The sequence below is a fragment of the Kordiimonas marina genome, assembly GCF_023006325.1.
GTDB classification, from domain to species: domain Bacteria; phylum Pseudomonadota; class Alphaproteobacteria; order Sphingomonadales; family Kordiimonadaceae; genus Kordiimonas; species Kordiimonas marina.
The window spans coordinates 285878-380833 of the sequence record NZ_JAINDF010000005.1 but is presented as its reverse complement, the minus strand read 5'-3'; the positions used below and the strand labels follow the sequence as shown (position 1 = coordinate 380833).

Here is a 94956-nt window from a genome sequence, read left to right as displayed (position 1 = left end):
CCGTTGGCGTGCGCCGGTTTCGCCCGGCAAGCTTCATGGTGCCGCCAGCTAAGGCAAGTTTTCTGAAACTGTCAAATATCTTGTAAGAGAAGGCCAGCCCCTAAACGTGGAAGCTTTCGCCACAGCCGCAGCGGCCTTTTTCGTTCGGGTTGGTGAATTTGAACCCGGTGGAGAACATGCTGTCCTCCCAGTCCATTTCCGTGCCGAGAAGAAAGAGGAGCGACTTGCGGTCGACATAGACCTTCACGCCCTTGTCCTCGACCAGCTCGTCCTCAGTGGACGGTTCCTCGACATAGTCGACGGTATAGCCGAGGCCCGAACAGCCGTGCGTGCTGGTGCCGAGCCGAATGCCAACGGCACCTTCCTTCTTGGCCAGAAGCGCCTGGATATGTTCGGCCGCCTTATCTGTGATCCGGATGGCTGACATGGGTCTGTCCTCTTTTCTCATTCCCTTAAGGTGGCCCTAAAGGAGGCCGAGTTCAAGCCGGGCCTCGTCCGACATCTTGGACATGTCCCAGGCCGGTTCCCACACGAGCTTGACTTCAGCCCCGCCAACGCCGGGCACGCTGTTGACCTTCAGCTCCACCTCACCCGGCATGCTTTCCGCGACCGGGCAGTGCGGCGTGGTCAGCGTCATGGTGACGGTGACGATCTTGTTTTCGTCGATATCGAGTCCGTAAATGAGGCCGAGCTCATAGATATTGACCGGGATTTCCGGGTCATAGATTTCCTGCAGAGCCTCAACCACACGTGCTTCAAGCTCGTCATCGGACACAGGATCACCTGCTGGCTTATCGTCGGGCACCTCAGCCGGGGCTTCCTCAGCCTTGTTCGACTGCTCGAGGAACTTGTTGAGGAAATAGCCGCCCTCTTGTGGGCTAAGCTCTGGCGGGCTGACCTCCGCCGTCGCCTGCTTCACGCTGTCCATATCCACGCGCGGGCGTGTCTCCGGGCGGTTGGGCATATTTTCCTCCGGGAAAGCCTCCGGGGCGTTCACGTCCATGATATCGCGATTTTCCGTCTTATCCGTCATCCGAAGATGTCCACTACTTTCTTGAGACCGTCGATCAGCCGGTCCACGTCGGTTCTGTCATTATAGATGCCAAAGCTGGCCCGCACAGTGCCGGGCACGCCGAAGCGGTCCATCACCGGCTGGGCGCAGTGGTGGCCCGCGCGCACAGCGATGCCCTGGCGGTCTAGGATGGTGCCGATATCGTGCGGGTGCGCCTGGTTCATCGTGAAGCTGATCAGCGCGCCCTTCTCCGGCGCCGTGCCGATGAGGCGCACGCTGTTGACCGCCGTCAGCGCCTCGGTGGCGTATTTCAGGAGGTCCATCTCATGGGTATGGATCGCGTCATGCCCGAGCGCTGAGATATAATCGAGCGCCGCCTTCATGGCGATACCGCCCGCGATGTTGGGCGTCCCGGCCTCGAACTTGTAAGGCAGGTCGTTATAGGTCGTCTTCTCGAAGGTGACGGTGGAGATCATATCGCCGCCGCCCTGCCACGGCGGCATCTTGTCCAGGAGCGCTTCCTTGCCGTAGATGACGCCGATACCCGTGGGGCCGTAAGCCTTGTGGGCGGAGAAGGCGTAGAAGTCGGCATCCATCGCCTGCACGTCGATCTTCAGGTGCGGGGCTGCCTGGCAGCCGTCGATCAGCACGGTCGCGCCCGCGTCGTGGCCCATGCGGATGATGTCCGCGACTGGATTGAGCGTGCCGATCGCGTTGGAGATATGGGCGACCGCCACCAGCTTGGTGCGCTCACCCAAAAGGCCCGCATAGGCCTCCATATCGAGGCTGCCGTCATCATGAAGCGGGATCACCCGGATCACCGCGCCCTTTTCCCCGGCCAGCATCTGCCACGGCACGATATTGCTGTGGTGCTCCATCTCGCTGAGGATGATCTCATCGCCTTCACGGATGTTCGCGCGGCCCCAGGTCTGTGCGACCAGGTTGATGCCTTCGGTGGCGCCGCGGACGAAGATGCATTCGCGCGACTTGGCAGCGTTGATGAAAGCCCGCACGGTTTCCCGCGTGTTTTCATACGCCTCGGTAGCGTCCTGGCTGAACTTGTAAACGCCGCGGTGGATATTGGCGTAATAATGCTCATAAAGCCCAACCTCGGCGTCGATCACCACGCGCGGCTTCTGCGCGCTGGCGGCGCTGTCAAGGAACGTGAGCGGCTTGCCGTAGACCGTTTCCTGAAAGATCGGGAAATCGGCGCGGATGGCTTCGACGTCAAACGCTCTCATGGGCAGGTTCATGTCATTCATCGCACTCATCCTTACGCCACAGCCTTGACGGACCGCGCGGTCATCCAGGCGTCGATCCGGTCAGCCATCGCCGCTTTCACGTCTTCGGCGGGAACACGCTCCAGTGCTGCGGCAGTGAAGGCCGCGACCAGCATCTGGCGCGCCGTCGCCGGGTCGATGCCGCGGGAGGTCAGATAATAGATCGCCTTGGCGTCCAGCTCGCCCACGGTGGCGCCGTGGCTGCATTTGACGTCATCGGCGAAAATTTCAAGCTCCGGCTTGGCGTTGGCTTCGGCTGTCTTGTCGAACACCAGCGCCTTGAAGCTTTGGTCGGCTTCGGTCTTCTGCGCGTCCTTCGCCACCGTCACCTTACCCGCGAAGGAGGTCTTGCCGCGGCTGTCGGCGATGGTGCGGAATATCTGGTCGCTGGTCGCGGCCGGTACCGTGTGGCTGACGTGGCTGAATGTATCATGGCTTTGGCCGGAGGCCGCGAGCGCGACACCGTCGACCACGGCGCAGGCTTCTTCCCCCAGAAGCCGGACATGGGCTTCAAAGCGCGCGGTCTTGCCGCCGACAGACAGGCCGACGGACGTATAGCTGCCCTCGGCGTCGATATTCACATAGGCCTTGGCGGTATGAAGTGCGTTGGCGCCTTCTTCCTGCACCCGGATATGGCTGAGGCTGGCGCCTTCGGCCACCCGCGCCTGGAAAAGCGCATTGGTCCAATAGCCGGTCTCATCACCGAGGAAACGTTCGACCACGGTGGCCTTGGCGCCTTCGCCCAGCTCGACCACATGGCGGATATGGGTGGCAGCCCCTTCGGCCCCTGTCATCATATGCAGGACTTCGATGGGCGCGTCGATCACCACACCCGCGGGCACCGATAGCACGAGCCCGTCCCTGAGCAGGGCAGTGTTCAGGTAGCTGATGGCATCGTCGCCGCGCACCAGTTCGTTCGCACGCTCGGCATTGGCCATGAAATGGTTGGCGAGCGGCCGGATCTGCACGGTCTGCCACAGGTCACCCAGGTCGCTCTGGTCCTCGTCATAATGGCCATTCACGAACACGAAGCGCGCGCTCACCGCGCCAAGCGGTTCCGGCAGCACCGGCAGCGTCTCGGCGGGGGCCGCGAGGCCGTACACCTGCTTCCGGAGCGCGCGGATATCGCTATAGCGCCAGTCTTCGGTCTTCGCGGTCGGGAATCCTTCGGCTTCGAACGCCTCAAGCGCCTGCGCGCGCAGATCGTCGGTGCCCGGCAGCGTGCCTATCAGCGCCTGGACCTGGCTTTCATAGCCCGTCATCGGTTGGTCCTGCATACTATGCTCCTTCACGCGACGTCGGCGTAGCCTTTTTCTTCAAGCTCCAGCGCCAGCTCCTTGCCGCCCGACTTCACGATGCGACCGTCGATCATCACATGCACCACATCCGGCTGCACGTAGGACAGCAGCCGCTGATAGTGGGTGATCAGAAGGATCGCGGTATCGTCCCGGCGCTGGGCGTTGATGCCTTCAGCCACGGTGCGGAGCGCATCAATATCGAGGCCCGAATCGGTCTCGTCGAGCACGGCCAGCTTGGGATCGAGGACCGACATCTGCACCATTTCGTTCCGCTTCTTCTCACCACCCGAAAAGCCGACGTTGACGAAGCGCTTCAGCATATCCGGGTCCATCTTCAGCTCGGCCGCCTTGGCGCGCACGAGCTTCATGAACTCGGCCGCCGACATATCCTCAAGACCACGGTAGCGGCGCACGCTGTTGAGCGCGGTGCGCAGGAAGTTGAGGTTCGACACGCCGGGAATTTCAACCGGATACTGGAAGCCCAGGAAGATGCCCTCGCCCACCCGCTCATGCGGCTCAAGCGCCAGAAGGTCCTTGCCCTCGAACTCGATGGTGCCCTTGGTCACCGTATAATCGTCCCGGCCCGCGATGGTGTTGGCGAGCGTCGACTTGCCGGCACCATTGAGGCCCATGATGGCGTGGACTTCACCGGCCTTTATCTCAAGGTCCAGGCCCTTGACGATTTCCTTGTCCGCCACGCTGACGTGCAGGTCTTTAATCTTAAGCATACTCATCCGTCCGTTCCTTACCCCACGCTGCCTTCGAGCGAGATTCCCAGAAGCTTCTGGGCCTCGACGGCAAATTCCATGGGCAGGTGCTGCATTACATCCTTGCAGAAGCCGTTGACGATCATCGCCACCGCTTCTTCTTCATCGAGGCCCCGGCTTCTGCAGTAGAAAAGCTGGTCCTCGGAAACCTTGGAGGTGGTCGCCTCATGCTCGATCTGGGCTGAGGGGTTCTTCACCTCGATATAGGGCACGGTGTGGGCGCCGCATTCCGAGGACACCAGAAGCGAGTCGCACTGGGTATAGTTGCGGACATTGTCCGCGCCAGACAGAACCTTCACCAGGCCCCGGTAGGTGTTCTGCGATTTGCCCGCCGAAATACCCTTGGAGATGATGGTCGAGCGCGTGTTCGCGCCCATATGGATCATCTTGGTGCCGGTATCGGCCTGCTGGTAATTGTTGGTCACCGCGACCGAATAAAACTCACCGACCGAGCCGTCGCCCTGCAGCACGCAGCTCGGGTATTTCCAGGTCACGGCCGAGCCGGTTTCCACCTGGGTCCAGCTGACCTTGGAATTCTTGCCTTTGCACAGCGCGCGCTTGGTGACGAAATTATAGATGCCGCCCTTGCCGTTCTTGTCGCCCGGGTACCAGTTCTGCACGGTCGAATATTTGATCTCGGCATCGTCGAGTGCCACCAGTTCCACGACAGCAGCATGAAGCTGGTTCTCATCGCGCATCGGGGCGGTACAGCCCTCGAGGTAGGAGACATAAGCGCCTTCGTCCGCGACGATCAGCGTACGTTCGAACTGGCCGGTGTTTTCGGCGTTGATACGGAAATAGGTCGAAAGCTCCATCGGGCAGCGCACGCCCTTCGGCACATAGACGAAGGTACCGTCCGAGAAGACGGCACAGTTGAGCGCGGCGAAATAATTGTCCCGGACCGGCACGACCGACGCGAGATATTTCTTCACCATGTCCGGATATTCACGGATCGCTTCCGAGATCGACATGAAGATGACGCCGGCCTTCTTCAGTTCCTCGCGGAAGGTGGTGGCGACGGACACCGAATCGAACACGGCGTCGACCGCAACCTTGGCCGAGCCCTGTACACCCGCCAGCACTTCCTGTTCCCGAAGCGGAATGCCGAGCTTGGCATAGGTTTCCAGAAGCTCGGGGTCGACCTCATCGAGGCTTTTCGGGCCGTCCTTCTTCTTGGGTGCCGAATAATAATAGATATCGTTATAGTCGATCTTTGGGTAGTTCACGCGCGCCCAGTCCGGCTCTTCCATCTTCTGCCAGGCCGCGTAAGCCTTCAGGCGCCAATCGAGCATCCACTCGGGCTCACCCTTCTTGGCGGAGATGAAACGCACCACGTCCTCCGACAGGCCCTTGGGCGCCCGTTCGGATTCGATATCGGTGACAAACCCGTATTTATAGTCGCCCGTGACTTCGGAAATCTGTTTCTGGGCTTCTGCGGTTCCGGCCATTTTTGGCGGCTCCTTGATCTTACGGTTACTCGGGCGGTCCGTCAGTGGACCTGCCGTTATTTTGTGCCTGCGGTCGTGCGGGGTGCCTCACGCGGCTTGAAAAGAGTCTGGTCCGGCTCATTCGCGACCAGCGCCGAAAGCTTCACATCCTCAAGCGCGTCCCTGACAGCGCCATTGATGACCTGCCAGCGCGGACGCATTTGGCAGATATCGTCGAACGAACAATCGGACGTGCCGCCCTCCACGCAGTGGGTCAGCGCGATCGGACCATCGATGGCTTCGACGATGTCGGCGACCGAAATGTCATCCGCGCTTTTCGCCAGGGAAAAGCCGCCCTTCAGGCCCCGGTGCGAATTGAGAACCCCGGCGCGGCCGAGCGCATTGAGGATTTTCGCAACCGTCGGCACCGGAATGCTGGTGGCAGCAGACAGATCCTGCGCGCTCATGCGGCTGTCGGCGTGCGACATTTCGCACATTAACACCACGGCATAATCTGCTAGATTGGTCAGGCGGATCATGGCTTCGCTGGTCCTTTCCTTAGAGCACCATTTCCGGTGCGTCCTAAATCATACCAAATTGATCGGATTTGTCATATGGAGATATGGCGGCCCGGAGTCAACAAAAACCCGCCGCATAGGGGCGCCTTATCGCTTATTTCCGTTCATTATGCACCTATTTCTTTTAGAAGGCCTATCAAATAGCATATCCCATGATAGGTTTGACCCCATTAACCATAGCGCCGGAATCACGTATGACGCTTGACGACCTGAAACCCCTTTTTGAAAAAGCACACTTTATACGCGCTTTCGAGCACGAGATCGCCGCGCTATCGGAAGCAGGCGACGTGCCTGGCCTTGTGCACCTGTGCCTGGGGGCGGAACTTTTCGAAGTCGCGCTTTGTGCCAACCTTGAAGGGCCGGGCGACCAGGTGACAGGTTCACACCGCAGCCACGGCCTCGCGCTGGCGATGGGGGCGGACCCGGTCGCCGTTGCCGCAGAAATCCTCGGCCGTACCGGCGGGCTGTCCGAAGGGCTCGGCGGCACCCAGCATCTTCTCGCGCCGGAGGTGGGGTTCCTCACCAGCAATGGCATCGTCGGCGGACAGGTGCCGCTGGCCGCGGGCGCCGCGCTGAGCGCCAAGACCCTCAAGACCGGCGGCATCGGAGTCGCCGTGATGGGCGACGGCGCCACCAACCAGGGGGCGGTGTTCGAGACCATGAACCTCGCCGTCGCGCTCAAGCTGCCGCTTCTGTTCGTGATCGAAAACAACGGCCTCGGCCAATCGACCTCCGCGCATTATGCCTCAGGCGGCATCAGCCCGATGGCGCGGGCCCGCGGGTTCGGCCTGGCCGCCAGCCATGTGGAGGGCGGCGATATCACCGGCTGCCTCAAGACGGTGGACCGGCTGGTTTCCTGGGTGCGAGAGACCGGGTCCCCCGCGCTTGTCGAAGCCTCGGTCCCGCGTCTCAGCGGCCATTATCATGGTGACGAGCAGCTTTACCGCTCCGCCGCCGACAGCCAACCAGACCCGCTGGAGCAGTTTGAAGACACGCTGTTGCGCGCCGGTGCCACCGCCACCGAATGCCACACGATCAAGACCGGCGCCCATGCGGCTGCGAAAGCCGCGGTCACCGCGGCGAACCAGCAAGCGGACACCAGCGACGAAGCCGTAGCCCGGTGGGCCACACGGTTGGGAGGCGCGGCATGACCAGGATGAGCATCCGTGACGCGCTCAACCGCGCCCATCAGGACCTGATGGCCGCAGACGACACCATCGTCGTCATCGGCGAAGACATTGCCGGCGGCGCCGGGGTCAAAGGCGGGGCGGAACTCGGCGGTGTCTTCGGCGTCACCCGTGGCCTCGGCGCCAAATTCGGCGAGGGCCGGGTCATCGACACCCCCATCTCGGAGGCCAGCTTCATCGGCATGGCGACGGGCGCGGCGATGACCGGCCTCAAGCCCATTGTCGAACTGATGTTCTCCGACTTTATCGGCGTCGCTTTCGACCAGATCCTGAACCAGGCCGCCAAGGCGCGTTTCCTGGCGAACGGCCGCTTCGACCTGCCGCTTGTGATCCGCACCACCATGGGCGCGGGCGACAGCTCGGCCGCCATGCACAGCCAGTCGCTTTACGGTGTGTTAGCGCAGATTCCGGGGCTTATGGTCGCCTGCCCCTCGACCCCCGCGGACGCCGCAGGCCTCCTTAAGGCTGCGGTCGGAAGCCCCGACCCCGTGGTTCTGTTCGAACATAAGGGCCTTTACGGCCATGAGGGCGATGTGGCGGACGACCTGCCCGCGGTCCCGCTGGGCAAAGGCCGGTTGGTTACGGAAGGCGAATCGGCAACCGTGGTCGCGCTCGGCGCCATGCGGCACGCCGCCGAAGCCGCCGTCACCAGCCTGGAAGCCCGCGGCATCAGCATCGACCTCATTGACCCGCGGACGATCGTGCCGCTCGACCTCACGCTGATCGCAAACAGCGTGAAGAAGACAGGCCACCTTGTCGTCGTCGACGAAGGCACAGATTTCGGCGGCTTCGCCGATGCCGTGATCTCCGCCGTCGCCCGCGATCATTTTGGCGCGCTCAAGGCCGCGCCTGTTGCGGTCACGCCGCCGCACACCCCCATCCCGTATGGCCGCGCGGGCGAACACGCCTGGCTGCCGCACGCCGACACCATCACAGCCGCCATTCTGGCCCTTCTAGACATGCAGGAGACAGCATGAAAAAGATCAAGGTATGGGACGGTCCCATCCGCCTGTTTCACTGGGCCCTCGTGACCGCCTTTAGCCTTTCCCTCTATTCCGCCTTTCAGGACAAATTCGGCATTTACGCCGACATGCACCTTTATGCCGGGGTGACCGTGCTGGGCCTGGTAGCCTGGCGCATCGTGTGGGGCTTCATCGGCAGCGAAACCGCGCGCTTCACGTCCTTCATCAAAGGCCCCAGGGCGATCCGCGCTTATATGCGCGAAAAGCGCAAACCGGGTGAGCCCTATCCGTGGGTCGGCCACAACCCGCTGGGGGCGCTGTCCGTCACCGCGATGCTGACACTATTGCTGGTCCAGAGCATCCTGGGCCTGTTCGCGACCGATGACATGCTGTTTTCCGGCCCCTTCAGCAGCAAGGCCGGGGGCAGTGCGGGGCTGATCACCGAAATCCACGAAACCATCGGCTATATCCTGATGGGCCTGGTGGCGCTGCATATCCTGTTCATCATCGGCTATGCCGCGCGCCGGGTGAACCTGATCGCGCCCATGATCGCCGGGACCAAACGCGCGGAAGAAGGCACGCCCGCGCCTAAAATGGCCTCGCCGCTTCTCGCCCTCGCGCTGGGGGCCGGCATAGCGGCAGCCGTCTGGCTGATTATTTTCTGATGCCAACAAAAAGGCCGGGCAATGCCCGGCCTCTTGGCAAGCTGGCGATGGGCCCCGCTTAATCTTCTTTATATTTATCGTGGCAGCTTTTGCAGTGGCTGGCGGCCTGTTTGAAGGTGCCCTGAATATCCCCGCCCGTGCGAGCAGCATCGGCAAACGCTTTCACATCCGCGGCGTAATCATCAGCGCGCTTGGCGAAGTCGGCCCAGTTTTCCCAAATGTCGGCTTTGGCGTCGGTCGCGCCTTCCATGCCGCGCGTGTCTTTGGCGAAGCTGCCCTTCACCATGGACGCGGACACAGCCCAGATTTCCGCCAGCTTGGCAACGTCGCCGTCTTCCTTGGCCTGGCCCTTGAAGTGCTGCACGATGTTATGGAGCGCATTCACGGTAATCTTCATATTGTCCATGCGGTACTTCGATTCGGCGAACGGCTTTTCATGTTCGTCGCTGTGCGCGGTGGCGGGTATCGCAAGGGCGCCAGTGATGGCGGCGGCAGCAATCCCGGCGGTCAGGAAGCGCAGTTTCATGTATCTCTCCCTAAGGTCTGGCCTGATCAAACGGTTGTCTTAAACAATCCTAGCGCCTGCCGCGCAGACGGCAAGCGCTATAGGTTCGCAAAATTGTGATCGAAGCCGGGATAGGGCTTCAACGCCTTACATGATCGGCGGACGCGGGGTCTGCCGACGGTCACGACGGGGCGGCTGCGCCTGATAGGCTTCCGCACAGTGCCCTGCGCAGTAAGGCATCCCCGGTTCGGACTGCTTGCCGCAGAAATGGAAGTCGGCATCACCCGGATGACCGAGCGGCCACTTGCACATACGGTCGCTCAGGTCGAGCAGCGTAACCAGCTTCTTGTCTGCCTTTTTGACCACTTTCTTGGGCGCGGCCGGTTTCTTTTCCTTGTCGGACTTCACCGGCGACGGACGCGACTTGAGGCCAAGGCGGTGTGCCTTGCCGATCACGGCATTACGGGTCACGCCTTCACCCAGTTCTTTTGCAATCTGGCTTGCGCTCAGGCCATCATCCCAAAGCTTTTTGAGCTGATCAATGCGCTCGTCCGTCCAGGCCATGGTCATTCCTTATGTGTGTGTTTACTTTTTTTCATCTGCACTAATGGCTTTCCCCGCTTATATCGTCCCCAAGGGGCACTTGCCAAGGCCTCATACGTCCCCATATGGTGTTGCCGACGTGAAAATTAGGAGCGAACACATGCAGGCAGAGGCTGAGAACGCGTATCCACTGCCGGGTACCAGAAGCATTGGCCGGGTCAACTGGCTGGGTCTGAAGACCCTTTATCTCAGGGAAACCCGTCGCTTCATGAAGGTGTGGGCACAGACACTGGCGTCCCCCGCCATCACCACGATTCTCTATATGATTATCTTTACGCTGGCGCTTGGCGGGTCGGGTCGGCATATCGCCGGAATGTCCTACAGCACCTTCCTGGCCCCCGGTCTCATTGTGATGACCATGCTGCAGAACGCCTTCGCCAACACGTCTTCGTCGCTCATCATCTCCAAGGTGCAGGGCAATATTGTCGACACGCTGATGCCGCCCCTGTCCGCGCTGGAGCTGACCGTCGGCTTCGTCGGCGGCGGGATGACCCGCGGTCTGGTTGTCGGCATGGCGGTCGGCACCGCCTTTCTGGTCATGCCTGGCGTCAGCATGACGATCGCCCATGTCTGGGCCGTGGTCTATTTCGCCGTGGCCGCCAGCACCATGCTGTCGCTCATCGGTGTATTGACTGGCATCTGGGCTGAGAAATTCGACCATACCGCCGCCATCACCAACTTTGTGGTAGCACCCTTGAGTCTTCTTTCCGGCACCTTCTATTCGATCGAACGGCTGGCGCCCGCGTGGCAGACCATGTCGCACCTGAACCCGTTCTTTTACCTGATCGACGGCTTCCGCTACGGCTTCATCGACAAAGCCGACAGCAACCTGATGGTCGGCGTTCTTTATACCCTCGCCATAAACCTGATCCTGACCTTCTGGGTCTACCGGGTGTTCAAAAGCGGTTACCGGCTGAAAGCCTAAGAAAAAGGGCCAAAATAGCCGCTGTGCTCCATTGACATATTTTGGGGGCAGAGGCATCCTCTCCGACGATCTGGCCGGTGCGCGATAATGCCTCCGGCCACACGCTTTTCTGAGACGCCACAAGAAGACGTCGCAGCCTGTACCAGGGCCGAATTTTGAGGGAGATTCGTTGTGATTACGCCGCTGTTGCCAACCTATGCCAGGGTTCCTATCGCTTTCGAGCGCGGGGAAGGCATGTATCTTTTTGACGAAAACGGGAAAAAATATCTCGATTTCTACGCCGGCATCGGCGTCATGTGCCTGGGTCATTGCCACCCGACGCTGGTGAATGCGCTGTGTGACCAGGCGCACAAGCTGTGGCACACCGCGAACACCTACCGTATCCCGCTCGGCGAGAAACTGGCCCAACGCCTTGTCGACAACTCGTTCGCCGACACGGTCTTCTTCACCAACTCGGGCGCCGAGGCGATCGAGTGCGCGATCAAGATGGTACGCAAATACCATTATGACAAAGGCAACAAGGGCAAGCACCGGCTGATCACCATGTCGTCGGCCTTCCATGGCCGCACGCTGGCTGGCATCGCCGCCGCGGGCCAGGAAAAGCTGGTCAAGGGCTTCGACCCGCTGCCCGGTGGCTTCGACGTTGTGCCCTTCGGCGACATTGAAGCCGTCAAGGCCGCGATCGGCCCCGAGACCGGCGGCATCATGGTTGAACCGATCCAGGGCGAAGGCGGTATCCGCCCGGTTCCGGTCGATGTCATGCGTGCGCTCCGTGACCTGTGCGACGAAAACGGCCTCCTGCTCGTGTTCGATGAAATCCAGTGCGGCATGGGCCGGACCGGCAAGCTGTTCGCCCACGAATGGTCGGACATCACGCCCGATATCGTCACCTCGGCCAAGGGGATCGGCGGCGGCTTCCCGCTCGGCGCCTGCCTCGCCACCGAAGACGCCGCGTCCGGCATGACCGTCGGCACCCACGGCAGCACCTACGGCGGCAACCCGCTCGGCATGGCTGTCGGCAACGCGGTCATGGACGAAATGCTCAAGCCGGAATTCCTGCCGCGGGTCAAGCAAATGGGTGATCTGCTTCAGGGCCGCCTGGCCGCGCTTCAGCAGCGCCATGGTGACTTTATCCAGGAAGTCCGCGGCATGGGCCTGATGGCCGGTATCCGCCTGCCTGACGTACCCACCAAAGCGGCAACGCTCGACTTTACCGAACGCGGCCTCCTGCCTGCCGTTGCCGGCGACATGGTCGTGCGCATGTTGCCGCCGCTGATTGTCGAGGAAAGCCACATCGACGAAGCGATGGAAATTTACGACGCCGCCTTCGAAGACTGGCGGAAAAACGGGATACCGAGTTAATCACACCGGCCCCTGAATTCAGGTTTGGGGGCCGGCCTCAAAATAGGAACCAAGTGAATGAGTAGCGTGCAGCCGAACAGCCATTTTGTCGATCTCAAGGATATTCCAGCCGATGTGCTCCACCACATCCTGGACACGGCAAAACGATGGAAAGCTGCACGCCGCGGCCTGCCCAAGGGCGCGGTCGACGAAGGCGCCCCGCTTGAGGGCTATACGCTCGCGATGATTTTCGAGAAATCGTCGACCCGGACGCGTATCAGCTTCGAAATGGGCATGCAGCAGCTCGGCGGCTCATCCCTCGTGCTGCAGGGCGGCTCCATGCAGCTTGGCCGCGGTGAAACAGTGGCCGACACCGCGCGCGTCATGTCCCGCTATGTCGATGCCATCATGATCCGCGCCAAATCCCACGATGCGGTGGTGGAGCTTGCGGAAATGGGCAGCGTGCCGGTGATCAACGCGCTGACCGACCGGTCGCACCCGTGCCAGCTGATGGCCGACATGATGACGATTGAGGAACATCTGGGCTCGGTCTCCGGCCGCCCCATGGCCTGGCTCGGCGACGGCAACAATGTCGCCACCTCGCTTATCGAAGCGGCGGTGAAGTTCGACTTCCCGCTCACGCTCGGCTGCCCGGATACGCTGTCGCCTAACGCGGAGGCCCTGGCCTGGGCCCACGCCGAAGGCGGCAATATCACCGTCACCACAGACCCTGTCGCGGCTATCAAGGGCGCCGAGGTTGTTTTTACCGACACCTGGGTGTCGATGGGCGACGACCCGAACGACGGCCGCATGGAGACCCTTGAACCTTATCAGGTGAATGCCCAATTGATGGCCCATGCCGCCGACGGCGCCCTGTTCATGCACTGCCTGCCCGCCCACCGCGGCGAGGAAGTGACCGCAGAAGTGATCGACGGCCCGCAATCCGTCATCTGGGACGAAGCCGAAAACCGTCTGCACGCGCAGAAAGCTGTCGTCGCCTGGTGTTTGGGCAAAATCTGACCTTTCCGGAGGTCCCGTAATTAGAGTGAACCGAAGGCCATGACTGAAGCGCCGATTGTCATCAAGGACCCGGAAGGCAGCCGGGATAACGAGATCCGCCCGTTCCGCATTGAGGGCATGGATGTGCGCGGCCGCGCCGTCAGGCTCGGTACGGTCGCGGACCAGATCCTGCGTGCCCACAACTATCCGGAACCGGTGGCGCGTATCCTCGGTGAGCTCCTGGTGCTGGCAAGCCTTCTGGGGTCCATGCTCAAGTTCGAAGGCATCGTCACGATCCAGACCAAGTCAGATGGTGCGGTGCCGATGATGGTCACCGACTATGAGCTGAAGGCCGACGGCACCGGGCACCTGCGCGGCTATGCCGACATCAATGAGGACAAACTGGCCACCTACGGCAAGAACCCGAGCTTCCACGGCCTGATCGGCAGCAAGAACGGTTACCTGGCGCTGACGATCGACCAGGGCAAGGATATGGAACGCTATCAGGGCATCGTGGACCTGCAGGGCGAAACCCTGTCCGAAGTGGCGCGCAATTATTTCATGAATTCCGAACAGACGCCGACCGAGATGCGCCTGCGCTGCGACCGTGACCCGGTCACCGGCAACTGGCGCGCGGGCGGTATCATGGTTCAGCATCTGGCCCGCGGCGAAGCGGGGCGCGAGCGCATCCTCGACCGCGAGACGAAAGAACACTGGAACCGCGCCTCCACGCTGATGCACAGCGTCAAGACCGAGGAGCTTCTGGACCCGCAACTGGACCTGGACCAGCTTCTGTTCCGGCTGTTCAACGAGGACGGTGTGCGCGTCTTTGACGCCTCCCATGTGGTCAAGGGCTGCCGCTGTGACCGGGCCCGGCTGCTGGCCGTCCTCGGGACATTCAGCCAGGACGACATCGACCATATGACGGTTGATGGCAAAATCGGCGTCAACTGCCAGTTCTGCAACAAGACGTTCGATTTTCTGCCTGAAGAAGCCCAAAGCAGCAAAGCCTGAGGGTACGCGGACGGGCTTGGCCCTTAAGCCGAGCGGGGTGTATCCAACTCACCAACCTCAAGGATAGGCGACGCGTCGATGCCTTCGGCATCCATCATGCTGGCGATGCGCTCCAACGAGCTCACCAGCATCGACCGCTCCCACGGTTCCAGCTTGCGGTACTGGCGCAGGAAACCCGCCTGCAACAGCTCGGGCGCGTCCTCAAGGCGGCGCATCCCCTCCTCGGTCAGCGTGGCATACACCACACGCTTGTCGGTTTCGGACCGTTCCCGGCGCACAAGGCCCGCTTTTTCCAACCGCTCCAGAATCGATGTGATCGTCGCCTGACTGAGCGCAACATGACGCGCCACCACGCTCGGCGCCACCTTGCCGTGACGGCGGAGAGACTGCATCACCACAAGCTGCGGCGCAGTCAGCCCGGACTGTTTGACCAGCTGTTTCGACTGCAGGTCCACGGCCCGCATGATGCGCCGGATCAAAATCAGGATATCGTCATAATCGCTCATGGACAGTCCACCAGTAGACATGGCCCCCAAATGGCCCTCGCCTTTGCCTGTCCTGACTTAGCGGCAAAGTCCATAAGGCGCAATGCCATTCCCTTCCGGCCCTGAGGCTCGATAAGCGGATACGGCTTAAAATTCACCCCAATAGCTGAAGGCGAAATTCCAGTCGCCAAGGCGGCCAACGGCCTTCACCGCCTTCTGGACGTCCGGGCGCGCGGCGATCTTGTCCACCAGGGCGCGCAGCTTGGTCGCTTCGTCAGGTTTGCCGGACGTGCGGAACCGGCTGAGGGCCAGAAGCGCCGTTGAGCGGTCATCTTCGGACGCCAACCGGGTTTTATAGAGCGTCGCCGCATCGTCTTCACGGCCGAGGCACAGCGCCGCCATGGTGACGGCGCTATAGTTGGTCTTGGCCGACTTATAGAGCGGGCCATAAATCGCGTCGGCGTCTGCGGCCCGCCCCAGCGAATGAAGCGCGCACACCTTGCTGGCTTTCGCCCAATAGGCGCCAAAATCCGACACATAGCCCTTGCCGTCCACCAGGGTTTTATCGGCCGCCTTCAGCGCCTCTTCATCCCGGCCGTGGCGCCACAACATCTCACCATAATTGATATATTGGTTGATGAGGCTGGGGGAGGTTTTCAGGTCCCCCTTGATGACAGATGCCATCAAGGTGAGCGCATCATCGACCCGGCCCGCATCCTCATAGGCGTAGGCGAGCTCGTTCTGGACCCAGTAATAATTTTCGCTCTTCCTGTCCGCATCCGGCACGGCGTCGAGCGTCTGTTCGGCGGCCATGACCGCTTCCTCGGCGTTGTCGGCCGCGCGGTAGGCCTGGACAAGTCCAAGCCGCGCCCCCAGCCAGGATTCCCAGCCTTCTTTCTGGGCACGCGCCTGATCAAGCGCCGCCAGTTTAAGCTCGGTATCCAGAAGCTTGTCAGGGGTGAAGCGCGGGTCTTTCTCCAAGGTCGGCCACAGACCTTCATAGTCGCGGTCCTGCCAAGCGCGGATATAGGCGTCGGCGCCAAACTGGGTGTGCTGAATAAGCGCCTTCGCCGCCGCCGTATCGCCGCGTTTCAGCTGAAGCCGGGCGAGCTCGAACCACAGATATTCAGGCGTGGCGCCCTTATTGTCCCCGGTATAGCCACTGTCATGCAGGATTTTCAGCAGCGTATAGGCCTTGTCCTCATGCTTCGCTTTTTCGAAGTGACGCAGATACTGCCAGATTTTGCGGACGGAAATGCCGCCAAGCATGGAGCTCTTGTTCTGGACCAGCCACAGGAAGCTTTCGATCGCCTGATCCTTATCGGGCGAATCGCTGAAAAGAAGCGCGTCCATGAAATGGCCGACCTGCAGGTCCGCCTTGAGCGCGTTGGCGATATTGGTGCGGAAACAGGCATCATCCTTCACCTTGGTGCACAGGACCGCGGTCATGCCGTAAATCCGCGCGCGTTCGCGGCCAGCCCGGCGGGTATCGGCGGCAAAGGCCGTCATTTCCTTGAGCGCCTGCTGATACTTCCCGGCATCCGTGAGGGTATCGTACCGGTGCCAGACCGTCTGGAGCGGTGGCAAAGGCTTGTCATCTGCCTGGGGCGCAGCCAGCACAGGCCCCGCAAGAGAGAGCGCCATAATCCCGGCCAGAAACGCCGCCCGCATCGTCTTTAGCTGCATCGCCATTCCCTTATCCTCAGCCCTTCTGGGCCGCTTCCGGCATGTCTGTCCAGAAGACACAGCCGCCGCGGCTGCAATCCTTCGGGCGCAGATGCTGGGCCCAGTAAGCCTTGGCTTTTGCGTGCGCGGCCTTGATCTCATCCGGCGTCATCGCCGCCTGCAAGCGGGCAAGGTCGACCTTGGAAGACTTAACGCCGAGCTGGCGGGCCAGCACATACCATTTGAGCGCCTCGATATCGTCCTCCTTTACGCCGACACCGGTGCCGTAGATCGCAGACAGGCGCAGCGCGGCCAAAGGCTGTCCCTGCCGGACCGCCTTTTCGTACCAGTCCACCGCTTTCTGAATATCCTTCGGTGTGCCGATACCGTTTTCATAGAAATAGCCCAGGTTCTGTTCGGCCTGCCGCTCGCCTTGAAGGGCGGCTTTCTCGGTATATTTGAAGGCCTTGTCGCTATCACGTTCAACCACGCGGCCCGCCCCGTAATAGATGCCGAGGTTGGTGAGCGCGAGCCCGTTACCCTTCGCCGCCGCCTTCTCAAACCATTTGAGCGCTTCTTTGAAATCCTGCGGCACGCCAAGACCACGGTCATAGATATGGCCGACATTATAGGCGGCATCCATATGCCCCTGCGCCGCGGCTTTCTTGAACCAGTAAAGGGCGGCGACATAGTCGGCCGGCGCGCCTTCACCGCGGTAGGACATCAGGCCGAGGTCGAACTGGGCGCTGCGGTTGCCAGCCTTGGCCGCCTGCAGGTAATAGGATCGGGCCTTCTTCAGGTCGCGCTTGCCGTCCTGGCCGCTATAGTAAAGGTTGGCGAGGTTGAAAGTACCGAGAAGATAGCCGTCCTTTTCCGCCTCCGCGAAAAGCGCGGCCGCCTTCTTGGTGTCCTTCGGGACGCCTGCGCCCTGCAGATAAAGCGCGCCCAGGTTATTGCTGGCGCTCGCCAGCCCCTGGTCCGCCGCTTTCTTATACCAGACGACCGCCTGCTTCAGGTCCTGCGGGACCCCAAGGCCCCGGGCATACATGATGCCCAGCTGGAACTGCGACCCCGGCAGCCCGGCGCGCGCCGCCTCCCGGTAAGCCAGGAAGGACTTGCCGAAATCCTGCTTGACCGCCGTACCGTCCCGGTAGATCTGCCCGAGGTTCTGCCACGCGAGCGGGAACCCGCCTTCCGCCGCCTTCTTGAACAGGTCCATCGCCTTGGGCACGTCCTTCTTCACACCCTGGCCGTTGAAATAGAAGCTGGCGAGGTTATTTTGGGCGTCCGGCATGCCCTGCTTCGCCGCCTTTTCGTAAAGCACGCGCGCCTTCTCGAAATCAGCCTTAACGCCTTTGCCGTATTGATAGAGAAGCGCCAGGTTATATTGAGATGCGGCAAAGCCATGGTCTGCCGCCTTCTGGTACCATTCGCGGGCCTTATCGAGATCGGCTTTGACGCCCAGGCCTTCCTGATAGATCCGGCCCAGATTATGTTCGGCCGAGGATTGACCCTTCTCCGCCGCCTTCATCGTCCATTTGATCGCAGCCTGATAGTCGCGCTTAACACCGATACCGTCCAGATACATGCCGCCCAGGTTGGACGCCCCCGCCGGGTCACCGGCTTCCGCCGCCTGGGTATAAAGCGCCACCGCATGGGCGAGGTCACGCCTGACCCCCCAGCCGTTCCGGTACATCAGTCCAAGGTTGTTGAGCGCGGCAGGATAGCCCTGCTCAGCGGCTTTGCGGTACCATTTGACGGCTTCGGAGAGGTTGCGCCCGCCATACCGGCCCTCGAAATAATAGACGCCGACATCATACTGGCTGGCGGCATTGCCGGCTTTAGCCTCCTTGTAGATATCGCGGATCGTGCGCTGGTGCGGATGTAACAGGCTTAAACTCAGCCAAACATCTAAACTCAGGACACCGAGGACCAGTACGGTCAATGTGGATTTTTTCATCAAGAAAGCCTTCTTACACCCTCGGGCCATAGCATTATACGGCGCTTTGGCTCAAGCGGTAAGTCGGCTCCCCTAAACCTTAGCGTACCCAATCCGTATAAGCCGAAACAATCGCCTGCGCATCCAGATGATGATGCCGGTAAAGATCCGGCAAGTCACCCGTTTGCCCGAAGGCCTCAACACCAAGCGGCGTAACCGGATTGCCGCCCACGGTCCCGAGCCAGGAAAGCGTGAGCGGATGACCATCACACACCGTGATCAGCCGGGCATCACGCGGCAGGCCTGCGAACAGGGTTTCGATGTGGCTGACCGGCGTGTTTTCACCGGTCGCGCCCGCGCGGGCATGGGCCGCCCAACCTTTATAAAGGAGGTCGGCGGAAGTGACAGCGAGGATCGCCAAGCCCCGTTCCCGCCCGGCCAGCGATTCAGCCGCCAGCATGACCTCGGGCGCCAGCGCACCTGTGTAGACAATCACGCCGCGGGTATCGCGCCGGGGCGCACGGAGCCAGTATGCCCCCGCACAGATATCGGCCTTTTGTTCCGCCGTCAGCGTGCGCGGCAGCTGGTCGAGCTTACGGGTGGACAGCCGCAGATAGACCGAGCTGCCGCCCGGCTTCTGCATATGCTCGAAGCCCCAGGCCATCTGGACCGCGAGCTCGTCGGCATAGGACGGCTCAAGCGAGACCAGGCCCGGCTGGCTCATGCCGATGAGCGGCGAGTTGATCGACTGGTGCGCCCCGCCTTCCGGCCCGAGCGTGATGCCGCTCGGCGTCGCCACCAGCATGAAGCGCGCACCCTGGTAAAGCGCATAATTGAGCGCATCGAGCCCGCGAGCGATGAAGGGGTCATAAAGCGTGCCGACCGGGATAAGCCGGGTACCGAACTGACGCTCCGACAAGCCAAGCTGACCGAGGAGCGAGAACAGGTTGTTCTCCGCGATCCCCAGCTCGATATGCTGGCCGGACGGCCCCTTGGTCCAGATCTGCGCCGAGGGGATACGCCGGTCCTTGAAGACATCGGCGACATTTTCGAGCGCGTAAAGTTTGCGCCGGTTCACCCAGCCGCTGAGGTTGGTCGAAGACGTCACGTCCGGCGAGGTGGTGACGATCCGCTCAGCGAGCGTGCTGTCACCCTTGCCGAGCGCGAACATGATCTTGCCGAAGGCTTCCTGGGTCGATTGCTGGTCATCCGTGGGTGCGGCAATTTCCGGTGCCTCGATGACCGGGCCGGGCTTCGCCGGTTTCTTGCGCGCCTGATAGGGGGCGTTCGCGATGAAGGCCTTGGTCACGGCCTCATCGGTTTCAAGCCCCGCGAACTTGTCCCATTCCCGGCCTTCGGGGACACCGAGGCTCGCCCGCAGGCTTTCAAGCTGGGCCGGGCTCATCAGCCCCGCGTGGTTATCCTTATGACCGGCGAGCGGCAGGCCGTAGCCCTTGATCGTATAGGCGATGAAACAGTGCGGCGCGCCATCGTCGGCACCGGCAAACGCTTCGGTGATCGTCGCCATATCATGGCCGCCCAGATTGGTCATAACCCCTTGAAGCGCCTCATCATCATGGGCATCGAGGAATGCCTTGATGCCGCTTGCGCCCTTGAGGTCCAGCTCCAGGTGGTGGCGCCATTCGGCCCCGCCCTGGTAGGTGAGCGCGCTATAAAGCTGGTTCGGGCAGCGGTCGATCCAGTCGAGGAGCGCTTCCCCCGCCGGGCCGTCGCGTGCGGCCAGCAGTTTCTTGCCGTACTTAAGCGGCGTAACCTGCCAGCCGAGACTGTCGAACACGCCGCGGATACGGTCGAAGAGCGCATCGTCGACCACGCCGTCGAGGCTGTGGCGGTTATAGTCCACCACCCACCACAGATTGCCGACCCGGTGTTTCCAGCCCTCGAGGAGGGATTCGAAAATATTGCCTTCGTCGAACTCAGCGTCACCGGCGAGCGCGATCATCCGGCCGGTCTGGCTTTCCTTCATCCAGCCGTGGTCGACGACATAATCCTGCACCAAACTGTTGAACAGCGTCGCCGCCACACCCATGCCGACCGAACCGGTGGAGAAGTCCACATCGGTCTTGTCCTTGGTGATGCTGGGGTATGACTGGGCGCCGCCGAACCCCCTAAAGGCCTGAAGAGCCTCCAGTTTTTGCCGCCCCATCAGATACATGATCGCGTGCATGATCGGCGAGGCGTGCGGCTTGACCGCGATCCTGTCCTCGGCGCGCATGGCATGGAAATAGAGCGCGGTCATGATGGAAACCAAGGACGCCGACGACGCCTGATGGCCACCGACCTTGAGCCCGTCACGAGATGGCCGCAAATGGTTGGCGTTATGGATCATATAGCTTGCGAGCCACAGAACCTTCTTCTCAAGCGCGTTGAGAAGACGGAGATCATCCTGGCTTGCGGGTGTGATGGCGGGCGGAGTAATGGTTTGGGGCATGGTCTTGTTCCAGCGCGTCCGGCTGACTATCCTTGGTTCCGGTCCCGAGGGACTATAGTAATTAGGGAGCAACATCTGACCGTCCGCACCTGTTGCATCCGGTCCCTCGAACTGTTGCACCTGCAACAGTTTCACATGAAACCGCCTGTTCGTCCACCGTTCCGAAAGGAAGCCCACAGAATGACCAACGCCCCCGAAAAAACGCTTAGCAAAGTTCCCGAGGTCACCTTCATTTTCTGGCTGATCAAGATCGCCGCGACCACGCTCGGCGAGACCGGTGGCGATGCCGTCTCCATGTCGATGGGGCTTGGCTATCTTGTGAGCACCGTCATCTTCGGGGCGCTGTTTATCCTCCTAGTGATGATCCAGATCCGGGCACCGAAATATCACCCGTTCCTTTACTGGGCGACGATCATCGCAACGACGACCGTGGGCACCACGATGGCGGACTTCGCCGACCGCTCGCTCGGCATCGGGTACGCGGGCGGCAGCACGCTGCTGCTGATCCTCCTCGGGCTCAGCCTGTTCGTCTGGCACCGCACGCTCGGCACCGTGTCGGTCAATACGGTCGCGACCCCGAAGGTGGAGATGTTCTACTGGGTGACCATCATGTTTTCGCAGACGCTGGGCACCGCGCTCGGGGACTGGACGGCGGACGGCAGCATCTTCGGCTATACCCCCGGCTATAGTGGCGGCATGGTGATTTTCGGCACCGCGCTGGCCGTGCTCGCGCTTTTGCATTTCCGCTCAGGCGTTTCCAAGGTCACGCTCTTCTGGGCGGCCTTCATCCTGACCCGGCCGATGGGCGCTGTGCTGGGGGATTTCCTGGATAAACCGATCGCAAACGGCGGGCTGGCGCTCAGCCGCTATTCGGCAACGGCCGCGCTCCTCGCCTTCATGGTCGCCTGCATCCTGATTTTCCCGAGCCGCGCCGGGGAACACCCCGGCGAGACCAAGGAAACCGCTTAACTGACCAGCGAGGTGAGCATGGTGGGTGTCAGCACCTGCGGCAGCTTTTTCGGCTGCCCGCCCGCCGGATACCACAGATAGAGCGGCACCCCGGCGCTGCCCTGTGTCTTGAGGAAAGCGGTGATCGCCGGGTCGCCCTTGGTCCAGTCGCCGCGCATGACGGTAACTCCGGCTTTATCGAAGGCTTTCGCAACCGTCGCGGACGACAGGCTGGTCGCTTCATTGACCTTGCAGCTGAGGCACCAGTCGGCGGTCATATAGAGGAAGACCGGTTTCTTTTCGGCCCGGAGGTCGGCGAGCTTGGTGGCGGAAAACGGCACCGCGGCCATATCTTCCTTGCCGGTCGCGGCCTGCGCTTCCGGCATGACCGACCCAGTCAGGTTGACCGACAGAATGAGCGCACCGAGGACAGGCACCAGAACGGGCCAGCTTTTCTTGTCAGAAAACTGGCGCATGCCGTACCACCACAGGCCGAGGGAGAAGAGGAGCGCTGCGGCGAGCGCGCCCGCCATCAGGTTGACGCCGCCCTGGCGCCCGATGATCCAGGCGAGACCGAGCGCGGTCGCGAACATGGGGATCGAAAGAATCTGCCGGAGCTTCTGCATCCAGGCGCCGGGTTTCGGCAGCCAGGCCCGCATCGGTTTGATGAAACCGAGCGCGAGGAACGGCAAAGCGAGGCCAAACCCGAGCCCGAAGAAGATCGACATCGCGGCCAGGGGCGGCAACAGCATGGCGGCCCCTAAGGCCCCCGCCATGAAAGGCCCGGTGCAGGGCGTGGCGATGAAGGCGGCCAGCGCCCCGGTGCTCATGGAGCCCATGAAGCCGCTTTTGCCGCTGCCCGCGACATTGAGGGCAGGCAGCTCAAACAGCCCGGCGAGGTTGGTGGCGATGCCGGTGACCAGAAGAAGCAGCAGGATCACCACGCGGGTGTCCTGAAGCTGGAACGCCCAGCCAAGCGCCTGCCCGCCGCTCCTGAGGATGAGGAGCGTGGCGCCGAGCGCGAGGATGACGCCGATCGAACCGGCGCTATAGCCGATGGCTTCGACCCGGGCTTCGCGGTCGTCGCCACCCGCGCGCACAAGCGCCAGCGCCTTGAGGCTGAGGATCGGGAACACGCACGGCATCAGGTTGAGGATAAGCCCGCCGAGGATGGCGGCCCCCAGCGTCGCGAAGAACCCGGCGCCGAGCGCAGCGGCTTTCGGCGCGGTGACCGCGGCCGGTAGGGTCTTCACCGGTGCGGCACTGAAGCTATAGGCGCGGGTACCGTTGGCGCCATCGATACGGAGCACACCACCGAAGCTGTCCCCCGCAGGCACATCGCCTTTGGTGAGCGTCGCCAAAAGCCCGCCCTCGGCGGCTGCGAAAGCTTCCGGTGCGTCTTCCTTGACCACCATATCCTTGCCCGCGAACAGATGGGCCTTGTCCCCTGCCTTCAGGCTGACGCCGGGCAGGAAGGCGCGGATATGACCGCCTGCCACTTTGAATTCCGCAGCCTTCGCAAGCGGCACCGGCAGCTTGGCGCGGGCACGGGCGAACAGGGCCGCCCCGTCCGGGTTTATGGCACCGTTCCCCACCTCGGTGGTGAGGTCGAGGCTAAGCGGGTCCGGCACACAGCGGCTTTCCGAACAGACGAGCATGTCGAGGTCGAGCGCGAGATTGAGGAGGCTGCCAGCCTTGGCCGACGCCGGGACCGTGAGGTCCTGGAGGAGGATGGTTTCGCCTTCATGAACGTTGGAGACGATGCCGCTCAGCGACATGAGCTGGGGCACCGGATGCTGCACTTTCCCGGCGGTCATGCCCTTGGGGAGCGTCCAGTCCAGCCCGGGCGCATAGCCGGACTCGCCGGGGTTCGACCAATAGATATGCCAACCCTTCTGGGGTGTGACCACAAGCGCCATATGGAAGGCAGCGCCGGGCTTCGCGCTCATGGTTTCCGCCACGAGCTGCGCTTTATAGTGCCGGCCCTCGGCCGACGGCGCAGCAAAGACAGCGCGCGCTGGAATAAGAAGAAGCAGGAAAGCCAGAAGCAAACGAGACATAGAGTTGGTTCCCTTAAATATGGGCCGCAGCCTTACCTGAGCACCCAGGCGGCGAGCCCTTCTTCACGCAGGAAGGCTTCCGCCCGTTCCCCCTTGGCCATGGCCAGGGTGGACATAATACCGGCCTCAAGGCAGGTCCCGGCGGCGATGGTGACAGAGCGCGGCGCGCCCATAACCGGGCGGCCGGTCCGCGGATTGAGGATATGGCCGTAGCGCACACCGCCCTGCAGGATGAAGCGCCGGGCGTCGCCGCTGGTGGTCAGCGCGCCGGACTTGATCTCCAGCATGCCTTCACTGGTGCGGGACGGGTCGACCGATTCAATGGCGATACGCCAGGCCCCGCCATCGCGGCGCGGGCCTGAGACCCGGAGGTCACCGCCGAAATTCACGAGCACGGGTTTGTCGGTCTGGGCCGCCGCCAGCATCAGCGCACGGTCGACCGCATATTCCTTGCCGAGACCGCCGAAGTCGATCTCCATGCCCGGCGGCAGGGTGATGGTGTCACCCGTGAGCGTCACCTTGTCCCAGCCGATAAGCGGCAACAGCGCCGCGACTTCGGCGTCGGTCGGGACCTTATTGTCCTTGCCGAAGCGCCAGATACGGCGGAGCACGCCGGAGGTAATGTCGAAGAGGCCGTTTGAAAGCGTGTAGCAGGCGTCGGCATAGTCGAGGAGCGCCCGCATTTCCGTGTCCACCTTGACCGGTTCCCCGTTCGAGCGGTTCACAGCCGAGAGCAGGCTGTCCGGTTTGTAGCGGCTGTATTTCACTTCGATCCGGGCGGCTTCCGCCTCGGCGATCGCGCCGAGCCTGTCCACAAGGGCCTGGTCATCGCAGTCCACCTGCACCTCGCACGGCGAATTCATCGCCATGAAGGTGTAGGGCTTCACCCTGCGTGCTTTCGCCGCTTTCTGGGACGCCTTCTGTATGCGGGGAACGGATTTCATATCGTCCGGCATCGGTTGGTTTCATCTCCGGGCACACCAAGGCGCCCAATTATGGTGATAATGGGGCCGGCCGCGAGCGGGGGTTTGCCGCGGCCGACCCTGCGGCTTGGTCAGAATTTGAACTTGAAGCCGGTCAGGACGCTCACGGCGTTCGGACCTGCAAACAATTTCAAGCTGCTGTCTTGGCCGGGCAAGGTACCCTTGGTGCCTGCCTTGCTTTGACGGTAGCTCTGAACCATGCCGTAGAATTCAACCTGGTCGGTCAGCTTGTAGCCGCCGGACAGGCTGAGGGTTATGGCGTTGAAGCTGTCGAGACGGCTGTCCGCGCTTGCATACTGCGGTTTGACGATATTCCACGGCAGATAGTAGGCGAAGAAGTCCGCCGCCGACTGGTGGTAATAGCGCACACCGGGTTCGAGATAAGCACGCTCGCCGACCGGAATGTGCTCCGACAGTTCGCCCGTGATCGAGTCGATCCCCCAGCTATCGTGATAATAGCGGCCTGAGATACTGGTCACGAACGACCCCAGCGCCATCTTGCTGCCCAGATAGACGGCATGACGGGTCCGGCTTTCGGGACGCGATTCATACATGTAGCTGTAGGGCGCGCCGGTCACCGGGTTCACCACCGAGATCAGCTTGTAGGGATCGGTCTGATAACCGCTGACGTGCCCGTAGCTATAGTTGAGCTGCACCAGCCAGTTCCGGGTGACCACCTGGGTGACACCGGCAACGAGACTGAGCACATTCTTGGACCGCGACCCGTCCTTCATGGCGCCGCTCATCCAGGTAAGCGGGGTCGGGGTGCCGTAGAAGGGCTTCGAGATGTCATGCTCGTAATTGACGCCGAGGGAAACGGTGGTGGTCTTCTGGTTGAAGTCCTGCGCGATCCCGAAGCGGCCCGAATAGGACTGATAATCCTGCTCATGCGAGCCATTGACGCCGAAGTTGATCTTGGTGCGCGACGAAAGCTGGTGCGCATAGCCAAGGTCAACTGCCCAGCGCCGGTCATGGAAGCCGGTGTCGAGCGGCAGCGCATAGGGGGCTGCGGTATATTGAACTTCGGTCGCCCCGGTGACCGGGTTGGTGACCGTCACACCGCCTGACGCGCGGGTGGTCGTGTGGCCTTCGCCCGTGACATAGGCCGGTTTGACGAAGGTCTGGGTCGTCTTCCAGGGCGCGGCACCGTTCGGTGTAGCGCCGGTAAGGCTGTCATAGGTCAGCCGCGCGGAATAGACATCGCCATCTTCATCATTCTGGACAAAGGAGATCATCGGCTCGATCGCCTGCACGCGGCCACCGTTTTCCTTATAGAAAAGGATGGCGCTGTCGATCGTGGTCGTCCCCGGCTCGCTTGCCGGCTGATCATAGGCGTTCTGCACCTGGGCGGCGTCAGGCGCCGACGGGTTGTTGGTGCTGTCCGATGTGACCTGGGCGTGCACGCCGGTGGCCGCGAACAGGTTCGCGGTCATCAGGCATAGCGTGGCGCCGATACGGCCCTTGCTGGTGTCACTCAGTTGCATCCGCAGCCTCCGCCGTCATAGCTGCGGCCGCCTGCGGACGCTTCCTTACTGAAATAGATGTGTTCGTTGGCGGCCGTCATGTTCGGGTTTTTGTTGAGCTGCATCGACTCACGCGCGGTAACATCGCGCTCCCACGGCTGCACGGTGGCGCAGGCGCTAAGCGACGATGCGACCCCCAAAAGGCCGCAAACCAATATGGTTTTTTTCATCTGTTTGATCCTCATGTCATTGCTCGCGGACGAGCTGGTCGACCTGGGCGAGGTAATCCTCCTCCTGGTCGGTGTGGAATCCCTTGTGGGTGAAGCGGATTTTGCCGTTCCGGTCGATCAGGAAGGAGGTCGGCATATCGGCGACTTTGTAAGCGCGGGCGATCTTGCCCTTGCTGTCAAAAACCACCGGCAGGGTGGCGCCCATCTTCTTCAGGAAGCGTTCGGCCGCCCCTTTGGAATGGTCGAGGTTGACCGTCACAACGGCGAGGTCGCGGTCCAGATAGCGGTAGCTGAGGCTTTTCATGAACGGGAAGGACAGCTTGCACGGGCCGCACCAGGACGCCCAGAAATCAAGATAGACGACCTTGCCGCGATACTTGCTGAGGTCGAGCGCCGGATCGTCGGCGCGTGCGCCCGGAGCCTGGACCGCCAGAAGTACGGCCGCGGCGAAGAGCGGAAGGATGCCTTTCAGCACCCAGGTACGCATACGAGGAAAATTCATGTCTGACATGGCTCCCTTTTTGGTGGGCCGGGGAAGGAGGAAACCGCCCGAGAGGACGGCGGGACCGGGCCCACACGAAAAACACCACCCGGAGGAGGGTGGACTTTCATGGGACGCCGCGAAAAAACCATCCCCCCCACCCGGAGACGATATTTTTTCAAAAAAAGATTCAAAGGGACGGCACAAGTGCCTTCGGGGTCAGTCTTTTTCCGCCTCGGCAAGGTAGGTGGCAACCAGTTGACGGCTGCCCTGAAGCGCCTCGATCTGGCGGTCGAGGTCCTGAAGCTTCGCGGAAAGGCTGGCTTTGAAGGCCGCGCAGGGTTCGAAACCGTCCCCGCCTTCCCGGGCACACGGCAACAGGGTGCGGATGGTGGAAAGGGTCAGCCCGGCGCGGTTCAGCATGACGATGCGGCGCACGGTTTCCACATCCCCGGCATCAAAATCCCGGTAGCCGGACGGCGTGCGCGCGGGATTGAGGAGCCCTTCGGCCTCATAATAGCGCAACATGCGCACGCTGACGCCGCACCGTTCTGCAAGCTCACCGATCTGCATGGCGCGTCTCCTCTTGACCCTGACAGCACTGTCAGACTGTAGCATGGCTGGCATTCGCTCATGAAAGGATTTTCCATGCTGAAACTGACCATGCTCGTCCGCCGTGCCCCGCAGCTGAGCCATATGGAATTTGACCATCACTGGCGCACCACCCACGCCGCCCTCGTCCGCGAACACGCCGAGGTGCTGCATATCCGCCGCTATATCCAGACGGCACCCCTGGAAAATGCGGGTCTTCAGGAAGCGCTCAGGGCCGGGCGCGGGGCGCTGCCCGCCGACTATGACGGCTGTGCCGAGCTGTGGTGGGACAGTCTTGAAGACCACCGCGCAGCGCGGGAAACCCCCGAAGGACTGGCCGCGCTTCAGGCGCTGATCGCGGATGAGAAGCAGTTCGTGGACCTTACGCGTTCGCACCTCTGGTACGGGACCGAACGCGAGATCGTGCCGCTCCGCTGAGGGCGACTTAAAGACCGATAAAGGGCTGGACCATGCGGCCGATCAGGCTGTGGAGGCGGATCGGCGCGTCGGTGACCACCAGGCAGATGCAGTCCTCGCCTTCGTCGATCATCGGCTGGTGGTCCTTGACCTCCGGCCCGGCGACTTCCATAAGGCCCGGGGTGAAATGCTGGTCGCCCACATGGTAACTGCCGCGCAGGATGAGGGTGAATTCGGTGCCCCTATGGTCATGGACCGGCATGGCGGTACCGCCGCGCGCGCGCAGGAGCCACAGGCGCTCGCCGCCCGGGCCGTTCGCCAGCTTATGCTGTTTCATGCCCGGGCCCATGGTGCGCCATTTCAGGCTGTCGAGCGTCCGGCCGAGATAGCGGCGGAGCGGTGCGGGCAGGTCCTCGTCCCCCGCGGGAAGCGGTGCCGGCGCGGCAGGTTCGGGCGCGGCATCGATCCGCGCCATCAGGGCCTCGAAGGCATCGTCGTCCATTTGGGCCGGGGCGCTTTCCTCAAGGAACGCGCCGCCGATATCCTCGGCCTCGGCCAACCTTGCCTGAAGCGCCGGGTGATAGCCGACATGGGTCGCGACCACCAGCGCCTGCGCTTCCGTAAGCGCCCCTGCCGCGTAGGAGACCAGCCATTCATCCGGGAGAAGGCCCGGCATCTGCTTCACCTCTGTCGTCATTGCAATTCTCCCAGCTCGCGTCTCAGCGCCTCAAACGCGATCCTGATGCGGGATTTGACCGTGCCGAGCGGCAGGTCCAGCCTGTCGGCGATCTGGCTGTGGCTCAGTTCCTCATAGAAGGACAGGCGGATCACCTCGGCCTGCGCGGGCTTGAGCCGGTCGAGCGCCGCCACGGTCCGCGCCGCGCGCTGGCCGTCGATCACCGGCCTGTCGGTCTCTTCGGGCGCAGCGAAACTGGCCAGATGCACGTCGGCATCCACTTCCGGATATTTCATCTTCCTTGTGTGATCGATGAATTTGTTCCGGGCGATGCGGTAGATCCAGGTCGAGGCCCGCGCCTTGGCGGCATCGAACTGCGCCGCCTTCTGCCATACGGACACCAGCGTTTCCTGCATCAGGTCCCCGGCCTTCTCGTCATCAAGCCCGAGGGTGATGAGGTAGGACTTGAGCCGCGGCGCGAAATGGCCGAACAGCGCCTTGAACGCCGCCCGGTCCCGATGCGCCGCGACCCGCGCTATCAGCTCTTCCGGGCTCATTTCGTCTATATGTGACCTGGACTGAATAAGTAGGACCCCATCCTGACGACCGGCAAAGACCGGACCTGTCAGGAACAGCATAGGCGTCAGCGGGCCTGTCTGTAAATGGAGCGCATACATGTAACTTGTACGCGCGCATGCCCCCGCTGGATCACGCGGCCCCTGCCCTCAAAAAAACGGCGGCGTATGAAACGCCGCCGCCATTTCTCCTCATGGGGATAGGCCCCATCTCGCCCGATCAGGTCCGGAGGTCGAACCGGTCGAGGGTCATGACCTTGGTCCAGGCCGCGATGAAGTCCTTCACGAACTTCTCCTTGGCATCATCGGCGGCATAGACCTCCGAAATCGCGCGGAGTTCCGAGTTGGAGCCGAAGATCAGGTCCACCGGCGTCGCCGTCCACTTGAGCTTGCCGCTCGCGCGGTCATGGCCTTCATAGACGCCGTCCCTATCGCCCGACTTCTTCCAAACCGTGGACATGTCCAGGAGGTTGGCGAAGAAATCGTTGCTGAGCGTGCCCGGGTGCGCGGTGAACACACCGTGTCTGCTGTGGTCCGCGTTGGCATCCAGGGCGCGCATGCCGCCAACCAGCACGGTCATTTCCGGCACCGACAGTGTCAGGAACGCCGCCTTTTCCACCAGCATTTCTGCGGGCGAACGCGGGTTGCCGTCGGCGAAATAGTTGCGGAAGCCGTCAGCCTTGGGCTCGAGCACTCCGAAAGAAGGCGCGTCGGTCTCAGCCGCTGTCGCATCGGTCCGGCCCGGCTTGAACGGCACCTCGACATCGATGCCCGCCTTCTTGGCCGCATCCTCAATCGCGGCAGCACCGCCGAGGACGATCAGGTCGGCGAGCGAGATTTTGGTGCCGTCCTTCTGGCCTGCGTTGAAGTCCTTCTGGATGCCTTCCAGCACCTTCACGACTTTCGCAAGCTCAGCCGGGTCGTTGGCGGCCCAGTCCTTTTCAGGCGCCAGGCGGATACGCGCGCCGTTGGCACCACCGCGCATATCGGTGCCGCGGAAGCTGGAGGCTGAGGCCCAGGCGGTGCGGACAAGTTCAGGCCCACTGAGGCCGGACTTGAGGACCGCAACCTTCAGGGCTTTGACCTCGCCTGCGTCCACCAGCTTATAGTCGACCGCCGGCACCGGGTCCTGCCAGATCATCACTTCCTTGGGCACAAGCGACCCGAGGTAACGCGAGCGCGGGCCCATGTCACGGTGGGTCAGCTTGAACCAGGCGTGGGCGAAAGCCTTGTCGAATTCGTCCGGGTTATCGAGGAAGCGCTGGGCGATCTTGCGGTAGGCCGGGTCTTCCTTGAGCGCCAGGTCGGTGGTGAACATCATCGGCGCATGGCGCTTGTTCGCGTCATGGGCATCCGGTACCAGCTCGTTCATGGTCTCATCCTTGGGCTTCCACTGGGTGGCGCCCGCCGGGCTTTTGGTCTTCACCCACTCGAAGCCGAACAGGTTTTCGAGATAGTTGTGGGTATATTCAGCCGGGCTTACCGTCCAGGCGCCTTCAAGGCCGCTGGTGATGGTGTCGGCACCCTTGCCGGTCTTGTAGCTGTTTTTCCAGCCGAGACCCTGTTCCTCAAGGCTGCCGGCTTCCGGGTCCGCGCCCAGATGTTTGGCGGGGGCGGCGCCGTGCGCCTTACCGAAGGTATGACCACCGGCGATCAGCGCGACAGTTTCCTCGTCATTCATCGCCATGCGGCCGAAGGTTTCGCGGATGTCCTTGGCAGCCAGGAGCGGGTCCGGGTTGCCGTTCGGGCCTTCCGGGTTCACGTAAATCAGGCCCATGCGGGTCGCGGCCAGGTCGCCCTTGAGCTTGCGAGCCTCCCCCATGAAACGGTTGCTGCCGAGCCATTCGCCTTCAGGGCCCCAGTTGACCTCCTCCGGCTGGTAAGCGTCAACCCGGCCACCGGCGAACCCGAGGGTTTTGAAACCCATCGATTCCATCGCCACGGTACCGGCGAGCACCATCAGGTCACCCCATGAAATGTTGCGGCCATACTTCTCCTTCACCGGCCACAGCAGGCGGCGTGCCTTGTCGAGGTTGGTGTTGTCCGGCCAGCTATTCAAGGGGGCGAAACGCTGCATGGCGCCGTCCGCGCCGCCGCGGCCGTCCATCATGCGGTAGGTGCCGGCCGCGTGCCACGCCATGCGGATGAAGAAGGGGCCATAGTTGCCAAAGTCGGCCGGCCACCAGTCCTGCGACGTGGTCATGACCTTGACGAGATCTTTCTTCACCTCATTCAGGTCAAGGCTGTTGAAGGCCTTGGCATAGTCGAAGTCCTGCCCCATGGGATTGGACGCGGGCGAGTTCTGGCGGAGCGGCGCCAGGTTCAGCCGGTTCGGCCACCAATAGTCATTGGTGATCGGCTTATCCTCAGCCATGGCCGCGGGCGGTGCCGCCACGGATGACAGTCCCGCCGCCATAATGGCGATGGCTGACAGGGCCTGCTTGAATTTGGATGTGCGTTGCATTGACCTTCCCTCCTAAGATTGATGATCATTCTTAGTAGGACTCAAATTTCATCTAGTGAAATTGATTATGCAGGTTTCATTAATCGCGTAATCCGATTAAGGCGCCGCGGGCTTCGGAAGAAAGGCGGGGTCTTGGTTACCGGGCGGGAGCGTCCCGCCATTCCCCGGGCTGCAAGCCGTCCAGGCTCCAGTCGCCAATGCTCCAGCGGATAAGCCGGAGGGTCGGGTGGCCGACCGCGGCGGTCATGCGGCGCACCTGGCGGTTACGGCCTTCGCGGATGGTAAGACGGAGCCAGGTATCCGGCACGCTTTTGCGGAAGCGAACCGGCGGGGTCCGCGGCCACAGGTCCGGCGGGTCAATCCGCTCGACCGCCGCCGGGCGGGTGAGGCCGTCCTTCAGCTCGACACCCTTCCGGAGCCTATCGAGCGCCGCCTCATCCGGCTCGCCCTCAACCTGGACCAGATAGCTTTTGGGCATCTTGAATTTGGGGCTGGAAATGCGCGCCTGCAGTCGGCCGTCATCAGTGAGCAGCAGCAAGCCTTCGCTGTCCCGGTCGAGCCGTCCCGCCGGGTAAACGCCGGACACGTCGATATAGTCCGACAAGGTGGCGCGCGGCGTAACCGTGCCGCGGTCGGTAAACTGCGACAGCACGTCATACGGCTTGTTAAACAGGATCAAACGCGACATGGCTCCATTTCCATTTTTCCCCAAATAGCAGGTGGGGGCGGATATCGGCATCAGGGCTGCTGCTGTTATCCTGCGTAGGGTAAGGCACAAAGCGTCATGACAAGTCAATGCCTTACGCCAGTTTGGCCCGTGCCGCCCCCGCTCTCATTAAACATGAGATATAGTCATTGATTAATGAAAATCGATCATATCTTGTCATGCTTTTGTCCGGCATTTTATATTTCTCCCCCCGGAAGCCCGCAGAAATCAGCGGTTCAGCAATGGGGAAGGAGGAAATAATATGAATGGAAGTGAGATAAAAGAGCAGCGCCACCTGACGGTGTCGCGCATATTGAGCAGCGTATCCGCCGTCGCCCTATTGGGGGGGCTTATCACCACCGGCGCGATCGCACAGGATCAGACCAAGAAAGACGAAAAAGCCAAGAAGGACGTCACCCAGCTTGAAGAGATCGTCACCGTCGGCACGCGCTCCCGCGGCCGGTCTGCGCTGGATTCCCCGGCGCCGATCGATGTCATCTCCGGCAGCGATTTCGAGAACCAGAGCAGCAACGACATGAGCACGCTCTTGCGTACGGTGGTGCCTTCCTACAATGTCAGCGCCCAGCCGATCAGTGACGCCTCGACCTTCGTACGCCCCGCCAGCCTGCGCGGGCTCGCAGCCGACCATACGCTGGTGCTCCTCAACGGCAAACGCCGCCACCGTTCGGCGGTTATCAATTTCTACACCGCCGGGGATTCGAACGGCGCGCAAGGACCGGATATCTCGGTTTTCCCGCCTGTCGCCCTCAAGCAGGTTGAAGTGCTGCGCGACGGCGCGGCCGCCCAGTATGGCTCCGATGCCATCGCCGGGGTGATGAACTTCAAACTCAAGGACGACAATTCGGGCGGCACGCTCGAAGCCAAATACGGCAGCACCTATGCCGGGGACGGGGACAATCTTCAGGTAGACGGCAACGTCGGCCTGCCTTTCACGTCGGAAGGCTTCGTGAACCTGAGCGCGTCCTATTCCAAGGCAAGCGCCACCGACCGCTCGGTCCAGCGCGCGGACGCCGCCGCCCTCACGGCAGCCGGTATCCCGGACGTGCCGAACCCGGCGCAGGTTTGGGGCTCGCCCAAGGTCGATTATGACATCAAGCTGATCGCCAACATGGGCGTGGACCTCAGCGACACCATGCATTTCTATGCCTTCGGCAACTTCGCCAAGAAGAAAGCTGAAAACGGGCTTTACTACCGCAACCCGAACAGCCGCGCCGGCGTTTACACCACAGGCTCCAACGCGCTTGTCGCCGATCTTGACGGTATCGGCACCGGCATCAGCTGCCCGAGCTTCGCCGCGGGCGACGCCGCTGGCCTCGCGCTTATCAGCGATAACTCGACCGCTGTCGGCGCCAACTGTTTCGCCTTCAACGAAATATTCCCAGGCGGTTTCACGCCGTCGCTGAGCGGTGTCGTCACCGATATGTCCGGCGTGGCCGGCCTGCGCGGTACCCTGGAATCGGGCATGACCTACGATGTCAGCTTCAGCGCCGGCACCAACAAGGCTGCCTTCACGGTCGATTCGATCAACGCCTCCTACGGTCCGAACACGCCGCGCATCATGCGGGCTGGCACCTTCCGCCAGTCGGAGCAGGACCTGAACGTCGACCTCACCTACCCGGTTCCGGTCGATGCCTTCTATGGCGACCTGATGCTGGCCGGTGGTTTCGAATGGCGCAACGAGACCTTCGAAGCCGACGCGGGCGACCCGGAATCCTACGATAGCGGCCCGCTGGCCGACCAGGGCTTCTCCGGAGGCTCGCAGGGTTATGTTGGCCTGTCTAACCAGGCCTCCGGCGTCTTCAGCCGTTCCAACATCGCCTTCTATCTGGATTCGGAAGCCGAGATCGCCCAGAACTTCCTGCTGACCGGCGCCGTGCGCTGGGAGCATTTCCAGGACTTTGGTGACACCGCCAACGTCAAATTCTCGGGCCGCTACGACCTGACCGACTGGATGACCCTGCGCGCCAGCTACTCCACCGGTTTCCGCGCGCCGACGCCGGGCCAGGCCAACATCGTCAACGTCAGCAGCGTGCTGCAGAACGGCGTGCTGGTGAACAGCGGCATCATCCCGCCGACCACCCCGCTCGCCGAACAGTTCGGCGGCAAGCCGCTGGGCCCGGAAAAGTCCAACAGCTACACAATCGGGACCGTGCTCAGGCTTGGCGGCATTGACCTGACGGTGGATTATTTCAACGTCAATGTGAATGACCGGATCACCGTCTCCAGCTTCTTCAGCATCACGTCCGAAGAGGCAGCGCTTCTGGAATCCCAGGGTATCTCCGGTGCGACGTCGTTTGCGAACTTCCGCTACTATACCAACGACTTTTCCACCAACACCAAAGGTATCGACGTTGTCGCCACCAAGTCCATCGACTGGGACGAAGGGGTCACCAACATCAGCCTGTCGGCGAACTGGACCAAGACCAAGGTCAAGCATTACACGCCTGGCCTTCTGGACAATATCCGCATCCGGACGCTTGAAGAAGGCATGCCCCATTACCGCGGCAACCTGACGGTTACCCACCATCAGGGCAAATGGCGCGGGCTGGCACGCTTGAACTATTACGGTAAATATTTCAACGGCCACCTGTCCTACTTCGAACTGACCCCGGGCGCGGAAATGACGGTTGATCTGGAAGTCGGCTATGACGTCACCGACCATGTCGGCATCGTCGTGGGCGCCAGCAACCTGTTCAACAACTATCCGGACCTGAACCCGTATGCCACCGGCTGGGGTGCCAAGTACCCTGAATTCTCGCCGATGGGCATCAATGGCGGCAGCTACTATGCCCGCCTCAGGTACACGTTCGACTGAACCTTGAGATAAGGGTGAAGCAGGTGTGAGGGCAGTTGTTTCACCCATCCGAGCGCCCCGGCCAGAAGAGCTTTCCGAGTGAAGTTCCGAGTACCCCTTAACCTTCTGGCCGGGGTTCTTCCTACCGATCCCCCAGGGTGCCTTCAAGCACTCACGGATGCCGGCATGCCGGACACGTAGCCCCTCCCCTATGAGCAGGGTTCGGCGTGTCGGTACTTCGGGGAAAGCACACAAACAAAAACGGCCCGCGCTGAGATAAAATCAGCGCGGGCCGTTTTGCATTCAAAAGCCGTCAGAGACCCGCCAGGACCTCCGTGACAGCCTTTTCAAGCGTGTCGACCATTTCGTCGATTTGGGCTTCGGTGATGATATAGGGCGGCGCCATGATGACATGATCGCCCCTCAGGCCATCGACCGTGCCCTGGTTCGGGTAACACATGAGGCCATGGGTCATCGCCGTCTTCTGAACCTTCTGCCAAAGCTGCGTGGCAGCCGGGAACGGCTCTTTCGTCTCCCGGTCCTGCACGAACTCCATCGCCTGCATGAGGCCGCGGCCGCGGATGTCCCCCACATGCGGGTTCTGCCCGAAGGTAGCCTCCAGCCGCGTGCGAAGGTACGCACCCTGCTTCGCCACGTTGGCAACCAGGTCCCGCTCGCGGATTTCACGCTGGACCGCCAAAGCCGCCGCGCAATTGAGCGGATGGTTCATATAGGTATGGCCGTTGGCGATATAGCCGCGCCCGCCCTTGATGACGTTGATGATGCGCTCGGAGATCAACAGCGCGCTCACCGGCTGGTAACCGCCGCCGAGGCCCTTCGCCAGCACCACAAGGTCCGGGATGACACCGTCCTGCTCGCAGGCATAGAGCGTGCCTGTCCGGCCCATGCCGCAGAAGACCTCATCGAGTATTAATAGCACATGATACTGGTCGCAGATTTCGCGGATACGCTTGAAATAAACACTGTCCGCCGCGACGCAGCCGTTGGTGGCACCGACGACCGGCTCAGCGATGAAGGCGGCGACATTGTCTTCGCCGAGCTCGAGGATTTTATGCTCAAGCTCATTGGCGACGCGCAGGCTGTAGGCTTCCGGCGTTTCATCCGGGCGGCGCTCGCGGTAGGCATAGTGCGGCGCAATCAGGTGCGTGGGGGAGAACATCGGCGCATAAAGCTGGCGGCGCTGCACATGACCGCCGACATTGAGCGTGCCGAGCGTCATGCCGTGGTAGCTCTGCCGCCGCGCGATGATCATGGTGCGCGATGCCTGGCCCCGGTCCACATGATACTGGCGGGCGATCTTCAAGGCACCTTCGACCTGCTCGGATCCACCACAGCCGAACGTGGCATAGTTCAGATCGCCGGGTGCGTCACGCACCAACACCTCAGCCAGTTCTTCCACCGGGTCGTTGGTATAGAAGACCGAGCTTGCGAAACACAGCTTGTCAGCCTGGTCCTTGATCGCGGCAACCACCCGCTCGTTGCTGTGGCCGAGGCAGGAAACCCCGGCGCCCGAGGAGCCATCCAGATACTTGTTGCCGTCGGCGTCATAGACATAGATGCCGTCGCCGCGGACAACCTTCCTATAGGTGTCATTCAGTGACCTGTGCGCAACAAAACTCATGCTGCAACCCTTTCCAAGACAAGAGCAATACCCTGACCACCGCCGATGCAGGCCGTGGCACAGCCATAGCGGCCGCCTTCCGCCTCCAGAATACGCATGAGAGTCCCGGCAAGGCGGATGCCGGTCGCCCCCAGGGGATGGCCGAGCGCGAGCGCGCCTCCCCGGCGGTTAATACGGTCCTCATCGATCCCCAGCGCCTTGGCAGCATAAAGCGGCACGGCTGAGAAGGCTTCATTGATTTCCCAGGCGTCGATATCGTCCACGCCAAGCCCGGCGAGCGCGAGCGCTTTCTCACACGCGGGCACAACGCCCTGGCCCATCAGCTCGGGCTTGGTGCCGCGGTCGACACAGGCGAGGATGCGGGCCCTTGGGGTGGCGCCGGTGCGCTTGACGGCCTCTTCCGACATCAGCGTCATGACGGCCGCGCCCGAGGTGAGCGGCGAGCTGTTACCCGCGGAGATAACACCGTCCTCCTTGAAGACGGAGCGGAGCGAGGCGAGCCTTTCCGGGTCGGTGTCCGGGCGGATGCAGGCATCCTTGGCAACGGCATCACCATCCGCCGTTTGCAGCGATATCCGTTCGCCGTCGAAGAAGCCATCGTCTTCAGCGGCCGATGCCTTCTGGTGGGAGGCACACGCGAACGCATCCATCGCCGCGCGGCTGATAGCACCTTTTTCGGCCAGCGCTTCGGCGGTCAGGCCCATATTCATCACCACGCGGGCATCATAGGCGTCCGCGGGCAGGTCCGGCACCGTAAGCGTGCCGGCCTCGAAAAGCGCCGGGCCCATGGGCACGCGGGTCATGTTTTCATAGCCGCCCGCCATCACGATATCCGCCGCCCCCGAGGCAACCGACAGCGCTGCACTCCTGATCGCGGCAAGGCCGGACCCGCACTGCTGTTCGATCGTGCGGCTGGCGCAGCTATCGGCGAGGCCAGACAGGAAAACAGGGTAACGGCCACCGAAATTCCACTGGTCATTCACCGGCAGCGCACAACCGATCGCCAATTCCTCAACGTCCGCGCCGTCATAGGGCGCGCGCTCGAGCGTATGGTCAATCAGCTGGGCCAGCAGGCTGTCCGCCCGCGTGCCTTCGAAGGCGTCGACGCCCGGCTTGCTGGGGTGCGCCCGCGTGAAGGCGGAGCGCGCATACTCAGTTACATAAACAGGTTTCATGATTGGCCTATGTCGCACCAGCGGCTGATGAACAGCGCGTAGGTTTTCAGGGTGTGGCGGATCGATTCGATGTCCACGCATTCGTCGACACCGTGGATGCGTTTCGCCACCGGCCCGTAACAGGTGCCCGCCGTCTTGTTATAGAAATGGAAGGCCCTAAGGTCGGTGGTGCAGGTGGCGTAAAAAAGCTCCGGCTCTGCGCCCAGAAGCGCGTGGTGGCAGCTCGACAGCATCTTGATGCCCGGGTCCTTGAGGTCGATCAGATGCCCTTCGGAGCGGAAACCGTGGAAGCGCAGCTTGGGCTTCTTGTCCTTGAAGGCAGGCAGGCGCGCGGACGCCGCTTCAATACAGTCGTTCACCTTCTGCATGATCTCATTCGCCGTCATGCCTGGGGGGAAGCCGATCCGGCCTTCCATTTCGGCGTAGGACGGCACGCTGGAGGCCCAGTTGCCACCGGCGATTTTGCCGATATTCAGGTTGAAGGGATGATCGAACCGGTCATAGGGCGGCGTGCGGTGTTTCTCATTCAGCTCGGCCTCAAGGTCCTCAAGGAACGGGATCAGGAGCTGGAGCTTCTGGATCGCATTATCGCCCGCGGAGGTATCGAGCACATGCACGGGCGTGCCCTCGATGCCGACCTTGAACCACAGAACCCCAACCTGACCGGCATAAAGCGACGGCCCGAACGGTTCCGGGATCAGGACGAAGTCGCCGTCATAGCCGCGTTCAAGGCAGGCGAGCGCGCCGTTGCCGGTGCATTCTTCCTCAACCACCGCCTGGATGGTCAGCGGCGATTTGATGTCCACCCCGGCTTCGGCGAGCGCGTGCACGGCATAGATCATCGCCGCCACGCCGGACTGCATGTCCCCCGCACCCCGGCCATAAAGCCAGCCGTCTTTCTCCCACGGCTCGTTGGGCGGACGCTGCCACATGCCTTCGGGGCTTGCGGGCACCACATCCAGGTGACCATTGAGCACCAGTGAGCGCCCTTTCGCCCCCGGATTGATCGGAGAGACGAGGTTATATTTCTTGTCGTAGCCCCATTCGACCGGCGCGAACAGCGGGTGGCCCCCGAGGCGCTTCTCATCGATGGGCACGCGGGTCACCGGCAGCTTGAGGTCGGCCATCTCCCGTTCGACCACATCCAGCACCCCGGCTTCCTGGTTGAGGACGCCATATTCGCTGACCATCGCCTTGGTGAAATCGATCACCCGCGGGAAGATCTGGTCGCAGGCATCGAGGATTTTCTGTTCAGTTTCCGAAATCATCTAGAAGCTCCCGATTGTGTCCGCCGGAATAAGCTCTGCGTCGGTTGCCTTGATGACCTCCTCTGGGGTGAGGCCTTCGGCAACTTCCCTGAGGACAAGCCCCTCCGGCGTGACGTCCATCACCGCCATGTCGGTGATGATACGCGAAACGCATTTTTCCGCCGTCAGTGGCAGCGTGCATTTCTTGAGGATTTTGGACTTGCCGTATTTATCCGTGTGGGTGCAGAGGATCAGGATAGTACCGGTCTTCTGCGCCAGCTCCATCGCCCCGCCGATGCCGGGCGAAAATTTGCCGGGGATCTTCCAGTTGGCGAGGTTGCCTTCCTGGTCGACCTCGAACGCGCCCATGACCGACATATCGAGCTTGGAGCGCCGGATCATCGCGAACGAAACCGCGCTGTCGAAAAAGGCGGCGCCCGGCCGCGTGGTGACATAGCTGCCACCGGCGTCGATCAGGTAGGGGTTGGCTTCCTTCTCGTTCGCCTTCCGCCCGGTGCCGAGGACACCATTTTCCGAATGGATCATCACGTCATGATCCAGCGGCAGATATTCCACCAGCATGGTCGGCAGGCCGATGCCGAGGTTGATAGTCTGGCCGTCCTGGATTTCCCGGGCAGCGCGCTTCAGGATTTTCTCAACGCTCATAGCGGCCCTCCATCAAACCATATTCCGGGCGGTCGGTATCCACCGCGACAACCGAGGTCACGAACGCGGACGGCGTGTGAACCGCCTCCGGCTGGATCGCACCGGGGGTCACAACATTGGACGTCTCCGCGATGACCGTATCCGCCGCCATCGCCATCAGCGGGCAGAAGTTCATCGCCGTCGCCTGATAGGTCAGGTTGCCGAAATGGTCCGCCGTGTGGGCATGGATGAGCGCGACGTCGGCATAAAGCGCCGGTTCGATCTTCACCTCGCGGCCCTGCCAGACGATCACATCCTTGGGGTCGGTGATTTCGCTATGGAGCCCGATGTCGGTCAGGAAGCCGAAGCTGCCCGCGCCCGTGGTGCGGATCTTCTCCGCCAGAATCCCCTGCGGGAAGAAGGCGACCTCAAGGCTGCCGTCATTCATCATGCCGACGACCTTCTTGTTGAGCCCGATATGGGTGGAGATCAGCTTCTTCACCTGGCCGTTTTCAATGAGGCGGCTGATGCCGATCGATTGCTCGTTCGCATCATTCTTGATCAGCGTGAGCCCGGTCTGGCCCTGACGGATCAGCTCCTCGATCAGGCAGAAGGGCGTCCCCGGCGAGCCGAAGCCGCCGACCATGATGGACGCACCATCCCTAATCTGGGCAATCGCTTCCTCAAGTGTCGCTTGCTTGTTCATTCTTTACTAAGTCTCCAAAGTCCGCCTATTCCGCGGCGGCAGATGAGTAGGTCCGTTTGGTCTCGATATCGCCTTCGCGGAACATGAATGTGTTGCTGAACGCATAGATGAGCGTGATGCACGGCACGATCAGCCCGAAAAAGGTGAAGGGCAGATAGTCAAGCGTGGCGACGCCGAGGACCGAGGTGTAATAAACCCCGCCCAGGCCCCAGGGGACGAGCGGCGACGTGGCCGTGGCCGAATCCTCGCTCACGCGTGAGCAGATCTGCGGCAACAGCTTCTGCGCCCGGTACACCGGCACCAGCATCCGCGCCGGGATAATCAGCGCCATGAACTGGCTGGCGGACAGAAGGTTGACCGCAAAGGACGACAGCACGTGGGTAAGCACCAGCCCGCCGGTCGTATGAACCAGAGGGCGGATTTTCTTGAGGATCACCTCCAGCATATGGGTCTTTTCCATCACCCCGCCCATGGAGAGCGCGATGAAGCCGAGCGAGACGGTCCACATCATATTCTGGAGCCCGCCGCCCGAGAGGATCTTGTCCACCTCCGGCACGCCCATCTGGGACTTGAAGCCGAAGTTCATGTAGGTCAGCATGTCATTGAGCGAATAGCCCTGGATGCCGACGGCGATGGCCATGCCCGCAAGCGAGGCGATGATCATGACCGCAAGCCCGCTCATCCGCTTCATGATCAGGTAAACCACCAGGAACGGCGGCAACAGCACGATGGGGTTGAGCGAGAATTTCCCGCTGATGCCACCCAGGATCGCCTGTACCTTGGTGTCATTCACGACAGCGGCGTGTCCCGCCGACAGCCCCATGATGAGATAAATGAGGAGCGCGAGCAGGATCGCCGGTACGGTGCTGTAGAGCATGCTTTTCACATGGTCGAACAGCTCCGCCTGCGCGACCGCGGACGCCAGGTTGGTGGAATCCGACAGGGGTGACATCTTGTCCCCGAAGATGGAGCCGGAGATGACCGCGCCCGCGGTATATTCGGGCGGAATGCCGAGCCCGAGGCCGATGCCCATGAAGCCGACGCCGAAGGTGGCTGCGGTGGTCCAGCTGCTGCCGGTCGAGAGCGAGCCGATCGAACAGATCAGGCAGGCGGAAAACAGGAAATAGTCCGGGTTCAGAAGCTTGATGCCATAATAGATGAGCGCGGGGATGGTGCCCGCCGCCGTCCAGCTGGCGATCAGCACCCCGACCATCATCAGGATCATCATCGGCAGCATGGCGATGTTGCAGCCGTAAAGGATGGCTTCCTGGACATCATGCCAGCGGTAGCCATACAGCATGGCGACGATGGACGCAAAGGCAGTGACGATGATCAGCGTGATCTGGGTCGAGCCCGTGTTGTCGAACACGAAAACCTGGACGGAAATGGCGACCAGCAGGAAGATGACGACGCTCAAGGCGCCCGCAAGCTTCATACCTCTCGGTTCATAATCGGCTGTCATCGGTCCTCCCAGCAAGATACGCGTTCATTTTCGCCCTCGCGGGCTAATCTACTCCCCAGTAGGCACGACCATACACTTGATGGCACTGACATAACAATATATGATGATTTTGTATCATTCGATGAGTAAAAATTATGGCTGAGCTGAACCTGTCCTCTTTGAAATCGCTGACCATCTTCAAGACCCTCTATGAAACCGGGTCGGCCACCAAGGCCGCCAAGGCGCTGGGTGTCACCCAGTCCGGCGTCAGCCGTTCCCTGGGCGTTCTGGAAGAAAATCTCGGCCTGTCGCTTTTCATCCGGGACAAGAACCGGCTGGTCGCCAAGCCCGAGGCGGAGGAGCTCTATAACGCCATCCTGAAGCTGATGTTCAACCTGGATGAGCTGAAGCACAGCATCCTGGCGCTGCGCGAATTCGGCGTCTCCCGCATCCGGGTCGCCGCCATCCCGGGGCTGGCGTTCGGCTTTGTGCCGCGCATCGTCGCGCGCATGCTGGCGATGAACCCCAAGCTGAATGTCTATTTCGACATCATGTCCACATCCGAAGTGGTGCGCTCGGTCGAGGCAGGCCAGTTCGACATCGGCTTCGTCACCATGCCGATCACCAGCGAGCAATTGCACCTGGAGCGGATCGCCAAAACCGAAGCCGTCTGCATCGTGCCCAAGGGCCATCCGCTCGCGAAGAAAAAGGCGGTCGACATTGAAGACCTGCGGCGCCAGCACCTGATTGTCGCCAACCAGCCGAACATCGCCGCCGACCAGGTACTGAAGCTGATCGACGATCATCAGATCGCGCTTTCAGGCAAAACCGAAGCCAACATCGGCAGCATCTGCGCGCTGGTGGAAAACGGTGTCGGCGTCAGCATCATGAACCCGATCACCGCGGCCGACAGTGTGGGCAGCGGAACCGTCACCCTGCCCTTCACCCCGAAGATCCATTATTCCTTCGCCATGGTTTACCAGAAGAAATGGCGCGGCAACCAAGCCGTCCAGCTGATCCGGGATATCCTGAAGGACACCACCAGCACCTGACCCGCCACTTAGTCTCTGCGTTGGCACAGCATCAATCGCTGTGGTCTTATTCTGGTGGACGGCGAATGGCACTGGGGTCGATACCGTCATAATCGGTATCAAGGCGGCGGCTTTCCAATGTATGAGGAAGGCGCAGTTTTTCCTCGCAGTAAGCAGAATACAGATCCAAAAGATCAATGCCGATCTTGCGGCGCACTGCGGCAACCGTTTCCCCCAGCATGGTTTCGATCGGGATCAGGTGAATGTCCTGAACCTTGTGCTTGCGCCCGCGCCCAAAGCCGAGTTCAAAAGCGATTTCATGATCAGACTCCAGCCGATAAGGCGCGGGATACAGGTGCCTGGCAATCCATAGGAACAGGCGCCGATGCCATGGCCGTGCCGAGCGGGCGGCGCCCATGGTGAACCCTATGACAAAGGCTTCATCCTGATTATTGAGGCCCCGGCCAAGAAGCACATGCAGGGCGTCGTGGCGCTCCAGCGAAATTTGGCCGGGAAAGGCCAGCGGCGACCGCGGGTTTTCAATCAGGCGTACCAGCCAATGGATGGCCTCGGGCCCGACCCCAGGCAGCGTTTCAAGCACCTCGCCCAAGGTACGCTCACCATGATCCAGACCCGGATTCCACTCGCAAGCTTCCAGAAAATCCCGGCGATGAAGCGGCATGGTTAACGGCCCGGGCCTGGCTGGACCGGCTGCTCGCCAGCAACTTCACCAGCGTTATGGGTCACCCAACTCATGGGGTGCGACAAGTCAAAGCTGGTGACATGCTGCAGATAGTGGGGGTCGAAGGCCTGCTTCCGGATTTCCTGTACCGCGCTTGCGAATTCCGCGGTCGACTTGACCGACGGGGAAACCGCATGATCCGACGGCCCGAACTTGCGGTCGACGACAATCTTGGCGCCGCGGGGTGCCTCCGGGTTGCGGTCATCAGTGTAATATTGCGACAGCGCGATCAGACGGGTCCCAAGATAGACCGCCTCCTCCAGATCATGGGTCACGAAGAAGAAGGTCATCTTCGTTTCCTCCCAGAGCTCAAGCAGGAACATTTGCAGGCTTTCACGTGTCCCCGGGTCAAGTGCCGAGAAGGGCTCGTCCATGCACAGGATACGGGATTTTTGGATCAGCGCCTGGGCGATGGCGACACGCTGGCGCTGGCCACCAGACAGTTGCGCCGGGAATTTCTGCGCATGGTCAGCCATCGAAACCTTCTCGAGATAGTGCATACCTTCCTCGAGAATAGTCTTCTTGCGGCTATGCCACTGCCAGGGTTGAAGGGCGAGCCGACGGCTGAGCGTGACATTCTCGATAGACGTCAGGTGCGGGAACAAAGAATAGTTCTGATACACCACCCCGCGTTCAGGTGTCGGCGGACCCAAAGGTTCACCTTCCATCAGGATACTGCCACCGCACGGTGCCTCCTGGCCGATCACGAGACGCAGGAGTGTGGACTTACCGCAGCCTGACGGCCCTACAAGGGTGACGAACTCTCCAGAGGCAACGGAAAGGTCAATATCGTCGAGAATGGTTTTGGAACCATAACGTTTATAGACATCCTCGATATGAAGAAGGCTGGACTTACGCAGGCCGTCACGGATTTGTTCACCGTTCATCGAACTACTCCTTACCTGTCCGGTACCAGGGATAAAGCCGGGCGACCGCCAAGCGTAACAGCCAGTCCAGCAGGAAGCCGAGCAGCGTAATCCAAAGCACATAGGGAATGATGACATCCATGGCGAGATAACGCCGGACAAGTCCGATGCGGTAGCCAAGGCCTTCTGTCGCCGAGATCATCTCGGCCGCGATCAGAAACAGCCAGGCGCCACCCAGGGTCAGGCGTGTGGTCTCAATGAGACGCGGCATGATCTGGGGCAGCACGATACGGTAGGTAACAGCAAGGTCGCTGGCCCCCAGCGTCAGCGCCTTGGTGATCTGCTCCTTCGGTAGCTGCAACACATAAAGATGCAAGTCCCGCGAGATCACGAAGACCGTACCGATGAAGATCAGCATCACCTTGGCGGTTTCGCCAACCCCGAAGGCGATAAACAGGATCGGCAGAAGCGTCAGCGGCGGAATGATAGACAGGAAGGTCAGGAACGACCGCGACATGGCCCTTAGGCCCGGGAAGATGGCGGTATTGAGCCCAACCATGAGCCCGACAAGCGCCCCTGCGCCAACCCCTATAAAGAGGCGGCGCAGGCTCGCGAATGTATCGGACCACAGAAGCAGATCACCGGAGCGCCGGTCAGGCTTTGTCGCCATCCGCACAATGGCATCCGCCATGTGCGAGAAGGACGGCAGCACCTTGTCATTCGGATTGATGGCAAGCCGGGCATCGCTCGCGATCATGTAAACGATGATCAGGAGGAGGAAAGGCAGACTGGCCAGGAAGAAGCCAAACCACCCTCCCGGTTTTGCATGTAATCCAAATAACTTTGGCGTTTTCAACGTTTGTCTCCGGTGTTGCGTTTCAGGCTCAGAGTTTACCTTCGGCGGCCATCTGCATGAAGCTGTCGTCGAAACGCAGTTTCACGTTGCCGGCATTGCCGAGCACGTGCCCGTCCGGGAAGGCGATGCCGATGAAGTCAGGCGAATCCGCCCCGTCCCCGAACAGACCATGGTCGAACGAGAATTTGCGAACATAGTCCATGGTTTTGACAAGGTTGTCCGAGCGTGCGAATGCCGCGGCTTCCCCGGCATCGTAGAACATGCGCGTGGTTTTGAGCTGGGCATTGAATTCGGCCACGGTACCGCCCGCGGTTTCAGCCATATGGGTGATGGCACCCCGGTCACCCGCCGCCATCGCAGCCATGGCTTCATACCAGGCGCCGGTCACGGCCTTCTTGCAGTTGTCGCTGACATTCGTGCGCACCATGATGGTGTCGACAATTTCGCCCGGAATCTTCGAGCTGTCGAAAACCATGTGGATGCCGGGAACATTGCGGCCGGCCTGCAGGATCGGGTTCCAGGTCACGAAGGCATCGCCGGGAGTCGATGTGCTGATCAGGCCACCGAGATCAGCATCCGATGTGTTGACCACTTTCACGTCGCGTTCAGACATGCCGCTCTTCTCAAGCGCGCGGGCCAGCAGATAATGGCTGACCGACAGCTCTACCAGCTTGACGTCCTTGCCCTTGAGGTCCTTGACGCCGACGCCGTCCTTGCTGTTGATCAGGATGCCGTCGTTGCCGTTCGAAAAGTCGCCGATTACCAGCGCGGTGGTGTCCACACCACCAACCGCCGGAATGGTCAGGCCGTCCATATTCGTGACGGTAACGCCGTCAAAACCGCCCGCCGTATATTGGTTGACGCTTTCGATATAGTCACCGATCAACGTGAAGGAGAGGTCGACACCATATTTGGCGCCCCACTTCTTGGCCAAGCCCTTGTCCTCAATATACCCGGCGGGTTCCCATCCGGTATAGTGCGACCAGGCAATGGCGCAACGCTCGGCTGCACTTGCCGCCTGTGTGGTCATTGGAGACACCGCCAGTATGGTGGTGCCGAGCATAAGTCCCAGGATTTTCTTCATCGTATGATCTCCCACGATCGTGTTGAAAGATATCCGCTTTGAAGCGGCGGTTATTGTTGTCCGTCAAGGTTGGTGACACTGTCGGCAGCGCCCTTGCCACGCTCCATTTTCGCGATGGCCTCGGATGCCTTCGCATTCATGGTATTGAGCTCGACAATCTGAGACGCCATCATCGGCAGGGCTTCCTGGCGATACCGGGCGATCTCATCAAGCGCTTGCTCGATATCGTCGAAAGCCGACTTGAGCGCGTTCATGTCCAGCATGGCCGAGCTAGCCTGTTTCTGGATTTCCACACCCTGGGTCCTGAGCTGGCGCGCAGTGCCCGAAATAAGGTTTGACGTGGTGGTGTTGAGGGCGGTGATACGGTCAAGCACCAGTTTCTGATTATTGAGGGCCAGCGCGACTGTCACAGCCACCGATAGGGCACTGACCGTCACATTGAGAGCGCGGTCCACACCGCGGATAAGCTCGCGGTTGTTGCGGATGATCACTTCCATCGCCAGCACAGCCTGCTGGTTAACCGCCACCTGCTGTTGCAGGTCCATAATGCGCTGACGGAGCGGGAACAGGAGCTCTTCCTGAATGAACACCGAGCGTTCGGCATCGGTACCGGCAATGCTGGTGGCAGCGGCTTCAAGCTTTGCGTCAATCAGCTGTCCCAGTTGGACCTGCTTTGCGAGCTGGATGCTGAGTTCGCGCATTCGGCTCTGTTCATGGCTCAGAGTGATATTGTCGCGCTCAAGCTTGTTCTTGCCTTCCTCGAGACTGGTGGTGATCTGGTCAAGAATGCCCTGGCTCGTTTCGAAACGCAGGAAATAGCGCTCAAGCTTGTTTCCGACGAGCGGCAGCCATGAAAAGGCGCGGGCCAGGCTCGAAACCGAGAAATCCATGTGGGTGGGGTTGAGGTCATCCACCTGGGTCTTGAGGTCGATAAGGGCATTGGCGACAGGCCCGCCGTCGGACCCCGCCTGCGACAGGTTGCGGATCGGTTCCTGCAAAAGCCGGTTTTGGTTGGCTGACTGGCGCTGCAGTTCGAGACCCATGGTATCAACCTCGGCGCGCTGCTTAGCCCGGGCCATACCGTCCAGGTCCGTGGTCAGCACCATATCTACGAACCGGTCCGCTGCCCCTGCCAGGGCAGGGTCTACATCCGGTGCCGTTTTCTTGCCAGGCACCTGTTCATAAGGAACCAACTCGCCTTTCATCTCAGCAACCGGCGGCAGCGACAAGCTGAGGCTGCTCTCGGATTTTACCATCGTCTTGGTTTGCGTGTCCGTCATGGTTCACTTTCCTTCATAATCCGCTGCACGCGCAGCCAGCAGTTCAAGTTCTTTCATTGCAAGGTCGGCGTCGCGCACCGCACCAACTTTCTTGGTCTGTATTCCCGCAACCTTGAGCGCGGTTTCATCAAGCAGAGTCAGGGCCCGCTCATTATGGGCAAGGAGTTTGTCGACATCGACGAATGCACTTGTGCGCAGACCGAGCCGCACCTCGAGGGACTGGATCTCATCGGCATCAACGCCCTTTTTCTTGAGGTCCGTAATCCGCTGACTGAGGCTTTCAGGGTCGATGGACTGCACGCTCGCCAGTTTGGCGGTTGCCAGTTCCAGGTTTTCGAGAATGGCAAAATAGACGGTCTGCGCGACGCCGGCATAGCGGCCGTAGGTCAGTTCGCCGGTATCGAACTTGCGCCCGAGCGCATCAATGAATTCGCCATATTTCGCTTCCGCAAGGCTGAGCTGTTCCTGACCGCGGGAAAAGTCATGACGGCGGCATTCGGCGGCGAGTTCGGTTGGCCGGTTCTTGAGCCGCGCCACCATGGCGTCATGTAGTTCTTTCATGTGACGACGTGCCAACGTGTCGTAGCGAAGATAATAGCTGGTGATGAAATTGCCGGCGCCGAGGGCCAACCCTCCCGCCCCGGCTGCCATGATCGCCGGCAGGCCGAACAAGCCACCTGCGACAAGGCCAAGGACGCCGAGCGCCATCGGATACAGGGTGATCGGATGGTTGACGCTGCTTGTGCGCACACTTTGCCGGATGGCCGTCCGAGAATAGAGCTGGAGATTCTGGCCTTCGCTCATCAAAAGGCCTCCGACACCAACTGGATTTCCACCCGTGGCAGGCGCGCCCGGTAAGCGCGGGTCGATTCTCCAGGGCGACGTGGCAGCGGCCGGTCCCCGCCGAAACCAACCGCGCGCATCCGGTCGGTATCAAAATTGTAGGTGATGTTTAGATATCGCTTCACCGCCTCCGCGCGTTCCTGCGACAGGGTATGGTTGATCTGGGCGTCCCCGCGGGCACTGGTATGGCCCTGGATCACGAAGCGAAAATTGGGATAGGTTTTTAGAACGTTGGCGATTTCATCGACCTGTTCCTTACCTGTCCGGGTCAGGACAGCGGTTCCGCTTTCGAACTGGATCGGCCGGACCTTCAGGTTACCGACATCCTGAAGCTTGTCCCAGGCTGCGGCTGAAAGTGGCGGGAAATCCTGCGTGCCGGCTTCCGGCGTAGTGGACCCAATAGAAGGGCTACCCGTGAAACCGGCGCGGATACCATGATTGAACAGGTTGCTGACCTCCCGCGAACTGATGATGCGGCGGGGGTCCCCCTCCGGTAGCGGGTTTGTGGTGAAATCTCCAACGTCGCGCTGGATATCCAGCGTCCTGTCAATGGCTTCATACAGGCCATTCTGGACCGGACGACCGGCCAGGCGCACCCCACCCATCCATTCCGCGGCATTTTCGTTGAGCGAAATCCACTTAATGCCCGCACGCAGTATCTCGGCCTGTTTGACCGATACCCCGCCATAGGTGGCTAGCTGCGCGTCGAATTCGTCAGGGTGGTCTCGATAATGTTTCAGGGTACGGAAATAGTTGGCCAGCAGGGTCTCTGTCCGCTCCGGCGTATCAGTCTCAACCTGGTGGCCAGCGATCAGCACATCGACGATCAGCCGATCAGTTTGCTCCGTGCCGAGAATCTTGACGATCCCAGGTTCCGCCAGCGCCTTCGAAACATCGGGCTCCCACAGGACAGCGACATCGGCCTTGTGATCCAGAAGCGCCTTCAAAGCCGCCGCGGAACCGTCCGTCTCCACCCGCCAGGACCCCTTCCGGTCCTTGACCGCGTCGATGTCGAAATGCACGCTCGCCACTTTCAGCAAGTGGTCGCTGGGGGAATCGGGCGTGAAGGCGACTTTGACATCCGGCTTGCTCTTGAAGTCGCTCATGTTCTTGATGACACTGGCGCGGGCGACGATGGCATCGGCCCCCTTGCTTTCGTCGAGGACGGAAACGATCACACCCGGATAGCGGTGCGGCGCCCCCATCAGCAGATAGGCATCGACCGTACCAACCGCATAGTCGAGTTTGCCCGCGGCGAGACGAGCAAAACGGTCGTTATAGTCGGCCTTGTCCTCCACACATTCGAGCCTGTAACCGTCCGACAGCATCAGACTTTTCATCATGGGCGAACAGAGCGGGAAATAGCCGGTGAAATTGTCCACACCGACACGGATCACGCCTTTTGACTGGGCGGCGTCACTTGACGCCACCTGCTCGTCTTCGGCCTGTTTCTCGGAAAAGAGAAAATAGCCCACGATCAGGGTAAGTCCGAGAATAAGCAGGGCAAGTGCCCCTTTAGCCGTTCTGGTCATAGTCGCCTGGTCCTGAATATGCTGCTTTCGGTTCCGTCTTGTGGCGGGAGTGCGAACACCCCCTCCCTGTGCTCATATGAGCCATTAGTCGTCGCTGAAATCGCTCACGTCGAAGACATCCTGTTCCGGCTTCACAGCCTTAGACAGGCTTTGCACCAGTTGATCGGCCGAATCAGCTGTCGAAAACCGGGTGTAACCCGGCAGGTTGAGTGAATGATCCTGCCCGGTGCAGAAACCGACCACATTGATATTGATGGCTGTGTCGCTTGCGATGGCCTTGGCAACAGGTCCCGGCTTTCCATCAGACGACTGACCGTCGGTCACCAGAACCAGGTTATAGCTGCCATATCCACCCTGCGCCTGGGCCTGAGCCCTCAACACCTTTTCACTGGTGACAAGCGCCTGCCGGAGCGGTGTCGCCCCGTCCGCACTCAGCCTGTCGATACGGGTATCAAACTGCTCATGCGTATATCGGCCGAGCGGCATAACCTTCCTGACATCAGAGCTGAAGCTATAAAGGCCCACATTGGTCCCTGGGGCCAGGTGCCGGAAAAAGCTTTTGATCGCGCTCTTGGCAGCATTGATCTTGGTTGCCGATCCACCGCAACTGGTCTCCCCCATGCTGCCGCTGGTATCCAGCATGATCAGATAATTGCTGGCCATCGGATTGCCCGCCACCTGAACAGCCACAGTCGAAGCTGGCGGCCACACGGCAGGGTCGTCCCCATGCGGAGGGGGCGTATAGCTAGGCTCTGTGCTGGCCTCCTGGGATGAACTCGTCGTCGGCTGTTGGCTTGGCGTGTTCTTGTTGCCGTCAGCTGGAGAAAACAGCCAACTGGCACCTATGAAGATAACAACAAAGATAATTCCACCGAGCTTTGAGCCCGATTTGTTTCTGGAGCTACGCATTGGCTATCCCCCTCAAAGCGGCCGGAAGACATCAGGTTCAGCTTCAACCTGGATTACCCGGAACACCACCCTTCGGGTTGCGTTCCACTGTGCCTTGGTCTTCGGCGCACAGGTGAGAGAAATATCGCCTGTGGCATCATAGGAACAGCCAGGGGTGTTGGGCCGGCTGACGCCGAGGCCCGAGACGCCGAACTGAGAGGGATCGAGCGTGATACCCTTGCTGTGGGCATAATTGATGATGCTCTGACGCACGGCGTTCGCCCGCGTGTAGCTGAGGTTGCGACTGGCCTGCTTGATGGAGGACAGCTCTATCACAGAAGCACCGGCCTTTTTCCGGCGGAGATACCCCAGGGGGTCGCTGTGACCTTCAATGGTCAGGAGCGCGCCACCATACGTGGATGCGAGATTGATCACCTGATCGAACGCTGCCCGGTACTGGTCAGCCGGGAACGTGTTCTGGTTGGGGGCGAAATAGATTTCGAAGCGGAACAGCTCGCCTTCGGATGCCGAATTCTGGCTCTGGCGCCGGGCGACCAACTGGTCGACAGCGCTTTTGTTGAAGCGCGGCGCTTCAGCCATGCTGGTATCGCTGATGCCCACGGCCAGGTTGTTGTAGGACCAGCCAGCATCAGCGATCGGCTTGGCGCTGGAAAGCAGCCCCAATTGCTCGAAAGAAGACTGGATCTCGGTCGTCAGCGGTTTGAACCCGCGCGGATAGGCAAGGTCTGTAAAGAAACGCACGTTTCCGCTGAAGCCAACAAATTCGGCGTCGCCATACATGGCTGCAGTATCTTCAACGGCATCTGCGCTATCGAGAAGCAGAAGGGCTGCCCCCTCAATCATGGTTTTATAGTCGCTCGCGCGGGTCTGACGTTCCTTGAACAGGGTACGGGTTTGTTCATCAGCCTGCATCAGGGCGTTCACGAAAGCCTGCACCTTCGCCTTGTGACTGTCGAAATAGTCACGGCGAACGGCGTAAACATCGGAAATCACACGGTTGGCCGTCTTGGTGGACAGAAGGATATGGGCACCCCGCACGCTATCCTCACCACCGGTGCCAACCGCGCCGCCTGATGTCAGCGCCAGAGCATCCGGACTGATCACAAAGGCGGCGTCTACCGAAGAATCCGACCGAAGCGCCATCGCTGGCGATGAGCTGGTATGATCAAGCTCGATCAGGTCACGTACCCATTTGATATGCACATCGCCTGGCTTAAGACCGGCATCCCGGAGAATAGTGGTCAAATAGTCCATATGAGGGCCATAGGCCTGCACTGCGATGGTCTTGCCCTTGAGGTCAGCGGGCTTTTCAATTCCTTGGCGGACGACAAGCGCGTCACCACCTGCGGACCAGGTCATCTGATAGATGACCACCATGTCTGTCCGCGGGTCACGGGAGGTAACATCACTCGCCGCTGTCAACATGCCGAGGGTGCCGCGCAGGAACGGTGTCCGGCAAGACATATAGTCAGCAACCTGTTTGGCGAAATCATCCTGGCGATAGAGTTCGATATTGAGGTGCGCCTTGTCCATCAGGCTCCCGGCCACGGTGCGTTTTTTGCTACCATTAGCATAGCTGGTGGCGATATCTCCGCCCCATGCAATGACCGGCACCCTGGTCGGTCCGGATTGCGCTGCGCAGGACTGTGCGCCGGTGCGAACCACCTGCGACATTGGCTTAAGTGTCATATAGTTGATGGCTTGTGCCGGCAGCACAAGGAACAGCGCTGCAGCTGCTGCAACGGCAGCTTTTCCAACTCTACGGATCATGGTGTGACCCCCCTCATAAATTGTCTCGCGTCCGACTGTCTTAAGCAGTACCGGTTCATACTGATATGGTGACGGCCGGTCGGAATTTAACCTGTTTTTGAAATTTCCAGTTGCTTTTTTCTACCACAACGACTTGGTGACTGGTCAATTTTCTATTTATATTTCAGCGTGTTAACGTAATATTACAATAGGGAAATTAGCCTTGGCCTCTTCAGTCCGGCATAGGATGTTTTTCAGACAATAACTGACAAAAATCCGCCGATGGACTAGACCGATCGTTCTCCCCCCTTTCCCTTCATGCCATGGTTGAAAAATAACCACAAGGCAGGAGTGAAAATGGACGCTCTGATTGCAAGGCGATACCAAGCGGAAGACCCAATCCATATACGTCATCACCGCCACCTAGGGCGATGAACGGGTCCTCATATCTCTCTGAAGAGAGGCAAAGAAAACGCGACGGCACCCAGCCATCGCGTTCATGATGTCAGCTCCGACTTACCTTATGTGTCACGCGGTATATAGGGTGACGCATACGCGCTAAAACTTGGCAATGAGGCGCGGCTATAGGGTGATGTCCATGCTGCCGATATTGCTCACGACAAGACCGGCCAGGAACACGCTGTCGCCGCCGCCCAGGTCGATGAGCAGACCTGACTGACCGTTCACTGTGGTTTCGGTGCTGGCCGCCGTGAGCGCCGCCAGGTCGGCGAAGCCGCGCGATGCCAGGTCAAGGCTGTCCTCGGTCGTGTCGAAATCGGTGATCGTATCGTCCCCCGAGACCGCCCCGAAGACGAACGTGTCGGCACCCGCGCCGCCCGTGAGGGTATCGTCCCCCGCACCGGCCCACAGGGTGTCGGCGCCCGCGCCGCCCTCAACGCTGTCGTTGCCTTGGCCGTTATAGATCAGGTCATCCCCCGTGCCGCCAAGCAACGTGTCGTCGCCGGCACCGCCGAAGAGCGTGTCATTGCCGTCGAGCCCCTTGAGATAGTCATCATTGGCGCCGCCCCCGAGCCGGTCATCACCCCCGGAGCCGACGGCGACATCATTGCCCTGGCCTGCCCAGATGGTGTTCTTGCCGGTGCCGGCCTCGACTTCCTCGCCGTCATCATAATGGCCGTTGTCATTGACGAGGCTGTCGTCCCAACCGCCGCCGAGCAGCGTATCGTCGCCGTTGCCGCCCATGATGGTGTCGCTGCCGTCAACGCCGGTATTGTCATTTTGGTTCAGTATCTGATGGTTGGCGCCATCGGATGCGCCGTCACCAACCACAAAATCGTTGCCGCCGCCCGCGCCGATCCGGTCATTCCCGGCACCGCCGACGATGACATCGTGACCGGTATCGCTCCCCGACTTGGTAATCGTGTCGTTGCCGGCGCCGCCGTCGAGTGTGTCGTTGCCCGCGCCGCCTGTGATCGTATCACCCGCGCCGGTACCCATGATGCTGTCGTTGCCGTTGGTGCCTTTATCGACCTCGCCCTCGACGACATCGAGGACGGAGACCTGGACGATACGGGCGCTGTTGAGCCCCTGTGCATCGGAAGCATAGACCTGGACCGAAAGGCTGGGCGTGGTTTCATAGTCGAGCGAGACACCGTCCCGGAGCCACAATTGGTCGTCGATGATATGGAACCGGCTGTCATCGGTTCTGAACGTAACGGCGGACCCTTCGGGGTCGTGCGCGGATAGCGTCCCGACGAAGGCCCCGGCGGCGTTTTCCTCAACGCCGCTACTGGTCAATACCGGTGCGGACGGCGCGTCGTTGGCGCCATCGATAGTGATGACGATATCCTGCGCGGTGCCATCAACCGAATGCACGGTCAGGGTATCCCCGAGCGTATCGCCCGCCTGAAGGGCCTGCACGGTCGCGTTGCTGCCGTTGAGGTCATAGCTCCAGTCGCCATTGGCATCGATGGTCAGGCTGCCGTAGGTGCCATCGAGGGTGTCGCCATTGAAGCTTTCCTCGGCGGCGCCATTGACATCGCTGATGGTCAGATGGCCGGTGAGCGCGCTGGTCGCATTCTCGCCTATGCTGCCGCTGGTGTTACCGCCGATAACCGCTGGCGTGGGAGGCAGCGTGCCGTACAGCAGATACGTTTGGCCATTGTTCGTGGCGTGCGGAGCCGCATAAGGGGCGCCGATCAGGAGGTCATCAGCCCCGTCACCATTCACATCACCGGCTGCAGCAACGGCTTTGCCGCTACTGTCACCGAGATGGGCACCATTGATGACATAGCCGACGCTGCGGTCCCCCGCCGCCAGGCTGGACAGTTCGATGCTGGGACCGAAGCCGCTGGCAGAACCGTAAATGACGTATGTCGCGCCCGCATTGTTGAAATAGGGATCGGCAAGGTAAGACCCCACCAGGATATCATCATAGCCGTCGCCGTTGATGTCGCCTGCCGAAGAAACGGAAAAACCGGCGCGGTCATTGGCATTGGCACCATTGATGGCAAAGCCGTTGGTGCCATCGAGGCTTGAAAGATCGAGGGTCGGGGAAAACCCACCGGCCGAGCCGAACACCACATAAGCGGCGCCACTATAGGCCCCGTTCGGGTCGGCGCCATGGGCACCGATCAGGATATCGTCATAACCGTCGCCATTGACGTCGCCTGCCGACGAGACCGAAAAGCCGCTCCAGTCATAGGCGTTGGCGCCATCGATCACAAAGCCATTGCTGCCGTCGAGGCTGGCAAGGTCCGTCGAGGCGGCAAACCCGCTGCCGGAGCCAAACACCACATAGGTTGCGCCGCTTTGGCTGCCGTTGGCAGTGGCCGCCTTATAGGCCCCGATCAGAATATCGGCATAGCCGTCGCCGTTCACGTCACCGGCGGAGGAAACGGACCAGCCGCTTTTTTCACCCGCGCTGGCGCCGTTGAGCACAAAGCCGTTCGTGCCATTGAGGGTAGAGAGGTCCGTCGAGGCGGCAAACCCGCTGGCGGAGCCGAACACCACATAGGTTGCGCCGCTGTTGGCACCATTGGTGGCGGCCCTATAGGCGCCGATCAGGATATCATCATAGCCGTCGCCGTTGACGTCGCCTGCGGAGGAAACGGACCAGCCGCTATCCTCATATGCCGCGGTTCCATTGAGGACAAAGCCGTTCGTGCCGTCGAGGCTTGCGAGATCGACATTGGCGGCAAAGCCGCTGGCGGACCCGAAAATGACGTAGGTTGACCCTGAGCTGTAGCCATTGGGATCAGCTGCATAGGCACCGACAAGCAGGTCATCATATCCGTCGCCATTGACATCCCCCGCCGACGATACCGAATGCCCGCTTTTGTCATAGGCATGGGCGCCGGTGATCGCAAAGCCGTTGCTGCCGTCGAGGGACGATAGATCGAACGAGGTGCCAAAGCCGCCACTTGTGCCGAAGACGACATAGCTTTGGCCGCTATCACCACCGTTTGCGTTGGCGCCCTGGGCACCGATAATAATATCGGCATAGCCGTCGCCGTTGACGTCACCCGCTGATGAAATCGACCGACCGCTCCAGTCATTCGCGCCGATCCCGTTGAAGGCGGTGCCGTTCGTGCCGTCAAGCGCGAACAGCTGGTCGACGCCGGGCAGATCGTCCGATGGATCGTTGGTAATGGTGATATTGAGGGCTTGCTGGTTGTTGAGCGTGCCGCCGCCCGATGCCGTGACAGTCACCTGATAGACATTGTCATTGCCGACATCGTTGCGCGCCTCATAATCAGGCGTCGTATTGATCGACAGAACCCCCGTGAGACTGTCGATACTGAAATCCGCCTGATCGGCCCCGCCGGTGATGCTGTAGGTGAGCCCCTCGTCGGCGTTGCCGCCATTCAAGGACGCATTGATATCGGTCACGACACCTGTCGTGTTTTCCATCATGGTCAGGTCTGCGGACGACGCAAACTGAACTGCGGGCGTTACCGGCTCGCCATAAACGACATAGGCCTCACCGCTATTGTTACCGCCAAAATCACCTTGCGGCGCCCCGATTATAAAGTCTGGGAAGCCGTCGCCGTTGATGTCCCCGGCAGTGGCAACGGCCCTGCCGCTGGCATCATTGGCATCGATACCCGCCAGCATGAACCCGGTGCTGCCGTCGCCGCTTGCAATAGTGGAGAGATTGAGGCTGGCGCCAAAGGAGCCGCCATGGCCCAGAAGCACATAGGTTCCGCCACTATAGGAGCCGTTCGTGGCCTGGCCGGCCGCGCCGATCAGGATATCGGCATAGCCATCGCCGTTGAGGTCGCCCGCCGCGGAAACCGACTTGCCAGCGCGGTCGCCGCTGCTACCGCCATTAAGCACAAAGCCGTCGCTGCCATTGAGAGCTGACAGGTCGACGGAAGCCGGAAAACCACCCGCCGCACCGAAAACCACATAGGTCGTCCCGCTATCTGAGCCGTTTGTATCGGCAGTGCTCGCCCCGATCATAATGTCGTCATAGCCGTCGCCATTGATGTCGCCTGCGGACGATACCGACCAGCCGGTATCGTCACCGGTCGCAAGACCGGGAAGCGCAAAACCGTTGGTGCCATCGAGGCTGGCGAGGTCGACAGACGCCGAAAACCCGCTGGCGGAGCCAAACAGCACGTAAGCCGCACCGGTGTATGAGCCAACCCCCGGCGCCCCGATCAGGATATCGTCATAGCCATCGCCATTCACATCGCCGGCGGAAGAGACAGCCGTTCCAGCCATATCAAACTGCTGTATGCCATTGACGACGAAGCCATTGCTGCCGTCGAGACTGGCGAGGTCCACGCTTGCGCCAAAACCGCTGCCGTTGCCAAAGACGACATAGGTCTTGCCGGCGCTGGTCCCTGATCCGAAGAAGGGGATTGAGCCCCTGGCCCCGATCAGAAAATCGTCGATGCCGTCACCGTTGATGTCCCCCGCTGCGGCCACCGAGACGCCAGCCATATCATAGGCCCCGGACCCGTTGAAGGTGACCCCGTTGCTGCCATTGAGGCTGGACAGGTCCACCGATGCCGGAAAGCCGCTTCCGTTGCCGAAGATGAGGTAGGTCTGGCCCGACATGTTGCCGTTGGGGGACGCGCTATAGGCACTGACCAACAGGTCGTCATAGCCGTCGCCGTTGACATCACCCGCAGAGGCAACCGAGCCGCCAGTGCTGTTCCCAACAGCGAGGCCGCTCATCGCAAAACCGTTGCTGCCATCGAGACTGGTGACGTCAACCGTCGTACCGGAATCCCCTGCGTGGCCAAAGATAACGTAGGCCATGCCGCTACCGGAGCTGTAATACCAGCTGTTTGGCGCACCAATGACCACGTCGGCGAAGCCATCGCCATTGATGTCGCCTGCTGACGCCACCGATGAACCGGCAAAATTGCCCGCCGGGCCGCCGCCGATGGTAAAGCCACGGCCGGCATCAAGCCCTGACAGCTGAATCGTCCCTTGCGTAACCGGGGTACCCGTGGCCTCAACCACATCATTGGTGACGGTGATGGTCAGGTCCTGGCTATTGGGGTTCGAGCCGCCACCGGACGCGGTGACCGTGACGTTGTAGATATTGTCTGCCCCGACATCGAGCGGGTTTTCATAGTCCGGACTGCTGATGAAGGAGAGAGCCCCCGTCGTACTGTCGATATTGAACAGCGCCTGGTCGTTGCCGCCGGTGATACTGTAGGTCAGGCCCTCATCGACATTGGCACCCCCCAGCGAAGCATCGACATTGCGCACGATGCCCGTGCCGTTTTCCTCGTAACTTGCCGTGCTGTCCGATAGAAAGCTGATTGATGATGGCATTGCATATTTCCCAAAATAGTCGGAGGGCTCGCACCCCAAAAGCTGTTCTTATCTAGTCGTCACGACCCGGCGGATCCGGTCATGCGGAGGCGGCGTCGCCTACTTTGATCACCCGGCATATTTCGTCTGACTTGAAGCCGACCAGGGACGGTCGCCGGATCCCCGGCATGAGCGCGACGTCATAAAGCTCGTTCACCACGCCTTCGAGCCGGACCCAATGCACGGTGTCCCCGGTTTTCAGGTCCACCACGATCAGCCCACAGCGGGGGTCGGCTTGCTTTTCAGCAAGCAGGCCATCGAGCGGCAGGTCCTGGAAGGTCTTGTTGTCCCGCGCCATCGAGAGGCCGATGACCGCATAGTCGCCGACAAAGGTCAGCCCGCGGGCGTAGCCAGGGCAGAAGGCGATGGCGGTGAAGGTGCCCGTTTCCGGGTCGATGGTCCCGAACTCGCCGGTACCGCTGTTCAACAGGTAAAGAATGCCATCCTTGAGGCGCGGCGAATGCGGCATGGACAGGCCGCGCGCGACAACCTCGCCGGTGGGGACATGGATCACCACACCGCTTGAGGCGCGTTTATCACGCCAGCCGTCGGCAACATCGCTTTCGGAGACCGCCGTCACATATTCCGGGCCGTTTGCCCCCATGGCCATGCCGTTCAGGTGGCAGCGGTCCTCGGGGGCCAGCTTGCTCAGGAACGACGGGTGCCACAGCGGGGTAAAGCTCGCGGACAGTGAGGGTTTGGCTAGGCAGCCGAACAGCGTGTTGACGAAAATAAGGTCACCATCGCTGTCGGCTGCCATATCATGGACATCAAGATCCCCGGTGACATAGGACATCTGCGGGGTAAAGCAGGCATCGAAGCCATCGCGGGGTTCCCCCGGCACCATGATATTTTCAAATCGCCAAATCTGATAGAGACTGCTGACATAGAGACTGTTGCCGGACACGGCCAGCCCCATGCAGCGCTCGATCGAACGTTCAAACACGCCCAAGTTGCCATCTGCCCCGGCGCTCAGCATGAAGAGCTTGCCTGCCTGATAGGTGGTGAAGGCCAGGCTGGCCTCCATATCCGCAAGCCAACTCGTGAACTGGCGTGAGGTCGTCATCTCCAAACCCGTGGGCTTGGCCTCCGCAGAGGCTGCGGGCTTCGTGGCAATCATATTCATGTTGGTCCCCAATAACGTGCCTATGGACCCCGGCGATACCCGGGCAGCCCACAGGTCCACCCTACGTTCAGTCATTGAGGGGAGCGCGACAATGCTATTGACTATGCATACCGTCTCAAAGGCTTTGCATTTGGTCTCAAGTCGGGCACTATGCCCGCAAATATAGTGTGATCTGCCGCGTGACTTGGTATTAGAACATTGGAAGTAATCATGAACGTGAGCAGAATATGCCCGATACCGCATCGGTGATCGACCGTTCTCATTTCAGTACGCAGGCCTTGGATCCCAAGCATAAATACGATGCCTGGGAAGACAGTATTTCAGCTATTTTTGAGGTTAACCCAACCGAAAACACCCTGGCACAGAGCTTCGAGGCGGATGTCGAAAGTTACATGATCGGCCCGTTGATGTTTGCCCGGTGCAGGACCAACGGCCAGGCCTTCGCGCGCGACAAGAAAACGGTCGCGCGGCACAATATGGATCACATCCTCATCCAGTTCTATATGGAGGGGGACAATACGCTCCTGACCCCGAACGGCATTGTGCGCACGAGCCCCGGCGACATCCAGATCATCGATATGGCGCAGGAGCTGAATTCGATCGCGAACCCGAATGCGGCACGCTCAGGCGCGGGACGTGGCGTGTTCGATAACATGAGCCTGGTCATTGCCAGGGACCGGCTTGAAACCTTCATGCCGGCGCTTCACACCCTGCATCTGCATGTCCTGAAGGCCAACACGCCACTCAACCTTATCCTGCGCAACTATATCATGACCATGTACCAGAACGCCTCGAGCCTCGCCCCGGAAGACGCCGGTGCGCTGGTGGACCCAACGCTGGAACTCCTCGCGGTTACCGTGGGCAAAGCGCCCGATACGGTCGACAAGGTCGGCAGCGTTCTGGATCAGGCTGCCCTGATGACAGTGAAGCAATTTATCGACAAAAACATCCATTTGACCACGCTGGATCCCGACATGATCGCCCGGCATATAGGTGTGTCGCGCGCGTCCCTATTCCGGATATGCCGGCCCATCGGCGGGGTCATGGCCCTGGTCCGCAACCGGCGGCTTCTGGTCGCCAGGCGGTTGTTGAACAGCAGCCCGACGGCACGGTCGGTCAAATCGATCGCCTATTCGCTGGGCTTCTCCGACCAAAGCAGCTTCGCCCGCGCCTATAAGCAGCAGTTCGGCTTTTCCCCGACAGAAACACGCGAGTTTTATCTCGCCGAAGCATCCGGTCGCCCGGGTTTGCTCAACAAAACCGCGGCTTTCGGCGATCGAAAATATGAATTCTGGATCGCGAATCTTGTAACCTGACCCAGCTGCCGGGGATGGAACAACCACCCGGTCAGCCCCGCTGCGAACGTCCAGGCGACACGCCCGACGAAAAAATCCCGGCCATGAAGCTCGCTGTCCTCAAGGTTTCAACTCCTTGTGAAAAGCGCCGCCAAGATTGACAATATAGGTCCGGTGTACGATAGGCTTGTGTATATGCAGCTTCTGAAAGACATAAGGCATCTATCGGTTGCCCTGATTGTGGCATTCGCTATGGCCGTGGCACCCGCCGCGGCAGCTGAGCTGTCGCATGGCTGCTGCCCGCATGGCACCGCCATGGCTGCATCCGCCCACACCGGGCCTATGCAGATGCAGGCCGGGAAAGCGTGCCCCGGATGTCCTAAAGGCTGCCAGGTCATGTGTGGCGTCACTGCCGCCGGCTCCTTCCTGCTTCCCGCTGCGCCGGTTTTTGAACAGGCCCAGCCCGTTACGCGTCCCCTGTATCATGTTGCTCCGGTGACCGCGTCACCGGTCAGCCCGAAACTGCATACACCCCCTCCACGCATCTCTCTGTTCGTTTAAGCAGGCGCGTCTTCGCCCCTGCCCTGTTGTGTTCATGCTGGTGGTGGAAATGCGCCACGGGCATGACAAACCGACTTTTTGAACAGAGGTATATCCATGGCCAGAATCATGTTCGCAACAGCGGCCGCCCTGGCGTTTTCGCTTTCGGTTTCCGCGGCAGAACCGATCACCAGTCCGGAAGCGGCAGCTTCCCAGAAGCCGGCCGCTGCCCCCGCGCTGACGCTTGAGGAGGCGGTACGGCTGGCGCTCCATTCCGACGACCCCTACCTGCTTGAACCGGGTGAACGGGCATCCGCGCTCGACGACCAGGCGACTGCGGCGGCGCAGCTGCCCGACCCCAAGCTCAAGGTTGGTCTCGCCAACTGGCCGACCGATAGCTTCAGCTATACGCAGGAGCCGATGACCCAGATCCAGGTCGGGCTGAGCCAGGCTTTTCCCAAGGGTAAGACGCTGGACTATAAGCGCCAGAAGATGACGGCGATGGCGGAAGGCGAACGCTTCATGACCGCGCTGCGCCAGCGCGAGGTGGTGCTGGATACCCGGGCGAACTGGCTGGACCTCTATTACTGGGTTCATGCCGCCCAGGAGGTACGCAAGAGCCGGCAGGCGGTGAAGGAACTCATTGAAGTGGTGCGCGCCGTCTATGCCACCGGTCGCAGCAACAGCCAGGATATCCTGCGCGCCGAGCTTGAGCTCAGCCTCCTCGACGACAAGCTGGTGGCGATCGGGCGCGGTGAAGCCATGGCCCGGGCGCGGCTCAGCCGCCGGATCGGCACCGCCGCCGCGGCCCGGACGGTATCACCCTCCTGGCCGGCCATGACACACCCGGACGCCCGGGATGTCATAGCGAAACTGCTGCCGCAGCATCCGGCTGTCCGGATATTGGCCGCCAAGACCGACGCGGCCGCGCGCGACGTGGATATCGCGCACGAGCAATATAAACCCGGCTGGGCCGTGAATGTGGGCTATGGCGCCCGCGGCAGCGACCGGGCGGACTTCGCCTCGGTCGGCGTGACCATGGACCTGCCCATCTTTACCGGCAAGCGCCAGGACAAGATGGCCGCCGCCGCCAAGAAAGCGCGCCAGGCCGCCACGCTGAGCGAGGATGCCACGCTGCGGGACCTCAGGGAAAAGCTGGATACCGCCTATGCCGACTGGCAGGAGACCGGCAAGCGCATCACGCTCTATAAATCCGCCGTCATCAAACGGGCGAAAGACACCGCCGAGGCCTCGGTCCTGTCCTATAGAAGCGGCGTGACCGACTTTCCGGAGCTTATCCGCACCCGGCTCGCCGAACTCAATACCGAACTCACGCTCCTGAAGCTGGAGACCGACCGCTATAAGGCCCAGGCCCGGCTGCTGTTCCTCGAGGGGGAAAACAATGAATAAGAACCTACTCATCGCCGCGACGCTGGTCGCCGGTATCGCCCTCGGCTATGGCGTGGGCGTGATCACCACGAGCCCGCCGCCCGTGCCCCCGATTGCGGGCAAGGCGAAGAAAGAGCGCGAAATTCTGTATTGGGTGGCGCCGATGGACGCCAACTACAAGCGCGACAAGCCGGGAAAATCGCCCATGGGCATGGACCTTGTGCCGGTCTATGCCGATGAAGCGGCGGACAGCAAGGACGCACTCAGGATCGACCCGGCGGTCGTCAACAATATCGGTGTGCGAACCGCCACCGCGGAAACCGGCGACCTGGCGCGGGAGATCAACACCGTCGGCTATGTGGCGGTGGATGAGAACAAGACCTCCCACGTGCATGTGCGCACCGCCGGCTGGATCGAGAAGCTCTACCGCAAGGCCGAGGGCGAACAGGTGAAAAAGGGCGAGCTCATCTTCGAGCTTTACTCACCCGAGCTAGTCAACGCCCAGGCCGAATATGTGCAGGCCCTCCGGCTTGGCCAAAACGGGCTTATCGATGCCTCGCGTGACCGCCTGGCGGCGCTCGGCATGGACGCGGGCCAAATAGATACGCTGAAGCGCAGCCGCAAGATCCGCCAGCTTGTCGAGGTGCGGGCGCCGCAGGATGGTGTGATCCTCGCCCTGCCGATTGCCGAGGGCATGTATGTGAAACCGGCCACTACGGTCTTTTCGCTCGCCGACCTTTCGGTCGTGTGGGTCAAGGTCGATGTGTTCGAAAGCCAGGCGGGGTGGGTGAAAAAGGGCCAGCCGGTCTCAATGACGCTGGACGCCTTCCCGGGTGAGACCTTGAGGGGCACGGTCGATTATATCTACCCGCTTCTGGATGCCGGCACCCGCACGCTGCAGGTGCGGCTGGCCTTTGACAACAAGGACGGGCGCTTGAGGCCCAACATGTATGGCGAAATCATCATCGAAGCCGCGCCGGTCAAGGGTGTGGTCACCATCCCGCGCGAGGCGCTCATCCGCACCGGCAAGATGGACCGGGTGATCCTGGCGCTCGGGGGCGACCGCTTCCGCCCCGCCGAGGTGATCGCCGGCATGGAAAGCGGTGACCGGGTCGCGATCCGCGCCGGGCTGAAGGCTGGTGAGGACGTCGTGACCTCCGGCCAGTTCCTGATCGATTCCGAAGCCAGCGCAAACAGCGCGCTGACCCGGCTTCTGGACCCGGGTGAGAAAATCCGTGCCCTCCCGGCCATGGCGACAGACCCCGCCGCCCCAAAAGCCGATGCTCAGCCCGGCGTCTCCGCGATGGGGACCCTGAAGGCGCTGCCAAGCGGCCATAAAGTCACGCTGGCGCATGGGCCGATCAAGGCGCTCGGCTGGCCTGCCATGACCATGGATTTCGACGTTGCCGAGGATGTCGACCTCAGCGGCTTCAAGGTCGGAGACCGGCTGCATTTTACCCTGAAACGGGGTGAGGACGGCCGCTATGTCATCACCCACGCGATGAAGATGTGAGGCGGAGACGGACATGATTGCGAAGATAATCCGCTGGTCGGTCGAGAACCGCTTTCTCGTCGTCATCCTGACGCTGCTGTTTGCCGCCTGGGGTGTCTATTCGGCCACCAAAACGCCGCTCGATGCCATCCCGGACCTTTCCGACGTGCAGGTGATCGTCAAGACCACCTACCCCGGTCAGGCCCCCCAGGTGGTGGAGGACCAGGTCACCTATCCGCTCACGACCGCGATGCTATCGGTGCCGGGGGCGGTAACCGTGCGCGGCTACAGCTTTTTCAACGACTCCTACGTCTATGTCATCTTCAAGGACGGAACGGACCTCTATTGGGCGCGGTCCCGCGTGATGGAGTATCTGAGCAAGGTGGCGCCGACCCTGCCGAAGGAAGCGCGCTCCGCCCTTGGCCCCGATGCCACCGGCGTTGGCTGGGTCTATCAATATGCGCTTGTTGACCGCACCGGAAAACATGACCTGGCTCAGCTCCGCAGCATTCAGGACTGGTTCCTGAAATATGAACTGCAGACGGTGGAAGGTGTCTCCGAAGTCGCCACCATCGGCGGCATGGTCAAACAGTATCAGGTGGTTGTGAACCCCAACCGCCTGCGCGCCTATGATATCCCGCTCCAGAAGGTCAAGATGGCGATCCAGCACGGCAACCGGGAGACCGGCGGCCGGGTGATCGAGATGGCCGAAGCCGAATATATGGTGCGCGCTTCCGGCTATATCAAAAGCGAGGCCGATCTCGCCGCCATCCCGCTCGGCGTCACTAAAGGCGGCACGCCGATCCTCCTCAAGGACGTGGCCGACATCCGCATGGGGCCGGAACTGAGGCGCGGCATCGGTGAACTGAACGGCGAGGGCGAGGCCGTCGGCGGCGTCATCATCATGCGTTGGGGCGAGAATGCCCTCAAGACCATCGACCGGGTGAAAGCCAAGCTTGAGACGCTGAAGCGCAGCCTGCCCGCGGGCGTGGAGGTGGTGACGACCTACGACCGCTCGTCGCTGATCAAACGTGCTATCGACACGCTCAGCCACAAGCTATTGGAGGAATTCCTGGTGGTGGCGCTCGTCTGCGCGGTGTTCCTCTTTCACCTGCGCTCATCGCTCGTTGTGGTGCTCAGCCTGCCGGTCGGCATATTGGGGGCAATCGTGGTGATGAACAGCCAGGGCATCAACGCCAACATCATGTCCTTGGGCGGCATCGCCATCGCGATCGGCGCCATGGTCGACGCCACCATCGTGATGATCGAAAATTTCCACAAACATATGGAGGCGACCGAGGTCACGGCGGAGAACCGCTGGCAGGTGGTCACCGAAGCCGCGCTCGAAGTGGGACCGCCGCTTTTCTTCTCGCTTCTCATCATCACCTTCAGCTTCGTGCCCATCTTCGCGCTCGAAGCCCAGGAGGGGCGGCTGTTCCATCCGCTTGCCTTCACCAAAACCTATGCGATGGCGGCGGCCGCCGGCCTGTCGATCACGCTGGTCCCGGTGCTGATGGGCTATTTCATTCGCGGCCATGTAGTGCCGGAGCACAAGAACCCGGTCAACCGCGCGCTCATCGCCGGTTACCGGCCCTTTATCGGTGCCGCGCTCCGCTTCCCCAAAACCATGGTGGTGGTAACGCTCATCGCACTCGCCAGCGCCGTCTATCCGCTCTCACACATCGGTAGCGAGTTCATGCCCGACCTGGACGAAGGCGACCTTCTCTATATGCCGAGCGCCTATCCGGCTATCTCGACGGGCAAGGTGGCCGAGCTTGTGCAACAGACCAACAAGCTGATCAAATCCGTGCCGGAGGTGGAAACGGTCTACGGCAAGGCCGGCCGGGCCGAAACCGCAACCGACCCAGCGCCGCTGACCATGATCGAAACCACGATCCGGCTGAAGCCGAAGGACCAGTGGCGCAAGGGCATGACCACGGAAAAACTGAAGGCCGAGCTGAACCGCCTTGTCCAGGTGCCGAGCCTCACCAACGTCTGGATCATGCCGATCAAGAACCGCATCGACATGCTGGCGACCGGCATCAAGACGCCGGTGGGCATCAAAGTGGCGGGGCCGGACCTCGCGACCATCAGCAAGATCGGCCAGCAGATCGAGGGCATCATCCGTAAGGTGCCGGGCACGGCGTCGGTCTATGCCGAACGGGTCACCGGCGGGCGCTATGTCAATGTTGACATCAACCGGCTGAAGGCCGCGCGTTATGGCCTCAATATCGATGATGTGCAGGACGTGATCCGCACCGCCATCGGCGGCATGACGGTGACCGAAAGCGTGGAAGGGCTGGAACGCTATCCGGTCAACCTCCGCTACCCGCAGGACTACCGCGATTCTGTCGAACGGTTGCGTACGCTGCCGATCGTCACTGCGCGGGGCGAGAACATCCCGCTCGGGCAGGTCGCCGACATCAAGGTGAGCGAAGGCCCCGGCGTCATCCGCAGCGAAAACGCCCGACTGAATGGCTGGATCTATATCGACATCAACGGCACCGATATCGGCAGCTATGTCGAACGGGCACAAGCTGCGGTCCGTACCCAGCTCAAGCTGCCCGCCGGCTACTCCCTCGGCTGGTCCGGCCAGTATGAATATATGCAGCGCGCGAAACAGAAGCTGAGCGTGGTGGTGCCGGTCACGCTCGTGATCATCCTGCTGCTCCTCTATATCAACTTCCGCGATATGACTGCCGTCCTCATCATCATGGGCACGCTACCGCTCGCGCTCGTCGGCGGTATCTGGCTCCTGTATCTCCTCGGCTATAACCTGTCGGTCGCGGTGGGGGTCGGCTTCATCGCGCTTGCCGGCGTCGCGGTCGAGATCGGCGTTCTCATGATCGTTTATCTCAACCAGGCCTGGGAGAAGACCAGGGCGGAGACCCACGGCGGGACGCTCACCCGTGCCGACCTCCGGGAAGCCATCATCCGCGGTGCGCTCCTGCGTGTGCGCCCGATCATGATGACGGTGGCGGTGATCATCGCAGGCCTGTTGCCGATCATGCTCGGCACCGGCACGGGGTCCGAGGTCATGCGCCGGATCGCCGCGCCCATGGTCGGCGGCATGGTCAGCGCCACCGTGCTCACGCTCCTCCTGATCCCGGCGGTTTACCTCTTGTGGAAACGGCGGGAGGTTGAAGGGGCTGAAGGCCCGGGGGACGAATAAAGGCCCGGTATATAGGTCCGGGACAACGCCTGCCCGTGCCATGCGCGCAGGCAGGATAAGAGGACAGAACGACGGATGCGGAAAGGCTGGATGCCTTTCCGATCCTTGAGATCAGTGAGATCGACCCCGGAGCGACTTAGGTCTACACCCCAGGCGGCCACATCTCCCGACATACCCGTTTTATGTCATACCCCCTTGAATCGCGGGGCTGGCACGTCCTGACACGCGGCCTCATTACCGCAGTTCTGCCTTCGACTGCCCAATCGCGTTAAATTTTGAAAACAAAGCATAATATGTTGCCTTATTGCCGCACAAATAGGCCAAAAGTGTAGATTTATCGCGTTTTTATGGTCTGATTTATATACTATCAACTCAAAGTACCGTACCTATCAGTCATTCGTATTCTAAATAAAAATCCCCCCATTGTTTCCCCTCAGTGACCGACAACGCCTCGTTGTCAGCCGATGTGAGCCATAGGGGCTTCGGGGGTAAATAATCAGGAAGGAGAGACTTCTGTCATGAACAGAACCAAAGCCTTGAAGCTGGCGTTGCTGGCATCTGTTCCGGTTATGGCCGGGACGTATGCAAGTGCCGTCGCCGATGATGCCCCCTCGAAAGGTTTCGAGGAAATCGTCGTCACCGCCACCAAGCGGTCCGCCAAGATGCAGGATGTTCCGGTCGCCGTACAAGCCATGAGCGGCAAAGACATCAAACAGCAGAATATCGGCAACTTCGACGACTATATCCGCTTCCTGCCGAACGTGAGCTCAGGCGGGCGCGGCCCCGGCCAGTCGACCGTCTTCATCCGCGGCATGGCCGTACAGCCGATCACCGTGATGCTGTCGGGCGCACAGGGCACCGAGCCGAACGTGGCGATGTATCTGGACGAGCAACCGGTCACCGCACCGGGCCGTAACCTGGATGTCTACGCCGCCGACCTGGAGCGCATCGAAGTGCTGCCTGGGCCGCAGGGCACGCTGTTCGGCGCCAGCTCGCAGGCCGGGACCATCCGCCTCATCACCAAGAAGCCGCGGCTGAACGAATTCGAAGCCGGTGTCACCGGCAAGGTTTCCTTCACCCGCCACGGTGAAATGAGTGAATCTGTCGAGGGCTACATCAACGTACCGATCGTCGAAGACAAGTTCGCCATGCGCGGCGTGGTCTATAGCGTCAACAATGGCGGCTATATCGACAACGTGCCGGGCACCTTCACGCTCGACCCGAAGGTCAACAAAAACTCGGCCGTGTCCTGGCTGCCGTCGAACACGACCTACAAGTCGGCCACCAACACCCCGCTCGTTGAAAAGAACTTCAACGACAGCTACTACCGCGGGGCCCGGGTTGGCGCAAAATATGTTTTCAACAGCGATTGGGACTTGCTGGTCCAGCACACCCAGCAGGACCTGGGCGCAGACGGCGTGTTCGATTATGACCCGAGCGTCGGCGACCTCGAAGTCCAGCGCTACTATCCCGACAAGCTGCAGGACAGCTTCGGGCTGACCACCTGGACCATGCATGGCCGCCTTTCGATGCTGGATGTCATCTACACCGGGGGCTACCTGGACCGGAACGTAACCCAGTCGATCGACTACACCGGGTACAATAACACCGGCGCCTATATCGCCTACTATACCTGTACCTATGATGCGGTTCGCGCCTGCCTCAACCCGATCAAGGGCTTCAAGGGCAAGCAGTATCACAACCGCTTCACCCAGGAACTCAGGTTCACAACACCGGAAGAGTACCGTGTGCGCCTGACGGCCGGTGTCTTCTACGATCACTATAAGCTGAAGACGCTGGACAATTACGACTATGTCGCCACGCCGGACCTTGGCTTCCTGCCGAACGCGCCGATTTCGACCGCGAACAATATCGACCCGAGCACCCGCCCGGCCGGCATTGCCTTCTTCAACGACATCACGCGGACGGAAGACCAGTTGGCCTTCTTCGGGGAACTTTCCTACGACATCATCCCAGAGAAGCTGACCATCACCGGCGGTATGCGCTACTATGACCTCAGCCAGGACTTTACCGGCTCATCCAACTTCGCGACCGGTCCTTTCCAGAATAGCGCCGTCGACCTTGACCTTGGCCGCGACTATGACCGTTCAGGCGGCCACACCACCGCGCCCTTGAAGTCACACGATGCCATCTACAAGCTGAACATCAGCTATCACCCGACCGAGGACCTGCTTCTCTATGCGACCTATTCGCAAGGCTACCGCCCGGGCGGTTTCAACCGCGGTGGCGGCATCCCGTCGGCCAACCCGAGCTTCCCGACAGTCAGCGTGACCTACGGCACCGATAACGTGCAGAACTATGAGGCAGGTTGGAAAGCCACGATGTTCGACGGTAGCTTCCGCTTCAACGGCGATGCCTATTACATCAACTGGACCGACATGCAGATTTCACGTTTCGACCCGCAGAACGTCTCGATCCTGACCTTCATCGAGAACTCGGCGGATGCCCACATCAAGGGTGTCGAGGGTGACTTCAGCTGGCTGGCCACCGACCACCTGACCGTGTTCGGCGCCTTCTCCTACAATGACGCCAAGCTGGTGAAAGCCAAGGCACAGGCGATCGAACTGGCCCCTGTCGGCAGCCAGCTGCCGCTGACGCCGAAGTTCCAGGCCAACCTGCGCGCCCGCTACGAATGGACGGTCGGCAATTATGACGCCTATATCCAGGGTAGCATCCAGACCGCCAGCCACAGCTTCAGCTCGCTGGTGGCAGCTGACCGCAAGCGCCAGGCCGGTTACACCACGTCCGACTGGTCGTTCGGCGTTCACAAGGACAAATGGGGGGCTGAGCTCTTTATCCAGAATATCACGGATAAACGCGCCCAGCTCTTCATCAACCAGCAGGACGATATCCCGCGTGTGACCACCAACCGGCCGCGCACCATCGGCTTCAAAATCTCCTACGACTATTAAGGGGATTCCCGGGCACCGGGTGTGGGGTTCACACCCGGTGCCTGACCCTTTAGGATGGATGAGGCGGTCCTCAGGGACCGCCTTTCTTATACGGACAAAACCCGGGAAGACATGTGACTGACGGCAAGACCGATACGGAAACCATGATCGCGCGCGCCACCGCGCTCATGCAGAAACAGGATATGGCCGGGGCCCTCAAGATGGCTGAAAGCACCCTGAAGGCCGAGCCCGACAATATCGATGCGCTCTATCTTGCCGCCGTTGCCAACCGCTACCTTGGGAACACAGGCGATGCCTTCGCACTCATCGCCCGGCTGCAGAAAGCCCGGCCCGACTATGGCCGCGCCTGGCAGGAAGCCGGGCACCTGTGGCGCGCGCAGGGCGATGCCCGGAAGGCACTCACGGAATATGAAGCCGCGGTGGTGAAGAACCCCGCGCTCGGCGCCAGCTGGCAGATGCTGGTTACGCTTTATGACAAGACCGGTCAGCCGGAAGCGGCCGCGAATGCCCGCAAGCATCTCGCGCGCCTGAGCGCACTGCCGCGGGAACTGGTCAGCGTCACCAGCTTCCTCCATGAAGGCCGGATCTTGAAGGCCGAAACGCTGTGCCGCGCTTTCCTGCAGAAAAACCCGCATCATGTCGAAGCCATGCGGCTGCTGGCCGATATCGGCCTGCGCCTTCATGTGCTTGACGATGCCGAATTCCTCTTGGAAAGCTGTTTGGAGTTCGAGCCCCAAAACCAGCTCGCGCGTATGGACTATGTGAATGTGCTGCACAAGCGCCAGAAGTTCGCCAAGGCCTGCGAAGAAGCCGACACCCTACGCAAAAGCGACCCCGGCAACCCGGCATTCGAAACGCTCTATGCCAACGAATGTGTGGCGACCGGCGCCTATGACACCGCACTTGAGATTTACGACCGCGTCGTCGATCTGATCGAGGATAATGCCAGCATCCATATGGCGCGCGGCCATGCGCTCAAAACCATCGGCCAGCAGGAACAAGCCATCGAGGCTTACCGCGCCGCCTATGCCGCCGAACCGGATTTGGGCGATGCATACTGGAGCCTCGCCAATTTGAAAACCTACCGTTTCACCGAGGCTGAGATGGCGTTAATGACAGCCCATGAGGCCGCCGAAGGGACCGGCACGGTCAACCGTTGCCATCTCAATTTCGCGCTCGGCAAAGCCCATGAAGATGCCGGTGACACCGATGCCGCGTTCGCATTCTATGAGCGCGGGAACGCCCTCAAGAAGGACGACCTGCGTTATGACCCAGACGCGGTCGACCTGGAATTCGAGCTGCAAAAGGAAATCTGCACCCCGGCCCTGATGGAGAAACATGCCGGTGCAGGCCATGATGACCCGGCGCCGATTTTCATCGTCGGATTGCCGCGCGCGGGCTCCACGCTCCTGGAGCAGATCCTCGCTTCGCACTCAAGGGTCGAAGGCACCATGGAACTGCCGAATATCCTCGCGCTCGCGCACCGGCTCAATGGCCGCCTCAGGAAAGGCGAGGCGCCGCGCTACCCGGCGATCCTGGAAGAGCTAACCGCAGACCAGATCAAGGCGTTCGGTGAAGCCTTTATCGAGGACACGAAAATCTACCGTACAGGCGCGCCCTATTTCATCGACAAGATGCCCAACAATTTCCGCCATATCGGCCTCATCAAGCTCATCCTGCCGAACGCCAAGATCATCGATGCACGGCGGCACCCCATCGCCTGCTGCTTCAGCGGCTTCAAACAGCTGTTCGCCGAGGGCCAGGAATTCACCTATGGGCTTGAGGAGATCGGGCGCTACTACCGGGGCTATGTCGACCTGATGGACCATTGGGACCGGGTCTTCCCCGGGGAGATCCTGCGCGTCCAGTATGAGGATGTGGTCGAGGACCTTGAGGGCCAGGTTAGGCGCATGCTCGATTTCTGCGGCCTGGCGTTCGAGGACGCATGCCTGCGCTTCCATGAAACCGACCGGTCCGTGCGCACCGCAAGCTCCGAACAGGTCAGGCAGCCGATCAACAGGAAAGGTGTCGGCGGTTGGCGACCGTTCGCCCCGCACCTCGGCCCGCTCATCGGGGCGCTTGGACCTTGCGCGCCCGCAGACCTCGCCACAGAGCCCACCCCCGAACAATAAAAAGGCCGCCCCTTTTTAAAGGAGCGGCCGATCCATGGCTTTCTGCTTTCGGGGGAGGTCAGGCCCGCGCCAGATGCAGGAAATGCATGTGCTTGTCATACTGGCTGAGGATGTCGTGGATCAGTTGATCCTCCGAAAAGCCGTAGACATCATAATTCTGGCTGCCTTCCAGAAGATGCACCTCGGCACGGAAGAAACGCTCCTCCTTCTTGCCGCCATCCAGATAGGCAAACTCCGGCTTTAGAAGGCCACGCGGCTTCACGGCATAGCGGAAGTCGATCTCGTCGCCATGCAGGATACGGAGCTCGGTCCCGCCTTCTGACAGCTCCACCGACGCGTCGGTATCGTTCGCTTGCACTTCATCCGCTACTTTCCTAAGCGCGGGGCGCACAGTGTCAGCAAGGAAGGCTTCCACCTGTCTTTCACCCGGATAGGACAGAAGCGCATCCAGCCGTTGTTTCCAGCCGACCCCTTGCCCGCCGATCGGCACCTCGGGCGCAGCTTCGGCGCCGCGCATCTTGGCCGCCTCCATCCTGAGGCCGCGCATAAGGCCGACACAGGCGAAGATGATGACAAAGGTGAACGGCAGTGCCGTGGTGATCGTCGCGGTCTGGAGCGCGCTCAGGCCGCCCGTCAGCATAAGAACAGCCGCGACCACGCCTTCAGTCAGCGCCCAGAAAACCCGCGTCCACATGGGTGGGTCCAGATGGCCGCCAGAGGTAATGGTGTCAATGACCAACGAGCCGGAGTCCGACGATGTCACGAAGAAGGTGACGATCAGGATGATCGCGAAGAAGGACACTACGGAGTGCATCGGCAACAGTTCGAGGAAATGGAACAGGCCCAGGGGCAGGTTATGCTGCACGGCATCGGTGATGGAACCGCCAATACCCTGCATCTCGAACGCCAGCGCGGTATTGCCGAAGGCTGTCATCCAGATGAAGGTAAAAGCGGTCGGCACCAGAAGCACACCGGTGATAAATTCGCGGATCGTGCGGCCGCGCGAAATGCGGGCGATAAAGATGCCGACGAACGGCGACCAGCTGATCCACCATCCCCAGTAGAACAACGTCCATTTGCCCATCCAGGCCTCATTGCCGTCATAGGCGTTGAGGCGGAAGCTCCGCTCCACCAGCGTCTGGGCATAAAGCCCGAGGTTCTGAACGAAACTGTCGAAGAACAGGACGGTCGGCCCGGCAACGATGACAAAAACCAGAAGCAGGACAGCCAGGATCATATTGAGTTCGGACAGGCGCTTGATACCAGAATCGAGACCGGAAACCACCGAGGCTGTGGCGCAGGCTGTGATCGCCGCGATCAGGATCACCTGCGTCTCGGGGGTCATCGGTATCCCGAACAGGTACGAGAGCCCGGCATTCACCTGCGCGACCCCGAAGCCGAGCGAGGTGGCGACACCGAATAGCGTGCCAACGACCGCAAGCACATCCACCAGGTGGCCGATGGGGCCATGAATGCGGTTACCGATTAGCGGAAACAGCGCTGAACGGATCGTGAGCGGCAAGCGGTGGCGGAAACTGAAATAGGCAAGGATCAGGCCGACGATGGCATAGATAGCCCAGGCGTTGATGCCCCAGTGGAAAAAGGTGATCTGCATCGCCTCCTTCGCGGCTTCAATGGTACGCGGGTCTGCATCAGGCGGGGCCAGGAAGTGGGTTACCGGCTCGGCAACCCCGAAGAACATCAGGCCGATCCCAATACCCGCGGAAAACAGCATCGAGAACCAGGACAGATAGCTATAGTCCGGCTCCGCGTGGTTCGGGCCCAGCTTGATGTCGCCATAACGGCTGAACGCCAGGAAGATGCAGAAGAGCAGGAAGCCGGTGACCGCCAGCATATAGATCCAGCCGCCATTGTGGGTAATCCAGCCCTGCAAGCTACTGAAGAATGGCCCTGCGGCCTTTCCGGCAATCAGCGTCGCAATCACGATGAAGGCAATGGCGCCAGCGGCGGGGAAAAAGACCGGCGGCAGGATACCGGACTTGTGGGCTTCTGGTTCCTGATGGTTGGCGGCGTTGAACATAGGGGTCTGCCTCTGGCCTCCTGATTGTTTGATTACAAAGTAATTTAGATCCCCGATGTGCCACATGTTGACGCCAAAAGGCCAACATTTTCCTTATTTTCCGTATAAAGATTGGTCGAAACCCCTTGAGGGACTCGAGAAGCCTGGCCTCACATATTTTCGAATACGAATTATATCCCTTCATGAGCCTGCCTCTCATGCGGTCACAGAGGCCACGCAAAGAAAAGCGCGACGGTTTGATGCCGTCGCGCTTTTTCATCATTCACTGTGTACTTGTTGTAGGGCGACACATAAGGTGAGATTCAAATCCTAGGGTTTCCGCCATTTTCGATTTGTCCGTGACCCATTAATTGAGACTGCGTGACACAATTAATGGGATTATCCGACCCTTTTGACACATAAAATGGGATTATCTTTCAGGTCTGGGTCGCGAATGAACAAACGGCGGAAAAACTCGCGTTATGAAGCAGCCGTTTCAATATCCAATCAATCGAAAATGGACTTTCCTTATTGGTCGAGGGATCTCCGCGATTTGGCCTGGCTAACGACAACATTCTCTAGAAGAGCGGCGCTTGAGCGTAACGGTGAAGAAGGAACAATCGTGCCGGTCGGTCGCGATCAAGTGGGTCAGCCGTTGGTGCCAGGGAGACATGCCCGGTTCAGACCTACTATCTTCGGGCGGCGCAGAGCACCGTCTGGCACCTGCTAGATCGTCATAGCATGATCTTCAGAAACAGCGCATGCAAGCGAGCAAAAGCGACCTGATGTGCTGAGACGCCGTCGCGCCAGCAGAATGCAAAACCTACTTTGCCACTGCCAGATATAGCTGCGAATGAGTGGAAAATGCTCTAGGTCTCAACAATTCAATGCGCCTGACCTCTCAGCGAGGAATGTTCCATACCCTTATAATCTGGTTCAGAGTTCCAAGCCTTGACAGCTTTTTTGCTATCATAAAAAATAAATTTAAAGTTGTTATCTACTAAGAAGCAGCGCATAGAAGTTATCGTCTTTCAAGGGAACATACATTTCATGCTAGGCGCTTTTTCAACGATCTGCTTCTTTCGGCAGTCTGTTGCTCAGCGAGACAAAGGCCATCCCGGCACGGACCCGTGACCGGCGTTCAAAACCCACATTCGTGTGCCATGCTGGCGATAAGTCCCTGTGTGGACAGGTGTTGTGTGGGGCGGTGCAGATGTGACTGCCGTTTCGTTCCGCCCCAAAAAAAAAGACATGAGTGACCGGGGTTCCCGGTCACTCCTGATAGGGCCAGCGGCATAGCTTGCCGCCCGGTCGGGGCCATTGCTTTGCTGTTTGGAGTTCCACAGAACCCTCTATTTCAACCAAAAGGATATTCTGATGAAAAAATATCTTTCCATGCACACTGCGGCCCTTGCGACCGCTACGGCGCTGGGTTTGCTTCTGTCATCGCCGGCGGCGCTGGCAACGACTTATACCGTTTCACCGGCCAGTGGCGACAATACGCAGAATGTGCAAAACAAGCTTAGCCAGCTCCATAGCGGTGACATACTGCAACTTGGCAGCGGCACCTTCAATTTCACCAGCCTGAGCGCCAGCAATCCGCTGTTCAATCTCAAATCCGCGAGCGGCATCACCATCGAAGGCGCCGTTGACGCCAATACCGGCAAGCCGACCACAACTCTGGTAATAGGCGACAATTATTCGAACGTGTTCGCGCTGACCTACGCGTCGAACATCACCATCAAGAATTTCATCGTCCGGCGTTCGACGGTGCCCTTTACCGAAGGCGTGGTGCAGAGTGTGAACGAGAGCACTCATACAGTAACTGTCACGAAAAAAAGTGGTTTTGCTGATTTTACCAACAGCCTGTTTACCAACACCAAGACTTCGACAGCCGACCCCTTTGCGCCAGAAGGCAATTTCACCCAGAGCAATTCCCGCTCGCGTATCAAACCCAAGACGGATCAGAAATATGATGTAGTCTCTGTCAGCAAAAATTCTGATGGGGTGGACTATGATGTCACTGTCGCGGGCGGCGATCTTAGCAACGTGGTCAACGGGGATGGATTCATCCTGCGCAAGCGCACGCCAGCTAACATTGTCAATATATTCAAGTCCCACACAGTGACAATTCAGAACATGATTTCAGAAGATGCTCCCGGTATTCTGGTGGCCGGGACCCACAATTCAAACGTGACCGTCGACAATCTGGATACCCAACTGAATCCCTACGAATGGACCGCCGGGAACGCCGATGGCATCAACCTTGGCGCAACACGCAATCTTCAGGGCGCCACGGGGCATGCTGTAGTGATCATGAACTGCGATATGGATGCGTTGGGGGACGATTTCGTCAACCTGCATGGCCTGCGTATGATGATCGACTCAAAGATAGACAATACCCATTTCACCATCAAGCCGGATCAGGTGGATATCGAGCCCAACGATCAGGTTACCCTGTTCAGACCATCAACAGGTGGACTCATTGCGCAGCGAAATGTCTCGGCTTTCGGAACAGGCACCAATGTCGTGACTCTGAGCGCATCGATTACCAACGCGTTCGGCGCTGGCGATCTACTGTTCGATGAAAATGCGATGGATAATAGCTTCCTGATCCATGACAACCACTTTACCCATGGGCGCCGCAATGGCCTTTTCGTCCGCGGCAACAATGGCGAAATTTATAATAATACATTCGAACAATTGGGAGCGTCCGGGGTTCATACCGAAAGCAGCGGCGATTTCTTCGAGGCCTACCGGTTGGCGAACACCAGCATACATGACAACACATTTCGGGATAACAACCTGGCCAACAGCACGCGTCACGGCATGATTCTGGTCACGATCGGCGGTCCTCAGGCCTGGAAGGCCAATACCGGCCTGAAAATTTACCACAATACCTTCACGTCCTATCAGGGCGCCGCGGTTTGGCTTGAAGCGGTTGACGGTGCCACCATCGGCAATACCGACGCGACAAAAGAAAATACCATCGAGAGCCTGACATCGAGCTTCTTCTACCCGAAAAATTATATGTTCCGGCTGAACAATCATGCCAACGTCGATATACAGTACAATAAGGTGACCGACGGTCGGACGCCCAACGCCTGTATATATTCCACGCCCGCTGGCAGCAATTATACCAACAGTGCCAATCTGCCAACCTTCCCGCCCTGCACAGCGGGGTAATCCGCATACTAAAACCTGGGGACCGGCTGCGGCCGGTGCCCCACCGCTATCCGCGCACGCCGCTGTCGCCGGTCAGGCGCAGCCGATCAGGCCGACGACCGGCAGAACCAGTTCCCAGCCACCCTTTTCGCGTAGGCGCCAGGTGCCGCCGGTGACCACAACGCCATCGCTGAGGCCAGGGCGCGTTTGGGCGCTGTAGGAGACGGTCAGGCTCAGGTGGTCGGTTTCATAATGCAGGTCGGAAAACAGGCCGAGCATGGAGGTTCCGGTGGCCGCCACCAAGGGCAGCTTCACCGGTTTGCCGTCATACATGATGGTGCCGGTGGGCGTGCTGTTGTCGGCGAAAAATACCAGCGAGCGGTTGGGGATGTTGGCCCACAGGAACAGGCCGCAGCTGTGCGGCGGCACCTTCTGGCCCGGCAGGCTGCCCAAATGGGCCCACAGGCTGGCCTCGTCCTCCCGATGCGCGGGAGCTTGCGCGGGTTTGCGGACCGCGGCGGCCTGGTGCGCCGACGGCGGCGGCGCGCCCACGCAGCCGGCCAGCAGGCCGCACACCAGAAGGGTCAATGTCCGATATCTGATCATGATCGCTCTATCCCGCTTAGACTTTTATCTGCAATTGGGCCTGTATGGTCGGCTTGCCAGGCTCGGCGGTAATGTCAGCAACACTCACGGCAACCCCATGGCGTTTCTTGAGGTTGCTCAGCCAATCGAACAGGCGCTGCGGCTCGACTCCATCGAGCCAGACGGTCACGGTTGTCTCGTCGCGGGCCTCAAGCCGGCTGAGCACGATCCCGGCCTTGCCAGCACTGTTGTTCAAGAGCGCGGTCAGCGCTGGCGCATCGGCGACCGGCTCGGGCGCCGCCGTCGCCAGCAACCGGAGCGCATGCACCACGGTGTCATGGACCAGCCCGGCTTCATAGCTGGCTGCTGCCAGGTTGCGGCCGGCGTCCCGATAATAGAACATGGCCGGCTGGAACAGGGCCAGAAAAACGAAAACCACGACCACGGCGCTGGCAAGGCCACCGAGGATCATCTGCTCATGGCGCGGGCGGGACCGCCAGTTTTCCAGCATGGCATCGACAGGTATCATCGGACCGGCTCCAGGGTGAGGGTTGTCTGAAACACTTGGCCTGCCTGCCGTGACGACTGGTTGACCAGGGTAAGCTGGCCGGTGGCCTTCAGCTGTTTTTCCAGATGCTCGGCGGTGGTGAGGCTATCGACCTGCAGCTGAACCGTGAGCTGGCTTTGGCGGCCATCATAATGAAGCTGGCGGATTGAGGCGCTGGCTTCGGCGGCGGTGACGGCAAACAGCGTATGGGAGAGGGCCAGAAATTGGTTCTGGTCGTGGCCTTCAAGCTCGCGCAGTTTGGCACGCAGATAGCTCAGGCTGGTTGCCCGCGGAAACACGGTGTGCATCTCGGCGTGCGAGGCTCCATCGACTGCCACTGCCTGCCGGTTGAGCTGCCAGCCGGCGGCAAAGATAGCAAAAACCGTCAGCAGCACCGCGCTCGCGGTCAGGAGGCCGATGCGCTTGCGGTTGCGGCGCGGCACCTGCCAGTGGCCGCGGCGGCGAAAGGCACCGGAGATGAAATTGATGCTGCTGTAGCGGTCCAGTGCCGGCGCCAGCAACAGCGCAAAGGCGTCCCTGTCCGGCCCTGGCCGAGTATCGACCTGGCCCGCCTGTCCCCACGCCGCGCCGATATCACCACCATACCAGAGCAGCTTTTGTGCCGTTGCCGGCACCAGCTCGGCCAGCGCACGGGGCGCTACCGCCCGGTCAACCGCAGCGCCACGGCCGTCAGCGGTGGCAATCAGCAGGACGTCCGGCAATTCGATCCCGCAGACGTCGGCGTCATCGGTCGGCAACAGCATATAGTCGGCCAGTGCCAGGTCCGGCTCGATGCCGGCCGCTTGCAGGCCGGCGATCAGAAGGGCGAAATAGCTATGGTCGACCACGGCGACCAGGGTGTCGTCCCCCTGTTTGGCGCCGACGGCACAATGGGGCCGGGACTCCGGGCTCGCCAGCCGGTCGATCATCAGCTGGGGCAGAGCGGCCAGCACCTGCGGGGTAATGCGGCGCGGCAGGGGCAGGGCGTGGCACGCGACATTGACCCCGGCGAGTATCAGAGCGCTGCGGCTCACATCGGCGTGGTCGGCCATTGCCGGCAGGCCGGCGCCTGAGCGCAGCACGATCGGGGTCGCGGTTTCCACCACCGCCCAGTAATCGATCTGCGGCGTGTCGGCGGCCGCAAACAATAGCAGGTGCAGGCTCATCACTCTTCTCCAATCCGACGCCACAACAGATGCGCCTGCGCATCTTTCGCCTTGCTATAGGCACTCTCGGCCACCAGCTGAATATCGCCCTGGGTTACCGTGGTGTGCAACAAAAAATAGTGCGGCTTCACTGTCAACAAGGCCTTGTCTTCCTCCTTGATACCGATCGAGGCCAGGTCGGGCGTTTTCCAAAGATCCTTGATGTCGGCAAACCCTTCTGCCGGACGCGCGTTCAGGATCACCTCGACCGGGTCCTGGGCCGGGCTGGCATCGAACACGGCATCGACCAGCCGCGCGTCGGCCCTGGTGAGGCTGTTGATGTCCAGAACCAGTGGCGTTGCGGCGGGTAGAGTGCAGACAAACGGCTGGAGCCGGTTATAGAGGCTGGCATCATAGCCCTTGATGCTTTTGAGTTCGCTGACGTCGTCCAGCCGCGTGTTGCCGGTGCGGTAAGGGATGGCGAGGCCGGAATATTCATAATCCTCGGCGCCGCCGGGCCTGAGTTCGGTATCGCTGTCGATCCAATCCTCGAGAGCGGCGATCAGATCGGCCGCGCGCTCCGGCGAGACCCCAAGCCCGCTCAGCAGGCGCCCATAGAGGCGCGTGGCCTGGGCAGACGGCTGCTCCTTGCCGTCCTTGGTCGCGATCAGGCTGTTGAGGTTGAAACAGTTGGACAGCGGCACCAGGCGCGCGATCAGCTGCATGCCATCAAGGCTGTAATTTTGCTTAATGGGTTGAAAGGTAACGGCTTTTTTGTCCTTGTTGACAGCTGCCAACTGGGCTTGCGCCCAAGGTTCCATGTCCAGCGCATACCAGCGTTCCTGGTCATAGGTGCCGGCGTTGGTGCTGAGGCGTAGCGAGAAACGCACCTCTTCCATCAGGCCGACAGCGATGATCGCCATGATCGCGACCGTCATCATCACCACGATCAGGATCACGCCCTGCTCGTTGCGCAGCCTGTGCAGACAGTGTTTCATGATGCTGGCTCCGCTTTGGTGGCGCCGGTATGGATCATGAACAATTGCTCGAGCGTGCCGACCTTGCTGCCGATCAGGGTGAGGGCGATGGCAGCGGGCGTGCTGCCGCTGCCGTCGCTATTGTCGAAATGGCTAACCCACTGGTCCTTGACCAGGAAGCGGATATCGACGGCCTTGAGCCCGGTCAGCAGAATCTGGCGATTGGGGACGGTTTTGCCGGTCGGGTCCAGCCTGGCATCGGCTTCGCGGATCAGTTGGCCGGCCTCGAAGCGATACCGGACATATTCGAGCGCCGGGCGGGCGCCACTGGCGATCGGGCCGGAAAGGCCCCGGGTGAAGGCCAGGAAGACACTGTTGCTGTGGGTGATGCCGCCGGCAAAGGCCGCACGGTTGCTGCCATAGGGGCCGCGGGTCGGCCGGTCCACCAGCTGCAGCATGTCATCCTTGACCAGGCTATGGGCCATCTGCAGCGCCTGAACCGCGGCGGTGTGGTCATCGATCCGGTCGCGGCTGACCAGCGCCTGGTGCAAGAAGGTGACACTGGCGACCCCGATCAGCGCCGAGATGAACAGGGCGACCAGCAGTTCCACCAGGGTGAAGCCGGCGTCTGAGCTGTGGGCGTTACGAACCATGCGCCGATTCCAGACTGCTGAGGCTGTAGACGGTCCGGCCGTCGCGGGCCTTGGCGACGTCGATGGTGATCTTGGTGAAGGGGCTGTTGGCGACCGGCACCTGCGCGCGCCGCCAGTACCAGGTCTGGCCCATCAGGGTCTGGGTGCCGGTGTTGGCGGTAGGTGCCGCCTTGGCGTCGACGGTATGCTCGACCATCAGGTTTTCGGCAACTATCTGTGCCCCGAACCGGTCCTCGAGCGCCGTAGCCGCGCGCGCGCTTTCGCCCTCGGCATTCAGCAGGGCAACGGCGGCAATCGAGAAGACGGCTAGGGCGACCACCGCTTCCACCAGCGAAAAGCCGGCGCAGGCGTCGGCATCCTCGGCCGGGCGCAAATGGGAGGGACGATCGCTCATCGCCCGATCACCATATGGCCGGCGCCGTCGCCGCGGATATGCAGGAGGGCCTGGTCGCGCGCGAGCGTCAGGTCGAACGGGACGGCTTCGCCGATCGCCGAAAAAACCAGCGCCGGCCGCGGGCGTGCGCGGTGGTCATGCCGGTCGCGCTCAAGGCGCAGGTACACGCCACCGACGGCCAGCGACACATCGGTATCCTCGGGCCAGGTGAGGCTGGTGCGGTCAGGGACCAGACTGTAGGGCTGCCAGCGGCCGCGGCGATAGCGCAGGAACCGATAGCCGCTATCGCTGACCTGCAGCCCGACCGACTGGCCCTCAAGGACCGCGCTCCGGCGCGCCGCCGCCAGGCGGCCGACCAGGCGTGTTGCGTCATCCTCAAGCGAGGCGCGATGCGGCATCAGGGTAAACATGACCATACCGGTCATCAAGCCGACGATGACAATCACCACCATCACCTCGATCAGGGTGAAACCCTCATCGACCCGCCAGCTGGTCCGTTTCTGGCTATTTTTGCCAGTTAGTGACATCCGCATCCAGTCCTTTGCCGCCAACGCGGCCATCGGCGCCGAGTGAGAAGATATCGAAGGTGCCATGCTCGCCCGGATAGGCATATTGGTAGGGATGGCCCCACGGGTCGTTGGGCAGGCGCTTGATATAGCCTTCCTTGCGATAGAGATCGGGGTTCTTGAGATTGTCCGGCATTTTCACCAGCGCCTGCAGGCCCTGGTCGACGGTCGGGTAGGCTTTGTTGTCGAGGCGGTAGAGCTCGACCGCCTGCTCCAGCATATGGATGTCGGCGTGGGCCTTTTCGACCATCGCCTTGTCCTGGCTCGGCAGCACGTTGATGACCACGATCGTGGTCAGGAGGCCGATGATAACAATCACCACCATCAGCTCGATCAGGGTGAAGCCATCTTCGTTGACGAGGTGCGGCCACCTGCTCTTGAGACAGCTTTTGAAACAGGTTTTCATCTTGGCAAACATGGTCGAGGGCTCCTTTATGTTCCGACCAGTGAATTGAGCTGCAGAATGGGCAACATGATCGACAGCACGATGGAGGCGACAATGCCGCCCATCAGGATAATGATCGCCGGCTCCATGACGCTGAGGGCCAGGGCGATCAGGGTTTCGAACTCGCTTTCCAGATAATCCGCCGCTTTATCGAGCATGGTATCGAGCTCGCCGGTATTTTCCCCGGCAACCGCCATATAGATCACCATTGGCGGCAGGGCGCCGGTGCCTTTGAGGGCGGTTGACAGGCTCGCCCCTTCCTGAACCTTCATGGACATGTCGTCGACCGCGGCCCGAAGGACAGTGTTGGTGACGGTTTTCCGGGCCGCGCGCAGGCCCTCCAGAACCGGCACGCCACTGGCCAGCAGGGTTGCCAGCGTCCGGGCCAACCGGGCGGCGTTGCGGCCGCGGATGACCGAGCTGAGACCGGGCAGGCGCAAGAGGCTCCGGTCGACAAGGCTTCGAAAGCGTTCAATCTTCAGTGCCCTCGAAAAGCCGAACACCGCCAGGACCACCGCCAGGACCATATAGAGGCCATAGGCCTGGAAGGCGTGGGACACGACGATCACGATCCGGGTCAACAGCGGCAGCTGCTGCTTGAAGCTGGCAAACTGGTCCACCACCTTGGGCACGACAAAGGTCATCAGCAGGGCGACCACGGCGATGGCGGCGACCGCAAGGCAGGTGGGATAAATCAGCGCCATCTGGATCTTGGCGCGGATCTGGTGGCTGCGTTCCTGATAGTCGGCGAGGCGGTTGAGGGTTGGGGCGAGGGCGCCTGACTGCTCGCCCGCCGCGACAATCGCCAGATAGAGCGGGCCGAACGCCCGGCTGCTGCTGGCCAGGGCGTCCGAGAGCTTGTGGCCTTCGGCGACATGGGCGCGCGCCGCCAGGATCACCCGTTTCAGGCTCGGCTTTTCGGTCTGCTGGCCGATCGCCGCCAGGGCATCCTCTACCGGTGCCGACGCGCCGATCATGGTGGCGAGCTGGCGGGTCAGCAGGGTGATGTCGCGGTGCGAGGCGCCGGCGGTCGGGCGCACTTTTCCTGCGGCCGCGGCCTCGACAAGCCGCACGGGAATATAGCCTTTTTGGGCCAGCTGGCGCCGGGCGGCCACCTCATGGTCGTTGGAAATATAGCCTTTCTTAAGATTGCCGCTCTGGTCGAGGGCTTCATATTCAAAGGTCTGCATCCGCGTCTCCCTCGCTGAAGGTGCAGACCCTGAGGACTTCCTCAAGGGTAGTCAGGCCAGCGGCCACCAGTTTCAGGCCGCTGCGTTCAAGCGTGTCGGCATGGGCGTAGGCGTGGCGCGCCATATCCTGTTCGCTGGCGCTGTCATGGATCATCTGGCGGAGTCGGCCATCGACCACCACCAGGTCATAGACCCCGATCCGGCCAAGATAGCCGCTGCCCCGGCAATGCGGGCACCCGACCGGCTTGCAGACATGGGCGTCGTCGTTAGCGGCGAGGCCGAGCAGGGTCCTGGTCCGGCTGTCCGGCGTGGCCGGGGCCTTGCAATGGTGGCACAGGGTGCGGACTAGGCGCTGCGCCAGGATCGCTTTTACCGAACTGGCGAGCAGGAAAGGCGGAATACCCATGTTGCACAGCCGGGTGATCGCCCCGAGTGCGCTGTTGGTATGGACCGTGGTCAGCACAAGGTGTCCGGTCAGGCTGGCCTGGACCGCGATTTCCGCCGTTTCATGGTCGCGGACTTCGCCGACCATCACGGTATCCGGGTCCTGGCGCAGGATCGCGCGCAGGCCAGCTGCGAAGGACATGCCGACCTTGGCGTTGACCTGGGTCTGCCCGACCCCCTCGAGCGCATATTCAACCGGATCCTCGATGGTCAGGATATTGCGCTTGCGGTCGTTGAGGCTGGAGAGGCCGGCATAGAGCGTGGTGGTTTTGCCGGAGCCGGTCGGGCCGGTCACCAGGATAATGCCGTTGGGCTGCAGCAAGGCCTCGTTGAAATGCACCAGCATCGCCGGCGGCATGCCGAGATCCGAAATGTCGTAATGGGTCTGTTCGCGGTCGAGCAGCCTGAGCACGACCCGCTCGCCATGCTGCGAGGGCAGCAGGGAAACCCGGATATCGACGTAACGACCGCCGATCGACAGTGAGATGCGGCCGTCCTGCGGGACCCGCTTTTCGGCGATATCGAGCCGGGCCATGACCTTGATCCGGGACGCCAGCATCGCGGCCAGCTTGATCGGCAGGCTGTGGATTTCCTGCAGGACGCCGTCAATCCGCAGCCGGATCGACAAGGTGGTTTCGAAGGGCTCGATATGAATGTCCGAGCCGCGCAATTTCACCGCTTCGGCAATCAGGCCGTTGACGAAACGGATCGCCGGAGCACTGTTATGGCTGGCCAGCAGGTCGGCGGTTTCCGGGATATCCTCGAGCAAACTGTCAATACTGTCCTGGCGGTCGAAATCCTCCGCAACCTCGCGGGAGGACATGGCGGCCAGGGCATAGATTTCCGAAAGATGGCGGTCGAAATCGCCGCGTTCCAGCTGTTCCAGCACCAGGGGCCGCGCCAGCGTGCGCCGGGCCTCGACCAGCGCGGTCATTTTCACCTCGGCGAGATGCCCGATGCGTGCGCTGTCGCCCAGGTCGAGGACGACCAGGCCATTATCCTTGGCAAATTTATAGCTCAGACCTACAGTCATTGCCCTAACCCCACCCTCTGTCCTACTTGTGCCCGGGATCCTGTTTCGGCGGCTGGGCCCCGATCACCTGTTCAAGCATCTGGTCGAGCGCCGGATCGGCATCTTTGCTGTGGACGCTTTGCTCTTCGCGCATCAGGTTATATTTGCGCGCGGTGACCTCGCCCATCTGGCGGGCGCTCTTGATAATGATCGGCCGCAGGAACACCATCAGATTGGTCTTGTCATCGGATGTGGTCTTGTGGCGGAACAGCTGGCCGATCCCGGGAATGTCGCCCAGCAGCGGGATCTTGTTGATCGTCGACTGCTGGTTTCGCTCGATCAGGCCGCCGAGGACGATAATCTCGCCATCGTCCGCCATCACCGTGGTTTCGATTTCGCGTTTGTTGGTGATCAACTCGCTTTGATCCGGGCTGACCGGCCCAGCAATGCTCGACACTTCCTGCTTGATATAGAGCTTGATGTGCTGCCCCATGCTGATTTGCGGCCGGACCTCAAGCTTGATGCCGACATCGCGCCGCTCGATGGTGCGGAACGGATTGGTGTTGGAGCTGCCCAGCGCCTCACCGGTGGTCACCGGAATTTCCTGGCCGACAATCAGTTTGGCCGGTTCATTGTCGAGGGTCATCACCGACGGCGTCGACAGGATGTTGGAGCCCATATCCTTGTCGAGCGCGCTCAGGATCACCCCGAACAGATTGCCGTTGGCGGCCTTGCTGATCAGGCCGCCCAGGGCACCATAATGGTCGAACAGATGGTTGAAGGCATCCACGCGCGACGGGTCAAGGCCATCGCTGTTGGTGGTGTCGCTGCCGATGACCGCGGCGCCGGCAGCCTGCAGGATGCTGGCCGCCGAATTGGAATAGCTGGCGGCAGTGAAGGGCATGGTTGAGCCCGTGGTGTTGGTGAAGACATATTGCAGGCCCAGCTCCTTGGCGGCCCGGTTGGAAACCTCAACGATGATGGCTTCGACCAGCACGCTGGCGCGCGGGATATCGAGCTTGTCGATGACGTCCCTGACCGCGGCCTGGACCTCTGGCGGCCCGCTGATCACGATGGCATTGGTTGCCTTGTGGAACGAAACCGTGGTGCCCATCGCCGGATGTTTGCCTTTGCTCTGGCTCGGGTCCGCGCCACTTTTGCCCTCGACCGACCGGCTGACCTGTTCAAGCACCGGCATCAGTTGTTCGGCGTCGGCATATTTGAGATAGATGACCTGGATCGCGCCCTTGTCGGCATTGCGGGCGTCGATGGTTTTGATCAGGCCTTCGGCCTTGTCAACCGCCTGTTTGTCGCCCTTGAGCAGCAACATGTTGCTGGCGGCCACCGGAACAACGGTCAGGTGCAGGTGGCGGCGGTTGTCGTTCTGGTTGGTGCCGCGCAGGTCCTTGATCGCGTCGGCCATATCGTCCGGCGACATATTCTTGAGCGAGATCATGCGGGTAACCGACTGGTCGTGATCGAGCTTTTCAATGATCCTGCGGATGCGCGCCATATTGCTGGCATAGTCGACCACGATCAGGAGCGACGCATCGGGATGGGCAATCACCCGGCCCGACTTGTTGACCAGCGGCTTGATAATGTTGGCAGCCAGCTCAGGGTCAACCGAATGGATACGGATGATATCGGTCTCTATGCGGTCTCCAGTAACTTTTCCAGTTGCAAATCCCTGCATCTGCGCGGCAGTGTCTTCGGGGATGATCTTGTAGGCCCCGTTGAGGGTTGGCATCGCCGTATAGCCATAGACCTGAAGCGTCGAAAGGAAGATGTCGAAGATCTGGTCACTGGGCAGTTCTTCGTGCGAGATGATGGTCACATTGCCGTTGACCCGCGGGTCAATGATGAAGGTCCGGCCACTAATCCGCGCAACGTCATCAATGACGGCACGAATGTCGGCATCGCGGAAATTGAGCGTCTGGTCGTCGGCCAAGGCAAACCCCGAGCCACCGTCGATGATCAAGGCAAGAAAACCAATGAAAAAATAACCTCCCAAGCGGCGTAATTTCACCGCCTTCACTCCCAACCTTATCACCTTTTTACCCCCTGAAACCCGGAACTATCCGTTGCGGGCTAATCGTTTGTCGACGGTTCAGCTTTCTGACAATCCAAGAACAGTCGCTCCTGTTTGCCGCCGCGCGATATTAAAATATAATTATTGTAAATCCCGATGACACGGACGCCAGGCGTCAGCTCATCGCCGACCCGATAGGGCGTTTCCTGGCCATCGGGTGTTTTAATAATGGCACTACTACTACCATCGCTGGCAACCCGCAGGCCATGAAGCGACACATCCAGGGACGTTTCCGTCACTGCTAGCTGAGTGCCGGGATCGGCTGACGCTATCGATCGGCCAAAGAGTTGCGTGGTGGCCAGCATGTCGAATCGGAGCGGACCATCGCGGCTGTCACCTGTGTCGATCGGGCGCGCTTTTGCCACACCCTCTTCCTGCTGTGGCGGCCATAGACCAGTGGATATCGAGCAGCCAATATTTATGGCCACAGCGCACAGCAACAGCCCGAGCGCAATCTCTATCGCCCGCGCCAATTGCGCACCGCGCTTTTCCTGTGGTCGGTTGACCTCCCCCATCTCATGCCTCATTGCGCCGATATACTCATAAGTGACATAACTCGCTCCATAGCGAAAAGCCAGCCTAGGGTTGACTTTTTCAATTTGAGTTTTTTAACGTGGAATAATGTCCTGGCGTCGATCATGATAATCGGCATAGCAGGCTATGCGGGATTTTTTATAAATTGATATTGATAAAGAGCGCTGGAACAGCACGAAGCCAGTATCAAGGTCGATAGTGTCGTCCATTCCATTATCATGGTCGCTATCCCGACCCACTTTTGTCGCGGTCGCCTGCGCGCCACTATGGTTCCTGGGTACCATACCCCTATTGCCATCGCTGGCCTTCTTTATCTGCCTCAGCGCCCTCGGGCTTTATGATTGGCGCTATTTTCGCCTGCCAAATCTATTGACCTTCACGCTAGCGGTGAGCGGCCTGATGGCGCCCTGGTTCATGCCTTCGGCAGATAGCCGCACCCACCTGATAGGTGGCGTGGCCGGGCTGGCGCTATTCCCGCTGATCAACCTCGGGTACCGACGGCTGCGCAAACGCAACGGGGTTGGCTTCGGCGATGCCAAGCTGTTGGCTGGTATCGGCCTGTGGCTAGGCTGGCCTGCACTGCCATATGTCCTGCTGTTGGCGTCGCTAACGGGCCTTGGGTTCGCCATCCTGGCCCACAAACCAGCAGCGCAGGCACTCGGCAGTGTCCGCCTGCCATTCGGCTCGTTTCTCTGCTTGGCGGCTTGGCTTATCTGGGTGCATGGTCCCATCTATTGAACGACGTTAGACGCGTTCGATATCCGCTACCTGGCAAGGGGATTGTCCCGAGGCAAGCGGGACCAGCTCGTTGCCGAGATGGCCTTCGGCGCCACCTTCTTCTGAAACTATTGGATCATTCTAGAGAAAGTCGGTGGCATCGGCTTTTCCATTGCGAAAGATGCGCACTCACTGGGCCTGCATTCGATCGGGGTCGCTGAGTTTGAGAAAGACAGGCCTGAAGCGCTGCATATTCTCCTGAAGCCCGAGCTTTCCGCCCAACCCGACCGTCAACCCTGGTCAATCAGGGATGTAATGCAGCAAGGCATTTCCGATATCGCGACTTTCTGACGGAAGGCCGACTTCCTGCAGCTGCAGATACCTTAAATTCCCGCTTTGCCCGCTGGCAAGACCTCATGCGGCATGGGATCGGACGGCCACAGCGTTCAGGCGGGAAAATCGTGCATTAGCCGCGGGAAACGCACCCACGCTCCCGCAATAAAATTACGAAATCGCGCTCAAGCCCGCAGAAAGCAAGGATTTCGAATCCCACTTTATGTGTCACGGAATCCCACTAATTGCGTCAAAAATCTCACTTTATGTGTCAGCCTACATGTTGTCGGCTGACACATAAAGTGAGATTGAGCACCACAGATTTCTGCCATTTCCGCAATTCCGATGACGCAATAATTAAGACTGCGTGACACAATTAACGGGATAATCCGACGTTTGTGACACATAAAATGGGATTATCCGCCAGATCCCTGTTCCAGCTGAAATCCACACACCTCTGACAATGAAAGATGCCATTTTGGCGGATCATTTGAAAACATCCATCGGGACAATTTAGTCGGTTTGTAGGCACCAATAAAGTCAAGGCAATGCCTAAGCAACCAGATTGCTTAGTTGTAATAAAGCAACTCGTTTCGTATAAGTGTGGGGTTAGTGAGTTGGGGGAACTTCGTTTTGGGGGCAAACACCGATTTCGGTGGGTATTTAGTTGAGCGTGGCCTTTTGGCCGACGCCGCGTGGGCGCGTGTGCAGGATGTATTGCAGGAGGCGCGCCAAGGATTAGCTGCAACGCTAACCGGCCTTGGTCTACTATCTGAAAAAGATTTGGCTGCCGCCCTTGGCAAACATTACTGCCTTCCCCACGCAGAACCTCAAGACTGGCCCCTTGAGCCTCTTAGCATAGCGGACATCAACCCCACCTTTCTTTCGCACTATCATATCTTGCCCACGACTGACGCCGGGGACACAATCGAGGCAATCCTCGGCGATCCGACAAACGATTACGCCGTAAAGGCTTTATCCTTCGCCACTGGCAAGCCTGTTAGGCCTAAGATCGCAACATTGCGTGAGGTCGAAACCGCCATCAACCGGCTCTATTTCGGCGATGCAGGCCCAAGCGATGAGCTCAGTGAAGTTGAAGACCTAGCCAACGACGTTGACCGGCTTAAAGAGCTGGCTGCAGATGCCCCCGTCATCCGCTTCGTCGACCGCATGATCGATGATGCCCTCTCAAAACGTGCATCGGACATTCATGTGGAGCCGATCGACGGGCGTCTGCAAATCCGCTTCCGGGTTGATGGCATCCTTATTGAAATGAATGGTCCAAGCCGGGACATGACAGCAGCCGTCATATCTCGACTGAAGATCATGTCTGGCTTGGATATCGCAGAGCGCCGCCTCCCCCAGGATGGGCGGATGCGGGTGCGGGCTCACGGCAAGGAAATTGATTTTCGGGTATCGACCGCACCGACAGCTCAAGGCGAGGCTGTCGTCCTCCGTCTTCTGGACCGGGGTGCCGTGGTTCTCAATTTCGATGCCCTGGGCTTCGATGACATAGTGAAAAAACCGTTCCGGTCAGCCTTGCGCCAACCCGACGGTATTGTCCTTGTCACTGGACCGACGGGTTCCGGTAAAACCACGACCCTCTACACAGGCCTTTCTGAACTGAACCAGCCTGAAAATAAAATCCTGACTGTGGAAGACCCGGTCGAGTATGTGATTGAGGGCCTAGGGCAGGTACAAGTCGACAATCGGATCGGCAGAACGTTTGCCGGTACATTGCGGACATTCCTGCGTCAGGACCCTGACATCATCATGGTTGGCGAAATCCGGGACGAGGAAACTGCGGGCATTGCCATCCAGGCTTCCCTGACAGGTCACCTGGTGTTGTCCACGCTTCATACCAATAGTGCTGCTGCAGCCATTGCCCGGCTGGTCGATATGGGCGTTGAAGACTATCTGCTTGCCTCCACATTGCGGGTGGTCATGGCCCAGCGCCTGGTGAGAACTCTGTGCGAAAACTGCAAAGAACAACACACACCCGAGCCTGAACTCCTTCAAGACCTCGGATTAGACTCGGAGGCTGGTCCGTTCTTTGCGGCAAAAGGCTGTGATGCCTGTCATGGGTCCGGCTATCTCGGGCGAACCATGATAGCCGAGATTCTTGTGATCGACCGCGCCATGGAAAAAGCGATCATCGAACGGAAAACCGGCGCCGAGTTAGAGGACCTGGCGCGGCAGAACGGAATGCGTACCCTTTTCGAACACGGTATCCAGAAGGTCAGTGAGGGCAACACATCGCTCACGGAAGTCCTCCGTGTCACACGGGAGCGAAACTGATGCCGGACTTTTGTTATCGCGTTCTCGATCATGACGGGGAAATCCAGACAGGTACAGTTGTCGCCAAAGATGTCGCCGCGGCGTCTGCAGAGCTATATCGCATGGGATTCACACCCCTCGATATTTCCGCGGAAAAGCCAACATTCTTGATGCGACTGAATGAACCGATCGCTTTCTTCTCAGAACCTTCGCAAAGGGATATTCAGGCGTTTTTGAGGGACTTGGGGCGCCTTCTCAATGCCGGTCTTTCTATGGATGAATCACTCAAACTTCTGCACGGAATGCAAAATAAGGAGCTGTTCGCCCGTGCCGTCGAACTAATGAGGGAGAAGGTCCGTCAAGGGGAAAGCCTTGCTTCTGCAATGTCTGGATATAAGAAATATTTCAACGTTCAGGTCGTTGCTTCTGTCCAGGCGGGGGAATTTTCAGGAACGCTCGCAAATGCCCTTGAAAGTGTCGCCGCCTCTATGGATGTCGCCCTTTCCTTCAAAGAACAAGTCAGGGGTGCCTTAATCTACCCTGCGATCCTGATGGTTATGGTTTGCGGAACATTCACGCTGGTGATGACATTCGTACTACCTAAGTTTGCGCCTCTTTTTGCCGGACATGAAGACAAGTTGCCCTGGGTCACCCGCTTCGTTCTGTCTCTGTCCAGGCTTGTTAATGAACATGGATATGTCCTTGGAGGCCTATTGGCTTTTGTCGCCCTGTGGCTCGTGGCCGTCCTTCGTGATGAAAATGCAAAGGCCAAGCTATTGAAGGGACTATGTAACGTACCTGGGATCAAATCCTGGTTGCTTACACCCGACATCATTCGCTTCATCCGTACACTGGGCGTTTGCACCGGAAGCGGGGTCGCGTTAGACAAGGCTCTATCTATGGCCGCCGATGCAGTGCGGATGCCTCATCTCACTCAGGAGCTTGCGCTTGTCCGCGGGGCGGTCAGACGGGGCAGCCTCCTGTCACAGGCTTTCGCAAAGATTGAATGGATACCCCCACTTGTTCTACAGTTCGTTCGCGTAGGGGAGCAGTCAGGCCGCTTGGGGCAGATGCTGGAAGAGTCCGCAAATATTGCAGCGCAGGACTATGAAAGCAAACTGGAGAAGGCGTTGGAGGTATTGTCGCCCTTACTCACACTGTTAATGGGCGGCATTGTTTCAATGCTCGTGGGGTCAGTATTATTGGGGATTATGAGCATAAATGATTTCGCTACTTAGCAAGCAGCGCTTGAAGGCGCTAGCACAGGAAGAAGACGGCTATACGCTACTGGAACTCCTAGTCGTATTGGTCATCATTACGCTTATCATTGGTATCGCAGGGCCGATGGTGCTGAGGCAATTCGGCAAAGCCAAATCCGACACAGCCCGGGCAGAAGTCAGCCGGCTAGCCACGGATTTAGAGTTTTTCCGTGTCGATGTTGGCCGTTTTCCCACCCAACAGGAAGGCCTAAACAGCTTGCTCGTTCAGCCTGATGGGGTAACGACGTGGCAAGGGCCATATTTGCCAAAAGCATCACAGCTCAACGACCCTTGGGGACGTCCTTATTTATATACCCTCTCTGCTGATGGCCAAACAGTCACCGTTTCCAGTTTAGGCGCCGATGGTGCTGTTGGTGGATCCGGGGAAAACCAGGATGTTTCAAACCAAGACTAACCGGTCAGAAGCCGGTTATACCTTGCTGGAACTTATGGTGGTCCTGGCAATCATCAGCATGGTCGTGACAGCCGCGCCTGTCATCTATGAGCGTCTGATCCCTTCCTATCGCACCCGGCAATTCGCCAATGACCTGGCAGACAGCCTGCGGGCTATGCGGGAAACGGCCCGGCGTGAGGGAAAAGTGACACAGCTTTCGTTCGACCCCAAAGATGGATTGCTCAGTTCTGGTTCTATTCAGCTGAACATCCCCTCCGGCACATCGGCTGAGTATGTACCGGACCCAACAGCACAAAGTGCGGGCTCTAGCAGTTTAATGTTTTTCCCAACTGGCGCTTCAACCGGTGGCACCGTGAAGGTGCAACGAAATAACTTGTTGGTCTTGGTCAAGGTTGACTGGATTTCTGGTGCTGTGGAGGTGAAACAGTGAGTGCCTTAACACATTGCCAAAAGTCGGGTGAAGCGGGATTTACCCTCCTGGAAGTGGTTATTGCCACGGCAATCATGGCCTTGGCATTTGGCACCCTATACCCGATTTTCGCATCCATCCCATCTCACTTGGCCCGAAGCCAGGATAGGGAGGCGATCGTTGCCTATGGCGAGAGCGTTATGCAGCAGCAGATTCTACTCCACAACTGGAGTGCTCTGCCAGCCAGTGGAACGGAGGGAGAGTGGCAATGGGAAGCCTCCGAAGTCCCACTGACAGGGCTGCCAAAAGAGTCTATCCCTGGCAGACCTCTTCACCTCAGAGTGACAGTAACGGACACAAAACATAAGAATGCTTCCGTCTCCCTCGATCAAATTCTTTGGGTGCAGGAGTAACATATGCGCCCGACCCATTCCGATGCTGGATACACACTTCTGGAGTTGCTTGTCGCCGTTGCGATCATGGCAATGATTGCCATGCCCTTGGGCGCCGGTATTCATTTAGGCATCGATGTATGGCGGAAGACAGCGTCAAAAGCCGATACATTCGAACGCGACATGCTTGTCAGACAGCGGTTGGAGTCATGGCTTGCCAGTGCGTACCCCTTCGATATCAACCGTCGGCTG

78 protein-coding genes (1 of these 78 running past the window's edge) are annotated in these 94956 nt (G+C 60.4%); 25 read left to right on the top strand and 53 right to left on the bottom strand.

Annotated elements, in window-relative coordinates:
- Nucleotides 1-100: 100 nt before the first annotated feature.
- From K6118_RS13515 to K6118_RS13485, 7 genes are all read right to left on the bottom strand, one after another.
- Nucleotides 101-427 carry a HesB/IscA family protein gene (locus tag K6118_RS13515; RefSeq protein WP_247120940.1) on the bottom strand — a complete coding sequence of 109 codons (327 nt, stop codon included), beginning with the start codon at nucleotides 425-427 and terminating at the stop codon, nucleotides 101-103.
- A gap of 36 nt (nucleotides 428-463) precedes the next feature.
- Nucleotides 464-964: an SUF system Fe-S cluster assembly protein gene (locus K6118_RS13510; RefSeq protein WP_425531552.1), complete on the bottom strand. Its 501-nt coding sequence runs from the start codon at nucleotides 962-964 to the stop codon at nucleotides 464-466.
- Nucleotides 965-1029: 65 nt separating this feature from the next.
- Entirely contained in the window at nucleotides 1030-2274 is a 1245-nt protein-coding gene (locus K6118_RS13505) for a cysteine desulfurase (protein WP_247120937.1), read from the bottom strand.
- 11 nt (nucleotides 2275-2285) lie between these two features.
- The gene (gene sufD, locus K6118_RS13500; protein ID WP_247120936.1) at nucleotides 2286-3569 is read right to left on the bottom strand and encodes a Fe-S cluster assembly protein SufD; all 1284 of its coding nucleotides are present in this window, start codon (nucleotides 3567-3569) and stop codon (nucleotides 2286-2288) included.
- An 11-nt stretch (nucleotides 3570-3580) separates the two neighbouring features.
- Nucleotides 3581-4318 (bottom strand): Fe-S cluster assembly ATPase SufC, encoded by a 738-nt coding sequence (gene sufC / locus K6118_RS13495; protein WP_343269972.1) that lies wholly within the window; start codon nucleotides 4316-4318, stop codon nucleotides 3581-3583.
- A 17-nt stretch (nucleotides 4319-4335) separates the two neighbouring features.
- Nucleotides 4336-5805, bottom strand: a complete 1470-nt coding sequence (sufB, locus tag K6118_RS13490) for a Fe-S cluster assembly protein SufB (RefSeq protein WP_247120930.1) — start codon at nucleotides 5803-5805, stop codon at nucleotides 4336-4338.
- A gap of 56 nt (nucleotides 5806-5861) precedes the next feature.
- Nucleotides 5862-6323, bottom strand: a complete 462-nt coding sequence (locus K6118_RS13485; RefSeq protein WP_247120928.1) for an SUF system Fe-S cluster assembly regulator — start codon at nucleotides 6321-6323, stop codon at nucleotides 5862-5864.
- A gap of 233 nt (nucleotides 6324-6556) precedes the next feature.
- Here K6118_RS13485 and K6118_RS13480 point away from each other — a divergent pair, with 233 nt between their 5' ends.
- From K6118_RS13480 to K6118_RS13470, 3 genes are read left to right on the top strand one after another with little or no spacing between them, the layout of a single operon-like run.
- Entirely contained in the window at nucleotides 6557-7513 is a 957-nt protein-coding gene (locus tag K6118_RS13480; protein ID WP_247120926.1) for a thiamine pyrophosphate-dependent dehydrogenase E1 component subunit alpha, read from the top strand.
- Nucleotides 7510-8526 (top strand): alpha-ketoacid dehydrogenase subunit beta, encoded by a 1017-nt coding sequence (locus K6118_RS13475; RefSeq protein WP_247120925.1) that lies wholly within the window; start codon nucleotides 7510-7512, stop codon nucleotides 8524-8526. Before K6118_RS13480 ends, K6118_RS13475 begins: the two co-directional genes overlap by 4 nt.
- On the top strand, nucleotides 8523-9176 hold the full coding sequence (locus K6118_RS13470; RefSeq protein ID WP_247120922.1) for a cytochrome b/b6 domain-containing protein: 654 nt from the start codon (nucleotides 8523-8525) through the stop codon (nucleotides 9174-9176). Before K6118_RS13475 ends, K6118_RS13470 begins: the two co-directional genes overlap by 4 nt.
- A 58-nt stretch (nucleotides 9177-9234) precedes the next feature.
- Here the strand turns inward: K6118_RS13470 and K6118_RS13465 are convergent, their stop codons facing one another.
- Together K6118_RS13465 and K6118_RS13460 are read right to left on the bottom strand one after the other, a co-directional pair.
- Nucleotides 9235-9702, bottom strand: a complete 468-nt coding sequence (locus tag K6118_RS13465; RefSeq protein ID WP_247120920.1) for a cytochrome c — start codon at nucleotides 9700-9702, stop codon at nucleotides 9235-9237.
- Nucleotides 9703-9828: 126 nt separating this feature from the next.
- Complete coding sequence (locus tag K6118_RS13460; RefSeq protein WP_247120917.1) at nucleotides 9829-10245, bottom strand: GcrA family cell cycle regulator; 417 nt, start codon at nucleotides 10243-10245, stop codon at nucleotides 9829-9831.
- Nucleotides 10246-10384: 139 nt separating this feature from the next.
- Between K6118_RS13460 and K6118_RS13455 the strand changes: the two genes are divergently transcribed.
- The 4 genes from K6118_RS13455 (at nucleotide 10385) to K6118_RS13440 (ending at nucleotide 14563) form a co-directional block, all read left to right on the top strand.
- The gene (locus K6118_RS13455; protein WP_247120915.1) at nucleotides 10385-11209 is read left to right on the top strand and encodes an ABC transporter permease; all 825 of its coding nucleotides are present in this window, start codon (nucleotides 10385-10387) and stop codon (nucleotides 11207-11209) included.
- 171 nt (nucleotides 11210-11380) lie between these two features.
- A complete protein-coding gene (locus tag K6118_RS13450; protein WP_247120914.1) occupies nucleotides 11381-12571 on the top strand; it encodes an aspartate aminotransferase family protein in 1191 nt (396 codons plus the stop codon).
- Nucleotides 12572-12628: 57 nt separating this feature from the next.
- Complete coding sequence (gene argF, locus K6118_RS13445; protein WP_247120912.1) at nucleotides 12629-13570, top strand: ornithine carbamoyltransferase; 942 nt, start codon at nucleotides 12629-12631, stop codon at nucleotides 13568-13570.
- Nucleotides 13571-13609: 39 nt separating this feature from the next.
- Entirely contained in the window at nucleotides 13610-14563 is a 954-nt protein-coding gene (locus K6118_RS13440; protein ID WP_247120911.1) for an Hsp33 family molecular chaperone HslO, read from the top strand.
- A 23-nt stretch (nucleotides 14564-14586) separates the two neighbouring features.
- Here K6118_RS13440 and K6118_RS13435 read toward each other — a convergent pair whose 3' ends face one another.
- From K6118_RS13435 to K6118_RS13420, 4 genes are all read right to left on the bottom strand, one after another.
- On the bottom strand, nucleotides 14587-15069 hold the full coding sequence (locus K6118_RS13435; RefSeq protein ID WP_247120910.1) for a MarR family winged helix-turn-helix transcriptional regulator: 483 nt from the start codon (nucleotides 15067-15069) through the stop codon (nucleotides 14587-14589).
- Between the two features lie 126 nt (nucleotides 15070-15195).
- The gene (locus tag K6118_RS13430) at nucleotides 15196-16740 is read right to left on the bottom strand and encodes a hypothetical protein (protein WP_247120908.1); all 1545 of its coding nucleotides are present in this window, start codon (nucleotides 16738-16740) and stop codon (nucleotides 15196-15198) included.
- Nucleotides 16741-16750: 10 nt separating this feature from the next.
- Nucleotides 16751-18673 carry a tetratricopeptide repeat protein gene (locus K6118_RS13425; RefSeq protein ID WP_247120906.1) on the bottom strand — a complete coding sequence of 641 codons (1923 nt, stop codon included), beginning with the start codon at nucleotides 18671-18673 and terminating at the stop codon, nucleotides 16751-16753.
- 79 nt (nucleotides 18674-18752) lie between these two features.
- Nucleotides 18753-21104: a hypothetical protein gene (locus K6118_RS13420; protein ID WP_247120904.1), complete on the bottom strand. Its 2352-nt coding sequence runs from the start codon at nucleotides 21102-21104 to the stop codon at nucleotides 18753-18755.
- Nucleotides 21105-21284: 180 nt separating this feature from the next.
- Here K6118_RS13420 and K6118_RS13415 point away from each other — a divergent pair, with 180 nt between their 5' ends.
- Nucleotides 21285-22073 (top strand): COG4705 family protein, encoded by a 789-nt coding sequence (locus tag K6118_RS13415; RefSeq protein ID WP_247120903.1) that lies wholly within the window; start codon nucleotides 21285-21287, stop codon nucleotides 22071-22073.
- Here K6118_RS13415 and K6118_RS13410 read toward each other — a convergent pair.
- From K6118_RS13410 to K6118_RS13385, 6 genes are all read right to left on the bottom strand, one after another.
- A complete protein-coding gene (locus tag K6118_RS13410) occupies nucleotides 22070-24112 on the bottom strand; it encodes a protein-disulfide reductase DsbD family protein (protein WP_247120901.1) in 2043 nt (680 codons plus the stop codon). The genes K6118_RS13415 and K6118_RS13410 overlap by 4 nt on opposite strands.
- A gap of 32 nt (nucleotides 24113-24144) precedes the next feature.
- Entirely contained in the window at nucleotides 24145-25068 is a 924-nt protein-coding gene (locus K6118_RS13405) for an FAD:protein FMN transferase (protein WP_247120900.1), read from the bottom strand.
- Nucleotides 25069-25166: 98 nt separating this feature from the next.
- A complete protein-coding gene (locus tag K6118_RS13400) occupies nucleotides 25167-26579 on the bottom strand; it encodes a DUF3570 domain-containing protein (protein WP_247120898.1) in 1413 nt (470 codons plus the stop codon).
- Complete coding sequence (locus tag K6118_RS13395) at nucleotides 26570-26788, bottom strand: DUF4266 domain-containing protein (protein ID WP_247120896.1); 219 nt, start codon at nucleotides 26786-26788, stop codon at nucleotides 26570-26572. Before K6118_RS13395 ends, K6118_RS13400 begins: the two co-directional genes overlap by 10 nt.
- A 16-nt stretch (nucleotides 26789-26804) precedes the next feature.
- Nucleotides 26805-27290, bottom strand: a complete 486-nt coding sequence (locus tag K6118_RS13390; RefSeq protein ID WP_247120895.1) for a TlpA disulfide reductase family protein — start codon at nucleotides 27288-27290, stop codon at nucleotides 26805-26807.
- Between the two features lie 198 nt (nucleotides 27291-27488).
- The gene (locus K6118_RS13385; RefSeq protein WP_247120893.1) at nucleotides 27489-27842 is read right to left on the bottom strand and encodes a MerR family transcriptional regulator; all 354 of its coding nucleotides are present in this window, start codon (nucleotides 27840-27842) and stop codon (nucleotides 27489-27491) included.
- Between the two features lie 75 nt (nucleotides 27843-27917).
- On the opposite strand from K6118_RS13385, the gene K6118_RS13380 reads away from it, so the two are divergent.
- Complete coding sequence (locus tag K6118_RS13380; RefSeq protein WP_247120891.1) at nucleotides 27918-28298, top strand: EthD domain-containing protein; 381 nt, start codon at nucleotides 27918-27920, stop codon at nucleotides 28296-28298.
- A gap of 7 nt (nucleotides 28299-28305) precedes the next feature.
- Here K6118_RS13380 and K6118_RS13375 read toward each other — a convergent pair whose 3' ends face one another.
- The 4 genes from K6118_RS13375 to K6118_RS13360 all read right to left on the bottom strand — a co-directional run bounded on the left by K6118_RS13375 (nucleotide 28306) and on the right by K6118_RS13360 (nucleotide 32680).
- Nucleotides 28306-28974 (bottom strand): ChrR family anti-sigma-E factor, encoded by a 669-nt coding sequence (locus K6118_RS13375; protein WP_247120889.1) that lies wholly within the window; start codon nucleotides 28972-28974, stop codon nucleotides 28306-28308.
- On the bottom strand, nucleotides 28971-29510 hold the full coding sequence (locus K6118_RS13370) for a sigma-70 family RNA polymerase sigma factor (RefSeq protein ID WP_247120887.1): 540 nt from the start codon (nucleotides 29508-29510) through the stop codon (nucleotides 28971-28973). Before K6118_RS13370 ends, K6118_RS13375 begins: the two co-directional genes overlap by 4 nt.
- Nucleotides 29511-29748: 238 nt before the next feature.
- Nucleotides 29749-31944 carry a catalase/peroxidase HPI gene (gene katG / locus K6118_RS13365; protein WP_247120948.1) on the bottom strand — a complete coding sequence of 732 codons (2196 nt, stop codon included), beginning with the start codon at nucleotides 31942-31944 and terminating at the stop codon, nucleotides 29749-29751.
- Nucleotides 31945-32128: 184 nt separating this feature from the next.
- A complete protein-coding gene (locus K6118_RS13360; RefSeq protein WP_247120886.1) occupies nucleotides 32129-32680 on the bottom strand; it encodes a pseudouridine synthase in 552 nt (183 codons plus the stop codon).
- Nucleotides 32681-32960: 280 nt separating this feature from the next.
- Between K6118_RS13360 and K6118_RS13355 the strand changes: the two genes are divergently transcribed.
- The gene (locus K6118_RS13355) at nucleotides 32961-35534 is read left to right on the top strand and encodes a TonB-dependent receptor plug domain-containing protein (protein WP_247120882.1); all 2574 of its coding nucleotides are present in this window, start codon (nucleotides 32961-32963) and stop codon (nucleotides 35532-35534) included.
- Between the two features lie 292 nt (nucleotides 35535-35826).
- On the opposite strand, the gene K6118_RS13350 is transcribed toward K6118_RS13355, so the two are convergent.
- Genes K6118_RS13350 through nhaC form a run of 6 tightly spaced genes read right to left on the bottom strand, consistent with a single transcriptional unit; the run spans nucleotide 35827 to nucleotide 42390 of the window.
- Complete coding sequence (locus tag K6118_RS13350; protein ID WP_247120881.1) at nucleotides 35827-37155, bottom strand: aspartate aminotransferase family protein; 1329 nt, start codon at nucleotides 37153-37155, stop codon at nucleotides 35827-35829.
- Complete coding sequence (locus K6118_RS13345) at nucleotides 37152-38330, bottom strand: acetyl-CoA C-acyltransferase (protein ID WP_247120880.1); 1179 nt, start codon at nucleotides 38328-38330, stop codon at nucleotides 37152-37154. Before K6118_RS13345 ends, K6118_RS13350 begins: the two co-directional genes overlap by 4 nt.
- Nucleotides 38327-39598, bottom strand: coding sequence for an ArgE/DapE family deacylase (locus K6118_RS13340; RefSeq protein WP_247120879.1), 1272 nt, complete (start codon nucleotides 39596-39598; stop codon nucleotides 38327-38329). The genes K6118_RS13345 and K6118_RS13340 overlap by 4 nt, the downstream gene beginning before the upstream one ends.
- Nucleotides 39599-40243: a 3-oxoacid CoA-transferase subunit B gene (locus K6118_RS13335; RefSeq protein ID WP_247120878.1), complete on the bottom strand. Its 645-nt coding sequence runs from the start codon at nucleotides 40241-40243 to the stop codon at nucleotides 39599-39601.
- Nucleotides 40233-40928 (bottom strand): CoA transferase subunit A, encoded by a 696-nt coding sequence (locus tag K6118_RS13330; protein ID WP_247120876.1) that lies wholly within the window; start codon nucleotides 40926-40928, stop codon nucleotides 40233-40235. The genes K6118_RS13335 and K6118_RS13330 overlap by 11 nt, the downstream gene beginning before the upstream one ends.
- Nucleotides 40929-40953: 25 nt before the next feature.
- Nucleotides 40954-42390, bottom strand: coding sequence for a Na+/H+ antiporter NhaC (nhaC, locus tag K6118_RS13325; RefSeq protein ID WP_247120875.1), 1437 nt, complete (start codon nucleotides 42388-42390; stop codon nucleotides 40954-40956).
- 134 nt (nucleotides 42391-42524) lie between these two features.
- Here nhaC and K6118_RS13320 point away from each other — a divergent pair, with 134 nt between their 5' ends.
- A complete protein-coding gene (locus K6118_RS13320) occupies nucleotides 42525-43421 on the top strand; it encodes a LysR family transcriptional regulator (protein WP_247120874.1) in 897 nt (298 codons plus the stop codon).
- 46 nt (nucleotides 43422-43467) lie between these two features.
- Here the strand turns inward: K6118_RS13320 and K6118_RS13315 are convergent, their stop codons facing one another.
- The 11 genes from K6118_RS13315 to K6118_RS13265 form a co-directional block, all read right to left on the bottom strand.
- On the bottom strand, nucleotides 43468-44082 hold the full coding sequence (locus K6118_RS13315) for a hypothetical protein (RefSeq protein ID WP_247120873.1): 615 nt from the start codon (nucleotides 44080-44082) through the stop codon (nucleotides 43468-43470).
- 2 nt (nucleotides 44083-44084) lie between these two features.
- Nucleotides 44085-45029: an ABC transporter ATP-binding protein gene (locus K6118_RS13310; RefSeq protein ID WP_247120871.1), complete on the bottom strand. Its 945-nt coding sequence runs from the start codon at nucleotides 45027-45029 to the stop codon at nucleotides 44085-44087.
- A gap of 4 nt (nucleotides 45030-45033) precedes the next feature.
- Nucleotides 45034-45765, bottom strand: coding sequence for an ABC transporter permease (locus K6118_RS13305; RefSeq protein ID WP_247120870.1), 732 nt, complete (start codon nucleotides 45763-45765; stop codon nucleotides 45034-45036).
- A 127-nt stretch (nucleotides 45766-45892) separates the two neighbouring features.
- Nucleotides 45893-46948 carry a putative urea ABC transporter substrate-binding protein gene (locus K6118_RS13300; protein ID WP_247120868.1) on the bottom strand — a complete coding sequence of 352 codons (1056 nt, stop codon included), beginning with the start codon at nucleotides 46946-46948 and terminating at the stop codon, nucleotides 45893-45895.
- A 50-nt stretch (nucleotides 46949-46998) separates the two neighbouring features.
- Entirely contained in the window at nucleotides 46999-48228 is a 1230-nt protein-coding gene (locus K6118_RS13295; RefSeq protein ID WP_247120867.1) for a toxic anion resistance protein, read from the bottom strand.
- Nucleotides 48229-48231: 3 nt separating this feature from the next.
- Entirely contained in the window at nucleotides 48232-49032 is an 801-nt protein-coding gene (locus K6118_RS13290; protein WP_247120866.1) for a hypothetical protein, read from the bottom strand.
- Nucleotides 49032-50603, bottom strand: a complete 1572-nt coding sequence (locus K6118_RS13285; protein WP_247120865.1) for a phosphate ABC transporter substrate-binding/OmpA family protein — start codon at nucleotides 50601-50603, stop codon at nucleotides 49032-49034. Before K6118_RS13285 ends, K6118_RS13290 begins: the two co-directional genes overlap by 1 nt.
- Nucleotides 50604-50687: 84 nt before the next feature.
- Nucleotides 50688-51266 carry a vWA domain-containing protein gene (locus K6118_RS13280; RefSeq protein ID WP_247120864.1) on the bottom strand — a complete coding sequence of 193 codons (579 nt, stop codon included), beginning with the start codon at nucleotides 51264-51266 and terminating at the stop codon, nucleotides 50688-50690.
- A 258-nt stretch (nucleotides 51267-51524) separates the two neighbouring features.
- The gene (locus tag K6118_RS13275) at nucleotides 51525-53282 is read right to left on the bottom strand and encodes an ABC transporter substrate-binding protein (RefSeq protein WP_247120863.1); all 1758 of its coding nucleotides are present in this window, start codon (nucleotides 53280-53282) and stop codon (nucleotides 51525-51527) included.
- Between the two features lie 561 nt (nucleotides 53283-53843).
- Nucleotides 53844-59018 (bottom strand): beta strand repeat-containing protein, encoded by a 5175-nt coding sequence (locus K6118_RS13270; protein ID WP_247120861.1) that lies wholly within the window; start codon nucleotides 59016-59018, stop codon nucleotides 53844-53846.
- Nucleotides 59019-59097: 79 nt separating this feature from the next.
- A complete protein-coding gene (locus tag K6118_RS13265) occupies nucleotides 59098-60177 on the bottom strand; it encodes a TIGR03032 family protein (protein ID WP_343269971.1) in 1080 nt (359 codons plus the stop codon).
- Nucleotides 60178-60410: 233 nt separating this feature from the next.
- Here K6118_RS13265 and K6118_RS13260 point away from each other — a divergent pair, with 233 nt between their 5' ends.
- The 6 genes from K6118_RS13260 (at nucleotide 60411) to K6118_RS13235 (ending at nucleotide 73136) form a co-directional block, all read left to right on the top strand.
- Entirely contained in the window at nucleotides 60411-61499 is a 1089-nt protein-coding gene (locus K6118_RS13260) for a helix-turn-helix domain-containing protein (RefSeq protein WP_247120859.1), read from the top strand.
- A gap of 636 nt (nucleotides 61500-62135) precedes the next feature.
- Nucleotides 62136-63428: a TolC family protein gene (locus tag K6118_RS13255; RefSeq protein WP_247120858.1), complete on the top strand. Its 1293-nt coding sequence runs from the start codon at nucleotides 62136-62138 to the stop codon at nucleotides 63426-63428.
- Entirely contained in the window at nucleotides 63421-64920 is a 1500-nt protein-coding gene (locus K6118_RS13250; protein ID WP_247120857.1) for an efflux RND transporter periplasmic adaptor subunit, read from the top strand. The genes K6118_RS13255 and K6118_RS13250 overlap by 8 nt, the downstream gene beginning before the upstream one ends.
- 13 nt (nucleotides 64921-64933) lie before the next feature.
- Nucleotides 64934-68071, top strand: a complete 3138-nt coding sequence (locus tag K6118_RS13245) for an efflux RND transporter permease subunit (protein WP_247120855.1) — start codon at nucleotides 64934-64936, stop codon at nucleotides 68069-68071.
- A gap of 518 nt (nucleotides 68072-68589) precedes the next feature.
- A complete protein-coding gene (locus tag K6118_RS13240; RefSeq protein ID WP_247120854.1) occupies nucleotides 68590-71004 on the top strand; it encodes a TonB-dependent receptor in 2415 nt (804 codons plus the stop codon).
- A 143-nt stretch (nucleotides 71005-71147) separates the two neighbouring features.
- On the top strand, nucleotides 71148-73136 hold the full coding sequence (locus tag K6118_RS13235; RefSeq protein WP_281500811.1) for a tetratricopeptide repeat-containing sulfotransferase family protein: 1989 nt from the start codon (nucleotides 71148-71150) through the stop codon (nucleotides 73134-73136).
- Nucleotides 73137-73194: 58 nt separating this feature from the next.
- Here K6118_RS13235 and K6118_RS13230 read toward each other — a convergent pair whose 3' ends face one another.
- Nucleotides 73195-75177, bottom strand: a complete 1983-nt coding sequence (locus tag K6118_RS13230) for a BCCT family transporter (protein ID WP_247120851.1) — start codon at nucleotides 75175-75177, stop codon at nucleotides 73195-73197.
- A 1356-nt stretch (nucleotides 75178-76533) separates the two neighbouring features.
- Here K6118_RS13230 and K6118_RS13225 point away from each other — a divergent pair.
- Complete coding sequence (locus tag K6118_RS13225) at nucleotides 76534-78342, top strand: hypothetical protein (RefSeq protein ID WP_247120850.1); 1809 nt, start codon at nucleotides 76534-76536, stop codon at nucleotides 78340-78342.
- 72 nt (nucleotides 78343-78414) lie between these two features.
- On the opposite strand, the gene K6118_RS13220 is transcribed toward K6118_RS13225, so the two are convergent.
- The 12 genes from K6118_RS13220 to K6118_RS13165 form a co-directional block, all read right to left on the bottom strand.
- Nucleotides 78415-78927 carry a hypothetical protein gene (locus K6118_RS13220; RefSeq protein WP_247120848.1) on the bottom strand — a complete coding sequence of 171 codons (513 nt, stop codon included), beginning with the start codon at nucleotides 78925-78927 and terminating at the stop codon, nucleotides 78415-78417.
- A gap of 16 nt (nucleotides 78928-78943) precedes the next feature.
- A complete protein-coding gene (gspM, locus tag K6118_RS13215) occupies nucleotides 78944-79435 on the bottom strand; it encodes a type II secretion system protein GspM (RefSeq protein WP_247120847.1) in 492 nt (163 codons plus the stop codon).
- Nucleotides 79432-80619, bottom strand: coding sequence for a type II secretion system protein GspL (gene gspL, locus K6118_RS13210; protein WP_247120846.1), 1188 nt, complete (start codon nucleotides 80617-80619; stop codon nucleotides 79432-79434). The genes gspM and gspL overlap by 4 nt, the downstream gene beginning before the upstream one ends.
- Nucleotides 80619-81596, bottom strand: coding sequence for a type II secretion system minor pseudopilin GspK (gspK, locus tag K6118_RS13205; RefSeq protein ID WP_247120844.1), 978 nt, complete (start codon nucleotides 81594-81596; stop codon nucleotides 80619-80621). The genes gspL and gspK overlap by 1 nt, the downstream gene beginning before the upstream one ends.
- Nucleotides 81593-82228 carry a type II secretion system minor pseudopilin GspJ gene (gspJ, locus tag K6118_RS13200; RefSeq protein ID WP_247120842.1) on the bottom strand — a complete coding sequence of 212 codons (636 nt, stop codon included), beginning with the start codon at nucleotides 82226-82228 and terminating at the stop codon, nucleotides 81593-81595. The genes gspK and gspJ overlap by 4 nt, the downstream gene beginning before the upstream one ends.
- A complete protein-coding gene (gene gspI, locus K6118_RS13195; protein WP_247120841.1) occupies nucleotides 82218-82622 on the bottom strand; it encodes a type II secretion system minor pseudopilin GspI in 405 nt (134 codons plus the stop codon). Before gspI ends, gspJ begins: the two co-directional genes overlap by 11 nt.
- Entirely contained in the window at nucleotides 82619-83149 is a 531-nt protein-coding gene (gspH, locus tag K6118_RS13190; RefSeq protein WP_247120840.1) for a type II secretion system minor pseudopilin GspH, read from the bottom strand. The genes gspI and gspH overlap by 4 nt, the downstream gene beginning before the upstream one ends.
- Nucleotides 83127-83594, bottom strand: a complete 468-nt coding sequence (gene gspG / locus K6118_RS13185; RefSeq protein WP_247120946.1) for a type II secretion system major pseudopilin GspG — start codon at nucleotides 83592-83594, stop codon at nucleotides 83127-83129. The genes gspH and gspG (K6118_RS13185) overlap by 23 nt, the downstream gene beginning before the upstream one ends.
- Nucleotides 83595-83620: 26 nt before the next feature.
- Nucleotides 83621-84823 carry a type II secretion system inner membrane protein GspF gene (gspF, locus tag K6118_RS13180; protein ID WP_247120838.1) on the bottom strand — a complete coding sequence of 401 codons (1203 nt, stop codon included), beginning with the start codon at nucleotides 84821-84823 and terminating at the stop codon, nucleotides 83621-83623.
- Nucleotides 84810-86300, bottom strand: coding sequence for a type II secretion system ATPase GspE (gspE, locus tag K6118_RS13175; protein ID WP_247120837.1), 1491 nt, complete (start codon nucleotides 86298-86300; stop codon nucleotides 84810-84812). The genes gspF and gspE overlap by 14 nt, the downstream gene beginning before the upstream one ends.
- Nucleotides 86301-86322: 22 nt before the next feature.
- Entirely contained in the window at nucleotides 86323-88305 is a 1983-nt protein-coding gene (gspD, locus tag K6118_RS13170) for a type II secretion system secretin GspD (RefSeq protein ID WP_247120836.1), read from the bottom strand.
- Between the two features lie 62 nt (nucleotides 88306-88367).
- Nucleotides 88368-88883 carry a type II secretion system protein N gene (locus K6118_RS13165; RefSeq protein ID WP_247120835.1) on the bottom strand — a complete coding sequence of 172 codons (516 nt, stop codon included), beginning with the start codon at nucleotides 88881-88883 and terminating at the stop codon, nucleotides 88368-88370.
- Nucleotides 88884-89193: 310 nt separating this feature from the next.
- Here K6118_RS13165 and K6118_RS13160 point away from each other — a divergent pair, with 310 nt between their 5' ends.
- From K6118_RS13160 to K6118_RS13135, 7 genes are all read left to right on the top strand, one after another.
- Nucleotides 89194-89640, top strand: coding sequence for a prepilin peptidase (locus tag K6118_RS13160; RefSeq protein WP_247120834.1), 447 nt, complete (start codon nucleotides 89194-89196; stop codon nucleotides 89638-89640).
- Between the two features lie 945 nt (nucleotides 89641-90585).
- On the top strand, nucleotides 90586-92250 hold the full coding sequence (locus K6118_RS13155) for a GspE/PulE family protein (RefSeq protein WP_247120833.1): 1665 nt from the start codon (nucleotides 90586-90588) through the stop codon (nucleotides 92248-92250).
- Nucleotides 92250-93467: a type II secretion system F family protein gene (locus K6118_RS13150; RefSeq protein ID WP_247120832.1), complete on the top strand. Its 1218-nt coding sequence runs from the start codon at nucleotides 92250-92252 to the stop codon at nucleotides 93465-93467. The genes K6118_RS13155 and K6118_RS13150 overlap by 1 nt, the downstream gene beginning before the upstream one ends.
- Nucleotides 93451-93903 carry a type II secretion system major pseudopilin GspG gene (gene gspG, locus K6118_RS13145; protein WP_247120831.1) on the top strand — a complete coding sequence of 151 codons (453 nt, stop codon included), beginning with the start codon at nucleotides 93451-93453 and terminating at the stop codon, nucleotides 93901-93903. The genes K6118_RS13150 and gspG (K6118_RS13145) overlap by 17 nt, the downstream gene beginning before the upstream one ends.
- Nucleotides 93884-94333: a prepilin-type N-terminal cleavage/methylation domain-containing protein gene (locus tag K6118_RS13140; protein WP_247120830.1), complete on the top strand. Its 450-nt coding sequence runs from the start codon at nucleotides 93884-93886 to the stop codon at nucleotides 94331-94333. The genes gspG (K6118_RS13145) and K6118_RS13140 overlap by 20 nt, the downstream gene beginning before the upstream one ends.
- Complete coding sequence (locus K6118_RS17640) at nucleotides 94330-94725, top strand: type II secretion system protein (protein WP_425531551.1); 396 nt, start codon at nucleotides 94330-94332, stop codon at nucleotides 94723-94725. Before K6118_RS13140 ends, K6118_RS17640 begins: the two co-directional genes overlap by 4 nt.
- 3 nt (nucleotides 94726-94728) lie before the next feature.
- On the top strand, nucleotides 94729-94956 hold the 5' portion of the coding sequence (locus K6118_RS13135; RefSeq protein WP_247120829.1) for a type II secretion system protein GspJ. It continues 435 nt past the right edge of the window; the window shows 228 of its 663 coding nt (coding positions 1-228); the start codon lies at nucleotides 94729-94731; its stop codon lies beyond the right edge, outside the window.

Excerpts from the sequence above, each read along its gene's own strand:
- K6118_RS13475 (WP_247120925.1), top strand. The coding sequence starts at position 7,510 with ATGACCAGGATGAGCATCCGTGACGCGCTCAACCGCGCCCATCAGGAC.
- K6118_RS13255 (WP_247120858.1), top strand. The coding sequence starts at position 62,136 with ATGGCCAGAATCATGTTCGCAACAGCGGCCGCCCTGGCGTTTTCGCTT.
- K6118_RS13280 (WP_247120864.1), bottom strand. The coding sequence starts at position 51,266 with ATGGCCAGCAATTATCTGATCATGCTGGATACCAGCGGCAGCATGGGG.
- gspM (WP_247120847.1), bottom strand. The coding sequence starts at position 79,435 with ATGATACCTGTCGATGCCATGCTGGAAAACTGGCGGTCCCGCCCGCGC.
- K6118_RS13485 (WP_247120928.1), bottom strand. The coding sequence starts at position 6,323 with ATGATCCGCCTGACCAATCTAGCAGATTATGCCGTGGTGTTAATGTGC.
- gspK (WP_247120844.1), bottom strand. The coding sequence starts at position 81,596 with ATGAAACACTGTCTGCACAGGCTGCGCAACGAGCAGGGCGTGATCCTG.
- K6118_RS13515 (WP_247120940.1), bottom strand. The coding sequence starts at position 427 with ATGTCAGCCATCCGGATCACAGATAAGGCGGCCGAACATATCCAGGCG.
- K6118_RS13275 (WP_247120863.1), bottom strand. The coding sequence starts at position 53,282 with ATGATCCGTAGAGTTGGAAAAGCTGCCGTTGCAGCAGCTGCAGCGCTG.
- K6118_RS13420 (WP_247120904.1), bottom strand. The coding sequence starts at position 21,104 with ATGCCCCAAACCATTACTCCGCCCGCCATCACACCCGCAAGCCAGGAT.
- gspG (WP_247120831.1), top strand. The coding sequence starts at position 93,451 with ATGATTTCGCTACTTAGCAAGCAGCGCTTGAAGGCGCTAGCACAGGAA.
- K6118_RS13375 (WP_247120889.1), bottom strand. The coding sequence starts at position 28,974 with ATGACGACAGAGGTGAAGCAGATGCCGGGCCTTCTCCCGGATGAATGG.
- K6118_RS13400 (WP_247120898.1), bottom strand. The coding sequence starts at position 26,579 with ATGCAACTGAGTGACACCAGCAAGGGCCGTATCGGCGCCACGCTATGC.
- K6118_RS13410 (WP_247120901.1), bottom strand. The coding sequence starts at position 24,112 with ATGTCTCGTTTGCTTCTGGCTTTCCTGCTTCTTCTTATTCCAGCGCGC.
- K6118_RS13270 (WP_247120861.1), bottom strand. The coding sequence starts at position 59,018 with ATGCCATCATCAATCAGCTTTCTATCGGACAGCACGGCAAGTTACGAG.
- K6118_RS13260 (WP_247120859.1), top strand. The coding sequence starts at position 60,411 with ATGCCCGATACCGCATCGGTGATCGACCGTTCTCATTTCAGTACGCAG.
- K6118_RS13350 (WP_247120881.1), bottom strand. The coding sequence starts at position 37,155 with ATGAGTTTTGTTGCGCACAGGTCACTGAATGACACCTATAGGAAGGTT.
- K6118_RS13455 (WP_247120915.1), top strand. The coding sequence starts at position 10,385 with ATGCAGGCAGAGGCTGAGAACGCGTATCCACTGCCGGGTACCAGAAGC.
- K6118_RS13310 (WP_247120871.1), bottom strand. The coding sequence starts at position 45,029 with ATGAACGGTGAACAAATCCGTGACGGCCTGCGTAAGTCCAGCCTTCTT.
- K6118_RS13320 (WP_247120874.1), top strand. The coding sequence starts at position 42,525 with ATGGCTGAGCTGAACCTGTCCTCTTTGAAATCGCTGACCATCTTCAAG.
- gspI (WP_247120841.1), bottom strand. The coding sequence starts at position 82,622 with ATGAGCGATCGTCCCTCCCATTTGCGCCCGGCCGAGGATGCCGACGCC.
- K6118_RS13415 (WP_247120903.1), top strand. The coding sequence starts at position 21,285 with ATGACCAACGCCCCCGAAAAAACGCTTAGCAAAGTTCCCGAGGTCACC.
- K6118_RS13380 (WP_247120891.1), top strand. The coding sequence starts at position 27,918 with ATGCTGAAACTGACCATGCTCGTCCGCCGTGCCCCGCAGCTGAGCCAT.
- gspG (WP_247120946.1), bottom strand. The coding sequence starts at position 83,594 with ATGAAAACCTGTTTCAAAAGCTGTCTCAAGAGCAGGTGGCCGCACCTC.
- K6118_RS13245 (WP_247120855.1), top strand. The coding sequence starts at position 64,934 with ATGATTGCGAAGATAATCCGCTGGTCGGTCGAGAACCGCTTTCTCGTC.
- K6118_RS13405 (WP_247120900.1), bottom strand. The coding sequence starts at position 25,068 with ATGCCGGACGATATGAAATCCGTTCCCCGCATACAGAAGGCGTCCCAG.
- sufB (WP_247120930.1), bottom strand. The coding sequence starts at position 5,805 with ATGGCCGGAACCGCAGAAGCCCAGAAACAGATTTCCGAAGTCACGGGC.
- K6118_RS13225 (WP_247120850.1), top strand. The coding sequence starts at position 76,534 with ATGAAAAAATATCTTTCCATGCACACTGCGGCCCTTGCGACCGCTACG.
- K6118_RS13165 (WP_247120835.1), bottom strand. The coding sequence starts at position 88,883 with ATGGGGGAGGTCAACCGACCACAGGAAAAGCGCGGTGCGCAATTGGCG.
- K6118_RS13295 (WP_247120867.1), bottom strand. The coding sequence starts at position 48,228 with ATGACGGACACGCAAACCAAGACGATGGTAAAATCCGAGAGCAGCCTC.
- K6118_RS13150 (WP_247120832.1), top strand. The coding sequence starts at position 92,250 with ATGCCGGACTTTTGTTATCGCGTTCTCGATCATGACGGGGAAATCCAG.
- nhaC (WP_247120875.1), bottom strand. The coding sequence starts at position 42,390 with ATGACAGCCGATTATGAACCGAGAGGTATGAAGCTTGCGGGCGCCTTG.
- K6118_RS13265 (WP_343269971.1), bottom strand. The coding sequence starts at position 60,177 with ATGATTGCCACGAAGCCCGCAGCCTCTGCGGAGGCCAAGCCCACGGGT.
- K6118_RS13240 (WP_247120854.1), top strand. The coding sequence starts at position 68,590 with ATGAACAGAACCAAAGCCTTGAAGCTGGCGTTGCTGGCATCTGTTCCG.
- K6118_RS13220 (WP_247120848.1), bottom strand. The coding sequence starts at position 78,927 with ATGATCAGATATCGGACATTGACCCTTCTGGTGTGCGGCCTGCTGGCC.
- katG (WP_247120948.1), bottom strand. The coding sequence starts at position 31,944 with ATGGCGGCGGGACTGTCATCCGTGGCGGCACCGCCCGCGGCCATGGCT.
- K6118_RS13290 (WP_247120866.1), bottom strand. The coding sequence starts at position 49,032 with ATGAGCGAAGGCCAGAATCTCCAGCTCTATTCTCGGACGGCCATCCGG.
- K6118_RS13140 (WP_247120830.1), top strand. The coding sequence starts at position 93,884 with ATGTTTCAAACCAAGACTAACCGGTCAGAAGCCGGTTATACCTTGCTG.
- K6118_RS13315 (WP_247120873.1), bottom strand. The coding sequence starts at position 44,082 with ATGCCGCTTCATCGCCGGGATTTTCTGGAAGCTTGCGAGTGGAATCCG.
- gspH (WP_247120840.1), bottom strand. The coding sequence starts at position 83,149 with ATGTCACTAACTGGCAAAAATAGCCAGAAACGGACCAGCTGGCGGGTC.
- K6118_RS13230 (WP_247120851.1), bottom strand. The coding sequence starts at position 75,177 with ATGTTCAACGCCGCCAACCATCAGGAACCAGAAGCCCACAAGTCCGGT.
- gspF (WP_247120838.1), bottom strand. The coding sequence starts at position 84,823 with ATGCAGACCTTTGAATATGAAGCCCTCGACCAGAGCGGCAATCTTAAG.
- K6118_RS13345 (WP_247120880.1), bottom strand. The coding sequence starts at position 38,330 with ATGAAACCTGTTTATGTAACTGAGTATGCGCGCTCCGCCTTCACGCGG.
- K6118_RS13430 (WP_247120908.1), bottom strand. The coding sequence starts at position 16,740 with ATGGCGATGCAGCTAAAGACGATGCGGGCGGCGTTTCTGGCCGGGATT.
- K6118_RS13510 (WP_425531552.1), bottom strand. The coding sequence starts at position 964 with ATGCCCAACCGCCCGGAGACACGCCCGCGCGTGGATATGGACAGCGTG.
- K6118_RS13465 (WP_247120920.1), bottom strand. The coding sequence starts at position 9,702 with ATGAAACTGCGCTTCCTGACCGCCGGGATTGCTGCCGCCGCCATCACT.
- K6118_RS13335 (WP_247120878.1), bottom strand. The coding sequence starts at position 40,243 with ATGAGCGTTGAGAAAATCCTGAAGCGCGCTGCCCGGGAAATCCAGGAC.
- K6118_RS13305 (WP_247120870.1), bottom strand. The coding sequence starts at position 45,765 with ATGATCGCGAGCGATGCCCGGCTTGCCATCAATCCGAATGACAAGGTG.
- gspJ (WP_247120842.1), bottom strand. The coding sequence starts at position 82,228 with ATGGTTCGTAACGCCCACAGCTCAGACGCCGGCTTCACCCTGGTGGAA.
- sufC (WP_343269972.1), bottom strand. The coding sequence starts at position 4,318 with ATGCTTAAGATTAAAGACCTGCACGTCAGCGTGGCGGACAAGGAAATC.
- K6118_RS13385 (WP_247120893.1), bottom strand. The coding sequence starts at position 27,842 with ATGCAGATCGGTGAGCTTGCAGAACGGTGCGGCGTCAGCGTGCGCATG.
- K6118_RS13300 (WP_247120868.1), bottom strand. The coding sequence starts at position 46,948 with ATGAAGAAAATCCTGGGACTTATGCTCGGCACCACCATACTGGCGGTG.
- K6118_RS13390 (WP_247120895.1), bottom strand. The coding sequence starts at position 27,290 with ATGAATTTTCCTCGTATGCGTACCTGGGTGCTGAAAGGCATCCTTCCG.
- K6118_RS13360 (WP_247120886.1), bottom strand. The coding sequence starts at position 32,680 with ATGTCGCGTTTGATCCTGTTTAACAAGCCGTATGACGTGCTGTCGCAG.
- K6118_RS13425 (WP_247120906.1), bottom strand. The coding sequence starts at position 18,673 with ATGAAAAAATCCACATTGACCGTACTGGTCCTCGGTGTCCTGAGTTTA.
- K6118_RS13370 (WP_247120887.1), bottom strand. The coding sequence starts at position 29,510 with ATGAGCCCGGAAGAGCTGATAGCGCGGGTCGCGGCGCATCGGGACCGG.
- K6118_RS13235 (WP_281500811.1), top strand. The coding sequence starts at position 71,148 with ATGATCGCGCGCGCCACCGCGCTCATGCAGAAACAGGATATGGCCGGG.
- gspL (WP_247120846.1), bottom strand. The coding sequence starts at position 80,619 with ATGAGCCTGCACCTGCTATTGTTTGCGGCCGCCGACACGCCGCAGATC.
- K6118_RS13330 (WP_247120876.1), bottom strand. The coding sequence starts at position 40,928 with ATGAACAAGCAAGCGACACTTGAGGAAGCGATTGCCCAGATTAGGGAT.
- K6118_RS13505 (WP_247120937.1), bottom strand. The coding sequence starts at position 2,274 with ATGAATGACATGAACCTGCCCATGAGAGCGTTTGACGTCGAAGCCATC.
- K6118_RS13355 (WP_247120882.1), top strand. The coding sequence starts at position 32,961 with ATGAATGGAAGTGAGATAAAAGAGCAGCGCCACCTGACGGTGTCGCGC.
- K6118_RS13435 (WP_247120910.1), bottom strand. The coding sequence starts at position 15,069 with ATGAGCGATTATGACGATATCCTGATTTTGATCCGGCGCATCATGCGG.
- K6118_RS13440 (WP_247120911.1), top strand. The coding sequence starts at position 13,610 with ATGACTGAAGCGCCGATTGTCATCAAGGACCCGGAAGGCAGCCGGGAT.
- K6118_RS13395 (WP_247120896.1), bottom strand. The coding sequence starts at position 26,788 with ATGAAAAAAACCATATTGGTTTGCGGCCTTTTGGGGGTCGCATCGTCG.
- K6118_RS13470 (WP_247120922.1), top strand. The coding sequence starts at position 8,523 with ATGAAAAAGATCAAGGTATGGGACGGTCCCATCCGCCTGTTTCACTGG.
- K6118_RS13340 (WP_247120879.1), bottom strand. The coding sequence starts at position 39,598 with ATGATTTCGGAAACTGAACAGAAAATCCTCGATGCCTGCGACCAGATC.
- K6118_RS13480 (WP_247120926.1), top strand. The coding sequence starts at position 6,557 with ATGACGCTTGACGACCTGAAACCCCTTTTTGAAAAAGCACACTTTATA.
- K6118_RS13460 (WP_247120917.1), bottom strand. The coding sequence starts at position 10,245 with ATGGCCTGGACGGACGAGCGCATTGATCAGCTCAAAAAGCTTTGGGAT.
- K6118_RS13285 (WP_247120865.1), bottom strand. The coding sequence starts at position 50,603 with ATGACCAGAACGGCTAAAGGGGCACTTGCCCTGCTTATTCTCGGACTT.
- sufD (WP_247120936.1), bottom strand. The coding sequence starts at position 3,569 with ATGCAGGACCAACCGATGACGGGCTATGAAAGCCAGGTCCAGGCGCTG.
- gspE (WP_247120837.1), bottom strand. The coding sequence starts at position 86,300 with ATGACTGTAGGTCTGAGCTATAAATTTGCCAAGGATAATGGCCTGGTC.
- argF (WP_247120912.1), top strand. The coding sequence starts at position 12,629 with ATGAGTAGCGTGCAGCCGAACAGCCATTTTGTCGATCTCAAGGATATT.
- K6118_RS13250 (WP_247120857.1), top strand. The coding sequence starts at position 63,421 with ATGAATAAGAACCTACTCATCGCCGCGACGCTGGTCGCCGGTATCGCC.